This window comes from Micromonospora sp. L31 (genome assembly GCF_052068075.1).
Taxonomy (GTDB): Bacteria; Actinomycetota; Actinomycetes; order Mycobacteriales; family Micromonosporaceae; genus Micromonospora; species Micromonospora purpureochromogenes.
In genome coordinates, this window is record NZ_JBQHDC010000011.1 from 1 (window position 1) to 107,338 (window position 107,338).

A 107,338-nucleotide genomic window follows, 5' to 3' on the forward strand; every position below is an offset into this window, starting at 1 on the left:
CCAGTCCGGGGTATAAATCATAATTGGCACTGGCTTTTCAAGCACCCTGTTGAGTTCTCAAAGAACAACCACACACCATCCGAAAGCTCCACACCGTGGAACCCCCGTCTGGGGCAACCTCTCTAACTTACCCGGTCCGACTTTCGCTGTCAACCTCGCGTTCGAGGTGATCAACTTGGTACGGCCCGATCCACGCTGACGCTCACCGTGTCCGGTGGTCGTTTCTGTCGTGGGAAGTCGGCAGACCGGCCGATCGCCGCTTCGCGGCCACCCGCCCGGCTCCCTGCCGGCTTTCGAACTCTACCCGGTCGGTCTCGCGATCGCAACCCCGTCTTCCGGGGTGTCTCGCACCGCCCGCTCCTCAGCCTCGCTCGGCGTCTCCGCCACGAGCCTGGTACCCGCTCTCGGCCGGTTTGTCCGGCCTCCCGCGTGCAGAGAGAAAGTTACGCGGACTGGCCCGGAGAAGGCAAATCAATGATCGTCATTGGCGGATCCGGCGTGCGGTCCGGCGCCCCGCCGGCGTACCCGATCGGATCGGCGCGCCGGCCGGCCCGGCGGCGTGCCAGAGTGGCTGCCATGGATCCCGTGTCCCGATCCCCGGCGGTCACCCTCGCCGACGAGGCGCTGCTCGGACTCCTGGCGCCCTTCTGGCAGCTGGTGATCGCCGCGGTCGTGCTCGCCGTCGTCGTGCTCTCGATCGCCCGGCTGGCCCGGCGCGGCCGGTCCCGGATGACCACCGCGTTGCTCGTCACCGCCGCCGCGATCGTCGGCCTGACCGTGATCGGCGTACTCGTCCAGGGATGACCGGCGCTCAGAGCCGCCGGTTGGCGAGGCTGGGCAGCTCGGTACGGATGGTGTGCAGGCGGTCGAGGTCCAGCTCGACCACGCTCAGCCCAGGGCCGTCGGGCACCTGGCCGAGCACCGTCCCCCACGGGTCGACCACCATGCTGCGCCCGAAGCAGGTGCGCTCCGGCTCGTGGTCACCGATCTGACCGGCAGCGGCCACGAAGCACTGGTTCTCGATGGCCCGCGCCCGCAGCAGCACCTCCCAGTGGTCCCGGCCGGTGTGCATCATGAACGCGGCCGGCACGACCAGGAGCTGCGCTCCCCCGTCGACGGCCAGCAGCCGGTAGAGCTCGGGGAAGCGCAGGTCGTAGCAGATCGACAGACCGACCCGCAGACCCTCGACGTCGACGACCACCGGCTGGTCGCCCGGGGCGACCGTCGCCGATTCGAGGTACGACACCCGCCCCGGGATCTCCACGTCGTACAGGTGGATCTTGCGGTAGCTGGCGGCGAGCGAGCCGGAGCGGTCGAACACCAGGGAGGTGTTCCAGGTGTGCGCCGGATCCGGGCCGGCCTCGTGGAACGAGCCCGCCACCACCCAGATGCCGAGCCGCTCGGCGACGCCGGCGAAGAAGGTGCCCACCGTGCCGTCCACCGGCTCCGGCTCCGGCATCGCCTTGGCGGGGCCGAGGTAGTCGACGTACTCCGGGAGGACCGCGAGATCCGCGCCGGCCGCGGCGGCCCTGACCAGCAGGGCCTCGGCGGCGGCCAGGTTGGCCGCCCGGTCGTCGCGGGCGTTGAGCTGGCAGACGGCGACGCGCATGGAGATGAGGGTACGGGCGGACGACGGCCGGGGACAGCGTCAGACGCTGGCGAGCACCAGGGCGCCGGCGGCGAACCCGAGACCGGCCAGCTGCACCGGCCGGAGCCGTTCCCGGTCCACCGCGAGCGCGAGCAGCACGGTGCTGGCCGGGTAGAGCGCCGCGATCGCGGCGACCACGCTCAGGTGGCCACGGGCCGCGGCGGCCAGGTATAGCGCGTTGGCGGCGCTGTCGAGCAGGCCGGCGGCGGCCGCCCAGCCGAGTACTCGCGGACCGATCCGCAGGCGTACGCCGGTGCCGACCGCGAGCGCGACACCGAAGACGATGGAGCTGAGCCGCAGCGCCAGCACCGGCCACATGCCGGCGGCCGGACCGGCCTGGCCGAGCAGGGCGAAGAAGACGCCGAAGAGCGCCCCGGCGGTGAGGGCCAGCCCGATCACCCGGGTGGACACCGCGCCGCGCGCGCCACCCTCGCCGAGGCTGACCAGGGCGATGGCGAGCACGGCCAGCCCCGCCCCGCAGAGCGCGAGGGTGCCGGGCCAGCGGGCGGTCAGCAGCCCGGCGATGATCGGCACCACCGCGGCGGTGATCGCCGTGACCGGCGCCACCACGGCCATCATCCCGGCGGCGAGGGCCCGGTAGAGCAGCATCACCCCGGCGGCGCCGGCGACGCCCGCACCGAGCCCCCACGCCAGGTCGACGGCGGTGGGGGTGCCGGGTACCACCAGCACCAGCAGGAGCAGCAGCGGCACGCTCAACACCTGGGAGACCACGGTGACGGCGACCGGGTCGGCGCGGCGGGACGCCTTGCCGCCCGAGAAGTCGGCCGTGCCGAAGGCGACCGCGGACACCGCCGCCAGCATGATGGGGAACATCGGACGGTCCTACCAGACGACGGGCGGACCCGGCCAGTGTGATCCCGTACCGAACGACGGCACGGCCACCAGTGGTGGCCGTGCCGTCGTCGTCAGTGTGGTGCGCCGGTCAGGCGGACTTCTCCTCGCGCTCCCGGCGGGCCCGGCGGCCGGTGAACTCCCGCGGGACGATGGTCGGGTTGACGTTCTCCAGGACCACCTCGCGGGTGATCAGCACGCGGGCGGCGTCCGGGTTGCTCGGCACCTCGTACATCGCGGAGAGCAGGACCTCCTCGATGATGGCGCGCAGGCCACGGGCACCGGTGCCGCGCAGCATCGCCTGGTCGGCGATCGCCTCCAGCGCCGGCTCGTCGAACTCCAGCTCGACCCCGTCCAGCTCGAAGAGCCGCTGGTACTGCTTGACCAGCGCGTTGCGCGGCTCGGTGAGGATCCGGACCAGGGCGCTGCGGTCCAGGCTGCGCACGTTGGTGATCACCGGCAGCCGGCCGACGAACTCGGGGATCAGCCCGAACTTGAGCATGTCCTCCGGCATCACCTGGCTGAAGATGTCGTCGGTCGACCGCTCGGAGACCGACCGGAGCCGGGCGCCGAAGCCGGTGCCGCCGTGGCCGGTGCGGGCCTCGATGATCTGGTCGAGACCGGCGAAGGCGCCACCGCAGATGAACAGCACGTTGGTGGTGTCGATCTGGATGAACTCCTGGTGCGGGTGCTTGCGTCCGCCCTGCGGCGGCACGTTGGCCACCGTGCCTTCCAGCATCTTCAGCAGCGCCTGCTGGACGCCCTCGCCGGAGACGTCCCGGGTGATCGACGGGTTCTCCGACTTACGGGCGATCTTGTCGACCTCGTCGATGTAGATGATGCCGGTCTCGGCGCGCTTGATGTCGTAGTCCGCGGCCTGGATCAGCTTGAGGAGGATGTTCTCCACGTCCTCGCCGACGTACCCGGCCTCGGTCAGCGCGGTGGCGTCGGCGATGGCGAACGGGACGTTCAGCATCCGGGCCAGCGTCTGCGCCAGGTGGGTCTTGCCGCAACCCGTCGGGCCGAGCAGCAGGATGTTGGACTTGGCCAGCTCGACGGCGTCGCTGCCGGAACCCGGCGCGCCGGCCGCCTCGGCCTGGATCCGCTTGTAGTGGTTGTAGACCGCGACGGCGAGCGCCTTCTTGGCCTGGTCCTGACCGACGACGTAGTTGTCGAGGAACTGGCAGATCTCCATCGGCTTGGGAAGCTCTTCCCACTTCACCTCGCCGGACTCGGCCAACTCCTCCTCGATGATCTCGTTGCAGAGATCGATGCACTCGTCGCAGATGTAGACCCCGGGGCCCGCGATGAGTTTCTTGACCTGCTTCTGCGACTTGCCACAGAAGGAGCACTTCAGTAGGTCGCCGCCGTCACCGATCCGTGCCACCTACGTTCTCCCTGCACTCGTCGGCCGGAACGCCGGCCCTGACCTGCGGGCGCCGCGCGCCCGTCCGTCTCGATCCCTGCCGCCGGCCCGACCCGGCCAGCGGTACGGAACCGACGTTACCCGCTGACGGAGGTTTCTCCGACCCCCAAAACGGGTGTGTCAGAGGTCGGCCGGAAACGACGCTCCGACCGACCTCCGACCCGGTACTGCTCAGGTAGCGGCCTGGGCCGCCAGGAGACCCTTCTTGCGGCTGGTCAGGATCGTGTCGACCAGCCCGTACTCCTTGGCCTCCTCGGCCGTCATGATCTTGTCCCGGTCGATGTCCTTGCGGACCTGCTCGATCGGGCGGTTGCAGTGCCGGGAGAGCATGTCCTCCAGCTGGGTCCGCATCCGCAGGATCTCCCGGGCCTGGATCTCGATGTCCGAGCCCTGCCCGTAGCCGCCCTCGGTGGCCGGCTGGTGGATGATGATCCGCGAGTTCGGCAGCGCCATCCGCTTGCCCGGGGTGCCGGCCGACAGCAGGACCGCCGCCGCGCTGGCCGCCTGACCCAGGCAGACGGTGGAGATGTCCGGACGGACGTACTGCATGGTGTCGTAGATCGCCGTCATCGCGGTGAACGAGCCACCCGGCGAGTTGATGTACATGATGATGTCGCGGTCCGGGTCGGTGCCCTCGAGCGTCAGCAGCTGCGCCATCACGTCGTTGGCGGACGCGTCGTCCACCTGGACGCCGAGGAAGATGATCCGGTCCTCGAAGAGCTTGTTGTACGGGTTGGACTCCTTGACCCCGTACGACGTGCGCTCGACGAACGACGGCAGGACGTAGCGGTTGTGCACGGCCGCGAACTGGGGCGGCAGGCTCAGATCGGTCATCGTCAGCTCCTCAGCTCAGGGTCCCGGCGCCATCCGGAACCTGAGCGGCCCCGATGATCACCTTGTCGATGAAGCCGTAGTCCATGGCCTCCTGGGCGGTGAACCAACGGTCCCGGTCCGAGTCCGCCTCGATCTGCGCCTGGCTCTGGCCGGTGTGGTGCGCGACCCGCTCCTGGAACATCCGCTTGGTGTAGAGCATCTGCTCGGCCTGGATCGCGATGTCGGAGGCCGTGCCGCCGAGACCACCGGACGGCTGATGCATCATGATCCGCGCGTGCGGGAGGGCGTACCGCTTGCCCTTCGTGCCGGCGCAGAGCAGCAGCTGGCCCATCGAGGCCGCCATGCCCATCGCCACGGTCGACACGTCGTTGTCGATGAACTGCATGGTGTCGTAGATCGCCATGCCGGAGTAGACCGAGCCACCCGGCGAGTTGATCCAGAGGTTGATGTCGCGGTCCGGGTCCTCCGCCGCGAGCAGCAGCAGCTGCGCGCAGATGCGGTTGGCGACCTGGTCGGTCACCTCGCTGCCCAGGAAGATGATCCGCTCCTTGAGCAACCGGTTGTAGACCGAGTCGTCGAGGTTGCCAATGGAGTCGCCACCGCGGGCCTCGATCGCCCGGAGCGACTTCTTGGGGATGTGCATGTCGGTCATGGCAGCCCTTCGCTCTCCGTACCGTCCTCACCGACACTAACCGCTCAGCCGGGTGATCGACTCCCGGTCGGGGCACTGTTCGCTCTCAGCGCAGTTGTGCCTCCGACCTACCCGGAAAACGGTTTCGGCCGCCGTCCACCGCAACGGGCGGACGGCGGCCTACCGGGGAAGATCAGTGCTCGTGGTCGTGCTCGTGAGCCTGCTCGCTCTCGGCCCGCAGCGCCTCGAGGGTGACCTCGTTGCCGGCGGTGTCCTTGATCTTGATCTTCTCCATGACGGCGGCGAGGGCCTTGCCACGACGGACGTCACCGAAGACGGCGGCGGCCGCGCCGGAGCGCACCAGCTGGTCGTAGTACTGCTGCGGCGCCATGCCGGCGCGCTGCGCGCGGTGGACGATCTCGTGGCCGAACTCGTCGTCGGAGACCTGGACGTCCTCGGCGTCGGCCAGCGTGTCCAGCAGGAGCTGGATCTTGACGCCCTCGGTCGCCGCCTCGTTCAGCTCGGCGTCGATCTGCTCCTCGGTCTTCTCCTCGGCGGCGAGGTACTCCTCCAGCGAGGCGCCGATCCGCTCCAGCTGGTCGATCATCGCCGCCTTGCGGCTCTCGACCTCCTCGCGGACGACACCCTCCGGCGCCGGCACCTCGGCGGCCCCGACGAGCTGCTCCAGGGCCTTGTCCCGGGCGGCGTAGATCTGCTCGACCCGCTTGCCCCGGGTGACCCGCTCGCGCAGGTCGTCGCGGAGCTCGGCGATGGTGTCGAACTCGCTGGCCATCTGGGCGAAGTCGTCGTCCAGCTCCGGCAGCTCCTTCTCCTTGACCGTGCGGACGGTCACCGCCACCTCGGCGTCCCGGCCGGCGAAGTCGCCGCCCACGAGCTGGGTGGTGAAGGTGGTGCTCTCGCCGGCGGCGAGGCCGACCACGGCCTCGTCCAGCCCCGGCAGGAGCTGCTTGCTGCCGACCTCGTGCGAGATGTTGCTGGCCGAGCCGCCCGGCACCTCCTCGCCGTCGACGGTGGCGTTCAGGTCGATCTGGACGTAGTCACCCTCCTGGGCGGCCCGCTCGACCGTCTTCAGGGTGGCGAACCGCTCGCGCAGGCTCTTGACCTGCTCGTCGATCTCGCTGTCGTCGATCTGCAGCTCGTCCACGGTCACCTCGACGGTGGCCGGGTCCGGCAGGGTGATCTCCGGGCGGACGTCGACCTCGGCGGTGAAGTTGAGCGAGTCACCGTCGTTGAACTCGGTGATCTCGACCTCCGGGCGGCCGAGGGTCTTCAGGTCGTGCTCACGGACCGCCGCGAGGATGTTCTGCGGGATGGCCTCCTGCACCGCCTCGTTGAGGACGGTGCCCCGGCCCACCCGCTGGTCGATGACGGCGGCCGGCACCTTGCCCCGGCGGAAGCCGGGAACCTGCACCTGCGAACCGATCTCCCGGTACGCCTTCCTGAGGCTCGGCTCGAGCTCGACGAACGGCACCTCGATGGCGAGCCGCACGCGCGTCGGGCTCAGAGTCTCGACGGTGCTCTTCACAGGCGTACTCCTTGACGGATCTCAGTTTGAGTCTGGGCGTGTTTGCGCGCATCGAGTGTAGGCGAGCCGGGCTGCTGCTCCGGCAGCGCCCGGGTACCGCGCGACAAAAATCGGCGACGGCCCGGGCGACCCGGCCGGCGGACGACAGTCGGGGTGGCGGGATTTGAACCCACGGCCCCTCGCTCCCAAAGCGAGTGCGCTACCAAGCTGCGCCACACCCCGTGGCGACGAGAAGTGTATGCCGTCGGCACCGGCCGGAGGTGCCGGGGAGGCCCCCAACCCGCCGAACCCCCACCAACCGGACGGCCCCGGGCCGCCTGGCGGCGGCCGCCCTGGCCGCACTTTCGGAGAAAGAGTGGCCTCCGGGCGATGCGAGGCCACTCCCTTCTCTTGAAGTGCGCGGAGCACGGGAGGGGACGCGTGGATATGCCTGTGCGCGGTGGGTGGGGCGACCGGGTAGGCTGTCGGCGCGTCCCGTCGTGGCGGGGCGACTGCGGGCGTAGCTCAATGGCAGAGCTTCAGTCTTCCAAACTGACGGTGCGGGTTCGATTCCCGTCGCCCGCTCGGACACGATGGCCCAGGTCAGAAGCGATATCCGACCTGGGCCATATTCATGTCTGCCGGCAGGGCTAGCGGTCGTGCCCGCTACGTGCCCGATCCCGTTCCTCGGCGATGCCGGCGCTGAGCGCGTCGGCAATGCTTCTGTCGCGCTGGGTCGTGGCGTGCTGGTAGACCATCGCGGCCCGGGTCGAGCCGTGGCCCATGCGCGCCATCAGGTCCGCGAGGCTGGCACCGGTGCCAGCCGCCAGGGTGTTGCCGGTGTGCCGCAGATCGTGGAAGTGGAAGCCGGCAAGGCCGGCGGCAGCGGCCGAGGCCGACCAGCTCGCCGCCTTCTGGAAGTTGGAGCGGCGCAGGGCGGCACCCTTCGCGCCGGTGAAGACCAGGGCGTCAGGGGAGTCGGCGACGAAGTCGCGCAGGTGACGCCGGAGATCCGGGCGGATGGCCGCAGGGATCGTGACGGAGCGACGGCCGGCGGCCGACTTGGGCGGGCCGAAGATCAGGCGTCCGTCTGACATCTCGACCAGGGTCGCGCGGACCGTGAGGGTCTGACAGCGCGGGTCGAGGTCGTGGCGGCGCAGCGCCGCGAGTTCGCCGAAGCGGAGGCTGGTGAAGGCGGCCAGCAGCACCAGGGCACGGAAGCGTGCGGGTACCCGGCTGGCGATGTCGAGGACCTGGGCGATGGTCGCCACGGGTCGCTCCGGGGTGTGGTGCTCTCCCGCTCCCCTGATCCGGCAGGGGTTGCGGCGGATGAGTTCGTCGTCGACGGCGGTGTTGAGCACGGCGTGCAGCAGTCGGTACGCCTTGGCGGTCATGGTTGCGGTCACACCGTCTGCGACGAGTTCGGCGTACCAGGCCCGGACCATGCCGGGCGTGAGGTCACTGAGCAAGACGGTGCTCAGGGTGGGCTGGATGTACTTGCGGTACAGCCACCGGTACAGGTCCACCGTCCGGGGCCGCAGGTTCGGCCGATGGTCAATCCAAGTGGTCAGGTACTCCCCCAGCGCGACACGTCCCCGGTTCGGGTCGTGCCAGGTGCCCTTGAGGATGTCAGCTTCCACAGCGGCTAGCCACCGGTCGGCGTCGGTCTTGCGGGCGAAGGTGTGTGGTGCCGGCCGGTCGATGCCGTCCGGGCCGGGGTAGCGGGCTTGATACCGGCCGGACGGGAGTTTGCGGATGCGGCCGAAGCGGCGCTTGCTAGCCATAGACGTGCTCTCCCTTCCGGTAGCGCAGGACAGGTCGGATGGCGTCAATGCGGCCTTGACGGATGTAGTCGGTGAGGTCGTCGGGGTGGAACCGGACGTACTTGCCGACCTTGTAGAAGCGGATGCGGCGCTCAGCGACGATGCGGCGCACGAAGCGGACTCCGGTGCCGAGCCGTTGGGCGGCTTGCTCGACGGTGAGCATGTCGACGTCGCGGGGTTCGTTCAGAGCGGTACTCCTCTCGTGATGACGGACAGGTCGTGCGGGTTCAGGCGGCAGCGGTCATCTCCTCTCGTGCGGTCTCGTGTCGCTCTCTGGCCAAGGCGGCGGCGGTGTTGGCCAGGAGGGCGTCTCCGGTGGTGCGCCAGCCGGAGCCGGCGTAGGACAACAGGCCGACGATCAGCGTGGTGTCGTCCTTGGGCTGGTCGGTGTATTCGTGGCCGGTTTCGGTGCGTCGCCAGATGATCCGGGCGTCGCGGAGGATGCGGAAAGTGACGGAGTAGCGGCGGCTTTTGGTGAGGAAGTGGCCGCCGAAGCCGAGCATGTGCGCCCAGCGTCGAAGCTGTTGCCAGTCGCGGTGGCCGCCGAGGGTCCAGCAGGCGTCGACGAGCCGTTCGGGATGGGTGCCTTGGTGGTTGGCGTAGAGGTCGATGACCTCGCCGTCGAGGCGGCGGGAGACGTGACCGGTGGCCTCGGTGCTCTTGGTCGCGTATTTGGCGAGGTAGCCGGCGGCCCGGCTGTCGGTGATGTCGCCGTCGGTGTTGATGGGACGGATGTCGACCTGCTCGCCCCAGGTGATGCGCCAGCCGGCCGGGTTGGCGGGGTGGGGGCGGGTGGTGAAGGCGACGGTGGCGGCGGCGTGCTCGACGGCGGCGATCAGGTCGTCAACGGTCAGGGCGGCCGGCGGCGGGACGACGGCCTCCGGGTCGGGGTTGACGCCGTCGAGGCGGACGATGCCGTGGTAGTGCACAACGGCGCGGCGTTGCATCTCGGCGACCTTGCCGAACGAGGGCTTGACCGGCGGCACCCGACGCACCCGGCCGGATTCGGTGATCTGCTCCACCCACGGGAGGCCGAGCTGGCGGGCGCGGGCGCGTAGATGGCGGCTGATGGCGATGGTGGTGCGGCGCCACAACTCCGGTGCGGCGTGGTTCCACACCACCTGGGCGTCGTGGTCGTAGCAGTCCAGGCACAGCGGCTGCCCGAGCCGGGGATCGTTGTCCTCGTGACGCGCCCAGCACACGGTCGGCTGGCCGTGCTCGCAGGGCCAGGCAGTGGGATCAGTGGCGCGGCGTGGGTGGCAGGGCTCGGCGCGGCAGTCGCAGCGGCGGCGGTTGCCGCAGGTATGCCGCTTCACCACCCGCGTGTGCACGGTGCCGAACGACGGCGCGGTAAACGTGGGGAACACGGCCGGATGCTGGGCGACGGTGGCGGGGATGCCTTTGCCGCCCGCGAGGCCGGCGCGCAGCAGCTGGTAGGCGTCACGCTGGTAGGTGCGGGCGCACGAGGGGCAGACGGCGTGGCGGCGGTTGCCGCACGGCTTGTAGATCTCCCCGTCCGGCAAGTCAGCGGTGGCGACCGAGGCCAGAAGGCGGCCGGTGGCCCGGTCAATCGTGGCGACCTCGCCCGCCAGCCGGATCGGGTGGGAACAGCCCGCGGCTGTCTTCACATGGTCGAGCCAGTCGAAGACGCCGGGGTCGCAGGCGCGAGCGAAGGCGGATTCGTCGCGGCCGACGAACGCACCCGGCGAGCCTGCGGGGTGGCGGTGAGGCCGACGCCCCGGACCAGCGGTGGTGTGCTGGTCCGGGACAACGGTGATCAGGTCAGCGGCCACGAGTGCGGACCGCCTTCGTGGGCAGGTGAGTGATCGGGCCGGTGCCGAACGGGTTCGGTGCGTCGAAGATCCGGCCGAGCAGTGAGGCCACGTGCGCGGGCAAGGCTGCGCGGTGGTGCTCCCACAAGTAGATGTCGCGGATGAGTTGGTAGGTCTTCGGCAGTTCCACGCCGTCCCTGGCGGCGAGGATCTTCATGCGGCCGATGAGCTGGACCGGTTCCCAGCCCCGGGCAAGCCGGGGTTGACGCCAGCGGTAGGTAATCGGGGCGGGTGGTGGTGGTCATGCGGCCACCTCGATCAGCACCGCCAGGTCCACGCCCAGGACGCGGGCGAGGTCCCGCAGGACCGACAGCCGGTCCACGGGGATGCGGTCGTGTTCGACCTTGGCCAGCCAGGTCTCGGACCGGCCGACCAACTGAGCGCAGACAACCTGCGACAAGCCGCGACGGCGGCGCAGCCGAGCAACGGTCTGCCCGAAGGTTGCAGGAGGGTTGACGGTGGCCTGCCGGGTGAGGGTGGCAGTGGTCATTGGGCCACCGCCGTTCGGGTGGTCTTCCACCAGCCGTGGTTGTCGGCGAAGACCCGGCCGTAGATGCGCGAGTTGCGGCACCGGGTCGAGCGGTAGATAGCCACGTCGGCGACCGGGGCTGCCGGCGGCGGTGCCGGCAGGTCGAAGACCTGGCACAGCAGGTCCGTGTAGAGCGGGGAGGTGCGAGCGCCGTTCTCCCAGCGCGACAGCATCGTCTTGAGCGCCGAACGCTCGGGCAGGCTCACCTTCCGCCGGGCGGCGGTGGCCTCCAGGAGGACAAGCACCTTCGCTTGGGTCCAGCCACGCGCGGTGCGCAACTCCTTGAGCGGCAGGGCGCTGGTAGCGGCGGTCATGCCGTCACCACCGAAGAAACCTCGGTGACCTCAGCAACGCAAGACGGGCAGGCGCACTGCGGGTCGCGCGGGTCGGCGCAGCGGTTCGCCACGCACCACTGGCAGCCCGGACGGCCGCACCAGTAGCACAGCTCGATCGTGTCGTCGGCCGTGAAGCCGGGCAGGCCGAACAGCCGGCCCAATAGCCCCTCGTAGAAAGGGGACACGGTGACGGTGCCGCTCTCCCAGCGGCATAGGTTCCGCTTGAAGGTGGGCCACTCCGGCAGCCGCACGCCCTCATCGGCGGCGACCGTGCTCAGCCGGCGGAACACCTCCAACTGCGACCAGCCACGCGACTGACGCAGCTTCCTCCACGGCCACACGAACGATTCGCGGGCAGGTGCAGGGGTGGTGGCGTCCGTGGCGAGCACGGACAGGGCATCCAGCAGCGCGGTGCGATCGAGCACCGCAGGCAGGTTCAGCGCCTTTCCAGGGGCCAGCACATCCCGAAGCGCCGCCAGAGCAGACAGAAGGCGAGCTTCGGATAGCGCCGAGGAGTGGCCCGAGGCGCATAGAGCAGGGTGAACGGTACGCTGGACAGGCATCGTCGTTCCTTTCGCAGAGGTCCCGATGCATCTGGCCTCGACGGGCCGCAATCCCGTCGGGGCCTTTCTCGTTGCGCTCCCCGTATCCCCCGTAAAGGGGGGTTGCATATCGATGTTTGCTGACGTTACGCAAGCCCCCTTGCTGGGGTCAAGCCCTGTTCTGAGGTAAGGTGCGTGAGTCGTCTAGCGCACAAGGCGGGAGGGGCCGTGGAGATCGCTCCGCAGGTCTTGGCCGAGATTCACGACCCGGGAGAACGGGCACGCAAGGCGAGCGACCTGATAGACGAGCATCAGGCGGCGGTCAACGAGCTGTCCCGGCTGCGCCGCGAAGCCCTCGACGAGATGGTGTCGCAGGGAATGACTCATGCCCAGATCGCCCAGGTGGTCGGCATGACCCGTGCCCGCGTCGGTCAACTCCTGTCGTCCGGACCCCGGCCAGAGCGAGCGATGCTCGGCACCGGACCCCTCACAGTCGCCGTTGGCGGCAAGTTCGAGGCAGACAAGGAGAACCCGTACGCCGTCGTCTCCGCCGAGATGCTCGCCGCCTACGAGAAGCTGTCCAACCTCGCCCGGGGACTCGGCTTGAAGACCGAGTACGAGGTGGTGCCGCCGCCGGGCATGGTCGACCTGAACCGCACGAACCTGATCGTCGTCGGCAGCCCTCGCATCCTGCCCTTCGTCGGCCAGGTGCTCGCCTCCGATCCCAAACTGGGCTTCGGCAAGGATGACGGCGGCCTGTACCTGGTCAACCACCAGACCGGCGAAGAGTTCCACTCGCCATCGGACAAGGGCGAGCCAGTCGACTACGGCTACATCGGCCGCCTGCCCCGCCCCGACGGACGCGGCACCTTCCTGTACCTCGCCGGAATCCACGCAATGGGCACCCTCGGCGTCGCTCAGTACCTCGAAGACCACCTGGACGAGCTGTACCGCGAGGTCAAGAACCGCCGGTTCTCCCTCCTGGTGGCCTGCACCTACGACCCGAAGAAGCGCACCGTGAAGAAGGTCGACGCACTCACGCCGATCTACCGCAGTGAAGGCGTGGCCTGATGCGCGTCTCAACCGCGTCCGAAGCCGGCAACCCGAAGTCACCGAACGAGGACTGGGCTATGGCCAGCGAGAGCCTGATCGTGGTTCTCGACGGTGCCACCGCCCGCACCGGCACCGGATGCGTTCACGGCATCGCCTGGTACGCCGCCAAGCTGGGCTCAGCCCTCGCCGGCCTGGCCGCCGACCGCGACTCCGAACTGGCCAACGCGCTGATGTACGGCATCCGGTTCACCGCCGACCAGCACCGCGACACCTGCGACCTCAGCCACCCCGGAACACCCTCAGCAGCGACAGCCATGCTGAGGCTCAAGGACACCGCGCTTGAGTACCTCGCCCTCGGTGACGTCACAGTGCTCATCGACACCGCCGACGGCATCCAAGTCATCACCGACGACCGGGTGGACAAGACCGCCCGAGCCGAACGCGAAGAGGCCGACCGGCACCCGTTCGGGTCGGCCGAGAAACAGGCGGCGTTGCTGCGGATGAAGCATGCCGAGCTGGCCGCCCGCAACCAGCCCGGCGGCTACTGGGTGGCAGCCGCGGACCCGTTCGCCGCACAACACGCCATCACTGGGGAAGTCCCGCTCGACAGTGTCCGGCGGGTCGCCGTGCTGACCGACGGTGCTGCCCGCCTGGTGGCACTGTTCGGCCTACTCGACTGGCCGGACGTGCTCGACGTCCTGGAGCAGAGCGGCCCGACCGAGCTGATCCGCCGGGTACGCGCCATCGAGGCCGCCGACCCGTCCTGCATGCGATGGGCACGCAACAAGAGCAGCGACGACGCGACTGCCGTGTTCGCCTGCTAACGCTGCCGGGGAATACCAAACCTTCTAAGCAGGGGGCCAGCAAAGTTGACGCTAATTCTCTCCCTCATGAATTCCGAGTACAGCATTCAGGTAAGCGACCGCAGGTTAACGGCTGGCACCCGGGTAGTAACGGAAGAGTCGGCAAAGGCTACCGTCCTCTCTTGCGACGACGCTCGTTTCATAGTGGGGTTCACCGGCCTCGCCGGGCTTGGAAGGTTCAACACTCAGAGATGGATAATGGAAGCGTTGACGGCCATGGCGCATGCCGGAACAACGACTTCTCAAGGCTTGGTGTCAGGCTTGGTGGAAAGACTAACGGACCAGTTCCGAAAGCTGCCCGCCCCCCTCACTGCAAAGCGACTCACCGTTCTGATGACGGGCTACCGATACGAGCATGGGCAATCAGGCACCCCTGTTCCACGCGCGTCTGCTGCCGTCATAACCAACTTCGAACACCTCACGAGCGATCAACCTCCGCTATCCGAGGCGCGAGATGAATTCAAGGTGCGCTACGAAAGGGCTCGCGACGGATTACCCGAGGAGCCGACGCATGTTCAGCATGTGGGGGCGCGTGCAGCGCTAAGGCAGGCCGACTTGGAATATTTGCGAACGATGCTCGCACGCCGACTGCCGGCTCACTCGGTCGCTGAACGTGCCATCGATGTAGTGCACCGAGCAGCTGGGGCCAAGGAGGCAGCGGGGACTGTTGGTCGTCAGCTGATGGTCACGACAATTACGTCCGACGCCGGCACGGAGCCCCAGGGCCGTTATGTCACCGCCAAGAACTCGATGATTAGCTACGGACCGGATCGGGTCTTCGCTACCTCTGACGTGACACTGGCCGTTTCAAGCCCTCAAATCGCGGCTGTTTCGCCAGGTGCGCGACCGACCGCAGTTCCTATCGTCCCCCGAAAGTGGCCGTGCCCATGCGGCAGCGGCGACCGATACAAGGACTGCCACGGACAGCTGCCGCGCCAGCGCCGGAGGTAACCGCAAAACTCGGGGTGCTGGCGTGCCACCGGCGATGGAGACCGCGGGAGACCGCCGGAGATGTCGGGCTTCAGTTGATGCGTGACGGCTTGGTGTCAGATGTTGGGTGACAACGTCCGGCCAGACGATCGGTGCTAGGGCTCGCGGCGGGCGAAGAGGACGGCTCCTGGAACGGCCCGGTCCAGGCCGAGCAGCAGTTGAGCCTCGACCGCGAATCCGGCATCGCGGAGCCAGGCCTCCATTTGGCCAGGCTGGCGGCGGTGGACGTAGACCTTCATCGGGTGACCACCGTAGCCCTGTGTCTTCAGCCGCGATTCGTCGCCGACGTGAAAGCCGAGCAGCAGCGGTCCGCCGGGACGCAGCACCCGCCAGAATTGGCCGAAGACTGTGGAGATCGCGTCGTCGGGGATGTGGATCAGCGACCAGAAGGCGAGCAGGCCGGCAACCGAAGCGTCGGCGAGGTCCAGTTCCGTCATCGAGCCCACCTCGAACCGCAGGCCGGGGTGATGGCGCCGAGCCAGGTCGACCATCGCGGGTGACAGGTCGATGCCAAAGGCGTCGACGCCCAACTTGCGCAGGTGGGCGGTGACGTGTCCTGGTCCGCAGCCCACGTCCGCCACCGACCCGCCGCCGGCGGCGTGAACCATGTCGGCGAACAACGCCAAACTCCCTTGTAGGTAGGGCTCGTCAGCGAGAGCGTTGCGCGTCCGGTCGGCGTAGTCGACCGCGACGGTGTCGTAGGACGTGCGGGTGTCAGCCAACCAGTCTTGATCGCTCATCCGGGCGAGGGTAGTGACTCGACGGAGTGTCATGCATCAACTGGAGCCGGGACGTAACGCGTCAATCGGAGTACGACAGGAGACCGCCGGAGAGGTCGTGAGAACTTTCTGTACGTCTTCAAGGCGGCCCGCAACGGGCCGCACGCGCCGCCGCCTGGGCGCGCGTCCGTCGCTCCGCTGGCGCTCCGACTCCGGCCACGCAACACGCCCGGCGGCTGGCGCGGAAGCGGGGAGCCCAAGGGGCCGCCGCAGGACGACAGGTCGTTGATCGGTGGGGTGGTGAGCCGGCAGCCGGCCGGGCCGCGCGGCCACGAGCCCGCGCGGCGCAGGGGAGCGCACGCCGGCCGCGTCGGCGAGCTGGCGGCGGTCGCGGGGTCGCGGTTACTGCGCCTCCGGCGGGGGCGCTCGGGCTCCGAGATGGTTGGACAACCACGGCGCGTCGCGGTCCGTGGGTGGTTGCGGTAGGCCATCCCGCCTGCCATCGACCCGGGCAAGCCGAGCAGACCACCGCCCGACCCGCCAGCGTCCGAACGTGCGTCAAGGTCCGCTTGACGTGGCGGGCCGGGCGGTAGCCCGCTCCCCAGGAGGGCGGGTCGAGGGCAGACGGGATGGCGAGTATCTTCACCTCTGCTGAGCTGAGTTGCTCAGCCCTCATCCTTGGTTAGCTTGGCGATGACTCGTTCTCTTTCGGGATTGTCAATGTCAATGTCAAGATGCATCACCATCGAAAGCTTGGATAGGCGGGCGCTAACCTCAGTGAACTCACCCTTCCCTGCGGTGTAACCGTATATCGATGCATTAGTATCGCTTGCGAGACGACCAATCGGAAGGCCTCCTAGAATGGTAATCTCTGCTCGTAAGCCTGCCAGGTTGGCCATGTGAGACTTGAAAATCTTATCTTCGGAGCCTAGTTGCTCGCGCAACTCGGAGAGCAAGTCTTTGTCTTGTGATCCCGTCGGCACATCTTTGAGCCTCTTGATCTTTTCTGCCAAGCCCCGAATTTCATCGGAAGCGTCAACGGCCTTTTCGGCAGATCTGAGATATTGGGCGTACGCGGCTCGCTTTTCGGCAATTAGACCGTGTGCTCGCTCGTTTTGGGCTTGTATTTTCATGGCCTCAATTTGTGACTTCCGGCCCCTGCCGGCGGTCCAGACAGTCCCGGCCACGCCTCCGATGCCGGCGATGCATGTAGCTACCGGCCCCACCCATTCCCATGCCATCACAGCATCATGGCCTAAAGGTGGCCCCATGGAAACTCTCCGAGGCAGGTCCCCCTAGGTGGCAAGGAGTCAGGCCGTCTGCTGCCGCATCCCGTCAGTGCGGGGCACACAGGGGGCACAAGACACTGTGAAACGTCGTCAAGCAACCGTGAACGATGGCAGCCTGAGACGCCGTGTGAGCAGGCGTCGCACGCCTTCCCCGCTGGTGGCGGGACAGCCGCCCTAAGTTCCGCTTCAACGTCTGACAATGGGAGCGGCTCGGCCCCGATTTACCGAGGCCGCTTGTCCTCCACGTGTACGACGTCAAGCTCATGGCCGTCCTGGTCTCGCTTGCTGCGTCCGTGCAGACCAACGGCCAGATCGCTGGTGTCTGAGATCTCGTCGGGTCCTACGTAGGTCAGCACGTCGTTGTGGTGGCCGTAGACCACCCATCCGGGACCGGGATCGAGGGTGATGGTGCCGAAGTCTCCAGCGGGTGAGCCGGCGTAGACGGGGCCGTATTCGCGCAGGATGTCGACGGCCTGAGCGGCGAGGTCAACGCTGGGTCCGGGGTCTGGTAGTACGACGCACGTGCCGTGGGCGAATACGACCCAGGACTTGCTGTCCCCTCGGATGATGCGACGCCAGGTTCCGGCCAGATCTTGCTCCGACATGAGGATGATCATCCCCGAGTTGGTGCACCAGCGCTACCCGCGAAGCGTGCCCGAGGCGTGCCCGATACAGCGGTCAAGAGGGGGCAACCGGAGACTGCAGGCCGTAGCAGAACTGAGCAATCCGGCCGAGTCACCTCTGGTTGCGTTGCTGCTCAACAGGGAGGCTGGCCTAGCTGCCGGACAGACGACAGGCACCTTCCAAACTGACGGTGCGGGTTCGATTCCCGTCGCCCGCTCCAAAAGACCTCCGGCCCAGCTCGGAGGCACTTCCCCCCGATCCTGCGCCGGCGGGCCACTGCACTTGATCTTGCCGGCCACACCTGGGCCGCCAGCTGTCGCGGCCAGCTTGGCGCGCCGGCCGATCCAAGCCTTGCCTCCGACGGGGCGCTCTGGTTTCTGGGATGGGCAGCCATCCCGCCCACCGTCGAACCAGCGGAGCCGAGCAGCCCAGCGCCACCAGTGTGTGGGTCGACGGTGGACGGGATGGCACGGGAGCGGGGCCTCGGTACAGTCACGGCGATTCCGGGGTGGTGACGACGTGGCAGAGGTCGACAAGGCAGTCGAGCGCATCCGGGCGACGGGGGCATATCGGCTGCTCGTCGTCGGATACCGCTGCCTATTGCTCGGGCCGCTCATGATGGGTGTGTCCATCGGCGTGATAGCCCTCTGGTCCCGGAAGCCACCACTGGCGTTCGTCCCGATCATCATCACGTTCGCGACGGTGTTTGTCGGGGCGGCCGCCGTATGGGTTGGGCTGCTAACCCTGTACTCCCGTCGGCTGATGCCACGTGGCGGCACCAATCGACACGCCGCCCTGATGAAGGCCCTGCGGCGGGACCTGACGGCGCCAGTGAGGCGGGGCAAGTAGCGGCACGGGTACAGTCCCCGGCCGCGTGCCGAATCCGCCCGGTGGCGCAGCCTGCTGGCGAGCACGGTCCTCGCCGTCCTCGTCGTCGCCGCCTGGTTGAGGCCGCAGTCGACCACTCTGTACACCTGGCTCCTCGACCAGCCCCAGCCTGTGCGCCGACACACGATCGTCCGGCCATCGTGGTCGCCGTCGGTCCGTCGCGCACTTCCGTTTCGGCCGGCGGACGGAGCCGGGCGGTCGATCAGGTCTGCTGCATCGGCTGCGTACGATGCGGAGCCGGGCAACTCGTGGGCGTGGAGGTATCGACCGATGGCAGGCCAGCAGGACGGGTTCGCCCTCGGCGTCGACCTCGGCACCTCCAACACCGTGGCTGTGCTGCGCTGGCCGGACGGCCGGACCCGGCCACTGCTCGTCGACGGCCAGCCGATCCTCCCCTCCGGCGTGTACGCCGACGCCGACGGGCGGCTGCACGTCGGCCGGGACGCGCAGCGGCTGGCGCAGGCCGACCCGGCCGGGTACGAGCCGAATCCGAAGCGGCGGGTGGACGAGCCGAGCGTGTCGCTGGGCGGGCGGCCGTACCCCCCGGCGGAGCTGCTGGCGGCGACCCTGCGCGCGGTGGCGGAGTCGGCGGTCGCGGCGGCCGGCTTCCTGCCCCCGGCGGTGGTCACCTACCCGGCGGCCTGGGAGGCGCCCCGACGGCAGGTGCTGCACGAGGCGCTGGCACTCGCCGGCTGGCCCACGGCCGCCGAGCACACCATGTCCGGGCCGATCCCGCCCGGGACCCGCCTGCTGCGGGAGCCGGTGGCCGCCGCCCGCTACTACACCGACATGCTGCGCCGGCCGGTGCCGGTCGGCGGCGCGGTCGCGGTCTTCGACTTCGGCGGCGGCACGTTGGACGTCGCCGTGGTTCGCAACGAGGGCGCCGACCCGTGGGGGGACTCCGGCTTCACCGTGATCTCCACCGGCGGGGTGGCCGACCTGGGCGGGCTGGACCTGGACGCCGCCCTGGTGGGCCGGCTCGGGGAGCTGGTCGCCGACGCCGATCCGGCACGGTGGGCCCGGCTGACGACGCCGGAGACGGCCACCCAGTGGCGGGACCGGCAGCAGCTCTGGGACAACGTGCGCGGGGCGAAGGAGATGCTGTCGCGGGCCATTGTCGCCCCGGTCGCCGTACCGGGGGTGGAGACGGCGGCGCGGCTGGACCGGGCCGACCTGGAACGGCTCGCCACTCCCCTGCTGGCCCGGGCGGTGGCGGAGACCCGCGAGGTGATCGCCGCCGCGGGACTCACCCCGGAGCGGCTGGCCGGGCTCTTCCTGGTCGGCGGCTCGTCCCGGATACCGCTGGTGGCCCGGATGCTGCACGCCGAGCTGGGCATCGCGCCGACGGTGCTGGAACAGCCCGAGCTGCCGGTCGCCGAGGGGGCGCTGACCGACCTGCCGATGCCGCGCCCACAGTTTCGGCCGGCACCGGTCGCCGCCGGAGCACCCGGCCACGCCCCGGCAGCGGCAGCGGCACCCGGAGGACCCGGGCACGCGGCGCCGCATGGGACGCCGGGCCGAGCGGCGACGCCGCATCAGACGCCGGGGCAGGCGCCAGGGGCGCACGCGTCACCCGGCGACGCGGCGGCGCACGGAACGCCGGGCCAACCGGCGACGCCCCATCAGACGCCGGGGCACGCACCGGCGACGCCGCACCAGGCGCCGGGGCACGCGCCAGCGGCGCACGGGTCGGCCGGCGACGCGGCGGGAGTGGCCGATGCGGCGGCGAAGACGGCGACGGCGGCGACCCTGCCCCGGCCGGCGTCGACCCGGCCCGACCCGTACCTGCCCGGGCAGGCGGTGTCGCCGGCAGCCGGGACGGTGGCGGGCTGGCCGGGCGTACCCCAATCGGCTCCGCCGGTGTCGCCGGCGCCCGGCGACGGTCCGACCGGGCCGGGACGGTCCCGGCGGGGGCTCTGGATCGCAGTCGGCGCGGGCCTCGCGGTGGTCGGGGTGCTGGCCGCGACCGTGCTGTGGCTGACCCGGGACCGCTACCCGGCGCTGGAGTTCCGGACCCTGGAGGTGGTGGCCACGCCGAAGGCCGGCGCGGAGCGCGCGACCGCCGTGTTCACCTCGATCCTCGGCGACCGCGCCTATCTCGCCCACCAACTGGCCGACGACCGGCTGGAGGTGGTGGCGGTCGACGCGGGCAGCGGGGACGAGCTGTGGCGCAAGGCGACCCCGGTGGGCGCCCAGCGGTGGGCCGGGATCCGCGCGCTGCCCGGCGGGGTCGCGGTCCTCGCGGACGCGTCCGGCGACAGCACGCCGCGCGACCTGCTGGTGCTCGACGCCGGCTCCGGCGACCAACGCTGGCGGCTCTCCGTGCACGGCGACGACGACCTGCACTACACCCGGGACACGGTGGTCTGGGTCGACCGGACCGGCGACCGCCTGATCGGCCTGCGGATGCGCGACGGCCACGAGACGTGGCGCCGGGACAGCCCGCGCGACGAGTACGGCGGCAACCGGACCCGGGTGGTGCGGGTCAGCACCCCGGAGGCGTTGGGCGGTGCCGGGTTCGTCACCGGCGCGCCCACGGCGCCCTGGCTCGGTACCGGCGGCCGGCTGGTGCAGGTGGGCGCCGACCGGTCGGTCCGGTTGATCGACATGGACAGCGGTGACGTGCTGCGCAGCCGGCCCAACGTGGCCGACGTCGACGACCTGGTGGTGGCGCACGCCGACCGGCTGTACGTCACCGAGGACGAGCGCGGTTACCGGCTGCTCGGGTACGACCTGGCCAGCCTCGGCGAGCCGGACGTGCTCCACACCGCCCCCGACGACGGGCGACGGCCGCAGTCGCTGGTCGCCTGCGGCGAGCACCGGGCCTGCCTGCTGGAGGTGCCGGACGGCGAGACCGCGAATACTGAGGTGGTGGCGGCGACCGAGGGCAAGGGCAGCCGGCACTGGCCGGCCCCGGAGGCCGACGGGCTGGTGCCGGTCGGCGAGCACCTGTTGGCCCGGCGGGACTCCCCGCAGTACGCCGTCACCCTCTTCGACGCCGACGGCAGGGCGGTGCTGCCCGACCGGGACGGCGTGGCGGTCCGGTTGGACGCCGGCAACGTGCTGGTCTTCGCGGAGCCGCCGAGCACCGCCGAGGACGACCGCAGCCTCGCCGGCATGGCGGTGGGCGGAAAGTCGCCGTTCGAGATGGGTGAGCTCAAGGACGTCCGCAGCGAGTCCTGCTCGTGGAACGCCTCGGTGATCGCCTGCGGCCGGGAGAAGGACTTCGTGCTGTACCGCTTCGCCGGGGACGACTGAGCCCCACGGCCGGGGCCGACTGCGGCGGACGGTCGGCGGACGAGTCGTTTTCCCCCGGTTCGCCCTGGGTAGGGCAGTCGGCATGGAGACGAAGACGAACGCGTACCTGGTCGGTGGCCCCCGTGACGGCAGCACCCAGCAGGCGGAGAGCGCCCTGCTGGAGATCGAGCTGGACGGCATGATCCACCGCTACGTGCGCACCACGAAGCAGCACGGCGAGGACGGCACGGTCTACAACTACGACGGCATGGTCGCGCCGGACGGCGGGCAGCCCGGCGTCGAGGACCCGGCGGCCCGGGTCGCCTCGCCCAAGGCGGACGCGGAAGGGCACGGCACGGCGTGACGGCGCGGCCGGGGCGCGGATGAACCGCGGCCGGCGGGGTAAGCACCGCCGGCCTGGTGGAGAACGACCCGTTGTCGCGGCCTCCCGCGACCGGACGCGCGGGCGGGTCGGCCCCGGCCGATCCGCCCGCGACGTACGTCAGTTGCCGGTGACGAAGTTCCAGACCGACACGACCCACTCGGTCTGCTGAAGGTAGGCGACCCCGACGCCGACCAGGAAGATCGCGGTCACCAGGTGCGCGCCGCGTGCGCCGCGCCGGATCCGGCCCAGCTGACGCTCCCAGATCACCCGCCCGATCAGGCGGGAGAGCGCGAACAGGCCGACCGCCACCAGCAGGCTCAGCACGAAGGTGAGCAGCGGCGCGCCCAGGTCGCCCCGCCCGGAGATGGCCCAGATCCCCCAGCAGACGAAGGCGAAGAGCGCCCCCGCCATGCTCCACTCGCGGCCCTGGCGCAGCTGCGCCAGGTGCCAGCTCATCGGCCGGCGCGGCGCCGGCTCGTTCCAGGTGTGCTCGTCGGCACCCACGGTGGGGAACTGCTCGGTGCGTGGGGTGCGCGGCCGCCCGACGGAGGCGACGCCGGGGCGGAACGCGTCCCGCTGCGGCGGCACCCCGACACCGGGCTGCGGCGGCACCTCGACTGTCCGCTCCGCCCACGGTTGTGTCTGGTCTGCCATCTCGTGTCCTCCCCTGACCGGTGCCGGCCTCCGGCCGGCCCGCCGTCTTCGAGGGTAGCCAGCCGGCAAATCGGTCGCCGCCCCGCCGACGATGGGCTAGACAGGGGCGATGACCCACCCCGTCGCCGACGTGCAGGTCCCGGCCGCGTCCGACTTCGACGAGATCGCCGACCTGATGGGTGACGCGTTCCACAACGCGTTCGACACCGACGCCCGGGAGGCCGAGCGGGGCATCTTCGAGCCGGACCGGTCGCTGCTGGTCCGCGACGGGGGTCGACCGGTGGCGCACGCCTCCGCCTTCACCCGGACGCTCACCGTCCCCGGGGCGACGGTGGCGGCGGCGCACGTCACCATGGTCGCGGTGGCCGTCACCCACCGCCGCCGGGGGCTGCTCAGCACGCTGATGGGTCGCCAGCTTCGGGAGATCTACGACACCGGCCGGGAGCCGGTCGCGGTGCTGTGGGCCAGCGAGGGACGGATCTACCCCCGGTTCGGCCACGGCCTGGCCGCGCAGCGCCTCGCCGTCGAGTGCCCGGCCACCGCCGAGCTGCGGCTGCCGGAGCCGGCGTCCGCGGCGGGCACTCTCCGCCTGGCCGACCCGGTCGCGTCGCAACCCGAGCTGGCCCGGGTGTACGACCGGGTGCGCCCGGACCGCCCCGGCTGGTCGGACCGGGACGAGCGCTGGTGGCGGTACGTGTTGGCCGACCCGACCGCCTGGCGGGGCGGAGCGACCCCGCGCCGGGCGTTGCTGCACGAGGGGCCGGACGGCGTGGACGGGTACGCGCTCTGGCGGACCCGGGAGGAGTGGGACCAGCGCGGGCCGCGCGGCCAGGTACGGGTGGACGAGGTGGTCGCCACCGACCCCGAGGCGTATCTGGCCTTGTGGCGGACGCTCTTCTCGATCGACCTGACCCGGCAGCTCTCCTGCGGCCGGGTCGCCGTGGACGAGCCGCTGCTGCGCCTGGTGGACGAGCCCCGCCGGCTCGGCGCCCAGTTGGTCGACGCGCTCTGGGTGCGGGTGGTGGACGTCCCGGCCGCGCTGGCCGCCCGCCGGTACCCGACCGCCGTCGACGTGGTGGTCGACGTCACCGACGAGCTGCTGCCGGAGAACACCGGGCGCTGGCGGCTCACCGGCGGCCCCACCGGCGCGGTGTGCGTCCGCACCGACGACCCGGCGGAGCTGGCCTGCGACGTACGCGCCCTCGGCGAGCTGTACCTCGGCGGCGTGGCACCGGCCGCGCTGTCCGCCACGGGCCGGCTCCGCGAGCTGCGTCCGGGCGCGCTCGCCGCCGTCGGCCCGGCCTTCGGCTGGCACCGCGCCCCGGGGGCGATGGAGGTCTTCTGAGCGCCGGCGGGGCCACCGGGGCCGGTGCGGGCGGTACGGTCGGCTGATGGCGGATGCGGAGCGACGGCGACGCCGGCTGCGGCACCAGCCGGACGGGGTGGCCGGGGACGGCGACGGCCCGACGGCGGCCACGGGCGAGGTGCACGACGGCACGCCCGCGCCCCGGGCGCGGCGCGGCGGCGGGGCCGAGGAGAGCGAGCGGGGCCTGCGGGGGCTGGTCGGTTCCGGTTCCTCGCAGGTGGGGGTCGGCGCGGCGCTGCGGGCCCGGGACGCCGCCCGGCCGACTGACGAGGACCTGGCCGAGGCGGAGGCCCGGCTGGTGATCGTGCGCCGCAACTGGGTGCCCCGCGAGGACCTGCCCCGCTCCGGCCGGTGACGGCCGAGGCCGGCCCGCACGGGCCGGCCTCGAACGCAGACCGGCCCGGTGGGGCCGGGGTCAATCGACGGTCAGGGCAGCTCGGGGAGCTGGCGGGTGCGCTCGTACTCGGCCATCTGGGCGATCCGGCGGGAGTGCCGCGGGTTGCCCGAGAAGGGCGTGGTGAGGAACGCCTCGACGATGGCGGTCGCCTCGTCCAGGGTGTGCTGGCGGGCGCCGACGGCCACCACGTTGGCGTCGTTGTGCTCCCGGCCGAGCTGGGCGGTCTCGACGTTCCAGGCCAGCGCCGCCCGGACGCCGGCGATCTTGTTGGCGGCGATCTGCTCGCCGTTGCCGGAGCCGCCGATGACCACCCCGAGGCTGCCCGGGTCGTTGACCACCCGGTCGCCGGTGTGCAGGCAGAAGGCCGGGTAGTCGTCGTCCGGGTCGAAGGCGTGCGGCCCGACGTCCACCAGCTCGTAGCCCTGCTTGGCCAGGTGGTTGGCCAGGTGCACCTTCAACTCGAAACCGGCGTGGTCGGATCCCAGGTAGACGCGCATACCGCGCAGTCTGTCAGGCCCCGCCCCGGCACGTCGCGCGGGCGGCGAACCGGGGCGGATTCGTCACAGCGTCACCGGGGCAGCTCGGCGACGACCAGGCCGCCGCGGGCCTTCGGGGTGAACCAGGTGCTCTTGCGGGGCATCTTCTCCCGGGCCAGGTTCACCGCGACGAAGTCGTCCACGGTCACCGGGGCGATGAGGATCGCCAGCTCGGCCCGGCCGGCGTCGACCTCGCCGGTCAGCCAGCTCGCCGGGTAGTCGCCGCCGACGTAGGTGATCCGCTTGTCGCCCGGGTCGAGGCCGAGCGCATCGCGCAGCAGCAGCCGCTCGACCAGCGCGTGGTCCAGGTTCTCCAGCCGGGCGGCCCCCTCGTCGTGCGGCAGCGTGACCGCGTACCCCTGGCCGGACAGCCGGAGGTGGACGGTGCCGCCGGCCGGCGGGACCTCGACCGGGCCGTCGATCGGGGTGATCGTCGCGCCGGCGGCGCGCAGCCGGTCGAGCAGCTCGTCTCCGGTGGTGGTCAGCTCGCTGACCAGCCGGTTGTAGGGCTGGATGGCGACCGACGCCGGGGTGGTGACCACCGACAGGAAGCGGGGCAGGCCGCCGGTCTGCGCGGCCAGGCTGCGGTGGTTGCCGTCGGCGACCACCAGCTCGCCGCCGCCGGCCAGCGCGGTCAGCTCGTCCTGCTGCGGGCCGGGGCCGAGCAGCCAGATGGCGTGCGTCCGGCCGGCCTGGTCGGTGTCGGTCGCGGCGGGCGCGCCGGCGGACTCGGTCGCCGCCGCGAGCGCGGCGTGCAGCTCGTCGCCCCGCCCGGTCTGGAGCAGGAGTACGGGTGAGAGCAGGTGCCCCAGCGCCTCGGCGAGGGCCACCCGCTCGCGCACCTTGGCGATGAAGACGTCCTCGTTGCGGATGACCAGGCCGGGCTCGTCGGCGCTGGTGGAGATCTGGTCGGTGTCCACCATGGCGAAGAGCCCGTACGCCGACTCCTCGCCCGGCGCGCTGATCCGGTAGAGCACCACGACCTGCTCGGCCGGGGTGTAGCTGCCGTCGGCCTTGGCCTCGGCGAGGCGGGCCACCGCGTCGCCGAGCGCGTCGAGGAAGGACTTGCCGAGGCTCTCCGGCGCCCGGTGGGGCATCTCGATGCCGAGGGCACTGTGCGGGTTCGCCTCGATGATCGCGGTGATTTCCGCGTCGTCGGCGAACTCGTCGTAGTTCTGCGCGCCGGTGCCGCCAGTGGTGATCCAGGCCCGGGCGATCGGATGCACGACCGTCATGGGAGTTGACGCTACCGGCGTCGGCCGCCCGGACGACGCGGACCCCGCGCCGGGTCCACCAGATGAACCGGTCATCCCCGCTCGGCCGGCTCCTTGACGCGGCGGTGCCGTCCGGTCTGGTTGGGGACGGGCGCGCCGCGGCCCGCGGGCGCGGAGCCACCCGGGCAGCCCGGCCGGGCGCCGGGCGGGGTGGCCCGGCAGGTGACCGGGACCCGGGCGACGCCGACCACGATCGGCGGGGCGAGCAGGTCGACCATCTCGACGGGGAGTTCCGGGCTGACCGTCGGCCAGTGGCAGTCGTCGACCGACCAGTACGTGGTGGGGTCGGCCACCTCCTGCCCGGTCGACAGGTCGTCAGCGGACGGACGGCGGTGCTTGGCCATCGGGAAAGCCTCCGGGTCGGCCGGGTGCGGCCGCTGCGGCCGCTGCGCTGGACAACCGGAAAAACGACACCGTGCCCGGGAGGGTGACGCGGCGTCGGCGGCGGCCCCGGGCCGGCACGGCGACGGGCGTCGGAGTCGGACGCGGCCCGGCGCGGTCAGCGGGTCCCTCGAGGGGCGAACCCGGTACGCGGACGCTGTGGAGCTGATGTCGTGAACGAATCACCGACCAGCGACGCGGTGAATCGTTCACGTCATCAGCTCGACAGGAGCGCCACACCGTCCTCGCCCCCGGCCGGGTCGTCGCCTCGGACCGGACGAGCGGGCCCGGGGCGACGGCCGCGGTTCAGTCGAAGATCGGGCCGAGCTCGCGGGAGCGCTTGAGCTCGTAGAAGCCCGGGGTGCCGGCGACCAGCAGGACGCCGTCCCAGAGCCGTCCGGCGGCCTCGCCCTTCGGAGCCGGCGTGATCACCGGGCCGAAGAAGGCCACCTGGCGGCCGTCCGGGCCCGGGGCGTGGACGACCGGGGTGCCGACGTCGGTGCCGACGGGGCGCATCCCGGCCTCGTGGCTGGTGCGCAGCGCCTCGTCGTACTCGGTGGTGTCGGCGACGCCGGCCAGCGCCGGGTCCAGGCCGACGTCGGTGAGCGCGGCCTTGAACAGCTCCGGGCCGAGCTGCTCCTTACCCAGGTGGATCCGGGTGCCCATGGCGTTGTAGAGCTTCGCCACCGCCTCCTGTCCGTGCTGCTGCTCGACGGCCACGCAGACGCGTACCGAGCCCCAGCCCCTGTTCATCAGCTCCTGGTAATCCTCGGGCAGGTCCCGACCCTCGTTGAGCACCGAGAGGCTCATCACGTGGAAGCGGATGTCCACGTCCCGGACCTTCTCGACCTCCAGCAGCCAGCGGGAGGTGATCCACGCCCAGGGGCACAGGGGGTCGAACCACATGTCGACGGTGACACGATCGGTCACGGTGAGGTCCCTTCGCGACGGGTGACGCGCCGGACAGCCCCGGCGCCGCTGCCTCGATCCTCACCCCGCAGGGCAGCGACTGGTAGCGGAATGAGAGCGTGACCTCGACCACCGCGGGGCGTCGGTGCATGGAAGACTCGGCTCGGGCCGGCCGTCACGAGCGGCCGACTGGGCTGGCGCAGCCGCGAGGCGGCGAGAGTGGGATGGAGACGAACAGTGCCGGGAGTGCGCAACCTGACCCAGGTGGAGGCCACCGAGCGGGCCCGCCTGCTGGAGGTGACCGGGTACGACATCAGCCTGGACCTGTCGACCGCCGTGCAGGCCGAGGGCCGTACGTTCCGGTCGGTGACCCAGGTCCGGTTCCGCTGCGCCGAGCCGGGTGCCGGCACCTTCATCGAGACCGCCGCCGAGTCGGTGCGGTCGGCGACGCTCAACGGCGCGCCGGTCGACCTCTCCGGCTGGTCGGCCGAGAAGGGCCTGGCGCTGTCCGGGCTGGCCGCGGAGAACACGCTCGTCGTGGACGCCGACTTCGCGTACTCCAACAGCGGGCAGGGCCTGCACCGCACGGTGGACCCGGTCGACGGCGAGACCTACCTCTACAGCCAGTTCGAGACGGCCGACGCGCAGCGGGTCTTCGCCTGCTTCGACCAGCCCGACCTGAAGAGCGTCTACACCTGGCACGCCACCGTCCCCGACCACTGGCGGGTGGTGTCCAACATGCCGGTGGAGCGCGAGGAGCCGGCCGGCGAGGCGCTCAAGACCGTCCACTTCGTGGAGTCGGCCCGGATGAGCACCTACATCACCGCGCTCTGCGCCGGGCCGTACCACGAGGTGCGGGACAGCCACGACGGCATCGACCTGGGGGTCTTCTGCCGAGCCTCGATGGCGCCGCACCTGGACTCCGACGACCTGTTCCTGATCACCAAGCAGGGCTTCGACTTCTTCCACGAGCAGTTCGGGGTGCGCTACCCGCTGCCCAAGTACGACCAGCTCTGGGTGCCGGACTTCAACGCCGGCGCGATGGAGAACTTCGGCTGCGTCACGCACGCCGAGTCGCACTACCTGTTCCGCTCCCAGGTCACCGACTTCGAGTACGAGCAGCGGGCCAACACGATCCTGCACGAGCTGGCGCACATGTGGTTCGGTGACCTGGTCACCATGCGCTGGTGGAACGACCTGTGGCTGAACGAGTCGTTCGCCGAGTGGGCCAGCCACTGGTGCAACACCCACGCCACCCGGTTCTCCGAGGCCTGGACGACCTTCCTGTCGATCCGGAAGAACTGGGGATACCGGCAGGACCAGCTCTCCTCCACCCACCCGGTGTACTGCGAGATGCCGGACCTGGAGGCGGTCGAGGTCAACTTCGACGGCATCACCTACGCCAAGGGCGCCAGCGTGCTCAAGCAGCTCGTCGCGTACGTCGGCGAGGAGCCGTTCCTGGCCGGCCTGCGGGCGTACTTCGGCAAGCACGCCTGGGGCAACGCCACCTTCGACGACCTGCTCTCCGAGCTGGAGACCGCCTCCGGCCGGGAGCTGCGCAAGTTCGCCGCGCAGTGGCTGGAGACCGCCCAGGTCAACACGCTGCGCCCCGAGGTGACCATCGGCGACGACGGGACGTACCAGCGGGTGCTGGTCCGCCAGGAGGCACCGGCGGGGTACCCGACGCTGCGTACCCACCGCATCGGCGTGGGCCTCTACGACCGCACCGACGGCCGGCTGGTCCGCCGGGAGCGGATCGAGGTCGACGTGACCGGCGAGCAGACCGAGCTCTCCGCGCTGCACGGCAAGCGGGCCGCCGACGTGCTGCTGCTCAACGACGACGACCTGACGTACACCAAGCTGCGGCTGGACGAGCGGTCGATGGCCACCGTGGTGCAGCACATCGCCGGGCTGGAGTCCTCGCTGGCCCGGGCCCTGTGCTGGACGGCCGCCTGGGACATGACCCGCGACGCGGAGCTCGCCGCCCGCGACTACGTGGCGCTGGTGCTGGCCGGGCTCCCCGCCGAGACCGACATCAACCTGGTCACCGCCACCCAGCGCCAGGCGAGCACCACGATCACCGTCTACGCCGACCCGGCCTGGGCGCCGACCGGCTGGGCGGAGCTGGCCCGTACCGCGAAGACGGCGCTGTCCGCCGCCGAGCCGGGCAGCGGCTTCCAGCTCGCCTGGGCCCGCGCGTACGCCTCGGCGGCCCGCTCCGCCGAGGACCTGGCGACCCTGCGCGGCTGGCTGGACGGCAACGGCGTGCCGGCTGGGCTGACCATCGACACCGAGCTGCGCTGGACGGTCCTCCAGTCGCTGGTGGCCAACGGGGCGGCCGGCGCCGCCGAGGTCGAGGCCGAGCTGGCCGCCGACCGGACGGCCAGCGGCGAGCGGGAGGCCGCGTACGCGCACGCGCTGGTGCCGACCGCCGAGAACAAGGCGGCGGTCTGGGCCGAGCTGACCGGCCCGCAGTCGCTGCCGAACTGGCGCAACCGGGCGCTGCTGCAGGGCTTCACCCACCCGGCGCAGGTGGAGCTCACCGCGCCGTACCGGGAGAAGTACTTCGCCAGCGTGGCGCAGGTCTGGGCGCAGCGGGACAGCGAGCCGGCGCAGGAGTTCGTCCAGCTCGCCTACCCGGCGTACCTGGTCGAGGAGGAGACGGTGGCGGCCACCGACGCCTGGCTGGCGCAGGACGGGCACCCGGCGCCGCTGCGCCGGCTGGTCGCCGAGGGCCGCGACGGGGTGGTCCGCTCGCTCAGGGCCCGCGCCAAGGACGCCCAGAGCGCCTGACAGGAGTACCCGGTCCGGGGCCGGCGTGGGCGAGAGCCCGCGCCGGCCCCGGACCGTCATCGGAAGCACGAAGCCCGGCCCGCGTCACGCGGGCCGGGCTTCGTCGTACGTGCGGGGACTCAGGCCCTGCCGGCGTGGCTGGCGAGCTGGTCGAGGCCGTTGATGATGCCACCGGCCAGGTCGCCGCCGCCGAACGCCGCCACCATCGACAGCGCGGCGAGCCGGGCGTACGTGTCGGGGATGCGCTTGCGCGCGTGCCGGCCGGTGACCACCTCCAGCTGGCGCTGGTTGGGCGACACCGCGATCAGGACGGACCGGTCGGGGTCGGCGAGCTGGCGGTGCAGGCGCTCGGCGTGCTCCCGGACCGGCTCGTCGAGGCCGCCCACGTAGACCGAGAAGACCAGGCCGGTGCCCTGGTCGGCCAGGCGGAGCGCCTCGTCGATGCGCAGCAGCTGGCGGGTCGAGAACGGCCCGTCCAGCACGTCGGGCGGGTTACCCGTCCCGGTCTGCATCTCACCAACGGTCACTTGCGCCTCCGGTTCCACCGGCCGGCGCCTCGATGCCGGCCTGCTCGAGCTTGTGGCTGGTCAGCGCTGGCGCCTGCGCGCCTGCGGACAGGGCGGTGCCGGCCGAGTCGGCCAGCTGCTCCGGGCGGCCCAGGAACCAGACGGGGGTGAAGTCGAAGCGGCGGCCCGGCCGGTAGCGCTTGGACCCGCCGCCACCTCGGCGGTTGCTGGCGAACACCAGACCGACGATCACCAGCATCACCGCCGCCGGGATGCCGACGAAGATCAGCAACGTCTCAGTGACAGACAATCCCAACGCCCCCAGGCGGAAGATAGCGACCAGAGCATCCGGGTCGGGTGACGATCATGGCGCCGACCTCCCGACTCCGCTGCCATTCACGTTAGCGGAGTCGACGCCCCGCCAGATTGCGGGGTGCCGATCCCATCCGTCACTGCAGTGTTCCAGTTGCGCTGCGGTGGCGATCAGTCGGGCGTCGTCGCCGTAGCGACCGGTCAGCAGCACCCCGACGGGCAGGTCGGTCGCGGTGCGCCCGAGTGGTAGCGAGACGGACGGATCTCCCGTCACGTTGAACACCGCGCAGTACGGCGAGAACCGGCGCTGCCGGTCGAAATCGGCGGCCGGGTCGGCGTCGGCGGTGAACCAGCCGATCGGCGCCTGGGGTGCGGCCAGGGTGGGGCAGAGCAGCAGGTCGCAGTGGGCGGTGCGACGGGCGCCGAGGCGTACCTGGGCCTGGATCTCGCCGAGGGTGGCCATCAGCGCGCCGGCGCCGACGACCGCGCCCCGGGCGCGGAGGAACCGGGTCAGCGGCAGCAGTTCGGACTCCCGCTCCGGCGGCACCGGGGCCAGCGCCAGCACGTACCAGAGGGTCTCGAAGAGCGGCCACACCGCGGGGCCGAGCGGCCGGTCGACCTCGACCACCTCGTGGCCGGCCGCGGTGAGCAGCGCGGCGGCCCGGTCCACCGCGGCGACGCAGTCGGGGTGGACCGGCTCTTCGGCGAGCATCGGGGCGTCGAAGCGGCCGATCCGCAGGCGGCCCGGGGCGGCCCGGCGGGCGACGCCGAGGTAGCCGCCGTCGGGTCGCGGCGGCGGCAGGTACGGCTCGCCGGGCACCGGCACCGCCATCGCGTCGAGCAGCGCGGCGACGTCGGCGACCGTACGCCCGAGCGGGCCGTTGGTGGGCAGGCCGAACGCGCCGAAGCCGAGCGGGCCGCTGGAGACCAGGCCCCGGCTCGGCTTGTAGCCGACCAGGCCGCAGAGGGCGGCCGGGATGCGCAGCGACCCGCCGCCGTCGGAGCCCTGGGCGACCGGGACCAGGCCGGTGGCCACCGCGGCCGCCGCGCCGCCGCTGGAGCCGCCGGCGGTGTACGCCAGGTCCCACGGGTTGCGGGCCGGCGGCGCGACCAGCCCCTCGGAGTAGAGCGAGCAGCCCAGCTCGGAGGTGGTGGTCTTGCCGAGGCTGACCAGCCCGGCGGCGGCCATCAGCCGGACCACGTCGGCGTCCACCGGCGGGACGAAGTCGGCGAACGCCGCCGAGCCGAAGGTGGTGCGCACCCCGGCGGTGAGGGTCAGGTCCTTGATCGCGGTCGGTACGCCGTGCAGCGGCCCGCGCCCCGCGACCGGTACCGCGTCGGCGGCCCGGGCGGCGGCGAGGGCGCGCTCGGGCGTGACGGTGACGAACGCGCCGACGGTGTCGCCGAGCGCGTCCACCCGGTGCAGGTGGTGCTCGACCAGTTCCACGCTGGACAGCTCGCCCCGCGCCACGGCGGCGGCCTGCTCCAGCGCGGTCAGGTCGTGCGGCTCGGCCATGCCGCCATCCTGCCCGCTCGGCGGCCGGTTGGCCCGTCGACACGGCCGGGACGCAGATCCGCGCCGACGTGGCGTCAGGAGAGGGTGCCCGCCGGAGCGACCCACTCGGACCGTGGGCCACCGACCTCGCTCAGGAGGTCGAAGTCACGGTCATAGTGCAGAACGGTCGCGGAGTATTCGGCGGCCGTGGCGGCGACGGTCACGTCAACCGGGCTCGCGGCGCGGTGGTGACCTCGGGCGGTCAGCGCCAACTGCAGGTCCCGGGCTCGCGTGCAGACCGCAGCGGTGACCGGCAGGTCCACCATGAGTTGAGCGCGCCGGGCACGGATGGTCATGGCGTCCCGGAAGTCCCGCGCGCTGCGGCCGTCCTCGAGATCCAGCGGAAGGCATGTTGCCGCGAGGCCCTCCTCGAGGATCGCCGCGAGTCGCTTCTGGACCACCGGCAGACGCATCCGGGCCCAGGCCGACGTGTCGATCAGATAAAGGCCGCTCGGAGTCACGCGGCATCCTGCTGGCCGCGTGGTGTCTTGTCGTCGTTCAGGATCCCGGTCCAGTCACGGTCGACGGACAGCAGTTCGCGTACGGCCTCCAGCCGCTCACTGCGTTCCGCCACCAGCCGCAGCGCCGCGTGGATCGTGTCCTTCTTACTCTTGGTGCCCAGCTCACGCCGCGCGCGTTCGAGCAGGTCATCATCGAGGTCGATAACAGTCTTCACGAGAAGACTATATAACGCCATGCGATGTTTATATACCCGGCCGGCCGAGGAAGCGCAGCGCGTTGCCGCCGAGCAGCTTGGCGCGTTGCTCGCCGGTGAGGAAGTCCGCCTCGTGGACCACCCGCCCGACCGGCCGCTCCCCCAGCGGGTACGGGTAGTCGCTGCCCACCAGCACCCGGTCGGCGCCCATGGTGTCCACCAGCAGCCGCAGCGCGGCCGGGGCGAAGACCACCGAGTCGACGCTGAACCGGTCGGTGTAGGAGCTGGGCGGCGCGGTCGAGGCGCCGCGTACCAGGTCGCCACGGCGGTGCCAGGCGTTGTCGGCGCGGCCCAGCCAGAACGGGAAGCTGCCGCCGCCGTGCGCGAAGCAGATCCGCAGCGTCTCCGGCACCCGGTCGAAGACCCCGCCGAGGATGAGCGCCAGCACCGACAGGTGCGTCTCGGCCGGCATGCCGGTGAGCCAGCGGGCCATCCACCGGTCCAGCCGGGGCCCGCCCGCCATGTCCCACGGGTGCACGAAGACCGGCGCGCCCACCGCCGCGCAGTGGGTCAGGAACTGCACGATGCCGGCGTCGTCGAGGTCGCGGTCGCCGACGTGGTTGCCGATCTCCACGCCCACGTGCCCGGCCGCCAGACAGCGGTCCAGCTCGGCGCAGGCCGCGTCCGGGTCCTGCAACGGCACCTGGCAGAACGGCACCAGCCGGTCCCCACCGGCGGCCGTGACCTCCAGGGTGAGGTCGTTGAAGATCCGGGCGACCTTCACCGCCTGGTCGGCGGGGCGGTCGTAGGAGAAGAAGACCGGCGTCGGGGAGACCACCTGCACGTCGACGCCGTCGGCGGCCATGTCGGCCAGCCGGGTCGGCGCGTCCCAGCACTCCGCGCCGACCGGACGGAACTCGGTCTCGCCCACCATGATCATGGCGGCGCGCTCGGAGTCCACCCGCAACCAGGGCCAGCCGGACCCGCCGCACGCCGCGGCGAGGTCCGGCCACCCCCTGGGTACGACGTGCGTGTGCACGTCGACGACCGGTGGGCGCATCAGCCCTTGCCCGGGTGCAGCGTGCCGCACTTGTCGCAGGTGCGCGCGGACTCGTCGGCGTAGAACGCCTGGAAGACCGGGGGCAGGTCGGCGGCGATGTCGCGCACCTGCAGCTCCACCTCGTGCACCTTGTGCCCGCACTCCGGGCAGTACCACTGGAACTTCTCCAGCGTGCCCTCCTCGCGGACCCGCTCCACCACCACGCCGATCGAGCCGGGCTCGGGGCGCTGCGGCGAGTGCGGGGTGTTGCGCGGCAGCATCCACATCTGACCCTCGCGCACGTGCACCGTACGCGGCCCCTCGGGCGTCATCAGGTTGATGTGCATGTTGCCCTTGACCTGGTAGAAGAACTCCTCGTAGGGGTCGACGTGGAAGTCGGTGCGCTGGTTGGGCCCGCCCACTACCATCACGATGAAGTCGTCCCCACCCGGGAACATCTCCTTGTTGCCCACCGGCGGCTTCAGCAGGTGCTGGTTCTCCGCGATCCAGCCCGGGAAGCTGAACGGCTCGGCGATCTCACTCACGACTGACCTCCTTGGGGAAGCAGGGCGACGGCCTGAATCTCGATCAGCAGGTGCGGGTGCGGCAACTGGTGCACGGCAACCGTCGTCCGGGTCGGCCCGGACGCGTCGAAGAACTCCGCCCACACCTCGTTGTAACCACCGAAGTCGTTCATGTTGACCAGGTACGAGGTCACCTGGACGAGGTCGGAGAGGTCCGCACCGACCGACCGCAGCAGATCACGGATGTTCTCGATGACCGCCCGGGTCTGCACCCGGATGTCGAGGTCCGTGGTGCCGAACTCGTCCACCGACACACCCGCGAAGGTGTTGTCCGGCCGCCGCGCCGACGTACCCGAGACGAAGACGAACCCGCCCGCCACCTTGACGTGCGGAAACGCCCCCCGCGGCACCGCCTTGCCGGCGACCACCCGGGCGGTCACGACGCGGCCCGCAGCGAGGCGGCCCCGAGCTTCTCCACGACGGCACGCACGTGGGCACCGGGGCGCAGCGGCACAGCCGCGGTGGCGGCGCCGGCGAGGAAGACCCACCCGGAGCGCATCCGCACCCCGTGCCGGCCGGCCAGCCGGATGCCCTCGTCCAGCGCCCGGCGCGGGTCGCCGAGGATCGCCGCCGTCGAGCCGACCTGCGCCACCCGCCCGTCGATCTCGAGCAGCACGCCCAGGTTGTCCAGCCCGTCGGGCACCGGCGACCACGGCCCGACCACGAACGCCGCCGCCGAGGTGTTGTCGGCGACCACGTCCGGCAGGGAGAAGGTGAAATTCGCGTAGCGGGAGTCGATCAGCTCGATCGCCGGGGCGACCGCGCGGACCGCGTCGGCGAAGGCGCCGACCGGCTCGCCCGGATCGGGGAGGCGGTCCAGCAGGAACGCGACCTCCGGCTCGACTCGTGGGTGGATGAAGTCGGCCACGTCGACAGTGCCGCCGTCGGGGACCCGCATCACGTCGGTGAGCCGGCCCCAGATCACCTCGTCCACGCCGACCTGGGCCATCTTCGCCTTGCTGGTCAGCCCCATCTTGAGCCCGACCAGCCGCTCGCCCCGGTCGAGCCGGCGCTGCAGCAGCGCGGTCTGCACCGCGTACGCGGCGTCGACGTCCAGGCCGGTCTCGGCGGCCAACTGCGGGATCGCGGTGGCCGAGTCCGCCGCCACGCCCAGCCGCTCGGCGATCCCCGCGACATCCACCCCGATCATGCGGCCTCCCCCTGCTCCTCGCGGCCGGCCAGGTCCAGCGCCACGTCCACGATCATGTCCTCCTGGCCGCCGACCATCCGCCGCCGGCCCAGCTCGACCAGGATCGAGCGGACGTCCACGCCGTACTTCGCCGAGGCGCGCTCCGCGTGCCGCAGGAAGCTGGAGTAGACCCCGGCGTACCCGAGGGAGAGCGTCTCCCGGTCGACCTGGACCGGGCGGTCCTGCAGCGGCCGGACGATGTCGTCGGCCGCGTCCATCAGCGCGAACACGTCGCAGCCGTGCTTCCAGCCGTGCAGCTCGGCGACCGCGACGAAGACCTCCAGCGGGGCGTTGCCGGCCCCGGCGCCCATCCCGGCCAGCGACGCGTCCACCCGGACGGTACGGCCGTGCGGGGCGTCCGGGCCGGCCGGCCCGTCGCCGGCGATCCGGCCGTGCTCGACGGCGAGCACGCTGTTGGCCACCCCGAGCGACAGGTTGTGGTGGGCGTGGATGCCGATCTGCGTCTCCGGCCGGAGCACCTGCCGGTACGCGTCGACCCGCTGCGCCACGTCGGACATCAGCAGCCGGCCGCCGGAGTCGGTGACGTAGACGCAGTGCGCCCCGTACGACTCCATCAGCTTGGCCTGGGCGGCCAGCCCGGCCGGGTCGTTCATGTGCGACATCATCAGGAACCCGGAGACGTCCATGCCGTTCTCCCGGGCCCAGGAGATGTGCTGGGCGGAGATGTCCGCCTCGGTGCAGTGGGTGGCGATCCGCACGCTGGTCACCCCGAGCGCCTTCGCCGCCTTCAGGTCGGCGATGGTGCCGATCCCGGGCAGCAGCAGGGTGGTCAGCTTCGCGGTGGTCAGCACCTCGGCGGCGGCGGAGATCCAGTCGGCGTCGCTCGCCGCGCCGTGGCCGTAGTTGACGCTGGACCCGGCCAGCCCGTCGCCGTGCGCCACCTCGATCGCGGCCACCCCGGCGGCGTCCAGCGCGGCGGCGATGGTGCGCACCTGGTCGACGGTGTAGCGGTGGGCGATGGCGTGCATGCCGTCGCGGAGCGTCACGTCCTGGATGTACAGGTCGGTCACGCCGGCACTCCCTTCGCTCCCAGGGCCACCAGTCGCTCGGCGGTGCGCAGCGCGGCGGAGGTCATGATGTCCAGGTTCCCGGCGTACGCCGGCAGGTAGTGCCCGGCCCCGGAGACCTCCAGGAAGACCGAGACCTGCCAGCCGGTCAGGTGCCGCCCGAGCGACGGCACGTAGGTGTCGACCCGGTCGAACTGCACGTCCTGCTTGAGCCGGTAGCCGGGGACGTACTCCTGCACGGTGGCCACCATGTCGGCCACCGAGGCGGCGATGGCGGCCCGGTCGGCGTCGGGGTCCGGGCAGAGGCAGTAGACGGTGTCGCGCATCAGCAGCGGCGGGTCGGCCGGGTTGAGCACGATGATGGCCTTGCCGCGCTCCGCGCCGCCGACCACCTCGATCGCCCGGGCGGTGGTCTCGGTGAACTCGTCGATGTTGGCCCGGGTGCCCGGACCGGCCGACTTCGAGGCGATCGAAGCGACGATCTCCGCGTACGCGACCGGGGTGACCCGGCCGACGGCGGCGACGATCGGCACGGTGGCCTGCCCGCCGCAGGTGACCATGTTGACGTTGCTCTCGTGCAGGTGCTCGTCCAGGTTGACCGGGGGCACCACGTACGGGCCGATGGCCGCCGGGGTCAGGTCGACCACCGTGCGGCCGTGCGCCCGCAGCACGGCGTCGTTGTGCCGGTGCGCGCCGGCGGAGGTGGCGTCGAAGACCACTTCCACGTCGGCGAACTCGGGCATGGCGACGAGCCCGTCCACGCCGCCGGCGGTGGTGGCCACGCCGAGCCGCCGGGCCCGGGCCAGGCCGTCGGACTCCGGGTCGATGCCGGCCATCGCCACCATCCGGAGGCTGTCGCTGAGCCGCAACACCTTGATCATCAGATCGGTGCCGATGTTGCCGGACCCGATCACCGCCACACCCGTGGTCATGCCCGGGCCTCCTTCGCAAAACAGGTCCGCACCGAACCGAGCCCGGAGATCCGGGCCTCGTACGCGGCGCCCGGGGTGACCGGCACCATCGGGCCGAGCGCCCCGGAGAGCACCACGTCGCCCGCGCGCAGCGGGTCCCCGGCCCGGGCCATCGTCCGGACCAGCCACTCCAGCGCGTGCAACGGATTGCCGAGGCAGGCCGCCCCGGCGCCGACCGAGGCCGGCTCGCCGGCGTGCTCCAGCACCATCCCGCACAACCGCAGGTCCACGTCGGCGAGCCGGCGCGGCGTGGTGCCGAGCACGAACATCCCGCTGGAGGCGTTGTCGGCGACGGTGTCCACGATGGAGATGTCCCAACCGGCGATCCGCGAGTCGACGATCTCGATGGCCGGGAGCACGTGGTCGACCGCCCGGAGCAGGTCCACGGTGGTGACCCGCTCGTCGGTCAGGTCCGCGCCGAGCACGAAGGCGATCTCCGCCTCCACCCGGGGCTGGAGCAGGCGCTCGATCGGCACCTCGACGCCGTCGCCGACCGCCATCGCGTCGGTCAGCACCCCGAAGTCCGGCTGGAATACGCCGAAGCTCTCCTGCACCGCCCGGGAGGTCAGCCCGATCTTCGCGCCCACTCGGCGCTCGCCCCGGCCCTGCCACGCCCGCGCCTGCAACTGCTGCACCCGGTACGCCGACTCGACGTCGCCCTCGGGCAGCAGCCGCCCGCGCAGCGGTGGGCAGGGCTTCCCGCTGGTACGGGCCTCGGCCAGCTCCCGGTTCGCCGCTTCGATGTCAGCTCTCACGCCGGCTCCTCGCCCGCTCACGACAGGTCCACGCAGACGTTGGTCAGTTCCGAGTAGAAGTCCAGCGAGTGCACGCCACCCTCCCGGCCGATGCCGGAGGCCTTCACGCCGCCGAACGGGGTGCGCAGGTCGCGCAGGAACCAGGTGTTCACCCAGACGATGCCGGCGTCCAGCCGGGCGCCGGCCCGGTGCGCCCGGCCGACGTCCCGGGTCCAGACCGTCGCCGCCAGGCCGTACTCGGTGCCGTTGGCCAGCGCGTACGCCTCGTCCTCGTCGTCGAACGGGGCCACGTGCACGACCGGGCCGAAGATCTCCTCGGTGTTGGTCCGCGCCCGCGGGCCGAGCCCGGTCAGCACGGTCGGCTGCACGTACGCCCCACCGTCGCGGCCGTCGCCGAAGCGCGGCACGCCACCCCCGGTGAGCACCTCGGCGCCCTCGGTCCGGGCCAGCGCGTAGTGGCCCAGCACCTTGTCCCGGTGGCCGTGCGAGATCAGCGGCATGTTCGCGGTGGCCTCGTCGGCCGGCCACCCGTACGCCAGTTCCCCGGCCCGCTTGGCCAGTCGGGCGGTGAATTCCTCGAAGACCGGGCGCTGCACGTAGATCCGCTCGGTGCAGAGGCAGACCTGCCCGCCGTTGGTGAAGCTGGAGCGCACCGAGCCGGCCACCGCCGCGTCCAGGTCGGCGTCGGCGAAGACCAGCCCGGCGTTCTTGCCGCCCAGCTCGAACGAGACGGCCTTCACCCCGTCCGCGGCGGCCCGCATGATGGCGCCCCCGGTGGCCGACTCGCCGGTGAAGGTGATCGCGTCCACCCCCGGGTGCCGGGTGAGGAACTCACCGGCCGAGTCCGGGCCGAAGCCGTGCACCAGGTTGAACACCCCGTCCGGCACGCCGGCGGCGGCCATCACCTCGGCCAGCAGCGTCGCGGAGGCGGGCGTCTCCTCGCTGGGCTTGACCACCACGGCGTTGCCGCAGGCCAGAGCCGGGGCCACCTTCCAGGTGAGCAGCAGCAGCGGCAGGTTCCACGGCACGATCACGGCGACCACGCCGACCGGCTTGCGGACGGCGTAGTTCAGCGCCCGCCCGCCGGCCGGGGTGACCGTGGTGAACGACTCGGTCGGCGCGGTCGCCACGATCTCGGCGAAGGCCCGGAAGTTCGCCGCGCCGCGCGGAATGTCCAGGGTGCGGGCCTGCGAGATGGCCTTGCCGGTGTCGGCGACCTCGGCGGTGACCAGGTCGTCGAAGCGACGTTCCAGCTCGTCGGCGACCCGGCGCAGCACCTCGGCGCGCTCCCGCTCCCCCATCCGGCCCCACGGCCCGCGCAGCGCCGCCCGGGCGGCGGCCACCGCGTCGTCCACCGTGGACTTCGACGCCTCGACCACCTCGAAGACCGGCTCGCCGGTCACCGGGCTGCGCTTGGTGAAGCGCGGCCCCGCGTCGACGAACTCGCCGCCGACGAAGTGGCGCAGCAACCCCGGCCCGTCCGGCGCGCTCCCGGCCATCAGCCGCGCGTCCCAGAGCGTCATCCGCGCCTCCCCCGGCCGATCGCCGCACCCACCACGCCGACCAGCAACGCCAGCCCGCCCGCGGCCACCGCCCCCACCACCGCGTACTGGCGGCGCACCCGGCGGCGCACCTGCGCGTACGGGGTGGTGGAGAAGGAGACCAGTTCGTACTGCGAAACGTACCGGCCGGGCAGCGCCCGTTCCAGGGCGTGCTCGACCCGCTTGCGGGTCTGGAACACCGGCGAGGCGACCTTGTCCCGCATCTCCACGAAGTTGGCCAGCGCCATCCGGGCGATCGCCTCGGCGTTGTCCTGCCGGCGCCGCTGGTAGAGCGGCAGCGCTGCGGACCAGTCGTCGTCGCACTCGTCCAGGCAGCGGTCCAGTTCGACGACGTCCTCCATGGCGCAGTTGGCGCCCTGGCCGTAGAACGGCACGATGGCGTGCGCCGCGTCGCCGAGCAGCGCCACCTTCCCGTCGACCTGCCAGGGCGCGCAGCGGACCGTGCCCAGCACCCCGACCGGGTTGTGCTGGTAGTCGTCGACCAGGTTGGGCGCGAGCGGGATCAGGTCCGGGTAGTGGGTGGCGAAGTGCCGCTCGATCGCCGCCGGGCTGCCCAGCGAGGCGAAGCTGGCGGTGCCGTGGGTGGGCCAGAAGAGCGTGCAGGTGAACGAGCGGTCCGGGTTGGGCAGCGCGATCATCATGGAGGTGCCGCGCGGCCAGATGTGCAGCGCCGACGGGTCGAGGGCGAAGTCCCCGCCGAGCGGCGGGATGGTGAGTTCCTTGTAGCCGTAGTCGAGGAAGTCCAGGCTCTCGGTCAGCATTCCGTACCCGAGCAGTTGCCCGCGCACGGCGGAGCCGGCGCCGTCGGCGCCGAGGACGACCGACGCGGTGGCGGCGACCTTGCCCTGCGGGGTCTCGAAGGTCATCTCGCCGCTGGTCGGGTCGAGGCCGACCAGCCGGTGGTCGAAGGCGACCCGCACCCCGGGCAGCGCGGCGGCGGCGTTGAGCAGGGCGTTGTTCAGCGCGCCCCGGCTGATCGAGTTGATCGCCCGGTCCCCGGAGCCGCTGTACGACTGGAACTGCGGCTCACCGGCGACCGGGTGGATCATCCGGCCGCGCATCGGCAGGGCGTCCGCCATCACCTGCTCGGCCAGGCCGATGCGGCGCAGCGCGTCCAGGCCGCGCTCGGAGAGCGCCAGGTTGATCGACCGGCCGCGCTCGACCCGCCCGGTCCTCGGGTCCGGCCGCCGCTCGTAGAGGGCCACCGGGTAGCCGCGTCGGGCCAGGTAGCAGGCCAGCAGGCAGCCGGCCAGACCGGCCCCGACCACCGCGATCTCGTCGCGTTCCGCACTCATGGATGCACCTCGGAAACCGTCGCCGCCAGCGCGTCGGCGACCCGCCAGCAGTCGTGGTACGTGGAGTAGAGCGGCACCGGGGCGAACCGGACGATGTCCGGCTCCCGGGCGTCGGCGACCACGCCGTGCTCGTGCCGCAGCCGCTTGGTCAGCTCGGCCGCGCTGCCGGCGCCGATGCGCACCGAGAGCTGGCAGCCCCGCCGGGCGGGATCGCGCGGGGTGACCACGGTCAGCGGCCGGCCGGGGATCACCTCGTCGAGCAGCCGTTCCAGGTAGCCGGTGAGCCGCACGCTGCGCTCCCGCAGGGCCGGCATGCCGACGCTGTCGAAGAGCTCCAGCGAGGTACGCACCGGGCCCATCGCGAAGATCGGCGGGTTGGAGATCTGCCAGGCCTCCACGGTGGCCGGCGGCCGGGAGACCGGGGTCATCTCGAACCGGGTGGTCGCCTCGGTGCTCCACCAGCCCTCGAAGCGGGGCAGCCGGGGGTCGCCCAGGTGCCGCTCGTGGACGAAGACCCCGCCCAGCGCGCCGGGCCCGGAGTTGAGGTACTTGTAGGAGCACCAGGCGGCGAAGTCGACGTCCCAGTCGTGCAGTGCCAGCGGCACGTTGCCGGCGGCGTGGGCCAGGTCCCAGCCGACGATCGCGCCGGCCGCCCGGCCGGCGGCGGTGATCGTCGGGATGTCCATCAGCTCGCCGGTGAGGTAGTTGACCCCACCGAGCAGCACCAGCGCCACCCGGTCGCCCTCGGCGGCCAGGTAGTCGGTCACGTCCTCGGTGCGCAGGGTGTCCTCGCCGGCGCGCGGCGTCAGCCGGACCACGGTGTCGTCCGGGTCCAGGCCGTGGAAGCGGGCCTGGCTGCGCACCGCGTAGCTGTCCGAGGGGAAGGCGCTGTCCTCGATGACGATCCGGGTCCGCTCCCCGGCGGGCCGGTAGAAGCTCACCATCAGCAGGTGCAGGTTGACGGTGAGGGAGTTCATCACCACGGTCTCCGCGGGCCGGGCGCCGACCAGTCGCGCGGCGGGTGCCGTCAACAGCTCGTGGTACGGCAGCCACGGCCGCTCCGCCTCCAGGTGCCCCTCGACACCGAGCCGGCTCCAGGCGTCCAGGTCGGCGAGGAGTTCCGCGCGGGTGGCCCGCGGTTGCAGCCCGAGGGAGTTGCCGGCCAGGTAGGCGGTCTGCGGGTAGCGTCCGCCGTCCGCGGGCGGCACGTGGAAGAGGTGCCGGTGCCCGGGGTCGGCGGCGTCGAGGCGGTGCGCCTCCTGCTCCGAGGTGGTCATGTCCCGCTCCCCGCTCACATCGCCGTCCGGGCCGACCACAGCTCCGGGAAGACCACCCGGGCCATGCTGCGTTGCAGCCAGGCCAGTCCGGCCGAGCCGCCGCTGCCGACCTTCGCGCCCATGGTGCGCTGCACGGCCTTGACGTGGTTCCACCGCCAGTCGCCGAACTGCTCGGCCACCTCGGTCAGCGCCTCGCCGAGCAGGCGGAGGTGGTTCTGCGGCCCGCCGTCGTCGTAGATCTCGACCCAGGCCGCCTCGACCGACGGGTGCGGCAGGTGCTCGACGGTGACGTCCCGCTCCAGCAGGTCGGCCGGGAGGTCGTGGCCGTGCCGGGCGAGCAGGGCGATCACGTCGTCCCAGAGGCTCGGCACGTCGAGAGCGGCGCGCAGCTCGTCGTAGACGTCTTCCTGGCGGCGGAACGGCCGGATCAGCGCCGGGTCGCGCAGGCCGAGCAGGAACTCCAGGTGCCGGTACATGGCGGACTGGAAGCCGGAGCCCTCGCCGAGCAGGTTGCGGAACCGGTTGAAGTCGGCCGGGGTCATCCAGCGCAGCCCGTGCCAGGCGGCGTTGAGGCCCTCCAGGTGCAGCGCGGCCCGGCGCAGCGGCGCCAGCGCCTCCCACACCCGGTCGGCGCGCAGGTCTTGCTGGGCCTGGCGCAGCTCGTGGCAGGTCAACCCGAAGTACAGCTCCATGATCTGGCTGACCATCAGGAAGGACATCTCGCCGGGGTCCGTGCTGAGCGGCTGCTGCAGGGTGTGCAGGGTGCTGGCGTGCACGTACGCGTCGTACGGCACCCGGTCGGCGAACTCCAGCGTGGGTTCGCCGCCGTTGCGGGCCGCCCGCGCGGTGCGCTGCTGCGGCGTGACCGGGCGCACCGCGGCGGTCCGGGTGGGCGCCCGCAGATCCGTCTGATCCACCTTGTCGTCTCCTCCGTGAGCCGGGTGACGACATGATGCCCTGGTCACAACGGCGTACGGAATGCCGATTCGACGGCGATCCGCAGTTTCACCTTTGGCGCGGAAGGCTCTTCTGCCGTTCGACCTGCAGAAGGTAAGGTCCACGCGTGGACGAGATGGACTGGGCCCTGCTGCGTGAGCTGCAGACCGACGCGCGACTGTCGTACAGCGAGCTGTCCCGGCGGGTGCACCTGTCCCCGCCGGCGGTGGCCGAGCGGGTCCGCCGGCTGGAGGAGTCCGGCGTGATCACCGGCTACCACGCCCACGTGGACCTGACCCGAGCCGGTCGCGGCGTGGTCGCGCTGATCCGGATGTCCTGCTACGGCTCGCGCTGCATCCTGCACGACCCGGACGTCGCCGGCTGGCCGGAGATCCGGGAGATCCACCGGATCACCGGCGACGCGTGCAGCATGCTCAAGGTCGCCGCCGGCTCGATCACCGAGTTCGAGGCGGTCATCGACCGGCTCGCCCCGTACGGCCAGCCGTCCAGCACGATGGTGCTCTCCACCCCGCTGGACTGGCACCCGGTCACCCCGCTGCCGAACCCGCCGGCCGGGGCGCCGGGCACCCGCCGCCGCTGACCGGGCGGGTTTGCCCCACGGCGAGCGGGAATGCAGGCCCGGACACCCGTCGCAGGATTCCGGCGCACCTGGCCGGGAGGGGAGAATCATGCGGGGGCTCAGCGCGTACCATCGTGCCTTTTCCGCCGTCCTGGCGATGTTCGCCCTGGTCGCGGCGTTCGTCCTGGCAACGGCCACACCGGCCCGGGCCGGGGAGAACACCTTCGTCGAGGTCACGCCGAACACCGCGCAGGCCGGCACCCGGGTCAGCATCCGGGCCAGTTGCGACAACGCCAACAACCAGCAGGCCACCGTGCAGTCGGACGCCTTCGGCCGGGTGGTGCTGCGGCCGGACAACGGCTTCCTGACCGGGGCGGTGACCATCCCGGGCAACAAGCAGCCGGGTGACTACCCGGTCGACCTGCGGTGCGCCAACGGCAACACCGCGTCGACCACCCTGACCGTGCTGAACATGGCCCAGCCGACGAAGGGCCCGGCGACCGGGGCCGGCGGCACCGCCGACGGCCGGGGCGCGGGCTCGCTGCTCCTGGTCGGCGGCCTGGCCGTGGTGACCGTGGTGGCCGGGCTCGGGATGTTCGGCGGGAGCCGCCGGCGGGCCGGGACGAACTCCTGACCCCACGTCGCCATGACCCGCACACGCAGACGCACCCCGCGGTCGGGTCGGGACCGGGTCCGCGCCGCGGCCCGGCTGGCGGCCCGTGCGGCCGGCCGCTTCCGTCGGGTGGCCGGCCAGGCCTTCACCGCCAGCGTGACCACGACCGACCCGGTCGCCCACGCCCGTCCGGTACGGCCGGCGGCGCGGCCGGCCCGGTACGGCGGCTACCGGAGCCGGGGACCGGGCGCCGCGTTCATGGTGATCGCCACCCTGATGGCGCTGATCGTCGCGATGCTCGGCGTCGAGCAGGTGACCGGCCTCAGCGTCCTGCCGGACCGGTTCATCGCCGGCCTGCGCCCGGCGCCGAAGAAGTTCCCGGTGCTGCCGGGCAGCCCACCCACCCTGATCTCGATCTCCCGGATCGACGTGCAGGCCCCGGTGCACCACGTCGGGATCGCCCCGGACGGCAGCATCGGGGTGCCCGACGCCGCCCGCGCCCAGGAGGCCGGCTGGTACGACCAGGGACCCACCCCCGGCCAGTACGGCCCGGCGGTGATCGTCGGGCACGTCGACACCACCACCGGCCCGGCGGTCTTCCACGGGCTGCGGGACCTGCGCGACGGCGACACGGTCGAGGTGACCCGCGAGGACCGGAAGGTGGCGGTCTTCGAGGTGAACCAGGTGCAGCGCTACGGCAAGGAGGACCTGCCGGTGGACGAGGTGTTCGGCGACTTCAGCCGCCCGAACCTGCGACTGATCACCTGCGGCGGCCGGTGGGTGGGTGGCGACACCGGCTACGCCGACAACGTGGTGGTGTACGCCTCGCTGGTGAAGGCGCGCGACCGGTGACCGGGCGGCGCCGGCGCCCCGCTCAGGCGGCCTCGGGCTCGCGCAGGTCGAGCCAGTCCGCCCAGCGCGGGTCGGGCGCGCGGTGACCCAGCACCCGCCAGGCGGTGCCCTTGGGGGCGGCGGGCAGGGAGTGCAGCCGCCAGCCCAGCTCAGCCGGGGTCTTGTCGCCCTTGGTGTGGTTGCACCGGGCACAGGCGGCGACCACGTTCTCCCAGGCGTGCCGGCCACCCCGGCTGCGCGGGAAGACGTGGTCGATGGTCTCCGCGGGCCCCCGGCAGTAGGCGCAGCGCCCGCCGTCGCGGGCGAAGATCGCCCGCCGGGACAGCCCGACGTGGGTGCGGTACGGCACCCGGACGAAGCGGGTCAGCCGGACCACGGAGGGCACCGGGAGGGCGTCGCGGGCGCTGTGCAGGACGCCGTCGCCGTCGGCGACGCAGATCGCCTTGGCGGAGAGCACGAGGATGGCGGCGCGACGCACCGACACGACACACAGCGGCTCGTAGGTGGCGTTGAGAACCAGCGCGCCGGAGCCCACCGTGGGTCGTATGTCAGGCATCGTGCTCACCCTCCCGGTCCAGCTGCCCACCACTGGCCACGCCGGCCGCGCCCCGCGCAGCGGGGAACCACGACCGACGCCGGCGGGATCACCGACGTCCGTTGCGCCCATCGTCCCTGATAAGACCCGCGATTGCACGTACTAATCCGGGCTCCCTCGTGAAGCTTTTTCGGCGCGTGTGAAGATGTCCGGTTCGCGGACCGCCGTCCGGCGGGCGGGGGTCGCCCGACGGTGGGTCGGCGGGAGGCCGCCGACGGTGTTGCGGTACGAAGACAGGGTGAGCGCCAGCAGCCTGACCTTCCCCGTCGCCGCCCCGACCCCCGACCCCTCACCCTCGGCCGAATGCCTCCAGGACACCTGGTGCAAGGGCGTGTTCGAGGTGACCGACTCGGTCTGGTTCGCCGAGGGCAGCTACTGGATCCTGCTCAAGCCGCTGCGGGTCGCGCTGATCCTGCTGTTGGCGTTCGCCGCCCGCTGGGCGTTGCACCGGACGATCAACCGGCTGGTCCGGACCACCAGCGTGGGCGCGGTGCCGACCATGCTCCGGCCGCTGCGCGAGCGCATCCCGTCGGCCTCGCTCGATCCCACCGAGTTCATCCCCGAGCGGCGCCGCCAGCGCGCCGAGGCGATCGGCTCGGTGCTGCGCAGCCTGGTCACCGCGTTCGTGTTCGGCATCGCGCTGCTGATGGTGCTCAAGGAGTTCAGCTTCGACCTGGCTCCGCTGCTGGCCAGCGCGGGCATCGCCGGCGTCGCGCTGGGCTTCGGCGCGCAGAGCCTGGTGAAGGACCTGATCGCGGGTCTGTTCATGCTCATCGAGGACCAGTACGGCGTGGGTGACACGGTGGACCTGGGCGAGGCGACCGGCGTGGTGGAGTCGGTGGGGTTGCGGGTGACCACCGTCCGCGACGGTCGCGGGGTGCTCTGGTACATCCGCAACGGCGAGATCGTCCGGGTGGGCAACAAGAGCCAGGGCTGGGCCCTGGTGGTGGTGGACCTGCCGATCGGCTTCGCCGGCACCGAGGAGGCGACCGCCGTGCTGCGTACGGCGGCGGCCTCGATCGCGGTGGACCCGGAGCTGGCCCCGGAGATCGTCGAGGCGCCCGAGGTGCTGGGCGTCGAGCAGATGACCGTGGACGGCGCGGTGATCCGGACGGTGGTCAAGACGACCGCGGACGGGCAGTTCGCGGTGGGCCGGGAGCTGCGCCGCCGGCTGGCCGAGGCGCTGGAGAACTCCGGCATCACCGCGAAGATCGCGGCCGCCCGGCTCTACCCGGGGCTGCCGCAGACCGGCGGGATCGGCCCGGCCGGTGCGCCCGGGACGGTGGGCACCCCGGGCACCGGTCAGGGTGGGGCCACCTGACCTGCCGGGCAGGACGGAATGGGGGAGTCCGAAATCTGGGGGTCGCGGACCGCACGGCCCCTCGGGTATCGTCCGTTCGTTCAGTCGGAGATGCGACGACCAATCCGTTCGCCCTAGCCAGTTGTCAGACGATCGGGCAGAATCCGGTGCACGCGCTCCCGCCGGAGCGTGATCACGTCCTCGCTGATCCGTAGATCTGACGACGGGGTCCCCGTCAGGCCGTCACGAGTGGCCGTTCGCGGGGCACGATGGAGGCGACGGTGTCCGACGAGCGACCCTCTCCGGACGGGCCGGCCACATTCCGGGAGGTGTTCGGCCAGTCCGAGTACCGGGCGATCTTCATCGCCACCGTGTTCTCCTGGGTGGGCGACTACGTGGCCAAGGCCGCGGTCACCGTGCTGGTCTACCGGCAGAGCGAGTCGATCGCCCTCTCCGCCGCGGCGTTCGCGGTCAGCTACCTACCCTGGCTGGTCGGCGGGCCGCTGCTCGCCGCGCTCGCCGAGCGCTACCGCTACCGGCAGGTCATGGTCGTCTGCGACCTGATCCGGATGGCGCTGATGGCGCTGATCGCCCTGCCGGGCGTGCCGGTGTGGGTGATCCTGGCCCTGCTCTTCGCCACCACGCTCGCCAACCCGCCCAGCCAGGCCGCCCGGTCCGCGCTCATGCCGGCCATCCTCACCGGGGACCGGCTGGTCCTCGGCCTGTCGCTGAACGCCAGCTCGGCCCAGGCCGCGCAGGTGGTCGGCTACCTCCTCGGTGCCGCGTTGGCCGCGGTGAACCCGACCGCCGCGCTGCTGATCAACGCGGCCACCTTCGCCGGGTCCGCCGCGCTGACCCGCTTCGGCGTCCGCGACCGGGAACCGGCGATGACCGCCGCGCACCGCAGCCACCTGTTGCGCGAGACGGGGCAGGGCTTCCAGATCGTCTTCGGCACCCCGGTGCTGCGGGCCATCGCCGTGCTGGTCTTCAGCGCCATGCTCTTCTCGATCGTCCCCGAGGGGCTGGCCGCCGCCTGGGCCGGCGAACGTTCCGGCGACGGGCTGGACAGCGGGGTCGCGCAGGCCGTCATCATGGCCGCCAACCCGGTCGGGTTCATCCTGGGCGGGCTGGTGGTGGGGCGGGCGGTCGCGCCGGCCCGCCGGCTCGCCCTGATGCGGCCGCTGGCGGTGATCGCCCCGCTGGTCCTGGTGCCCACGCTCCTCGACCCGCCACCGGTGGTGGTGGCCCTGCTCGCGGCCGCCTGCGGCTTCGCCGCCGCCGGCCTGCTGCCGACCGCCAACGGGCTCTTCGTCCGCGCCCTGCCCAACGGCTACCGGGCCCGCGCCTTCGGCGTGATGGCCACCGGCATGCAGGTGATCCAGGGCGCCTCGGTGCTGGTCACCGGGCTGCTCGCCGACCGCTTCTCCATCCCGGTGGTGGTCGGCCTGTGGAGCGCCGCCGGTGTGGTGCTGATGCTGGTGACGGCCCTGCGCTGGCCGGACGGCGAGACCATCGACGCGGCCGTCGCGGCGGCCGACCGGGCCAACCGGGACGACGCCGCGGCCCGGGACAGCGCGCCCGGGTCCGGCGGCCGGCCGCGCGCCGGCCGGGCGACGGACGGCCGCTCCGGGGGCCGGCGCAGCCACGCTGTGACGTGATCGGCAGCCCGCCCGGCCGGTACGCGGCGGCCGGTGCGCCGGGGCACCTGGCAGGATGGAACGGTGAATTCCGCAGCTGAGTCCGACCGGCCCGGTGCGCCGACGACCCTCTTCGAGGCGGTCGGCGGCGAGCCCACCTTCCGCAAGCTGGTCGACGAGTTCTACGTCGGCGTCGCCACCGACCCGCTGCTGCGCCCGATGTACCCGGAGGAGGACCTCAGGCCGGCCGCCGACCGGCTGACGCTGTTCCTCATGCAGTACTGGGGCGGCCCCAACACCTACTCCGCCGAGCGGGGGCACCCGCGGCTGCGGATGCGGCACGCGCCGTTCCGGATCGGCGCGGCCGAGCGGGACGCCTGGCTGCACCACATGCGGCGGGCGGTCGACCGGCTGGACCTGCCGCCGGAGGTCGCCAAGGCGCTCTGGGACTACCTGGAGCGCGCCGCGTACTTCATGGTCAACGTGATGGAGGAGCCGGCCGGGGACGCCTGACGGCCCGGCGGTCGCGACCGGCCGGGCCGGCCCCGCCCGTCGGGCTCAGAGCAGGGCGCCCTCGTCGTGCAGCCAGTCCACGAAGGTGGTCGCCACGGCCGCCCCGCAGTCGAGCATCTCGACCAGGAGCGCGTCGTGGGTGCCCGCGCCCAGCGGCACCTGCAGCTCGGCGTAGATCGGCAGCTGACCCCGCTCGGTGGGGTCGCCGATGTACGCCTTGCAGAACCGGCGGGTGTGGTTCCACTCGTTGACCACCCGGTAGGCCCGGTCCGCCCAGTCCGGCGGGACCGTCGCGTGTGGACGGGCCCGCATCACCAGGATCTCGTCCTCGGGGCCCTCCAGGGTGACCAGCACCGCGTGCCGCTCCCACATGGCCAGCAGGTTCCCGTCGCCGTCGGCCAGGTACCGCACGTCGAGCAGGTCGAGGGCCGCACAGACCCGGCGCAGGGTGACCGGCTCCACACTGACCGGCATGTCCGTGATCACCGGCCGGTCGGCGGCCTTGCAGTCGTCCCCCGGCTGCCGGGGGGACGGTGGTCCGACCCGGACGGTGCTGTCCACTGTGATCCCGGTTCGAGTTTCCGGGTCGCCGCCGCCAGCGGCGGGACCAGGGCGCCATGACCACCACGGCATCGCTCGCGCACCTCACTCCCCAGCGGATCCGGACGCCTACGGTGCGTTGGATCCGAGGATGGACGGTACCCGGACAGCCGGGTTGAAGCACCCCCCCAACGACAGCCCCAGCCCAGAAGAATGACCACGGGTCAGCCGTTCGGATGATCCTTCACCGGTCGGATCGCCAGCTCCGAAACCTTGCGCGACCATGCCGCTCCGTACGGTCCCACCAGGCCGATCCAGCGGCCCGCGACGCGTACCTGGACCTCGCCCGGGGCGTCGGCGGGCCCGAGGAACCCCATCCGGACCACGCCCTGGACCAGGCGCTGGGTCACCTCGACCGGCTCGCCCGGCGGGTCGTCCGGGGTGACCACCACCGCCACGTGGTCGAGCAGCGCGTCGCGCAGCACCCGCTGACCCACCGCCCGGCCGCCCACGCCCTCGGTGGCGGCGGTCCGCAGGGTGCCCGCCGCCGCCTCGGCGATCCGCCGCAGCTCCCCGGCGGGCAACGCCTCCACCCGGCGGCTCGCCGCCGGCGGCAGCGGCCAGCGCCACCGGTCGTCCCGCCGGCCCGGCAGCGCCCCGCCGGCGGACTCCAGCTCGGCCAGCAGGTCGGCGGCGGCGACCGTGACGTCACCCGGGCCGACGCCGGCCACCGTGCGGACCACCAGCACGTCCCAGGGCAGCCGGGCCCAGAGCGCCGTACGCCCGGCCCCGTCGACCGGGCGGAGCCGGACCACGGTCGCCGGGTCGAAGCGGACCAGCCGGGCCAGGAAGGCCCCCGCGTCGGCGACCCCGTCCAGCCCGTGCCCCGGCGTCACGACGCGCGCGCCACTCACGCCGCCCCGCCCGCGGGCGCGTACGCCAGCAGGAAGGCCCGCTCATCCTCGGTGATCCGGCGGGGCCGCTTGGCCACCAGGTCGAACGGCACCAGCACCGACCGGGCGGTGCTGGCCAGCACGTCGCCGTCGTACAGCTCGTAGGCGACGGTGAACCGGGAGGCCCGGATCTCCTCCACCCAGAGTTCGATCCGGACGGTCGGGGCGGCCTCCGCGGTGGCCCGGCCCAGCGCGTAGTCGACCGGGCGCAGGTAGTCGACCTCGTGCCGGCGGATGACCACTCCGTCGGCGAACGAGCCCACCCCCCACGCCCGGCCGCCGGCGAACATCAACGCCACTCGCGCCTCCTCGTAGAGAGTGAGGAAGCGCGAGTTGTTGACGTGCCCGTACGCGTCCAGGTCGGACCAGCGCAGCGTGCAGTCGTAGACGAAGCGGTCCGCCATGCTCAGTCGCGGGTGAGCTTGCGGTAGGTCACCCGGTGCGGGCGGGCCGCCTCGGCGCCGAGCCGGTCGACCTTGTTCTTCTCGTAGGCATCGAAGTTGCCCTCGAACCAGAACCACTTGGACGGGTTCTCGTCGTCGCCCTCCCAGGCCAGGATGTGCGTGGCGACCCGGTCCAGGAACATCCGGTCGTGGGAGATGACCACGGCGCAGCCGGGGAATTCCAGCAGCGCGTTCTCCAGGCTGGAGAGGGTCTCCACGTCCAGGTCGTTGGTCGGCTCGTCGAGCAGGATGACGTTGCCGCCGATCTTCAGGGTCAGCGCCAGGTTGAGCCGGTTCCGCTCGCCGCCGGAGAGCACCTTGGTCGGCTTCTGCTGGTCCGGCCCCTTGAAGCCGAACGCAGCGATGTACGCCCGCGACGGCATCTCGACCTTGCCCACCATGAGGTGGTCCAGCCCGTCGGAGACGACCTCCCAGACGGTCTTGTCGCCGTCGAGGCCCTGCCGGGCCTGGTCGACGTAGGACAGCGAGACGGTGGGGCCGACCCTGACCTCGCCACCGGTCGGCTGCTCCAGCCCGACGATGGTCTTGAACAGGGTGGTCTTGCCGACACCGTTCGGGCCGATGATGCCGACGATGCCGTTGCGCGGCAGCGAGAACGACAGGTTGTCGATCAGCAGCCGGTCGCCGAAGCCCTTGCTCAGGTCGTTCGCCTCGATGACCGTGCTGCCCAGGCGCGGGCCCGGCGGGATCTGGATCTCCTCGAAGTCCAGCTTCCGGGTCTTCTCCGCCTCGGCGGCCATCTCGTCGTACCGGTCGAGTCGGGCCTTGGACTTGGTCTGCCGCGCCTTGGCGTTGGAGCGGACCCACTCCAGCTCATCGGAGAGGCGCTTCTTCATCTTGGCGTCGCGGCGGCCCTCGACGGCCAGCCGGGCGGCCTTCTTCTCCAGGTAGGTGGAGTAGTTGCCCTCGTACGGGTAGGCCCGGCCGCGGTCCAGCTCCAGGATCCAGTTGGCCACGTTGTCCAGGAAGTACCGGTCGTGGGTGATGGCGATGACGGTGCCGGCGTACTTGGCCAGGTGCTGCTCCAGCCACTGCACGCTCTCCGCGTCCAGGTGGTTGGTGGGCTCGTCGAGCAGCAGCAGGTCGGGGGCCTCCAGCAGCAGCTTGCACAGCGCGACCCGGCGGCGCTCACCACCGGAGAGCTGGGTGACGTCGGCGTCCGGCGGCGGGCAGCGCAGCGCGTCCATGGCCAGTTCGAGCTTGGAGTCGATGTCCCAGGCGTCGGCGTGGTCCAGCTCCTCCTGGAGCTTGCCCATCTCCTCCATCAGCTCGTCGGAGTAGTCCGTGGCCATCTGCTCGGCGATGGAGTTGAACCGCTCCAGCTTGGCCTTGGTCTCGGCCACCGCCTCCTCGACGTTGCCGAGGACGGTCTTGCTGTCGTTGAGCGGGGGCTCCTGGGCGAGCATGCCGACGGTGTAGCCGGGCATCAGCCGGGCCTCGCCGTTGCTCGGCCGGTCCCAGCCTGCCATGATCTTGAGGAGGCTGGACTTACCGGCGCCGTTCGGGCCGACCACACCGATCTTGGCCCCCGGCAGGAAGTTCAGCGTCACGTTGTCGAGCACGACCTTGTCGCCGTGCGCCTTGCGCGCCTTTTCCAGGACGTAGATGAACTGGGCCACGGTGCGGGCTACCTCCGTCGGTTGCTGTCGCCGATTGGCGGGCACGGCACGGGCTGCGTCCGCCGCCCGCCGCCGCCGGCCGGGAGCCGGCCGCGCGCACGCCGTCGTCAATCCTGACAGGTACGGCTCGCCGCGCCCACATCACCCCGCCCGAGCAGCACGCCGCGGCCCGCTCCCCCGGCTGTCGGCGAGCCGGAGGACCGCGGGATCGCCGACCTCCGCCCGAGGCTGTCACCATGATCACGGGTACGGTTCAGCGACCGTGGGACGGGTAGGTGACTCCGGCACGGGGCGCCAGACGCCGCAGCTAGGCTCAGACTCTCATCGCGGTGGACCCGTCAGTACCCGGAGGTGGCCGATCGTGACCGTCCGTAGCTCCTTTGTCGTAGTGGCGAACCGATTGCCGGTCGACGAGGTGAGCACACCCGAGGGACGGCAGTGGCGACGTAGCCCGGGCGGGCTGGTGACCGCCCTGCACCCCGTCCTCGCCGAGCACCAGGGCACCTGGGTCGGCTGGGCCGGCGGGACCGGCGCCGCTCCGGAGCCGTTCGACCTGGAGGGCATCCGCCTGCACCCGGTGCCGCTGAGCGCCGAGGAGCTGGAGCGCTACTACGAGGGCCAGTCCAACGCCACCATCTGGCCGCTCTACCACGACGCGGTCGAGACCCCGGCCTACAAGCGCCGGTGGCGCGAGGCGTACCGCCTGGTCAACGCCCGGTTCGCGGAGGCCGCGGCGGACGTGGCGGCCGAGGGCGCCACGGTCTGGATCCAGGACTACCAGCTCCAACTGGTCCCGGCGATGCTCCGCGAGCTGCGGCCGGACCTGAAGATCGGCTTCTTCCTGCACATCCCGTTCCCACCGATCGAGCTGTTCATGCAGATGCCGTTCCGCACCGAGATCCTGCGCGGGCTGCTCGGCGCCGACCTGGTCGGGTTCCAGCAGCGGCTGGCCGCGCAGAACTTCGTCCGGCTGGCCCGGCACCTGCTCGGCCTGCGCTACGAGGGCCAGATGATCCAGGTGGACGGCCGGCAGGTGAAGGCCGGTGCCTTCCCCATCTCGATCGACACCCACGAGATGGAGCGGATGGCCGCCGACCCGGCGATCCAGGCCCGGGCCAAGCAGATCCGCGAGGAGCTGGGCAACCCGAAGACGATCATCCTGGGCGTCGACCGGCTCGACTACACCAAGGGCATCGAACTTCGGCTGAAAGCCTTCCGGGAACTCCTCGCTGACGGAAAGTTGACAGTGCCGGACGCGGTTATGGTGCAGGTCGCGACGCCCAGCCGCGAGCGGGTGGAGCACTACCAGGCACTTCGCGTCAAGGTGGAGCGCGAGGTTGGTCGGATTAATGGCGAATTCGGACGGGTGGGTGTGCCCGCGGTGCATTATCTGCATCAGTCGTACAGTCGCTCCGAACTGGCCGCGATGTACGTCGCGGCCGACGTGATGATGGTGACCCCCCTGCGAGACGGAATGAATCTGGTGGCCAAGGAGTACGTGGCATCGCGCGCCGACCAGGGCGGCGCGCTCGTGCTCAGCGAGTTCGCCGGCGCGGCCACGGAGCTGCGCCAGGCATTCCTGTGCAACCCGCACGACCCGGACGCGGTCAAGGACGCCCTGCTGCGGGCCGTACACGTGGAGAAGCCGGAGGCCCGTCGACGCATGCGGATCATGCAACGTCATCTACGCACCCACGACGTGGGGCACTGGGCGAAATCGTTCCTCACCGAGCTCGGCACGTCCGGGGTGGAGGCCGCGTGAACGTCCCCACCGACATCGTGACCCCGCCCGCGGGGACGATGGACCCCGAGCTGCGCGCGGCCATCGGGCGGATCGCCCGGGTCCCCCAGCTCCTGGTCGCCTGCGACTACGACGGCACGCTCGCGCCGATCGTCGAGGACCCGAGCAAGGCCGTGCCGCTGCCGGAGTCGGTCGCCGCGATCCGGGCGCTCGCCGCGCTGCCGCAGACCACCGTCGCGGTGGTCTCCGGTCGGGCGCTGCGCGACCTGGCCGCCCTCTCCCGGCTGCCCAGCGAGGTCCACCTGGTCGGCAGCCACGGCTCCGAGTTCGACATCGGCTTCGTCGAGCGACTCTCCCCCGAGCTGATCGCCGTCCGCACCCGGCTGCGCGACGCGCTGCGCGAGATCGCCGCGGCCCACCCGGGCGTACGGCTGGAGCGCAAGCCGGCCAGCGTCGCCGTGCACACCCGCGGGGTCGACCCGCAGGTCGCTGCGGCCACCATCGAGGCGGTCCGCAACGGCCCCGCCAAGTGGGACGGCGTCACGGTCACCCAGGGCAAGGAGGTCATCGAGCTGTCGGTGGTCGCCACCCACAAGGGCACCGCCGTCGACCAGCTGCGCACCCAGCTCTCGGCCAGCGCCGTGCTCTTCATCGGTGACGACGTCACCGACGAGAACGCCTTCGGCAACCTGCACGGCCCGGACGTCGGCATCAAGATCGGCCCCGGCGACACCCAGGCCGGCTACCGGGTGGCCGAGCCGATCGAGGCGGCCCGGGCCCTGGGCCTGCTGCTGGAGACCCGCCGGCACTGGCTCTTCGGCGAGCGGGCCGTCCCGATCGAGCGGCACTCGATGCTCTCCAACGGCCGGACAGTCGCCCTGCTCACGCCCGAGGCCAAGGTCAGCTGGCTCTGTCACCCCAAGCCGGACTCGGCGGCGATCTTCGCCGACCTGGTCGGCGGCAGCCCGGCCGGTCACTTCAGCATCGTCCCGGAGCGCGGCGGCATCCCGCTGGGGCAGCGTTACCGCAGCGGCACCATGACGGTCGAGACCCGCTGGTCGGGCCTGACGGTCACCGACTGGCTCGACCTTCCGGCCCGGGAGACCACCCCCGACGGCCCGGCGATCATCACCGGCGACTCGACCCTGGTCCGGGTGCTGACCGGCTCCGGCAAGGCCCGCATCGACTTCGCCCCGCGCCCGGAGTTCGGCCAGGTCGCCGTCCAGCTGCAACCGCTCGACGACGGCCTGCTGGTGCTCGGCTCCAACGAGCCGGCCGCGCTCTACGCCCCGGGCGTGACCTGGGAAGTCAGAAGCGACGGGGTGAACGAGAGCGCGGAGGCGATGGTCGACCTCTCCGCCGCCGGCGGTCAGGTCGTGCTGGAGCTGCGCTTCGGCACGCACAGCCTGGAGCACCACGCCGTCCCGATCCACGAGCGGCAGGCCAGGGCCGAGCAGCCGTGGAAGGACTGGGTGGCCTCGCTGCGGCTGCCCACCACCGCCCGCGACCTGGTCGCCCGCAGCGCGCTCACGCTGCGCGGCCTCTGCCACGAGGCGACCGGCTCGATCCTGGCCGCGGCGACCACCTCGCTGCCGGAGGAGCTGGGCGGGGTCCGCAACTGGGACTACCGCTACTGCTGGCTGCGTGACGCGGCACTGACCGCTCGCGCGCTGGTCGACCTGGGTTCCCTCGAGGAGGCCGAGGCGCTGCTGCGCTGGGTGGACGGCTGCATCGAGCGCACCGGCGGCCACCCGGAGCGGCTGCACCCGCTCTACACCATCGACGGCTACGAGCTGGGCGCCGAGGCGGTCATCGACACCCTCCCCGGGTACGCCGGCTCCCGGCCGGTCCGGGTGGGCAACCTCGCCAACCACCAGCTCCAGCTGGACGTCTTCGGCCCGATCGCGGACCTGATCGCCGCCGTGGCCGACGCCCGGGGCTCGGTCCGCGAGGACGAGTGGCGGGTGCTGGAGAACATGGTCGAGGCGGTCCGCCGCCGCTGGCACGAGCCCGACCACGGCATCTGGGAGGCCCGCCTCCCCCCACGGCACCACATCTTCTCCAAGGTGATGTGCTGGATGACCGTCGACCGCGCGCTGCACATCATGCGCCAGCACGGCGGCGAGGACCGGCCGGAGTGGGTGGAGCTGCGCGACCGGATCGGCGCCAACGTGCTGGAGAACGGCTGGCACGAGCACGTCGAGGCGTACAGCGTCGCGTACGGCGACGAGGAGATGGATGCCTCCTCGCTCTGGATCGGCCTGTCCGGGCTGCTGCCGGGCGACGACCCGCGCTTCCTCTCCACCGTGCTGCGGATCGAGGCGGACCTGCGCAGCGGGCCGGTCGTCTACCGGTACCACTGGGACGACGGCCTGCCCGGCCGGGAGGGCGGCTTCCACATCTGCACGGCGTGGCTGATCGAGGCGTACCTGCGCACCGGCCGCCGCACCGACGCGGAGGAGCTGTTCCTGCAGATGATCGACACGGCGGGCCCGACCGGGCTGCTCCCCGAGCAGTACGACCCGCTCGCCGAGCGCGGCCTGGGCAACCACCCGCAGGCCTACAGCCACCTCGGCCTGATCCGCTGCGCGCTGCTGCTGGACAACATGCTCAAGCAGTGACCTGACCAGCGACGACGACGGCGGCCGGAGAGACCTCTCTCCGGCCGCCGTCGCAGCTCCGCTCCGTCGTGCGGAGCCGCCGGCCGGCCGAAGACCCACCCCCCGTTTGCGGCGTGTCGCGGTGTCGTGGCGCGCGGATACCGCGACACGCCGCAAACCGGGTCGGATGCCCGGCGCCGGGACCGCGAGCGGGGTTGGCCAAGGGGCCAGGGCCGTTTGCGGCGTGTCGCGGTCTCGTGGCGCGCGGATACCGCGACACGCCGCAAACCGGGTCGGGTGCCCGGCGCGGGGACCGCGAGTGGGGTTGGCCAAGGGGCCGGCGCCGGGGCGCCGGTCAGACGTCGAGGGTGCCCACCACGTCGCCGATCACCACGATGGCGGGCGGGCGCAGGCCCGCCGCCACCACGTCCGCCGCCACCGCGCCGAGCGTCGAGCGCAGCGTCCGCTGGGCGCCGGTGGTGCCCTCCTGGACCACGGCGACCGGGGTGGCCGGGTCTCTGCCGTGCGCGGTGAGCGTCGCGGTGATCGCGGCGAGGTTCTTCAGCCCCATCAAGACGACCAGGGTGCCGCGCAGGCCGGCCAGGGCCGGCCAGCGCACCAGCGAGTCCGGCGAGTCCGGCGCGACGTGCCCGGAGACGACGGTGAACTCGTGCGCCACCGCCCGGTGGGTGACCGGGACGCCGGCCACCGCCGGCACGGCGATCGCGCTGGTCACGCCCGGCACCACGGTCACCGGTACGCCCGCCTCGGCGCAGGCCAGCAGTTCCTCGCCGCCCCGGCCGAAGACGTACGGGTCGCCGCCCTTGAGCCGGACGACGACCTTGCCGGCCAGGGCCCGGTCCACCAGGATCCGGTTGATCTCCTCCTGGGCCCGGGACGGGCCGTACGGGATCTTGGAGGCGTCCACCAGCTCGACGTCGGGGCGCAGCTCGTCCAGGAGCAGCCCGGGCACCAGCCGGTCGGCGACCACCACGTCCGCCTCAGTGAGCAGCCGCCAGCCCTTGACGGTGATCAGCTCCGGATCGCCCGGCCCGGCACCCACCAGCGCAACCCGACCGGGTGCGGCCCCGCCCGGTGTCGTGCCCCGCCCGGCGGCGGCCAGACCGGTGCGCACGTTCAGCAGGTCGCGCACGGCGTCCCGGACGCTCATCGCGCGACGCGGGTCACCACCGCCGAACACCGCCACGGTGACCGGGCCGTGCCGGGTCACCGCCGGCGTCCACGCGGTGGCGGCGGACCGGTCGTCGGCGCGTACGCAGAAGATCCGCCGCTCGGCGGCGGCGGCGCTGACCGACGCGGCGGCGAGCGGGTCGTCGACGGCGACCTGGACCAGCCAGGCGCCGTCCAGGTCGGCCGGGGCGAACCGGCGCGGCGCCCAGTGCAGCCGGCCGGCGTCGACGTGGGCGTGCAGCGCGGGGGTCAGCTCCGGCGCGACGAGGAAGACGTCCGCCCCGGCGTCCAGCAGCGCCGGCACCCGCCGGGTGGCGACCGCTCCCCCGCCCACCACGACCACCCGCCGGCCGGCGAGCCGCAGGCCGAGAGGGTAGGGGTTCCCGATCACTTCTCGGAGACCCCCGCCGAGTCGAAGGTGGCGACCTCGTGCAGCACCCGGACCGCGCCGGTGACCACCGGCAGCGCCAGCAGCGCGCCGGTGCCCTCGCCGAGGCGCAGGCCGAGGTCGATCAGCGGGTCCAGGCCGAGGTGGCGCAGCGCCACGGTGGCCCCCGGCTCGGCGGAGCGGTGCCCGGCGACCATCGCACCGACCGCGTCCGGGGCCAGGGCCGCGGCGACCAGCGCGGCGCTGGCCGCGATCACCCCGTCCAGCAGCACCGGGACGCGGCGGGCGGCGGCGCCGAGGATCAGGCCGGCCAGCGCCGCGTGCTCCAGGCCACCGACGGCGGCCAGCACGCCGAGGGGGTCGGCCGGGTCGGGCCGGTGCCGGTCCAGCGCGGTCCGCACCACGCCGACCTTGCGCCGGTACGTCTCGTCGTCCACCCCGGTGCCGCGCCCGGTGGCCTCGGCCGGGTCGGTACCGGTGAGCGCGGCGACCAGCGCCGCGGACGGGGTGGTGTTGCCGATGCCCATGTCCCCGGTGAGCAGGATCCCCGCTCCGGCGTCGACCAGGTCGCCGGCGATCCGGATGCCGGTCTCCAGCGCCGCGCGTGCCTCGTCGCGGGTGAGCGCCGCGGTGACGGTCATGTCCCGGGTGCCCCGGCGGACGTTCGCGGCGACCAGGCGGGGTCCGACCGCCGGGTCGGTGGCGTCCGGGTCGACCGGGAGCGGGGTGGCCACGCCGACGTCGACCACGGTGACCGAGGCGCCGGCCTGGCGGGCGAAGGCGTTGACCACCGCCCCACCGGCCAGGAAGTTGGCGATCATCTGGGCGGTGACCTCCTGCGGCCAGGGGGTCACCCCCTGGGCGTGCACGCCATGGTCACCGGCGAAGATCGCCACCGCCGCCGGCTCGGGCAGCGGCGGCGGGCAGGCGCCGGCCAGCCCGGCGAGGCGTACGGAGAGTTCCTCCAGGGCGCCGAGGGAACCGGCGGGCTTGGTCAGCCGGGCCTGGAGGTCGCGCGCGGCGGCCATCGCCGGCTCGTCGAGCGGCCCGATCGCCGCGATGGTGGTCTCCAGCATCATGCCTCCAGGATCTCGGCGAGTACCTCGGTGAACGCGTCGGTGGTCGCCGGGTCGCGGACCGCCACCCGCAGCCAGTCCGGGCCCAGGCCGGGGAAGGTGTCCCCGCGTCGCACGGCCCAGCCGCGCTCGCGCAGGGTCTCCCGCACCCGGTCGGCGCCGGCCAGGTGCAGCAGGACGAAGGCGCTGGCCGGGCGGCCCGCGACGCGTACCCCGGGCAGGGCCGACAGGCGGGTGACCAGGTGGTCGCGGTCGGCGGCGAGCCGCGCGGCGATCTCGCGCTCGGCCGCGACGGCGGTGGGCGACGCGCAGGCGGTGGCGGCGGCCAGCGCCGGGGTGGAGACGGCCCAGAGCGGCTGGACGGCGGCCAGCCGGTCCAGCAGCGCGGCCTCGCCGAGCAGGTAGCCGATCCGCAGGCCGGCCAGCCCCCACGTCTTGGTCAGGCTGCGCACCACCACCAGGCCGGGCAGGTCGCGCCGGCCGGCCAGCGACTCGGGCTCGCCGGCCACGCCGGGGGCTCCGGTGGTGTCGGCGAACGCCTCGTCGACGACCAGCACCCGGCCCGGGCGGGCCAGGGCGGCCAGGGCGGCGGCGGGGTGCAGCACCGAGGTGGGGTTGGTCGGGTTGCCGATCATGACCAGGTCGGCGTCGGCGGGCACCCGCGCCGGGTCGAGCCGGAAGCCGTCGGCCGGGTCGAGCAGCACCCGTTCCACCTGGTGCCCGGCGGCGCGCAGCGCGGCCTCCGGCTCGGTGAACTGCGGGTGCACCACCACCGGGCGGCGCACCCCGGCCAGCGCGCGGGCCAGCAGCACGAAGCCCTCGGCGGCACCGGCGGTGAGCAGTACCTCCGCCGGGGGACGCCCGTGCCGGGCGGCGACGGCCGCCCGGGCCGGCCCCGGGTCCGGGTACGCGGCCAACTCGGCCAGCGAGGCGGTGAGCGGGTCGGCCAGCCAGTCCGGCATGGTGTCCCGGCGGACGTTGACGGCCAGGTCGACCAGGCCCGGGGTCGCCTCGGCGTCCCCGTGGTGCCCCAGGTCCGGTTCTTGCCCGGTGCCCGGCGGCACCTCGATCAGCTGACCATGCATGTCCGTGATCCTGCCGGGAAGCCGCCGTACGGGACAGCGGATCCCAACGTGGGTCGCGTCACCGCCCGGCGACAGTCTCGCCCGTTTATGAATTCTTCTCATTTCCGAATCGGAAATGTCATAACTTGACCCTGTGAGCAACCGACCCCTTGCTGCCGCTGGTCGTACCGTTCCGCTCCTCCGCGCCGGGCTCATCGCCGGCATCGTCGTCGCCGCCGTGGCCTACCCGTTGGCCGCGTTCACCGGCCTCGGCGCCAAGGCCACCGCCCACGCGGTGGAGCAGAAGACGAGCATCCTGCGCACCGCGCTGCCGGCCGAGACGTCGTACCTCTACGCCCCCGACGGCAAGACGATCCTGACCATGTTCTACGAGGAGTACCGGCAGTACACGAAGCTGTCGGACATGTCGCCGAACATCCAGCAGGCGATCGTCGCCGCCGAGGACAACCGCTTCTACCAGCACCACGGCGTCGACCCGAAGGGCGTCGCCCGCGCCTTCGTGGCCAACGCCCGCTCCAGCGGCGTCTCCCAGGGCGCCTCGACCCTGACCATGCAGTACGTCCGGATGGCGCTGCGGGACAGCGCCAAGACGCCGAAGGAGGTCCAGGAGGCCACCCAGCAGACCAGCCTGCGCAAGGTCAAGGAGATGCGGATGGCCCTGGACATCGAGAAGGAGCTGACCAAGGAGGAGATCCTGGAGCGCTACCTCAACTCGGCGTACTTCGGCCACCGGGCGTACGGCATCTACGCCGCCGCGCAGATCTTCTTCTCCAAGACCCCGGCCACCCTCACCCCGGTCGAGGCGGCCACCCTCGCCGGGCTGGTCAAGTCCCCCTCCGAGTACGACCCGATCACCTCGGACCAGAAGGACGCCACCGGCCGGCGCAACTACGTGCTCGACCGGATGGCCCAGCTCGGCTACCTCTCCCCGGACGCCGCGGCCGCGGCCCGGTCCGAGCCCATCCGGACCCGGGTGACGACCCCGGCCAACGACTGCACCTCACTGCCAAGCAAGTACCAGACCTGGGGCTTCGCCTGCGACTACGTCAAGAACTGGTGGAGCGCGCAGCCCGCGTTCGGCGAGAACCGGCTGGAGCGGATGGACAAGCTGCGCCGGGGCGGCTACCGGATCGTGCTCAGCCTCGACCCGAAGATCCAGTCGGCGGCGGAGAAGAACGTCGGCGCGAAGGACGGCGTCGGCAGCCCCTTCGCCAACGGCATCGTGGTGGCCGAACCGGGCACCGGCCGGGTGAAGGCGATGGCGGTGAACCGGACGTACTCACTGGACCTCAGCGAGAACCCGTCCAGCTCCAACCCGGAGGCCGGCCCCAAGGTCAAGGCGAACTACCCGAACACGGTGGCGCCCCTGCTCGGCGGCGGCAGCCTCCCCGGCTACCAGGCCGGATCGACGTTCAAGATGTTCCCGATGCTCGCCGCGCTGGACGCCGGGATGCCGCTGTCCACCGAGTACAACTCGCCGCACCGGTACCAGTCGAGGGTCTACGACGGCTGGGCCCCGTCCAACGCCAGCGGGGCGATGACCGGCCGGCAGACCATGTGGTCCGGCTTCGGCAAGTCGGTGAACACCTACTTCGTCCAGCTGGAGGAGCAGATCGGCGCGGACAAGGGGGTTCGGCTCGCCGAGCAGCTCGGGCTGCGCTGGCGTACCGACGTGGACCGGGACCACGCCTCCCCGGCCAAGGCCAAGAAGTGGGGCGCGTTCACCCTGGGCGTCTCCGACGCCACCCCGCTGGAGCTGGCCAACGCGTACGCCGCGATCGCCGCCGACGGGCGGTACTGCGAGGCGATGCCGGTCATGTCGATCACCAACCGGGACGGCACGCCGGCGACGTACCGGACGGCGTCCGGCATCCAGCGGGAGGTGGCCAAGCCGCGCTGCCGGCAGGTGGTGAGCGCGGACGCGGCCCGGGCCGCCACCGACGCCGCCCGCTGCCCGACCGGGGACACCCCGGCGAAGGGCAGTTGCGGGGGCTGGTCGACGGCGGACAGCGTCCGGGGCACGGTGGGCCGCCCGGTGGCCGGCAAGACCGGTACCACGGACAGCACCCGGTCGGCCTGGTTCGTCGCCTACACGCCCGAACTGGCGGCGGCGAGCTTCATCGCCGACCCGGACAACCCGTTCAACGCGGTGGGTGACGGCCAGTCCCAGGTCCCCGTCGTCGCGGTCGCCCAGACGCTGCGCGACGGCCTCAAGGGCACGGCTCCCCGCCAGTTCACCCCACCGTCGGACCGCATCGTGGGGTGAGACCGGCCCGCCCGCCCGGATGACCGGGAGCGCTGCGTCAGGAACGGTGCGGTTCCTGGCGCAGCGCTTCTGTCCGCCCCGCTGGGCCAGGGTCGACGGCCGGCGCGGTCATGGGCGCCGGCCCCGCTCACCGGCCGGCGGGTCGCGGGGCGGCTGCGGTGGCGGGCGGGGCGTTCAGTGCAGGTCGGCGGCGACCAGGGACCAGAGTTCCAGGTCGACCCGGGCGCCCCGGACGAAGCCGGCGTTGCGCAGCAGGCCCTCGTAGCTGAAGCCGGCCTTCTCCGCGACCCGGCGCGACGCCACGTTGCCCGGGGCCACCCGCAGCTCGACCCGCTGGAAGCCGTGCTCCAGGATCAGCGCGATGGCCAGCGCGTCCACCGCCTCGGCGGCCAGCCCGAACCCACGGGCGTGCGGGGCGAGGGCGTACGACACCTCGGTGAGCCGGGCGCCCCAGTCCGTGCGCCGGGTCCACAGGCAGCCGACCACCCGGGCGTCCTCCCGGCGCACCACCGCGTAGTGGTCGCCGTCGCCGCTGTCGCGCCGCTGCCGGGCCAGATCCGTGCACCAGGCCGGCCCGTCGATCTGCCCGTTGGCGTCGGCCAGCGGCAGCCAGCGCTGGGTCTGCCGGTCGGCGAAGACCTCGTCGACCGCGTCGGCGTCCGCCGCCCGCAGCTGGCGCACCTCCGTACGCGGGGTGGAGACGGTCAACGCCGGGAAGCGGCGGACGGCCACCTGCCCGATCACGCCGGTGCTCCGACGCCCTCGGCAATCCCGGCCGCCGACACCAGTCGGGTCGCGATGGCCGGATCGGCCGCCCAGTGCAGGCCCAACTGCGAGGCGTGCACGCCCCGCCAGACGAAGCCCTCGGGAGCGCCGCCCTCCCAGCTCCACGCCGGGCGCTCACCGGCCCGGGGGGTGAGCACCGCGCTGTGCTGCTTGTAGCCGACCACGGCCGCCCCGGCCTCGGCGACCACGCTGGCGGTGCGGGCGGTCGCCTCGCGGTAGCCGACGACCAGGCCGTCGCGGCTGGCGCCGATCGCGTCCAGCACCCCGCACATCGGCCGGCCGTCCAGCTCGCGGGCCAGCCAGAGCAGGCCCGCCCCCTCGGCGAGCACCGGGCGGCCGGTGCGGGCCAGCTCGGCCACGGCGATGCAGAGCCGGCGGTTGGCGGAGAGTTCGGCGGCGGACGACTCGGGCAGGCCGGCGCCGACCACAAGCGCCCGGGTGCCGGCGGGCAGCGCCTCGTCGCGCAGCGGGTCGACGGTGACCACCTCGGCGCCCGCCGCGCGCAGCAGCTCGGCCGTCTCGGCGTAGCTGTAGCTGCCGCCCGGGCCACCGGCCAGCGCGACCAGCGGGCGGCCCTCGACCGGGGCGGCCGGCGACGGCGACCACGGCTCGACCGGCAGCGCGGGCGCGGAGCGGGCCAGCGCGAGCAGCCGGTCCAGCTCGACGGTGCCGGCCACCGCCTCGCCGAGGCGCCGCACCGCGCGGGTTGCCTCGGCGTCGCCGCCGACCACCGGCAGCACGCCGTGCCGCCGGGCCGGCAGCACCGCGGGCAGCTCGTGCCGGCGCAGCGCGCCGTAGACGGGGACGTCGACGTCGTCGAGCGCCTGCCGCAGCATCGCCTCGTGGCGTGGGGACGCGACCTGGGTGAGGATCACCCCGCCGAGCCAGAGCTGATCGTCGTAGGAGCGGAAGCCGTGCACCAGGGCGGCCACCGACTGCCCCATCGCCGCCACGTCCACCACCAGCACGACCGGGCTGCGCAGGGCGGTGGCCACGGCGGCCGTGGACTCCGCATCGGGGCGCCCGGCGACCGAGTCGTACAGCCCCATGGTGCCCTGGACCACGGCCAGCTCGGCGCCGGCCGCGCCGTGCGCGAAGAGCGGGCCGAGCCGGTCCGCGCCGACCAGCCTCGCGTCGAGGGTGCGCCCGGGTCGACCGGCGGCGAGGCCGAGGTACGCGGCGTCGACGTGGTCCGGGCCGACCTTGAAGCCGGCGACGGCCAGGCCCCGTTCGGCGAGGGCGGCGAGCAGCCCGATGGCCAGCGCGTTGGTGCCGTGTCCGGAGGACGGCGCGCTGAGCACGAGGCGCGGCACGGCGGTCATCATCGACTCCTCGCGGGCGACGGGTGGTGGCAAGCGGACGACCGGGAAGATCTCCGACCGGAGATCCGCTCGCGTGACCATACCCGCCCAGACCGACACGTGCGGCCGCCGACCGGTCGGCGCACCGGGCCGTCGCGGTCGGTGGTCCCGGTCATACGGGTAGCCTCGTGGCGTGTACCGGTTCCTGCTGACCCCACGCTGGCTGGGCATCCTCGCGCTGACCCTGGTCGCCGCCGCGGTGATGGTGCTGCTGGGCAACTGGCAGCTGGACCGCTACGAGCAGCGCACGGCGGTCAACGAGCGCATCGACGCCGGCAGCCGCGGCACCCCCGCGCCGCTGCGCGACGCGCTGCCCGCACCCACCGGCGCGGCGGGCTCGGTCGGCCCGGCCCCCGCCGAGCGGGTCGAGTGGAGCCGGGTCACCGCCACCGGCCGGTACGACGCCACGAACGTGGTCCTGATCCGTGGCCGGACGGTCGACAGCAAGGTCGGATTCGAGGTGCTCGCCCCGCTGGTGCTGACCGACGGCACGGCCGTACTGGTCGACCGGGGCTGGGTCCCGCCCGCGCCGGGCGGCGCGATGGCCATGCCGCAGGTGCCCGCCCTGCCGACCGACGAGGTGACGGTGGTCGGCCGGGTGCACCCCACTGAGTCCGGCGGGGCCGGCGTGGACCGGCGCGACGGCCGGCTGGAGACCCGCCGGGTCACCGTCGACAAAATCGCCCGCGAGCTGCCGTACCCGGTGCACGGGGCGTACCTGCTGCTGGACGAGCAGACCCCGGCGAACGACCCGGCGTTCCGCGCGGTGCCGATCGGGCACGCCAACAACTGGCAGAACTTCGGCTACGTGATCCAGTGGTGGCTCTTCGCCGCGATGTCACTCTTCGGCTACGGCTGGGTCGCCCGCCGGGAGGCCCGGCGGGCGGCGGGGCTGGACGCGCCGAAGGGGCCGGTCGACCGGGCAGCGGAACCCGTCACCCCGGCCTGACGGCGCGATCGGCGGTCTCCTCAGCCCGACGAAACCGGACACTCGGGCGGGCCACGGGACAGCGGAGGACGTTGTAGTGTCCGCCCGTGATCAACGAGCCGGCGACCCCTGATCCCACCACCGCCCGGTCGGAGCCGGCGACGGCGGCGTACCCGGCCTACGACCCGTGGAGCGCCATGCCGCCCTCGGACGCCCCGCCGGTCACCGCCCAGTTCTCCGCGCCGCCGGCACCGCACACCGCACCCACCGCGCGGTTCCCCGCGCCGCATTCCGCCGGCCCGATCGCGCCGTACCCCGCCGCCCCGACCGCGCCGTACGCCATGCCGCCGGCGGGACCCGTCGCGCACGTACCCTCGCAGTCGCCGCCGACCGCGCAGCTGCCCGTGGCGTACTCCGCGCCGCCCGCGACGGCGCGGTTCTCCGCGCCGCCGGCCCACTTCTCGGCGCCGTCGGCGCCGTTCCCGGTGCCGGCCCAGTTCTCCGCGCCGGCGCTGCTGCCCGCCGGCTACCCGCCGGCCCGGCCGGACGTGGTGGCGGTGCAGATCGGCGAGATCGTGGTCACCCCGCCGGTGATCCGGACGCCGACCGGGGTGCTGCCGCTGGCCGGCGCGTCCTGGCAGGTGACGGACTTCTGGCAGAAGGAGGAGAAGATCGCCACCTGGGCGCTGGTCTGCGCCATCGTGGGCTTCTTCTGCCTGACCTTCTTCAGCCTGCTCTTCCTGCTGGTCAAGGAGACCCGGCACCACGGCACGGTCCAGGTGACGGTCGTCAACGGGGCACACCAGTACGTGGCCCGCATCCCGGTGATGGACCAGGGCCAGGTGCAGCACATCAACAACCAGGTGAACTACGCCCGGTCGCTGTCGACGTTCTGATCCCGGCGGCGGCGCGGGTCAGCCGCCGGCCCGCCCGGCGTGGATCGCCCGAACCATGTCGATGGTGTCCGCCTCGGCGGCGGACTTGTCCTCGCGGTAGCGCACCACCCGGGCGAAGCGCAGCGCCATCCCGCCCGGGTAGCGGGAACTGGTCTGCACCCCGTCGAAGGCGATCTCGACCACCTGCTCGGGGCGGACCCGGACCACCCAGTCGCCGCGCTCGACCGCCAGCGACAGGAACCGCTCGGTCTGCCAGCGCAGCAGCTCGTCGGTGAGGCCCTTGAACGTCTTGCCGAGCATCACGAAGTCGCCGGTGCGCGGATCCCGCGCGCCGAGGTGCAGGTTGGAGAGCCAGCCCTGCCGCCGGCCGCTGCCCCACTCCACCGCCAGCACCACCAGGTCGAGAGTGTGCCGGGGCTTGACCTTCACCCAGGCCGCGCCGCGCCGGCCGGCGTCGTAGGGCGCGTCCGGCGCCTTCACCACGACGCCCTCCTGGCCGGCGTCGACGGCGGCGGCGAAGGCCACGCCGGCCCGCTCGGCGTCCTCCACCTCCATCCGCCCGACCAGCAGCGACTCGTCGACGGCGCCGGCCAACGCCGCCCACCGTTCCCGGCCGGGCCGGTCGATCAGATCCTCGCCGTCGATGTGCAGCAGGTCGAAGAAGTACGGCGTCAGCACCGTCTCGCCGGTCGTCTGGGCGGCGGCGAGCACCGCCGGGGCGACCGGAGCGCCGCCGGTGGTGCTCGGCGTGGTGCGGCGGGCGGCCCGGCTGGAGGTCTGCTGGAACGGCAGCGGGCGGCCGGTGGCATCCAGCCCGATGGCCTCCCCGTCGAGCACCAGCTCGCGGGCGGGGAGCGCGCGCACGGCGGCGACCACCTCGGGGACCCGGGCGGTGCACTCGTCGAGGCTGCGGGTGAAGACGGCGATGTCGTCGCCGGAGCGGTGCACCTGGATCCGGATGCCGTCGAGCTTGACGTCCACCACCGCCGGTACGCCGGTGGCGTCGAGCGCCGCGTCGACCGACGGGGCGCTCTGCGCCAGCATCGGGGCGAGCGGCCGGCCGACCTGGAGCCCGAACTCGGCCAGCGCGGCGGCGCCCCCGGAGAGCGCGGCGACCGCCACCGCGCGCAGGTCGCCGGCGAGCAGCAGGGCCCGGCGGACGGCGGCGACCGGCACCTCGGCGGCCCGGGCGATGGCGTCGGCGAGCAGCCCCGCCTGGGCACCCTGGCGCAGCTCTCCGCTGAACAGCCCGACCAGCAGCCGCTGCTCGTCGGCGGTCGCGGCGGCGAAGAGCGCGCCCAGCAGCTCCCGCCGGCGGGCCTGCGAGCCGGGGCCGCTGACCGCCGCGATCCGGTCGACCGCCGCGTCCACGGCGGCCACGGTCAGGGACGGCTCGGCGGCCGGTGCGGGCAGGTCGCGCAGGGCGGCCCAGCCGACGCCGGTCTGCCGCTGGCGCAGCTCGCCGGCGAGGTAGCCGGAGCCGGCCGGCACCTCGGCCGGGTCGAGCGCCCGCAGCGCGGCGGCGAGCAGCTCCACCTTGGCCCGCCGGCCGCTGGTGGCGCCGACCGCCGCGGAGGTGGCTGCCAGGTCGAGGAACCGCACGCCCTCATCCTGCCAGCCACCCCCGACACCACCCGGGCATTGCCGTGCCCGGGCCGTCCTGGTGGGCGGCGCGGGTCAGAGGCTGTCGGGAAGCCCCGGGGCGAGCGAGGCGGAGTCCAGCCGGCGCGAGGTTTCCCGACGGCCTCTCAGGCGGAGACGGGCTCCTCGATGCGCAGGCCCCGGGCCCGCACCTCGTCGGCGACCCGGGAGAGGACGCCGTCGAGGGCGACCAGCGCGGCCGAGAGCTCGCCGAGCTGTTCCTTGAGCGTGTCCTCGGGCCACGCGGAGACGTCGACGTCCCCCAGAGCACTCACGGCGGCTTCGAGCCGCGCCATCACGTCGTTCGTACGCATGTTCGAAAGGCTATAACAGCCCTGCGCCCGACACACCGCAAACTCCGACATCGGCCCCGAAGTTACGGTTCCGTCACCTAATCGACCTGGCGTCCCGCCTCGGCCACCCGGGCCAGCAGCAGCGCCTCGGCCAGGCAGACCCGGGCGAACTCGCCCAGGTGCAGGCTCTCGTTCGGGCCGTGCGCCCGCGCGTGCGGGTCCTCGACGCCGGTGACCAGGATCGCCGCCCGCGGGAACATCTCCTGGAAGGTGGCGATGAACGGGATGGAGCCGCCGACGCCGATGTCCACCGGGTCGGTGCCGTCCCAGGCGGTGCGGAAGGCGCCCCGGGCGGCGTCGAACATCGGCCCGGAGGCGTCGATGACGCAGGGGTCGCCGTCGTGCTCGAAGGTGACCGTCACCCGGGCGCCCCACGGCGCGTGCTTCTCCAGGTGGGCGCGGAGCGTGTCGTACGCCCGCTTCGGGTCGTCGCCCGGCGCCAGCCGTACGCTCAGCTTGGCCTTGGCCGACGGGACCAACGCGTTCGGCGCCTCGCCGGTGGCCGGGGCGTCGATGCCGAGCACCGCCAGCGCGGGCTTGGTCCAGAGCCGGTCGGTGATCCGGCCGGTGCCGAAGAGCGCGGCCCCCTCGACCAGCCCGGCCTCGGCGCGGAACCGGTCCTCCGGGTAGTCGACGCTGGCGCCCTCCCGCCCGACGAGACCCTCGACGGCCACGTCACCGGCGTCGTCGTGCAGGGTGGCCAGCAGCCGGACCAGCGCGGTCAGCGCGTCCGGCACCGCGCCGCCGAACATGCCGCTGTGCACCGCGTGGTCGAGGGTGCGCACCTCGACGAAGCAGTTGACGATGCCGCGCAGCGAGGTGGTCAGCGCCGGCACGCCGATGTCCCAGTTGGTGGAGTCGGCGATCACGATCACGTCGGAGGCGATCTCGTCGCGGTGCTCGGCGAGCAGCCGCTCCAGGGAGTCGGAGCCGTACTCCTCCTCGCCCTCGATGAAGAGGACCACGCCGACCGGGAGCTGGTCGCCGAAGGCGCGCAGCGCCGCGACGTGCGCCATGATGCCGGCCTTGTCGTCGGCGGCGCCCCGGCCGTAGAGGCGGCCGTCCCGCTCGACCGGCTCGAACGGGTCGGACTCCCAGAGCGACAGGTCGCCGACCGGCTGCACGTCGTGGTGGGCGTACAGCAGGACGGTGGGCGCCCCGGGCGGCGCCGGCTTCGTCCCGATCACCGCCGGCTGGCCGCCGGAGCGCACGATCCGGGTGTCGAGGCCGCAGCCGCGCAGCAACTCCGCGACCGCCTCGGCGGAGCGCTCCACGTGCGAGTGGTCGAAGCCCTCGAAGGCGATGCCGGGGATGCGGACGAGTCGTTCCAGATCGGCGCGGACACCGGGCAGTTCACGCTCGACGGCGGCCCGCACCTCGGACTCGGACATGATCGGTGTGGTCATGACCGGCATCGTATGACGGCCTTACCCCGGCGCACCTCGCGAGGCCGCGTCGCCGCAGCTCGCGGGGTGGCGCACGAGGTAGCGCGCGGCGTCGTGCGGCAGCGCCGGCGCGCCGTCGACCACCAGGTCCGCGTGCGCGAACGTGCGGTCGGCGGCGAAGTGCGCGCGTTCCCCGGCGTGCCAGCGACGCAGCTCCGGCAGGATCTGCGGGCCGTCGCGGTCCAGCGCCCGGGCCCGCCGCAGCGGCGCCGGGGCGGTGACGAACACCGCCAGGCTCAGCTCGGGGCGGATCGCCGCCCGCGCCGCGCTCACCCCCTCCACCACCAGCACCGGCGCGACCGGCACCGGCACCGCCCGGGGCAGGAAGCCCCGCCGCACCCAGCTGTAGCGCTGGTACGCCCCGGGTTGCCCGGCCCGCAGCGGCGCCAGCACCCGCTCCTCCAGCCGGGACCAGAAGGTGAACTGGTCGTCCCACCCGTCGAGCAGGTCGTCGGTGTGCACCACCGGTGGCCGCTCGCCGCCGGGCAGCGCGGCGAGGGCGTCCGCGAGGCGCGCGGCGAACACGCTCTTGCCCGCGCCGCTCGGCCCGTCGACCGCCACCAGTCGGGTACGCCCCAGCCGCGCCGGCCGGGCCAGCACCCGGCGGGCCAGCGCCGCGTACGCCTCCACCACCGCCACCCGCGGCCGGCCGGGCTCCTCGCCGGCGTCCTCCCGGTCTCCCGGCACCCGGCCGGGAACCTCGCCGGCGTCCTCCCGGTCTCCTGTCACCCGGCCGACGCTAGCGCCGCCGGGAGCCGCGCGAACGCCCGGCCCGGTGGCCGTCTGCCCTGGTCGCGCCGGGTAATCGCGGTGTTGTCCCCCGTGAGCCTGGTTCCGTCTTCCGCCCGGCCGTTTCGCCCGGCGGTCGCTCCGGTGACCGGCATGATCTGGATGTGCTGCATGACGTGATGAGTCCGGGCGTGGACGCCCTGCTGGAACAGGCCCGTGCCGGGCTGCGCCGGCTGAGTCCGCAGGAGACGGTCGAGGCGGTGCGGGCCGGTGCCCTGCTGGTCGACACCCGTACCGAGTCGCAGCGCCGCGAGCAGGGCGAGCTGCCCGGCGCGGTCGTCATCGACCGGACGGTGCTGGAGTGGCGGCTGGACCCGGCGAGCGAGTGGCGCATCCCCGAGGCGACCGGGTACGACCGGGAGATCGTCGTGGTGTGCCGGCAGGGCTACGCCTCCAGCCTCGCGGCGGCGAGCCTGCAGGCGCTGGGGCTGCGCAACGCGACCGACATGATCGGCGGGGTGCAGGCGTGGCGGGAGGCGGGGCTGCCGTTCTCCGACGAGCCCGCCGACATCCGCCCCTGACCGGGCCGCGCCAGTCGGGCCGGGCCGCGCCCGCTCAGCGATGTCGGCGAGGTTGCGGTATCCCAGCGAACGGGATACCACCACTTCCCCCCGTAACCGGTGTCGATCAGGCGGCGGCGCGGCCGGTTCCCGGGATGATCAGGTCGCCGGCGGGGCGCCGGGCGGGATGAACGGCAGGTCGGCCGGCGCGCCGGTCTCGACCAGCCGCCACAGCGCGTCGGTGTCGAGGTGTTCCTCGACGAGGTCCCCCAGCAGGTCGAGCGAGCGCTCGCGGGCGGCGGCGAAGGCGGTGTCCGGCGCCACCCGGAAACCGTGCCGCCCGGCGGTCCGGGCCACCTCGGTGAGGAACCGGCGGCGGAACTCGTCGGACTCGAACGCGCCGTGCCAGTGGGTGCCGTACACCGCGCCGAGCCGCGCGCCCTCGCCGTCGCCGTCGGCGTAGGTCAGGAGCGGGGGCAGGCCCGGGTCGGCGGTCGAGACGTACCCGTGGTGGATCTCGTAGCCGCGCACCGGGACGCCACCGGCGGCGGTGCCCACCGCCTGCCGGACGGTCTTGCGCCGGTCGAAGGTGATCTCGACGGGGAGCAGGCCCAGCCCGGGGACGGTGCCCCGGCGGCTCTCCACCGGGTCGTGGATGGCCCGGCCGAGCATCTGGAAGCCGCCGCAGATGCCGAGCAGCGGCCGGCCGGCGGCGGCGTGCGCGGTGACGGCGTCGGCGAGGCCGGTCTCGCGCAGCCAGGCCAGGTCGGCGACGGTGGACTTGGAGCCGGGCAGGACGATCAGGTCGGCGGCGGCCAGTTCGGCGGGCTCGACGGTCAGCCGGACCCGCACGCCCGGCTCGGTGGCGAGCGCCTCGACGTCGGTGGCGTTGCTGATCCGGGGCAGCCGGACCACGGCGACGTCCAGCCAGTCGGTGCCGCGTGGCGCGGCGGGCCGGCCGAGCACCCGCCCATACGCGAGCGAGTCCTCGGCGTCGAGCCAGAGGTCGAGGTGCCAGGGCAGCACCCCGTACGTCGGGCGGCCGGTGACCCCCCGCAGCATGTCCAGCCCCGGTTGGAGCAGCCCCAGGTCGCCCCGGAACTTGTTGATCACGAAGCCGGCGACCAGCGCCTGGTCGGCCGGGTCGAGCAGGGCGACGGTGCCGAACATCGAGGCGAACACCCCGCCCCGGTCGATGTCGCCGACCACGATGGTGGGCAGGCCGGCGTGCCGGGCCAGGCCCATGTTGACGTAGTCGCCGGCCCGCAGGTTGATCTCGGCCGGGCTGCCGGCGCCCTCGCAGATCACCACGTCGTACGCCTCGCGCAGCTCGGCCAGGGCCGCGTACGCGGTCTCGGCGAGCTTCGGCCGCAGCTCGCGGAAGTTGCCGGCGGTGACGGTGTCGACGGCCTCGCCGAGCAGCACCACCTGGCTGGCCAGGTCGCTGCCGGGCTTGAGCAGCACCGGGTTGAACCGCAGGTCGGGGGCGAGCCCGCAGGCAGCGGCCTGCATCGCCTGGGCGCGGCCGATCTCGCCGCCGCGGCCGTCTGGGCCGACGACCACCGCGGAGTTGTTGGACATGTTCTGCGCCTTGAACGGGGCCACCGCGACCCCCCGACGGTGCAGCCAGCGGCAGATGCCGGCGGTGAGCACGCTCTTGCCGGCGTCGGAGGTGGTGCCGGCGACCAGCAGCCCGCCGCTCACCGTCCACTCCCCCGGCCCGCCCCGGCGTCGACCACGCGCCGGGCGGCGACCGCCGGGCCGACCGGTCGCCGGTCCGTGGTGGGGGCGAACCGTGGACGCAGTGCGCGCAGCGTCCGCCGGCCGGCGGCGTCCACCAGCCGGCCGACGGTCAGCGGGTAGGTCGCGGCGAGGGCGAGCGCGGCCAGCCCGACGGCGCCGGAGATCCGGGCGGCCCGCCGGAGGTGCCGCGCCTCGGGGCGGGGGCCGTCGCCGAGGAACGGCCGCACCTCGGAGCGACCGAAGTACACGTTTCGCCCGCCGAGCCGAACGCCGAGGGCACCGGCCATCGCCGCCTCGCACTGGCCGGCGTTGGGGCTGGGGTGGTCGTCGCGGTCGCGGCGCCAGACGTGCCAGGCGCGGGCCCGGTCGCCGTGCGCAGTCGGGGCGAGGGCGACGGTGAACAGCCCGGTCAGCCGCGCCGGCACCAGGTTGAGCCCGTCGTCGAGGCGGGCGGAGGGGGTGCCGAAGCGGGCGTAGCGGGGCGAGCGGTGGCCGACCATGGCGTCGAGCGTGTTGGCCGCGCGGTAGCCGAGCAGGCCGGGCAGGCCGGCGACCGCTCCCCAGAGCAGCGGGGCGACCACCGCGTCGGAGGTGTTCTCGGCGACCGACTCGACGGTGGCCCGGGCCAGCTCGGACTCGTCGAGCGCGGACGGGTCCCGCCCGCAGAGGTGGCCCAGGCGGCGCCGGGCCGCCGGCAGGTCGCCGCCGCGCAGGGCGGACCCCATCACGTCGGCCTCGTGCCGCAGGGTGCGCCCGCCCAGCACCGACCAGGTGCCGGCGGCCACGAGCAGGCCCCGCAGCACCGGGTGCCGCCGGGTCGCCACGGTGGCGGCGGCACCGAGCAGCACCGGCGCGCCGACGGCGAGCGTGGTGAAGACGGTGCCGGCGGCCCGGTCGGGGCGGTAGACCCGCCGTTCCAGGGCACCGGCCGCGCGGCCGTAGCCGGCCACCGGGTGCCAGCGACGCGGGTCGCCGAGCAGGGAGTCCAGGGCGTACCCCGCCACCAGCCCTGCCGCGTTCGCCGCGGCGGTCGCCTGACGCACCTCGCACCACCTCCGGCCGGCCAGCCTAGCCGTACGGCGGGGTGACCGACGCCGCCGTCGCCACCCCGCCCCCGTCCGTACACCCCGTCGGGCCGCAGCGGAGCCACCCCTGCGCGGCTCACCGCTCCGGCCCGCCCGGTCAGGCCGGCACCGGCACCCGGCCGCGCCCGCGCCGACCCCGCCCGGCCGGCGCGACGGCGGTCTCCTCCGGTGCGGCGTCCAGCTCGTCCTCCCCGGCGCCCTGTTCGCCGTCCCCCGGCACCGGGGCCAGCTCATCGCCGGACACCGGAGCGTCGTCGCCCTCCTCGTCGAACGGGTCGGTGAGCTCCGCCAGGCCGGTGCCGGGAACGTCGTGGCCGGCACCGGGCACGGCGAAGCCGGAGAACTCGAAGTCCTCGTCGAACGGCCGGTCGTCCGGCGCGGCCGGCGCCTGCTCGTGCGGCACCGGCTCGGTCGGCTCGCCCTGCACCCGGCCGGCCGCCTCGGCGTCCTCGACGGTGCTGGTGGCCATGGTCGGCTTGTTGCGCAGGAACCGGGCCCGCCCGCGGGACAGGTCGTGCCCGACGGCGACCGCCTCCAGCTCGTAGAGGGTGCGGTGGTTGCCCGCGTCGTCGGTCCAGTCGCGGGTGTAGAGGCGGCCGGCCACCACCACCGGGTCGCCGACCATCACCGAGGCCGCCACCCCCTCGGCCAGCTTGCGCCAGCAGTTGACCCGGACGCGGAGGCTGTTCCCGTCCACCCACCGGCCGCTGTCCCGGTCGAGCCGGCGGGCGGTCGAGGCGACCTTGAAGTTGGCGACCAGCGTCTTGCTCTGCGTGGTGCGGCGCCACTCGGGGGCCGTCAGAACATTACCGACAATTGTTACATAGGTATCGAACATTGTCCCCTCCCAGGGGTTCAGGGCCTGCCGTGGCGAGTCGACTCGGTGCCGAGCCTGGCCGGGTAGGCGCCACGGGGCGAGCGGCCGGACCGGGGTTGTGGACGACGGGAGGGGCTGTGGACAACGACCTGATCAAGGTCCCGGTCTGCTAGGGGCCGAGCATGCCTGGGTGGCCGTACCGGGTGTGACCAGGATCGGAAGGCGGGGTCGCCCGGCGTGGGAACGGCTCCGGCTGGGTATGGATTTGATCAACCGAGAGCCAGCACGGCACGAGGTTCGATGAGAAAGGTCAGTGACGATGATTCTCAGCTCGCGTACCACCGGCCCCGTCCGCACCGAGCGGGAGGTGCGGCGATGAGCGCGGTGACCAACCCGGCGACCGTTGCCGAGTGCCTGCGCGTCGGCGCCGGCTTCTCCCAGGGCGACCGGAACTGGATCGTGGAACAGTTCGCGACCCTGGACGCGCGGCTGGCCGCGTTCCACGCCGACGCCACCGAGCTGGAGGTGTCGGTGAAGGACCGCGAGGCGCGCGGGCAGAAGGTCACGCTGGAGTGCTGGATCGCCGGTCGGCAGAAGATCGTCACCACCTCCAGCGAGGAGGACCTGCGCGCGGCGCTCCACGACGTCCGCGACGACCTGCGCCGGCGGCTCAACGACGCCAAGACGCGGCAGGAGCCCCGGCACAACAAGCACGTCCGGGAGATCGGCCAGCCGGGCCGCGACCAGGTGGCCGACGCCGACGCCGACCTCGAACGGGTCGACGCAGAGACGGCCTGAGCCACGCGTCGACCGTCCTCGTCCGACCGGTGCGGTCGGACGGGGACGGCAACGGGGGGCTACCGCCCGGTAGCTTCCGGGCGTACCGTCGCCTTCGTGGAACCGGACGTGCTGGGGCCGCCGTACGAGCGGCAGACGATCGACCTGGGCGCCGACGACGAGGGACCGGTGGTCGCCACCCTGGTCCGGCGGCGTGCCGAGCGCCCCACCGGGCGGGCCGTGCTCTACGTGCACGGCTTCGTCGACTACTTCTTCCAGACCCACGTCGCCGACTTCTTCGCCGAGCGCGGCTGGGACTTCTACGCGCTCGACCTGCGCAAGTACGGTCGCAGCCTGCTGTCGCACCAGACCCCGAACTTCTGCCGCGACCTCGGCGACTACTTCCCCGAGCTGGACGCCGCCGCGAAGATCATCCGCGAGGACGACGGGCACGACACCCTGCTCGCCATGGGCCACTCCACCGGCGGCCTGATCCTCTCGCTCTGGGCGCACGCCCGACGCGACGCCGGTCTGGTCGACGGGCTCTTCCTCAACAGCCCGTTCTTCGACATCAACGCCCCCTGGCTGGTCCGTCGACCCCTCGCGGCCGCCGTCTCCCGGCTGGGCCGCCGCGCGCCGCAGCGCGTCCTCCCCTTCGGCCTGGGCACCGTGTACGGCGAGAGCCTGCACGCCGAGCACCGCGGCGAGTGGACGTACGACCTGGCCTGGAAGCCGCTCGCCGGGTTCCCCGTCCGGGCCGGCTGGATCAATGCCATCCGCACCGCCCAGCGGCAGTTGCGCGCCGGGCTGGAGATCCCGGTGCCCGTGCTGCTGGCCTGCTCGACCCGCAGCTTCAAGGGCACCAAGTGGCACGACGCCGCGGCCCTGGCCGACGCCGTCCTCGACGTCGAGCACATGGTGCGCTGGGCGCCCCGGCTCGGTCGCCACGTCACCCTGGCCCGCTTCGACGGCGGCCTGCACGACCTGACGCTCTCCGGCCCCGCCGTACGCGAAAAGGTCTTCGCCGAGGTCGGGCGGTGGGCCGAGGCGTTCCTCGGCGCGGGCCCGACGAGCGCCGGCCCCGAGCCGACGGACCCGGCCGGCGCCGCGGTCCCGGGCAGCCGGGAGCCGGCCGCGGACACCGCACCGGCGGGGACGCCGCAGGCCGGCTGAGCGGCGCTCAGCCGCCGGTCGGCAGCTCGGCGGCGATCCGGTCGAAGGTGGCCACCCGGTGGCCGCCCTCGCCGGGCAGCACCAGGCCCAGGCAGCGCAGCCCGACCTCGCCCGCCGGGTCGGCCTGCACGCCGAAGACGGGCGCGCCGACGTACCCGGCGGGCAGCTCGCCGGTGATCCGCAGGCCGTCGCCCGCGCGGACGGCCCGCTCGACCGCGACCTCCAGCGGCCGCGATCCGTCGTCGCGGACACCCAGCGCCAGCACGATCGCGGTGACCGGCTCCGCGCCGATCCGGGCGACGTCGTCCGCGCCGGCCGCGACCGCGTCCGGCACCGGTTGGGTACGCCAGCCCCAGCCCTGCCCGGCCGCCCGCTCGTGCAGCTCGGCGGTGGGCAGCACCGCCACCCCGAGATCGGGCAGGTGCGCCCACCGGCCGGTGAAGTGCGGCAGGACCAGCGCGTCGGGGGCCACCCCGGCGGGCTCGGTGACGCTCGGCCGCAGCCCGACCTCGCCGGCCTCGACCCGGGTCACGACGTCGGCGGTGAGCAGGTACTCCCCCGTCGCGTGCGCGAAGAAGAACGCGGTGCCGGCGGGCCCGTCGTCGGCCGGCCCGGCGGGGCGGACCGGCAGGATCGCGCGCCCCAGGAGCTGGCACAGCTCGTAGGCGACCTCGTTCTCGGCGTCCGGTTCCAGCAGCACAAACCGAGGGTACGGGGCGCGCCCGGCCGGAACCCGGATGACCGGACGAGCGACGGCGTGCGACGCTGATCACCGCGCCGCAGCGGGCACCCGTTCCCCCGCGGCCCGGGGGTGCGGCGGTACCCTCTTGGCGCGACACGCACGCCGCGCGCCCGTAGCTCAGCGGATAGAGCAGGGGACTTCTAATCCCAAGGCCGCAGGTTCGAATCCTGCCGGGCGCACCACTGTCACCAGCGGAAACGCTGATCAGGCTGATCTTCGACATAGCCCGGTACAACCGCGTCAGCCGTGGTCAACCCTGCTCGGCAACGAAGGTGCCCCGCGCGTGAACGGTGACGACCAGGCCCCTGTCGCGCAGCTCGCGCATGGCCATCCGCACGGTGCCTCGGGCAACGCCGTAGGTCTGCTGCAAGTGCAGTTCGCTCGGCAACGGCTGCCCGGGAAGGAGCTTGCCCTCTTCGATCTGCTTGGCAAGCAGATCTGCCAACTGCCGGTAGAGCGGCACATTGGACAGCGGGCTCGTCATGGGCGAGAGCGTAGGCACGCACATGATCTGTACGTGTTCGGGGTTGTCCAGACTCTAGACGTCTAGTCACTAGACGTACATGGACTGTACGTTTGTCGTGGCCAGAACAGAGGCGGCCCCCGACCAGCGATTGCGCCGCTGATCGAGGGCCTTGATCGCCTAGCTAGGAGGCGACCCGTGAGCACCCTACCCACCCTGCCCATCTGCGGAGAGCCCGCGACGGTCCGCATCGAGCTGTACACCGCCTACTCCCTGGACGCCTGCGCGTACACCTGCCCCGCGCACACCACCCACGCCACCGCCCTAATCGCCCGCGCCGGGCTGGACGCCCATCCGGTCGGCCTGGCACCCGACGTGGCTCGGCCCTGCGGCTACGTGCACGTCTACGCGACCGGCACGCTTGCCGAGCCGGCCGACCAGGGCCACCCGCGCTGGTGCGACCGGACCGACTGCCAGCGCCGAGGCGAGCATCGCTCCCGCGCCCGGCACGTGAACACCAACCGGCCGGAGACGTTCATCGTTGACGTGGCCCTCGTCCAGGCTCTGCACCCGGCCGCCGAGCCGATGGTGAACCTGACCAGTGTGGAAGGCAGCGCCGCGGCCAGCCTCGTCCTGTCGATCGGGCAGGCGCGCGTACTGCGGTACCGGCTGGCCCACCTGCTCGGCATGGCCAAGGCAGGCCCCAACGGCGGGCGTTGGGTGTAGTCCCCACACACGCACAGCAGAACGGGCCGCCTACCTTGCTGGTGGGCGGCCCGTTGCCGGTACATGGCCGGGAAGCAGTAGCGGGCCTACGCCGCCTCGCTCTCATCCACCGCCTGCTGGGCACCGGCGGCGCGGCGGCGCGGAGTTTCCTGGCCTCGTCCACGGCCACCCGATCGACATAGCCCCAGAAGTAATGGGCAAGGTCACGCCCGTTCAACTACTCCTTCAGGTATCCCGTGGCGGGATCGATCTCAGCGAGGAAGTTCCGGATGGCCTCCTCGATCTCAGGCAGCGTCATTGCGTAGCCGTCAGCTCTGGTGATCCCGAAGCCGTATTCGTGCGGCCCGCTGAGCCAGTCGAAGTCGTACCCGCCGGGCGTCTCGGCACGCTGACGGATGCGAAAGTTCTGCCCGTCGACCGTCATCACGATCGGATCCTCGGCGTAACGGGGTTTCGTGTGCTCGGGCGCGAGGCCGGGCTCCGGTTCGGTTGACATGCCTGCTCCTTCCTCCGCCACCCGCCGGGCGCGCCATGGCGGGCATTCACGAGGCCTGGTTGAAGGCCCCTGTCTCGACTACGCGCACATCGTCCTTCACGTCCATGTGACGCTGCCCCGGCTAGGCCCCTACGTCACCGACGAGCCGGCGGGTTGACGCCTAGCCCGGATGCCGCATGATCCAAGTGGGCAGCGGCTCCGTGAAGGCGCGTACCACCTCCCAGCCGGCGCGGCCGTACACCTCGACGTTGTCGGGGTTGCTGGTCTCCAGGATCGCCGGCAGGTCGGCTGCGGCGGCGCGGAGCAGTCCGGCTGTCATGACGGCGTGGCCCCACCGGCGGCCGGCGTTCTGCGGGTGGGTACCCAGGACACCGAGGTACCAGTAGGGAGCGGCCGGCAGTGCCGCGTGCACGGCCTCGTCGTAGGCGTGGACGCGGGCCAGTGCGTCGGCGGGCAGTTGGGCGACGAGGTCGTCGTCCGGCCACTCGCTCTGCATCGCGGGAGGCTCCCAGATCGCGACAGATGCGCCGCGCTCGATCGTCCAGATCGTTTCCTTGCCCACCCGCTTGTCGAAGAGGTGCCCGAAGAAGGCGGCGGCGTACCGGGGATAGGTCGCCTCGTCGGGAAACAGGTACCGGAGGACGGGATCCTTGGTGAAGGCGGCGACCAGGGAGGCGATGACGCGTCCACGGTCTTCCGCGGTGGCGACGGTGATCTCAGGCGCGGTCACAGCGTCCGACCGTATCGCAGGCTGCTCGGACACAGCCGGCCGCACAGCCGATCGGACCCGGATTACGGCTGCCCGCCGGTGGAGGCCGTGCCGGCCAGGCAGGTGGACCGGGAGGTCAGTGCCGGTCGCCTAGGACCTGCGCCAGGGCGTGCGTGGCCTGCCGGACGATGCCGGGGTTGGTCTCCCAGTAGTAGGGCAGGGCCATCACGGCCTGGCACAGCGCCCAGCCACGCCCCCGTAGCCACGACGCGTCGTCGACGTCCAGTTCGGCGCGGAACCGCTCGCGGCTGGCGCCGGCGAACACGTTCCACGCCGGTTGCAGGTCGCAGGCGGGATCACCGACGTTGAGGCCGCCGAAGTCGATGACCGCCGACAGCCGGCCGTCGACGACGAGCAGGTTGCCCGGCAGCAGGTCACCGTGCACCCAGACCTCCGGGGCGTCCCATGCCGGGGCGTCGAGCGACTCCTGCCAGGATCGCAGGGTCGCCGTACCGTCGATCCGGTCGCCGAGCCGCGCGACCGCCCGCCGGACGCCCTCGTCGAGCTCCGCGAGCGGTGCGCCCCGCTTGCCGGGAAGGCGGGGGAAGGCGCCGGTGGTGTCGATCCGGCGCAGCGCGGCCACGAACGCGGCGAGATCGACCGCCGCCCGGTCCAGGTCGTCGATCGTGCCGTTCGCGTTCTCGCCCGGCAGCCACTCGCAGACCGACCAGTCGAAGGGATAGCCCTCGGCGGGACGCCCCATCGCCACCGGCACGGGCAGGGCCAGCGGCAGGTGCGGTGCGAGCTTCGGCAGCCACTCCGCCTCCTGGGCTGCCTGCCTGGTGGCCCAACCGATCCGCGGCAGCCGGACGACGAGGTGCTCACCGAGCCGGTAGATGTCGTGGTCGGTGCCGTACGACGGGACCCGCCGGATCGGCAGCCCGGCCCAGTGCGGGAACTGTCCGGCCAGGAGGCGACGGACCAGGTCGACGTCGGTCTCGATCTCGTCGGCGTGCATCTTGAGAGCGCTCATCGCGGCCATCCTCAGCGAACCGGGGTGAGCGCCGCAACCGAGTTGCCGGCGGGCCCCGCCGGGGCGGCTCGCCGACGTTCAGTCGCGGCCCAGCCAGGTGGCCACGCACGCTTCGTTGCCCTCAGCGTCGGCCAGCACCCACCACGTCGGGGCGTTCCGGTCGGTGACCAGGCGACCCCCGGCGGCGAGCGCCGCCGCGATACGCGCCTCGGCCTGGTCGTGCGGCACGGAGACGTCGACGTGCAGCCGGTTGCGCGCGGTGCGCCGGACGTCCATCTGCTGGAACCAGAACGAGGGCCCGTGGCCGTGCGGGTCGACGAGGTCCTCGGGCCCCTTGTCCCGGTAGCCGAGCAGGGCGCGCCAGAACGGCAGCACCTCGGGGATGACGAGGGCGTCGACGGCGACGTTGACCTGCTGGAGGGCGGCGGGGTCGGCGGGCACGTCCAGCTCGCGCGCCGCCTCGGAGATCTGCCGGGCCAGCGTGACGTCGCGTTCGCTGGGCCAGTCCACGTCGGGCGTCAGCAGCCGTACGGTCACGCCGTCGGGCCGCAGGTCGACATGGGGATGGTGGCCCGCTGCGTGGGCGAGCCCGCCGATCGCCGCCACCAGGGCGACGCCCCGGGCGAACGACCCGGTGCGGAAGTGCGCGCAGGTCGCGTGGAAGAGCATCCGCCAGTCCTCGACGCCGTCGAGCCGGTGGAACTCCCGCGGCCTGATCCGCCCGGTCACGGCCCCAATCTAGCCCCGTGGGCGTCCACCCGGCCGCCCGACGACGGCCGGCCGGAAGCGGCGGGCCGGTTGTCGGTCCGGCTCGCTACCCTCCGCCGGTGACCGACACCGCTGACGCGATCCAGGTGCCCACTGTGGAGGACGAGGCCCGCTTCTGGGCACTGGTCGAGGCCGCCTGGGAGCGGCTCGGCCCGGAGCCGGCGGCGCTGCGCCGGGCCCTGGCGACCCGCGACCCGGAGGCCGACGACGTCGACCCGTACGCGATCGACGACTGGCTCGACCCGTTCCTCGCCAATCTCCGGGCGCTCTGTGCCGAGCTGTCCGGCCGGGAGCTGACCGACCTCGACCGCGTGGTCGAGCGGAAGCTCCACGACATCGACCGGGAGGACGTCCACGAGGTGACCGACGGCTCCCACGACGGGTTCCTCTACTGCCGGGGCTGGATCGTCGCGCTGGGTCGGGCGTTCTACGAAGCCGTGCGCGCCGACCCGGGGATGGCCGTGCTGGACGCCGACTGCGAGGAAATGTGCTACTTCTTCGCCCACCTGCACGAGGAACGCTTCGGGGAGTGGCCCGACACCGGCTCCGGCATCTCGCGGGAGTCCACCAGCAACGCCGCCGGCTGGGCGGCGAGCTGACCGACGGTACGACGACCGGTCGCGAGACCGGGAGACCCGGCCAGGCCCCGGTGCGGACCCGCCGGGGCGGCGGCCGCGAACCGCCGCCCCGGCTCGCCCCGGCGGGGCGGGGGTGCGGCGCGCGTCGCACCGACCACCAAGGGGGGTGAGTAATCGGTGCGACGCGGCCTGACCGACGCCGGGGCGGGGCGGAGGGGGGAATGGGGGTGAGGTGCCCCGCCCGGCGTCGGAGCTCAGCTGGCGGTCGGGGCGGCCGGCTTGTGGCCGCCGCCCGGGCCCCCGGTACGGGTGGTGTCCTGCGGGTTGGGTCGCGCGTCCGGCTTGCCGGTCGGGTGGCTGGGCGGGACCGAGGGGCGGTGGGACGGCTTGCCCTTCTCGGCGGCGAGCAGCGTGGCGCAGTAGTCGGCCACCTGCTCCCGGCCGCCGGCGGTGGTGATCAGCACGGTGAAGGCGGAACTCTCCAGCGCCTTGCCCGGGTTGTCGCCGGCCTTGGCGGTGTAGGCGCGGCAGAGGCCGACCAGGGACGGCGAGGGGCTGCCCTTCGCGTCCGGCGACTTCTCGCCCTTCGCCTTGTCGGCGGGGGCGCCGGTGGCGTGCGCCGAGGGCTTGGCGCTCGCCCCGGCCAGCGGATTCGGCAGGGCGTGGTTCGCGGCGGCGAGCGCCACCCCACCCGTGGCGGTCACGGCGAGCGCCGTGGCACCGACCTTCAGGGTGAGCAGCTTCGCCAGTGCGGTGTGCAGCATGAGGTCTCCGGTCTTGGGGGATGACGGAGTGGCGGTGTGCCCGGGGCGCCTTCCGGACCACACCTTCCGTGCCCCTCAGCGCCGGCCTCCCCCGATACGTCACACCGGCCCTCCATGAGGGCGACGCCGGACCCACCCGCGATGCGGCGCGGAAACCGGGTGACGTCCGGCGCACCGGCCCCCACCATCGACGGATGCCACCGACCCGAGCACCCGAGCCGGACATCCGCCGCTACTACACCGACGTCTACGACGAGGCCGGCCGACTGGACCGCACGCCGCAGGGGCGGCTGGAGCGAGCCCGTACCCGGGAGTTGCTGGCGCGGCTGCTGCCGCCGCCCGCGACGGTGCTCGACCTGGGCGGCGGCCCGGGGGCGTACGCGGGCTGGCTGGCCGCCGCCGGCCACCCGGTGCACCTGGTCGACCTGGTGCCGGCGCACGCGGCGGCGGCCCGGCGCGACCACCCGGTGGCGAGCGCCAGCGCGGGCGACGCGCGGCACCTGCCCTACGCCGCCGCCAGTGTGGACGCCGCGCTGCTGCTCGGCCCGCTCTACCACCTGACCGAGCGGGGCGACCGGGTCACCGCGCTGCGGGAGGCCGCCCGGGTCACCCGTCCGGGCGGGCCGGTGTTGGCCGCCGCGATCAGCCGCAACACCCCGATGATCGACCTGGTCCGGCAGGGCCGGGTGGACGACGACACCCGGCCGGCGATCCTGGCTGCGTACGCGACGGGGGTCAACGACCCGGCCACCGGTTTCACCACCGCCTACTTCCACCGCCCCGAGCAGCTGGTGGACGAGTTCACCGCCGCCGGGCTGCCGGCGGTCACCGTGTACGGCATCGAGGGTCCGCTCTGGCCGGTGTTGGAGACGCTCGGCGCGGCCGAGGAGTCCACAGTGTTCCGCGAGGCGGTCGCCTGCGCGCGGGCGTTCGAGTGCGACCCGGCGGTGATCGGGGTCAGCTGCCACCTGCTCGCCGCCGCGACGGTGGGAGCCTGTTGACCTGTCAGCGACACGACGCGTACCGAAGGTGATCGGAACGGACGTACCGTGCTATTCTCCGTCGTCGATCTACCGCTGCGCGGACCCGGACGGGTCGCTGCCCGAAGGACGCCTCCCCGATGTCGGCCGTACCCGCTCCGACCTCGCCGCCGTCGCTGTTGGACCGGCCGGCCGGTGGCGCGTTCACGCTCATCTTCACCACCCTGCCGGCCCTGCTGCGGCTCACCTGCGGGCTGGTCGGGGCGGTCACCGCGCTGACGGTGCGCACCCCGCCGGTGCGGACCGGGGCGCTGCTCGTGGCGGTCGCGGTGCTGACGGCGTGGTCGGTGCTCTACGCCGTCCGCGCGCTGCGCGCCGGGATCGGCCCCGCGCTGGTCACCGGGGACGTGGCCCTCACCACGGCGGCATGCCTGCTCATCCCCCACCTGGTCGCGCCGGAGGTGCTGCCGGGTGAGGGCAGCTGGATCGCGGTGCTGGCCAGCACCACGGTGATCAACACGCAGGCCACCGCCGCCGCCCGCTGGTCGGTCCCGGCGGGGCTGCTGCTCACCGCCGCCTACGCCACCGGCGCCACCGCCGCCGGCAACCCGGCCGAGGCCACCGCCCACGCGGCGACCCTGCTCGGGCAGACCGGGCTGGCGGCGATGATGACCGCCGTCATGCGCCGGCGGATCGGCCGGGCCGACCGGGCCTTCGCCGCCTACCAGGGGTTGCGCCGGGACGCGCTGATCGCCCGTACCGCCCGGGAGGCGGAGCGACGGCAGAACCGGGACCTGCACGACACCGTCCTCGGCACGCTCACCATGGTCGGCCTCGGTGCGGTGCCCGACGGGTCACCCGCGCTGCGCCGGCGGGCCGGGGCCGATCTGCGTACCCTCGTCGGGCTCGCCGACGCGCGGTCCGCGCCGGTCGGCGGCCGGGTCGCGGTCGACGAGCGGTTGCGGGCGGTGCGCGACGCCCATCCGGAGCTGGCGGTGACCGCCGAGCTGGCGCCCTGCGCCGCCCCGACAGCGGCCGCCACCGCGCTCGCGGACGCCACCGCCGCCGCGCTGGCCAACGTGGCCCGGCACGCGCCCGGCGCCACCGTGACGCTGCGGCTGACCACTGAGGCGGAGACCGTCGTGGTCGAGGTGGTCGACGACGGTCCCGGCTTCGACCCGGCCGCCGTCCCGGCCCACCGGTACGGGCTGCGCGAGTCGGTACGCGGGCGGCTGGCCGAGGTCGGCGGGCACGCTGAGGTGACCTCCGCCCCTGGCGAGGGCACCCGGATCCGGTTGGAATGGCCCCATGTCGGCTGACCTCGACGCCGGCCCGGTCGCCGTACCCCGGGTCGATCCGTCCCCGGCGAGCCTCCCGCCGCCGGACGACGTCCCGGCGGTCGACGTGGCCCGCGCCTCGGACCGGGGCGCCCGGATCGCGGCCGTCGCCATCGCGCTGGTCTGGCACGCGGTGATCGGGTTGCCGGCGCTGCTGGGGTCGTGGTCCGAGCTGGCGGCGCCGGCGGTGGTCGCGGCCGGCTGGCTGGTCGTCGCCGCGACCGGCGGGTACGCCGCGGCCCGGCTGCTGGGCGGGGCCCGGCCGCCAGCGCTGCCGCTGGTCGCGGTGCTGCTGGCGGTGGACGCGGCGGTCTTCGCGGCCAGCGGGCGGGAGCTGTTGTTCACCGCCGCCAACTGGGTCTGGGGCACCCTCGGCTGGTTCTTCGTGCTGGTGCTCTGGGGGCGGCGGATCCCCTGGCTGCTCGCGCTGCTCGCCGCCCACTCGCTGATCGCGCTGGCCGCGCTGCTCGGGCACGGCGCGACCGCCCCCGCCGACCTGACCCGGTACGTGATGTACGTCTACGGCACGTCGTCGCTGCCCATCGCGGTCTTCACCGGCGCGGCGGTGATCGCCGGCCTGGCCCGGCAACGCGCCGCGACGGCGACGGCCACCTTCGCGGTGGCCGCCGAGCGGGACGCCGCCGAGCGGGCCCGGCGGGAGCGGCAGGCCCGGCTCGCCCTGGTCAGCGGCGCCGCCGAGGAGGTGCTGGCCGAGCTGGCCGACGGGCGCGCCGACCCGGCCGACCCGCTGGTGCAGCGCCGGTGCGTGCTCGCCGCGGCCCGGCTGCGCCGGCTGATCGCCGAGTCGGACGACGTGCCGGACCCGCTGCTGCACGAGCTGCGCGCCGCCGCCGACCTGGCCGAGCGGAACGGCCTGCCGATCGACCTGGTGGCCATCGGCACGCCCCCGCTGCTGCCGGTGGAGGTCCGCCGCCGACTGGTGGACCCGCCGACCGCCGCGCTGGCCGAGGCGCGGCGCTGGGCCCGGCTGACCGTGGTCGCCGGCCCGGACGAGGTGGTGGTCAGCCTGGTCACTCCCGAGGTGGACGATTCCGCCGGGACCGGTCCGCCCAGCCACGTCGAGGACGACGGCCAGGTGGAGCACGTGCAGGAGCGGGACGGGGAGATCAGGTGGACGCAGACCCGGTGGCGCAGGACGTGAGCGGTGACCGGCCCGTCGGGGTGGCCATCGTGGACGACCACCCGGTGGTGATCGACGGGGTGCGGGCCTGGCTGGCCGCCGAGCCGCAGCTGCGTGTCCTGGCCACCGGGGACGATCCGGACCAGGTGCTGCGGGACGCGCCGGACGCCGACGTGGTCCTGCTGGACCTGCGCCTGCACGGACGGATGGTGATCGACAAACTGGCCGAGCTGAGCGCCGCCGGTCGGCGGGTGGTGGTCTACTCCGAGCACACCGACCCGGCGACGATGCTCGCCGCGCTGGACGCCGGAGCGGCGGCGTTCCTGGCCAAGCACGAGGGGCGAGAACACTGCGTGGCGACCGTGCTGGCCGCCGCCAGCGACCGCCCGTACGTACCACCGGCGCTGGCCGGGGCGATGGTGGGCGACCCCCGCCCCGACCGTCCGGCCCTGTCCGACAAGGAACGGGAGGCGCTGCTGCTCTGGTTCCAGTCGATGTCGAAGGCGTCGGTGGCCCGTCGGATGCGGATCAGCGAGCACACCGTCAAGCAGTACGTGGACCGGGCGCGGATCAAGTACACCCGGGCGGGCCGGCCGGCGGCGACCAAGGCGGCGCTGCTGGCCCGGGCGATCGAGGACGGCCTCGTCCGACCGGAGGAGATCGGCATCTACCGGTCGCAGGCGGCGGCCGACCGGCCGACCCCCTAACGGCTGTCATGACAGGCCCGGCGGGCTGGGCGAGGCTTACCGGCAGGAGGTCAACCGCCGGGAGGTCGTGACGATGCGCGAGGACGCGTCCCCGTTCTTCATCGCACCGCACCGCTTCGACGCGCCGGACGACGAGCTCCGGCCGGTGCTGGACCGGCGCTACGAGCTGGTCCCCGAGCCGGGCGAGCGGGTGTTGCGGCGGCTGCGTACCCCGGTGGCCGGTTGCCTGCTCAGCCCCACCGGCACCCGGCGGCAGTGGGTGCTGCCCGCGCCGGCCACCGTCACCGTCACCGACCGGCGGCTGGCGTACGTGTGCGCCGGCGCCGAGTTGGCCGTGGTCTCCGGGCGGGACGGCCGTAGCGACGCCCGGCACCGGCGCGCTCTTCGGCTGTCCCGCCTGGTCAGCGGGCAGATCCGCTGGCAGTGGCCGTCCCGCCTGGAGCTGCCGCCACCCGCCCGGCCGACGGCGGAGCGGTCCGCCCCGGACTCGACGGCCGACGGGGAGCTGCTGGTGGTCTGCGACGCGCTGCGGACCATCCAGCAGCCGGCGCTCGCCCTCGGCGGTCCGGCCGACACGGTGACGGAGCTGGCCCGGCTGGTCCGCCGGTCGGTGGCCACGTTCCGGCTGAGCCACCCGGACCTGGTCGAACTCTCCCCGCCGGAGCGCGACGAGCTGGCCCGCCGGGCGGCGCCCGGTCCGCTGGACGGGGTGGTCCGGGTGACGCTGCCCGGCTCGCTGCCGGTGGAGTTCCTGTCCCGGGACGACTACTACCGCACGCCGGCGCCGTCGGCGCGGGACGCGGTCGGCGAGTGAGCCCGGGCCCGTAGCCGGCGCAGCATCCGGGCGTCGGTGAACCCGACGGCCCGGGCGGCGGACTCGACGGTCGCGCCGTGCCCGATCAGGTGCTCGGCCCGCTCGACCCGCAGCAGCTGCTGGTAGCCGAGCGGCGTGAGCCCGGTGGCCTGGCGGAACAGCCGGGTCAGGGTGCGTTCCGCGACCCCGCCGGCGGCGGCCAGGTCGGCCAGCGGCAGCGGCTCGGAGAACCGGCTGTCGATGAGGTCCTGCACCCGGTGGGCCGCGTCGGACAGGTGCGAGCGGTGCCGCATCATCGCGCTGGCCTGCTGCTCGTGCCCGTTGCGCCGGGCGTAGACCACCAGGGTTCGGGCGATCCGGGCGGCGGCGGCCGGGCCGTGCCGGGTGGCCACCAGGTGCAGCGCCACGTCGATGCCGCTGGCGATGCCGGCGGAGGTCACCACCCGATCGTCCACCACGTAGAGCACGTCCCGGGCCACCCGGGCGGCCGGGAAGACCCGGGCCAGGTCGTCCTGCACCTCGTGGTGGGTGGTGCAGCGCCGCCCGTCGAGCAGGCCGGCCCGGCCGAGCGCGAACGCGCCGGCGCAGATGCTGGCCACCGTGCCGCCGCAGGCGTGGTGGTCGGCCAGGCGCCGCAGGTCGTCCCGGCCGACCGGCCCCGCCGGGCCGTGCGCCCGCGGCCGCCAGCCGGGTACGACCACCAGGTCGTCCGCGTCCAGCTCCGGCCACCCGGTGGCGGCCCCCAGCGGTACGCCCTGCACGGTCGGCACGGTGTCCCGCTCGGCGACGTAGTGCAGCCGGTAGTCGTACCCGTTGTCGGCGGCGGTGGAGAAGACCTGGGCCGGGCCGGCCAGGTCCAGCAGGTGCAGCTGCGGGACCAGCAGGAAGACGACCCGGGCCATCGGGGTCAGCTCCGCGCGCCGACCGGGGTCGCCCCGGCCACCTCGTCGACGGTGCGGACGGTGGCGAAACGGCCGGCGAGGGCATACTCCGTCCGGGCGGTCATCTCCTCGCCGGAGAGGGTGCGCGGGTCGGCCAGGATCTCCTCGACGGTGGCGGTCGGCGGCAGGTCCCGGTGCGGGGTCGGGAAGGTCACCGTCGCGTCGGTCACGAACGTCATCTCGTAGCCCAGGTCGCAGCCGACCCGGGTGGTGGTCTCGACGCACTGCTCGGTACGGATGCCACAGACGGCCAGCTCGCGGATGCCGGCCATGGTGAGGAGCTGCTGGAGGTTGGTGGTGGTGAAGGCGTTGTGGGACGTCTTGACCAGGGTGGGCTCGCAGGCCACCGGGGTCAGCCCCTCGATCAGCCGAACGTGGCCGAGCGCCGGGTCGAAGACCGTCCCGCTGCCCGGCTCGGCGTGCAGGACCCAGACCACCAGGTCGCCTCGGCGACGCGCGGCGTCGACCAGCCGGTCGACCTGGCGCACGATGTCGGGCTGCGACGCGTGGGCCCAGATCGGGCGCTGACGGAAGGACTCCTGGACGTCGATGACGACGAGTGCTGCTCTGCTCATGGCTTTGATCCTGGCCGGGTGGCTGCCGGGGCGGCAGACACCATCATGCCCGGATGCGGAACGATCCGGTCACCGCCCCGGCCCACGGGAGTCGGGGCGTCGTGCGGGGCGGTGCCGGAGCGGAAGCCTCAGGAGGCGGTGGTGCGCCGCCCGCGCCGGTCCAGCTCGGCGGCCTCCTCCAGGGTGGGGGCGGTGCCGCCGAGGTGGGCCGGCTGCCACCAGGCGTCCTCCGGGCCGGCCGGCTTGTCCGGGTACTCCCGCTGGGCGCGGTCCACCAGGGCCGACAGCCGGCTCTTCAGCTCGACGGTCATGGCGTTGGTGTCCGGCCAGTCGGCCGGGTCCATCGGCTCGCCGAGCAGGATGGTGATCGGGGTGTGCCGGCGGGTCAGGTTCTTGGGCCGGCCCTTGGTCCAGAGCCGCTGGGTGCCCCAGACCGCCACCGGCAGCAGCGGCACGCCGGCCTGCTGCGCCATCCGGGCGGCCCCGCTCTTGAGCTCCTTGACGGTGAGCGAGCGGCTGATCGTCGCCTCGGGGAAGACGCCGACCACCTCGCCGCGCCGCAGCGCGCCCACCGCCGCGTTGTACGACCCGGCGCCGGCGCGGCGGTCCACCGGGATGTGCTTCATGCCGCGCATCAGCGGGCCGGAGACCTTGTGCGCGAAGACCTCGTGCTTGGCCATGAACCGGACCAGCCGGCGGGATTCGTGCGCCCCGTAGCCGCAGAAGATGAAGTCGAGGTAGCTGACGTGGTTACTGGCCAGCACGGCCCCGCCGGTACGCGGCACGTGGTGGCTGCCATCGACGGTCAGGCGCAGGTCGAGGACCCGGAACATCGTCTTGGCGGCGGCGATCACAGGGGGGTACACGAGTTCCGACATTCGCCAACTTTACCCCGCGTAGGTTACGGACCCGTAGGGCCGGAGACGGCCCCGGTGTTGCGGCCCCCGGGTCCGTCGCTCTGCCGCTGGCAGAAGGGCTCGCCCCGGCCTGCGCCCGCGGCCCAGGATGGCGGGATGACGGAACGCGCGGTGCTGCTCTGGATCCACGGCGGTGGGTGGCGTGGGCGGTCGGACGAGGACGGGGCGGCCCTGCTTCGGCTCGGGCTGCGGGTGGTGGCGGCGACCTACCGCTTCTCCCACCAGGCGCACTGGCCGGCGCAGCTCGACGACGTACGCCGGGCGGCGCGGGCCGCCCGGGACGAGGCGGGCGGGCTGCCGCTGCTCGTCGCCGGCGACTCGGCCGGCGGCACCCTGGCCCTGCACCTGGCGCTGCGCGGGATCGACCGGCCGGACGACGTCGCGGCGGGGCTGGCGTACTGGCCGGTGAGCGACCCGCTGGACGACGAGTGGCGCCGGTCGCGGGCGCCCGACGACCCGTGGGCCGACCTGCTCGGCCACCCGCCGGCCGCCGGTGACCCCGCCACCGTCGACGCGACCGTCGCCAGCCACCTCGGCAACCGGGTGCCGGTGCTGCTGGTGCACGGCACCGGCGACGCGGCCGTCCCGGTGGGCCAGTCGGTCGCCCTCACCGGGGCACTCGTCGCCGCCGGCCATCCCACCCACACCTGGATCACCCACGGCGGCCACGCCCCGGCCCTGGACCGGCCGGACATCCGGGCGGTCACCGCCGGGTTCCTCGACACCGTCCTGCCGGCCCGCTGACCGGTGGGGAAATCCTCCGCCGCAAGGAGTCGGCGGGGCTACCGTCGACGCATGCCGGAGCTGCACTCCATCGTGATCCACTGCCGCGACCCGTACCTGCTGGCGCCCTTCTGGAGCGTGGTCACCGGGCTGCCGGTGGTGCCGGAGGACGAGGCGAAGCTCGCCGACCGGGCGCTGGACCCGGGCGAGTCGGTGCTGCTGCGCGACCCGCACGGGCACCGCCCCGACGTGTGGATCTCCCCCGTGCCCGACCTGCCCGCCCCCGGTCGGATCCACCTCGACCTGGTGGGCGACGCCGAGGAGCGGGCCGACGTGCTGGCGGCCGGCGCCACCGTGGTCCGAGAGCTGCCGGGCTGGACGGTCCTCGCCGACCCCGAGGGCAACGAGTTCTGCCTGCTCCCCCACCGGCCCTGAGCGGGCGGCGGGAGAGCAGGCGGAACGCGGCTCAGTCGGCCAGCTTCTCCAGGTCCAACCGGCCCCGGGCGAAGGCGTCCACCCGACCCCACCGGCCCGGGATGTCCAGCACTTCGATCCGCCCCATGCCCACCGGCAGCATCGGCTCGACCGCCAGGTGCCCCTCGTGCGGCTCCAGCCCGAGCATGGTGCGCAGCAGCAACAGCGGGGTGCCCGTGGACCACGCCTGCGGGCTGCACGCGGTCGGGTACTCCACCGGGAACTTGGTCTGCTCCCGGGGATAGCCGCCGAACGCCTCCGGCAGCCGCCCGTTGAAGTACCGGGCGGCGTCGAGGATGCCGCTGGCGATGGTGGCGGCCTCCTCGTTGAAGCCGTACCGGCGCAGGCCCCAGGCGATGAAGGAGTTGTCGAAGGGCCAGATCGTGCCGTTGTGGTAACCGATCGGGTTGTAGCGGACCTCGCCCTCGGCGAGGGTGCGCACGCCCCAACCGGAGAAGAGCCGGGGACCGACCAGGTGGTGGGCGATCTTCTCGGCCCGGTCCTGGTCGACGATCCCGCTCCACAGCAGGTGCCCGATGTTGGAACTCAGCGTGGCGCACTGACGCCCCTCCGGGTCCAGGGCGAGGGCGTAGTACTCGCCGTCCTCCACCCACCAGTCCCGGTTGAACCGCTCCTTGAGCTGCGCCGCCTCCCGCTCCAGTTGGTCGGCGTACCCCGGGTCTTCCCAGAACTCCCGGGCCATCCGGGCGGCGCGCAGCTTCGCGTCGTACGCGTAGCCCTGCACCTCACAGGTGGCCCGGGGGAACGGCGGCAGCGTGCCGTCGCGGTACTGGATCGAGTCCCAGGAGTCCTTCCAGCACTGGTTCTCCAGGCCGGTCTCGCTGTTGCGCCGCTCGTACCAGATGTAGCCGCTGCCGACCAGGTCGGCGTAGTCGTCGATCCACTTGAGCGCGGCCCGGCACTCCCGTTCCAGCTCGCGGACCAGCGCGACGTCCCCACTCCACTTCTCGTACTCGTCGAGCAGGATCACGAAGAGCGGCGTGGCGTCGACCGACCCGTAGTACGGCGAGTGCGGCTGCTCCTCGAAGGCGGCGGTCTCGCCGTAGCGCATCTCGTGCAGGATCCGGCCCGGATCCTCGTCCCGGAAGTCGTCGAACCGGGTGCCCTGCAGGGCGCCCAGGATGCGCAGCGTCGTCTTGGACAGTTCGGGGGCGAACGGCAGCACCTGCAGGCTGGTCAGGATGCTGTCCCGGCCGAACATCGTCATGAACCAGGGCAGGCCGGCCGCGGGGAGCGCCGCGCCACCGAGCGACAGCGGCGAGAAGCGCAGCGCCGCCAGGTCGATCAGACTGCGCCGGTAGGTCGACGCCAGCTCCGGGTGTTCACTGTTGACCTTGGGAGCCTTGGCCACCCACTCCTGGAGGTCGTGCTCAAGGGCGAGCCGCTCGGTGCCGTGCGCCCGCACACCCATCCGCAGGTCCCGACCGCCCGGGCCGAGCGCAGCCGTGTCCACCTGGATGGCGGTGTCCCACTGCTCGTTGGGCTCCAGGTGGACGCTGAACGCGAACCCGTTCTTGTCGTAGCGGGCCGGGCGGGACGCCGTGATCACCGTCTCCCGCCGGAAGTTGCCCCGCCGGTAGCCCAGGCGCAACCGGTCCGCCTCCACCTCCGTGTAGATCTCGCCCTTCTTGTTCAGGATCTCGTCCTTGACCTGGAACAGGTCGGCGAAGTCGGAGCCGGCGTCCATCCGGATTTCCAGGTCCACCGGCTTCTCGTCGTGGTTGAGGATGGTCACCTGCTCACGGAAGCTGCCGCCCACGGCGCGCTCCCGGATGATCGACAGCTTGGCGTCGATGTAGTGGGTGGCCATGCCGGGCACCAGGAAGAACCGCGCCTCGTAGTACTGCAGGTCGTCGAAGGAGAGCGCGTTGAGCCGCTCGCCGTTGACCGTGAGCACCCACTTCGACAGGAAGCGGGTGTCGAGGGAGAACAGGCCGGTCGGCTCGCTCGGCGTCGCCTCGATGTCGCCGGTGTCCTGGGAGACGACGAAGGTGTTGCCGTCCAGGATGCGGATCATGTTGCTCTGCGCCATCAGCGGGCCTCCCTGCGGTATTCGTGACGGGGGCCGGTGGAGGTGACGGGACCCGGGAAGATCCGTTCCACCTGGAGCAACAGTCGCGGGTTACCCGAGACGGTCATGTCGCCCCGCAGCACCGCGGCGATCGCGTTCTCGCGGCCCGCGACCATGTCTCCGAAGAACACCGGATCGGTGCCGATCACCGTGTCCGCCTCCCGGTCCTCCTGGCTCACCTCGAGCCTGCCCCGGTCGATCTGGAGCAGCCAGTGCGTCGTCTGCGCCCCCTCGTGCAGGTCGAAGCGCAACGTCCCCGAGGTCTTGTCCAGCAGGGGCTCGTAACCCCGCCGGTCGAGATCCTCGAAGAACCTCGTGGTCGGGTCCACCATCCACTCCCCCCGTCGATCCACGGCATCACGACGTACGCCGACCGGGTCCCCGTCCGGCACGCCGTCAACCTCGCCCGGATCGGGTGAGTCCGGGCGGGCGTCGTACCGGCGCAGTAGCCTGCTCGACGGACGACGACGGGAGGGCCGATGGCGGCGGTGCCGACGGTCGACCGCGGCCGGGTGCTCGCTCACCGGGCCGCGGCGCAGCAGCTCGGCCGGCCCGGGCTGCGCCCGGCCGACCTGGCGGTGCTCGACCTGGGCGTGCAGGACACCCCCTACGGCTCGGCCCGGCTGGCGCTGGCCGCGCGGGGTGCCGCCGGCCTCGACGACGACCGCCTGGAGCTGGTCTGGGCCGCCCGGGGAGCGCCGCACCTGCACCGCCGCGCCGAGCTGACCGGGCTGGCCGCCACGCTGTGACCGCTCAGCGACGCCGACGCCGCGCGCCGGGTGGCCGGGCGGATCCGCGCCGGGGTGACGAAGCTCGGCACGGTCGCCTTTCAGCGCACCGCGCAGGCCTTCCGGGAGGTGGTCACCACCGCCATGGACAAGGGCGCGGTGAGCCGGGCGGTCACCGACCGCATCCGTGCCGAGCTGAGCTACGACTGCGGGCCCTGCGCGGCGCGGCACGTCTCCGGGTCCCTCTTTTAGCAGGCCGGGCTGGTCGGCGGCGTCCGGCTGGAGGTGTCCGGGCGGGGGGCCCGGCTGGCGCCGCTGGCCGACCGGGCGGCGGGCACGGCGGGCCTGGTGCTGGCGTATCTCCGCCTGCTCGGGCCGGCCACCGTGGCGGACGTGGCCGGCTTCCTGGGCACCTCCGCCACCGAGCTGCGAGCGGTGTGGCCGGCGGCCGAGCTGACCGAGGTCCGGGTGGACGGCCGGCGGGCGTGGCTGCCCACCGACCGCCTGGACGCGCTGCGCGGCGCCGAGCCGCTGGACGGCGTCCGCCTCCTGCCGACCGGCGACCCGTTCCTCCAGGCGCGGGACCGGGACGTCCTGGTCCCCGACCGGGCGCACCAGCGAGAGCTGTGGCGGATGCTCGGCAACCCGGGCGCGCTGCTGGTCGACGGCGAGATCAGCGGCACCTGGCGGGCCAGGCAGTCCGGCCGGGGTCGGCTCGACCTGACCGTCGCCCCGTTCACCCGGCTGTCGGCTCGGGCCGGCGAGCGGATCGAGGCGGAGGCCGAGACGGTACGACTGGCCCGTGGGGCGTCCGCCGTGACGGTCCGGGTGGAGTCCGCCTGAGGGCACCCCGGGCAGGACGGACGCCGGCCCCCACGAGGGGAGCCGGCGTCACGACCCGCGGCGGACAGGTCAGTTGTTGGGCTCGTCGGCGCTGATGTCGGCCAGCACCGACTGCGGCTCCCGCTCGACCGCCAGGTCACCCATCGACACCAGGCCGACCAGCTTGCCGTCGTCGATCACCGGCAGCCGGCGTACGGCGTAGGTGCGCATCAGGTCGGCCGCGGCGACGGCGTCGTCGTACTGGCTGACCGTCACCACGTCCTTGCTGGTGACCTGGTTGAGCCTGGTGGTGTTCGGATCCATGTTCTCGGCCACCGCACGGACCGTGATGTCCCGATCCGTGACGATGCCGACCACGTCGTCTCCCGCGGTCACCACCACGTCGCCGATCGCGCTGTCGCGCATCTCCTGCGCCGCCGCGGTGAGCGTGTCGTTGCCGTCCATCGTCACCAACCGGGTCGTCATGAACTCTCCGACCGTTGTCATGGTGCTCCCCTCTCGGTGTCGGCAGGCCCCGTCTACCCGCCACGCAGCAGCAGGTAACGCTGCTCACCGGTGCCGCCGCAGCCGCCGCCGCAGGTCGTAGAAGCCGTTGCTGGACAGCGCGTAGAACAGCGGCAGCAGCAGGAAGATCACCAGTGCCACCGGCACCGCGCCCAGCCAGCCGACCAGCGCGGCGACCGCGTACCCGCCGATGCCGAACACCGCCCGACCGCGTTCGACGGCGAAGAACCGGGCCGGGACGCGCTCCTGCAACAGGTCCTCGTGCCGGCTGAGGTAGTGGTAGAGCCCGAGCCAGGCGGCGGAGAGGATCACCCCGACCGCCGCGTACAGCACCACCGCCACCGTCTCGTCGGCCCGGTCGCCGGCCTGCACCGACCGGGAGACGACGACCGTGGCGAACGGCAGCAGCGCGGTGCTGAAGAGCACCCCGAGGTTCCACCAGTGCAGGCCGCGATCGGTGCTGCGGATGCGGTGGAAGGTGCCCTTGTGGTTGAGCCAGCCCACCGCGACCCACAGGTACGACGTGACGTACGCCAGGTAGGTGGGCCACTGTTCGAGCAGGAGGTGCCCCATCCCGCCGGGGTGCACCTCGGGCGGGTTGAGCTCCAGGACCAGCACCGTGATGATGATCGCGAAGACGGCGTCGCTGAACCCGACGGCCCGTGCGGTGTCCGACCGCAGCGCCGCCTCCTCCTGCGCCGCGACCGGTCCCGGTCGTGCCCGCTCGGCGCTCATCGGCTCCCCCGTTCCCGCCGGCCGTGCGGTCGCCGGCGTTACGCAGGAGCCCGGTATACCCGCCGGGCCGCCGCCACACCGCCGCCGCGACAGCCCCTAGCCGGGCGGGGGCATGCCGTAGAGCCGCTCGACGTGCAGGCGCAGCACGAGGCGCCGCTCGGCGACCATGGCGGCGCGGAAGTCGTCCCAGTCGGGGTGTTCGCCCTGCACCGCCCGGTAGAGCCCGATCAGTTCCTCGACGGTGGGATCGTCCGGTCCGGCCGCCACCGGGGTCAGCTCGGCCCGCGCCTCCGCCACCGCGTACGCCCACCCGTCGTCGCTGCTGACGTGGAAGCTGGCCCGGGGGTCGCGGCGCAGGTTGGCGGTCTTGGCCCGGTCGTCGGTGACCGAGACGCGGATCAGCTCCCGCTCGCGGTCGAAGGCGTAGAGCACGTCGGACAGCTGCGGCCGGCCGTCCCGTTTGATGGTGGCGAGCACGCCGACCCGGCGGCCGGCGATGAGATCGGTCAGGGCCGCTCGGGCCCGTTCGTCCGCCATGGGATCCTCCGCGTCGACGTCGACGGCGTGGTACGCCGCGCGGGCGACACACCTGAGAGGCACCAATATGCCCGTCCGGCGGGTCGCCCGCACCCGGATCGACCGGTCCCACCGCGCCGGGCGGGTCGCTCAGCGGAGTTCGGCGGCGACCAGCTCGGCGATCTGGACCGCGTTCAGCGCGGCGCCCTTGCGCAGGTTGTCGTTGGAGCAGAACAGCGCCAGGCCGTGCTCGACGGTCTCGTCGGCGCGGATCCGGCCCACGTACGTCGGGTCCTGGCCGGCGGCCTCCAGCGGGGTCGGCACCTCGGCCAGGGCCACGCCGGGCGCGCCGTCGAGCAGCTCGCGGGCCCGCTGCGGGGTGAGCGGCCGGGCGAACCGGGCGTTGATCTGCAGCGAGTGACCGGTGAAGACGGGCACCCGGACGCAGGTGCCGGAGACCTTCAGCCCCGGGATGTCCAGGATCTTGCGGCTCTCGTTGCGCAGCTTCTGCTCCTCGTCGGTCTCGAAGGAGCCGTCGTCGACGATCGAGCCGGCGAGCGGGAGCACGTTGAAGGCGATCGGCCGGGCGAAGGAGCGCGGCGTGGGGAACTGCACGGCGGCGCCGTCGAAGGCGAGCGCGCTGGCGTCCTCGGCGACCTTGCGGACCTGCTCGTCGAGCTCGGCGACCCCGGCCAGGCCGGCCCCGGAGACCGCCTGGTACGTCGAGACGACCAGGCCGACCAGCTCCGCCTCGGCGTGCAGCGGGCGCAGCACCGGCATGGCGGCCATCGTCGTGCAGTTCGGGTTGGCGATGATGCCCTTCGGGCGGACGGCGGCGGCGTGCGGGTTGACCTCGGCCACCACCAGCGGCACCTCCGGGTCCATCCGGAACGCCGAGGAGTTGTCGATGACCACGGCGCCGGCGGCGGCGACCCGGGGGGCGAACTCCTTCGCGGTGCCCTTGCCCGCCGAGAAGAGCACGATGTCCAGCCCGGAGTAGTCGGCGGTCGCCGCGTCCTCGACCGTCACCTCGCCGTCGCGCCAGGGCAGCGTGCGCCCGGCCGACCGGGCGGAGGCGAACAACCGCACCTGCTCCGCCGGGAAGTCGCGCTCCGCCAGCACCTGCCGCATCACGCCACCGACCTGGCCGGTGGCCCCCACAATGCCGATCCTCATGCCCGCGAGGCTACCCAGGCGGCCGGTCCGGGCGGGAATGCTTTCCCACCGCCCGGACCGGATTCGCCCCGATCAGAGCGTGGCGTCCGTCACCTCGCCGAGCCCGGTCGCGATGAGTTCGTCGCGGATCACCGCCGCGTCGCCCTCCACCACCAGGGTCAGCGACTCCGGGTGCAGGTGGGCGGCGGCCGCGGCGGAGACCTCCGCCACGTCGGCGGCGAGCAGCGCCTCCCGCAGCCGGGCGTGGTAGTCGTCCGGCAGGTCGTGCACCACCAGGGTGGTCAGCGCCGACGCGATCGCCCGCGGGCTCTGCAACTCGACCGACAGCTGGCCGGCCCGCCAGGAGCTGGCCACCGCCAGCTCGTCGGCGGTCACCCCGCCGACCCGGGTACGGGTGATCTCCCCGACCGCCTCCACCAGGGCCGGCGCGGTCACCGCGTTCTGCACGCCGGAGCTGACCGCGAACCGGCCGAAGCGGCGGGACGAGGCGAAGTCGCCCCGGATGCCGTACGTGTAGCCGCGCACCTCCCGGATCAGGTGGTTGAGGCGGGAGGTGAACGCCCCGCCGAGGACCGTGCCGGCGAGCGTCATCGGCACGTGGTCCGGGTGGGCGCGGTGCGGCGACGGGTGCCCGAGCCGCAGCGTCGACTGCACCGAGCCGGGCCGGTCCACCAGGAGGATCCGCCGCCCGGTGTGCAGCGGCACCTCGATCGGGCCACCGCGATCGGCGGGGCCGCCGCCGGTGCCGGCGAACGCCGCCGCGGCGAGCGCGTCCAGGTCGAGGCGGTCCAGGTCGCCGGCGACGATCAGCGTGCCGGGCCGCAGGAACCACTCCGAGTGGAAGACGGTGACGTCCTCGACGTCCAGCGCGGCCACCGAGTCCGGGTCGCCGTACATCGGGCGGCCCCACCGGTTGTCGGCGCCGAAGAGGTCGGCGCGGAGCGCCGCGTCGGCGCGCGGGCCGGGGTTGGCCCAGTCCATCCGCAGCGCGGTCGCCTCGTCGTCGCGGACCCGGCGCACGTCGTCGGGGTCGAGCCGGGGCGTACGGACCGCCTCGGCGAGCAGCTCCACCGCCGCGCTCAACCGGTCCACCGGCACCTGCACGCTGACCTGGAAGGAGTCCCAGTCCAGCCCGGTCACCAGCTCGGTGCCGAGCCCCTCGACGGCGAGCGCGAAGGTGGTGGCGTCCCGCTGGGCGGTGCCCTCCTCCAACGCCTTGGCCAGCACCCCGCCGAGCCCCTCCTTGCCGACCGGCTCGCGGCCGGCCCCGGCGTCGAGCAACAGCACCGCCACGGCGAGGTTCTGCCCGGGCAGGTGCGCGGCGACCACCCGGCCGCCGGCGACCTCCCGGCGGACCACGGCGGGGAACCGGTACGGGCGGGGGGTGCCCGCGCCGGGACGGGCGGTGATCAGCGTCATGGGGTCTCCTCCGGCAGGTAGGTCAGGGTCACCCGGTCGTCGGCGCCGAGCAGCTCGGCGGCCTGCTCGGCGATCTGGTCGGCGGTCACCGCCAGCCAGGCCGGCAACCGTTCGGCGGCCTTGGCCGGGTCGCCGAACTGGGTGGCGTACCGGCCGAGGGTGTCCGCCCGGCCGTCCACCGTGGACATCTGCCGCCACCAGGCGGTGCTCAGCAGCGCCTTGGCGCGGTCCAGCTCGGCGTGGGTCACCGGCACGGTGGCCAGCTCGTCGACCACCTCGGCGACCCCGGCGGCCAGCCGCTCGGCGCCCACCCCGGTGCGGGCGGTGGCGGTGGCGATCAGCGGCGCCGGGGCGTGCGCCAGGTCGACTCCGTACGCCCCGACCAGGTCCGGCTGGGCGATCCGTTCCCCGTCCGCGAGGCGCTGGTAGAGGCGGCTGCCCCGGCCGCTGCCGAGCACCGCGGCGAGCACGGTGGCCACGTCGTACCCGGGGGTGCCGAAGGGGTGGGTGCGGTGCGCGACGTACACCCGGGGGGCGGGGACGTCGGTGGTGACGGTCTCGACGGCGGCCCGGCCGGTGGCCGTGACGGTCCGGCCGTCCGGCGCGGCCGGGATCTCCTCGCGCGCGGGGATCGCGCCGAAGTACTTGTCGGCGAGCGCGAAGACCTCGGCGGCGGAGGCGTCGCCGACGACGGTGAGCACCGCGTTGTTGGGCGCGTAGTAGGTGGTGTGGAACGCCTGGAAGGTGACCAGGTCGGCGGCGTTCAGGTCGGCCATCGAGCCGATCGTCGCGTGGTGGTACGGGTGGCCGGGCGGATACAGCAGCGGCAGCAGCCGCAGCCAGGCGTCGCCGTACGGCACGTTCTCGTAGCGCTGGCGGCGCTCGTTCTTCACCACGTCGCGCTGGTTGTCCAGCGTCTCCTGGGTGAGCGCCGGGACCAGGCCGCCCATCCGGTCGGCCTCCAGCCAGAGCGCCAGCTCCAGGTGCTCGGCCGGGACGGTCTCGAAGTAGTTCGTCCGGTCCGGGTTGGTGGTGGCGTTGAGGGAACCACCGGAGCCCTGGATGAGCTTCATGTGCTCGGTCTTGGCGACGTTGAGCGAGCCCTCGAACATCAGGTGCTCGAAGAGGTGGGCGAAACCGGTCTGCCCCGTCGGCTCGTGCCGGGAGCCCACGTCGTACCAGAGGTTGACCGCCACCGCCGGAGCGGTGCGGTCCTCGCTCACCACCACGCGCAGGCCGTTGTCCAGTCGGGTCGTCTCGATGGGCCAGGGGTAACCGCTGTCGGGCATGACCCGACGCTATCCGATCTCCCGGACGGAAAGGGGACTGCTCATCCGTCGGCGAGCCCACGCGGCGCGGCGGGCATCTACCGGGCGGCGCGGGGTACCGCAGCGGCATGCCGACCCCCTCGCAGTCCGTCGCCGCCGGCGCTTCCGTCGCCGTCGCCGGGGCCGCCGCCGTCCTGACCCGCTGGCGCGGGGCCCGCCTGCTGCACCCGACCGGCCGGTCGTTCACCGCCGAGGTGATGATCTGGGGTACGCCCGGACCGCCGACCGGCGTCGCGCTGCTCGACGAGCCGGGCCGGCACCGCGCCACCGTCCGGTTCTCCCGCGGCGTGCCCACCCCGGACGGCTGGCCGGACGTGCTGGGGCTGGCGGTCCGGCTGCACCTGGCCGACGCCCGGGCGTTCGACCTGCTGGTCAGCTCCAGCGGGGCCGCCCCGGTGCTGCGCAACATGCCGCTGCCCCGGCGGCGCTTCGCCGGGACGTACAGCTCGATCATGCCCTTCCGGGTGGGGACGCGGCGGCTCTGGCTGGCGGCGCTGGCCGACCCGGACTCCTCCGACCTGGGCCGGAGTCTGGCCGAGGTCGCCGCGGCAACCCGGGCGGATGCGCCGCGGCTGGTGCTCGCGGTCGCGTCCGCCGTCGGGCCGTGGCGGCCGTTCGGCCAGGTCACCCTCGGCGGGCAACTGGACGCCCGGACGGACGCCGCGCTGGCCTTCGACCCGGTGCGGAACCTGCCGGCGGGCCTGCGGATGGCGGGTCCGCTCGCCTGGCTGCGTGAGCAGAGCTACCGGGGGTCCCGCCGGGGCCGGGGCGCGGTCGATCAGTCGGGGGGTTCGATCGGGGTCACGGTCTGATCAGAGGTGCGGTGCTCCAGCACCGTGTCCGGGGCGGCGTTCTGGTCCTCCTCCCGGATGTCGGACTCGGTGAGGATGGCGTCGGCCTGCGCCTGCGCGTCCTCGCTGCCGACCGACGCCTCCTCGGGCAGCAGGTGGGCGCGGGACTCCACCCGTTCCTGGTCGCTCTGCTCGTGACTCATGCCGGGTCTCATACCCCGCCGGCCCGCCCGACACGCCACAAGATCGCCGTGGGTCGGTCCGGCGCGTGCGGCGCCGGACCGGCCGGGCGGAGACTCAGCGGAACGGGCCGCGCACCTCGTAGGTGATCCCGCCGGAGGAGGAGCCGGAGGTGCCGCGCTGGGACGAGAAGTAGAGCCGGCTGCCGTCCGGGGAGAACGCCGGGCCGGTGATCTCCGACGAGGACTGCCCGGTGATCCGGACGAACGGCGCGACCACCTCGTCCGGGGTGATCAGATTGATTTCCATGTTGCCGCCGTCCTCGGCGACGTAGAGGTCGCCGGAGCGGGCGCCGGTGATGTTGTCCACCCCGGTCAGCGGCGCCGTGCCGCCGGTCACCAGCGAGTCGTCGTACGCCAGCTCGATCCGCTGGTTGACCGCGTCGTACGCCCAGACCCGGTTGTCGCCCTTGGTGGTGAACCAGCAGGTGCCGTCGGCGTACCAGCAGCCCTCGCCGCCGTTGAACTTCTTCGCGCCGGAGACCTGCTGGCGGGTGGTGGTCGGCGAGCCGTCCGGGTCGGGCACCCGCGCCCAGCTCACCGGGCCGCTGGTGGCGGTGCCGGCGACCAGCACCTCCAGGGTGCCGGCGGAGAGGTCACCCCAGACCGTGGGGCGGAACCGGTAGAAGCAGCCGCTGCTCTCGTCCTCGGTCAGGTAGATCACCTTGCGGACCGGGTCGGCGGCCGCCGCCTCGTGGTTGAAGCGGCCGAGCGCGGGCCGGCGCACGGCGCTCGTCCCGCCCTGCGGGTACGTCTCGTAGACGTATCCCAGGCTGACCTCCTCGCAGGAGAGCCAGGTCCCCCACGGGGTCGCCCCACCGGCGCAGTTGCGGTTGGTGTTGGACAGGATCCGGTATGCCGAGGCGATCGTGCCGTCGGCGTTGAACCGGATCGCCGAGGCGCCGCCGGTGGTGGTGATCTCCGAGTTCGAGACGTAGATCCAGCCGGTGCCGGTGGCGAAGCAGGCGCCGCCGTCCGGGGCGTCGTGCCAGGTGTACGAGGTGCCGGCCACGACCTGCCGGGACCGGGCGACGATCCGGCTGGTGAAGCCGGCGGGCAGCTGGAGGCCGCGGGCGTCGGCGGTGCCGAGCGGCCCGTACGGGCCGACGCCCGGCTGGGCCGGGGCGGCGAGCGCGGCGCCGGACCAGAGGCTGCCGGCGAAGGCGGCGGCCCCGCCGGCAGCGGTGGCGCGCAGGACGGTACGACGGTCCATCGGTTACCTCCTGGGGATGCGAGCGGTGCCGATGAAGTTACCCGTGGTGGCATCGACGGAGGTAAACATGAGGCGAGGCTTTCCGGACGCCCCGGTGAGCCTTGCCCGTCCGGTCGGGTACGCTGGCCGACGTGACGCGCTCGTATCGATGGTTTAGGCAGCCGGCTCCGACGCCGGTGACCTCGCCATGAGCTGACGTCACCTTCGTTTTCGAGCCGGCCGGGCAGGAGCTTGAAGCTCCTGCCCTTCTGCGTACGAGCAGCCGGCTCCACCCGGGTACCGGCCCCGGGCACGGTCGGCGAAAGGATGCCCACCGTGACCACCCCGGAGACCGACGCCGTCATCGACCAACGGATCGACCGCGTCGTGCCGTTGACCACGCCCGCCCTGCTCCTGCACGACCTGCCCCTGCACGCCCCGCTCGCCTCGGCCGTGCTGGCCGGCCGACGCGCGGTCGGCCGGGTGCTGGACCGCGCCGACGACCGCCTGCTGGTGGTGGTCGGCCCCTGCTCGGTGCACGACCCGGCCGCCGCCCTGGAGTACGCCCACCTGCTGCGCGAGGCCGCCGACCGGCACGCCGAGGACCTGCTGGTGGTGATGCGGGTCTACTTCGAGAAGCCGCGTTCCACGGTGGGCTGGAAGGGCCTGATCAACGACCCGGCGCTGGACGGCTCCGGCGACGTCAACCTCGGCCTGCGGACCGCCCGGGCGCTGCTGCTCGACGTGCTCCGCCTCGGCCTGCCGGTGGGCTGCGAGTTCCTGGACCCGATCACCCCGCAGTACATCGCCGACACGGTGGCCTGGGGCGCGATCGGCGCCCGGACGGTGGAGAGCCAGGTGCACCGGCAGCTCGCCTCCGGGCTGTCCATGCCGATCGGCATGAAGAACCGCCCGGACGGCAGCATCGGCACGGCGGTGGACGCGATCCGGGCGGCCGGCGTGCCGCACGTCTTCCCCGGCATCGACGTCTCCGGCACCCCGGCGATCATGCACACCCGGGGCAACGCCGACGGGCACCTGGTGCTGCGCGGCGGCGGCGGCCGGCCGAACTACGACGCGGAGTCGGTGGCGGGCGCGCTGGACCTGCTGCGGGCCGCCGGCCTGCCCGAGCGGTTGGTGGTCGACGCCAGCCACGCCAACAGCGGCAAGGACCACCGCAACCAGCCGAAGGTCGCCGCCGACGTGGCCGCCCAGCTCGCCGCCGGGCAGCGCGGGATCGTCGGCATCATGCTGGAGAGCTTCCTGCTTGACGGCCGCCAGGACCTGGACCCGACCCGGGAGCTGACCTACGGGCGCTCGGTCACCGACGCCTGCATCGGCTGGGACACCACCGCCGAGGTCCTGGACCACCTGGCCGCCGCCGTCCGCGCCCGCCGGGCGGCCCTGCCCACCCCCGCCTGAGCGGGTGTCGGGAGACCCGACAGCCTCTGCACGGGTTTGGGCGATTCGGGTGGGGGTAGCTGGGCGGAGTGACCGATGACGCACCGGTGACCGACGAGGTCGACACCCGGCAGCTCGACGAGCTGCTCGACGACATCTACCACGGCCAGGAGCGGATCAGCCAGGCGGACATCTACCGCCGGGCGGTCGCCGCGGAACTGCCGCCGACGCTGCTCTCCCGGATCGCCGCGCTCCCGCAGGGCGAGTACGCGGCGGACGAGGTGGCCGACCTGCTGGGCGGTTCGGTGGCCTGAGCGCGCGGCGCACGGGGGTGGACGAGGACGACGAGAGGACGACGGCATGACGCACCACGAGGGGCACGAGCACGAGTCCGTGCCGGCGCTCGGCCAGCCCCCGGAGGGCCGGGACGCCACCCCCGAGCCGGACTTCGCCAACGAGCACGACCGCACCGCGGTCGACCGCGACGTGATCACCGACGAGGACGCCGACGAGCGTGAGCCGGAGGCCTCGCGCGGCTGGGCCGGCGAGGACCATGGCACCACCCCGACCTGAGCGGGACGACGCGAAAGAGGGCCGGCACCGCCGGCCCTCTTCGCGCGTACGGGTCACTCCTCGTCGTGCTCCCCGCCCTCGGCGGCCCGCTGGGCGACGGCGTACCCCATCTGGAGGAAGTCCGAGGCGGCGACGGCGGTCAGCGCGGTGGCCACCAGCCGCGTCAGCCGGGGCGCGAGCACCAGGCCGCCGGTGAGGCCGGTGGCGACCCAGACGGCCAGGCAGAACGGGCAGCTCAGCAGCTCGCCGATGGCGTGCCGGGTCGAGCTGCCCCGGTCGCGGACGTGTTCCATCACCTCGCCGCTGCCGGTCGGGTGATCGTAACGGGTGAACGGGGCCCGCAACGGGCTGGTGATCGCGTCCTTGGAGAGCAACCGGCTGAGCTTGTGCGTGGCGATGGAGAGCAGCACCACGTCGGCCGGGGCGGGACGGTCGGGCACCGGCCGGCCGGTCGCCCGGACCAGGCCGGCCAGGGACGCGGTGACGGTGGCGTACGTGCCCATCGCGGCCAGGTAACCGCCCAGCGGCCGGTGCTCGTGCGGCGCGTACGCCTGGCGCAGCCGCGCCACCTTCTGCTTCAGCCCGCCCTGGGTCACCACGTCTCCTC

At 73.2% G+C, this 107,338-nt stretch carries 115 protein-coding genes and 3 tRNA genes; 42 read left to right on the forward strand and 76 right to left on the reverse strand.

Features of this window, described 5'->3' with window-relative positions:
• Positions 1-576 precede the first annotated feature (576 nt).
• A complete protein-coding gene (locus tag ACTMS9_RS24970) occupies positions 577-804 on the forward strand; it encodes a hypothetical protein (RefSeq protein WP_441142666.1) in 228 nt (75 codons plus the stop codon).
• Between the two features lie 7 nt (positions 805-811).
• On the opposite strand, the gene ACTMS9_RS24975 is transcribed toward ACTMS9_RS24970, so the two are convergent.
• The 7 genes from ACTMS9_RS24975 to ACTMS9_RS25005 all read right to left on the reverse strand — a co-directional run bounded on the left by ACTMS9_RS24975 (position 812) and on the right by ACTMS9_RS25005 (position 7,159).
• Positions 812-1,609, reverse strand: a complete 798-nt coding sequence (locus ACTMS9_RS24975) for a carbon-nitrogen hydrolase family protein (RefSeq protein WP_441142668.1) — start codon at positions 1,607-1,609, stop codon at positions 812-814.
• A gap of 39 nt (positions 1,610-1,648) precedes the next feature.
• On the reverse strand, positions 1,649-2,482 hold the full coding sequence (locus ACTMS9_RS24980) for an EamA family transporter (RefSeq protein ID WP_350795819.1): 834 nt from the start codon (positions 2,480-2,482) through the stop codon (positions 1,649-1,651).
• 109 nt (positions 2,483-2,591) lie between these two features.
• On the reverse strand, positions 2,592-3,887 hold the full coding sequence (gene clpX / locus ACTMS9_RS24985; RefSeq protein WP_210776027.1) for an ATP-dependent Clp protease ATP-binding subunit ClpX: 1,296 nt from the start codon (positions 3,885-3,887) through the stop codon (positions 2,592-2,594).
• A 210-nt stretch (positions 3,888-4,097) separates the two neighbouring features.
• A complete protein-coding gene (locus ACTMS9_RS24990; RefSeq protein WP_210776026.1) occupies positions 4,098-4,760 on the reverse strand; it encodes an ATP-dependent Clp protease proteolytic subunit in 663 nt (220 codons plus the stop codon).
• A 10-nt stretch (positions 4,761-4,770) separates the two neighbouring features.
• Positions 4,771-5,412: an ATP-dependent Clp protease proteolytic subunit gene (locus tag ACTMS9_RS24995; RefSeq protein WP_088960728.1), complete on the reverse strand. Its 642-nt coding sequence runs from the start codon at positions 5,410-5,412 to the stop codon at positions 4,771-4,773.
• A 172-nt stretch (positions 5,413-5,584) separates the two neighbouring features.
• Positions 5,585-6,937 (reverse strand): trigger factor, encoded by a 1,353-nt coding sequence (gene tig / locus ACTMS9_RS25000; RefSeq protein ID WP_441142672.1) that lies wholly within the window; start codon positions 6,935-6,937, stop codon positions 5,585-5,587.
• Positions 6,938-7,085: 148 nt separating this feature from the next.
• Positions 7,086-7,159, reverse strand: a tRNA-Pro gene (locus ACTMS9_RS25005).
• A 271-nt stretch (positions 7,160-7,430) separates the two neighbouring features.
• On the opposite strand from ACTMS9_RS25005, the gene ACTMS9_RS25010 reads away from it, so the two are divergent.
• Positions 7,431-7,501: transfer RNA gene (locus tag ACTMS9_RS25010), tRNA-Gly, on the forward strand.
• Between the two features lie 65 nt (positions 7,502-7,566).
• Here the strand turns inward: ACTMS9_RS25010 and ACTMS9_RS25015 are convergent.
• The 7 genes from ACTMS9_RS25015 to ACTMS9_RS25045 all read right to left on the reverse strand — a co-directional run bounded on the left by ACTMS9_RS25015 (position 7,567) and on the right by ACTMS9_RS25045 (position 11,860).
• The gene (locus ACTMS9_RS25015; protein WP_441166157.1) at positions 7,567-8,700 is read right to left on the reverse strand and encodes a site-specific integrase; all 1,134 of its coding nucleotides are present in this window, start codon (positions 8,698-8,700) and stop codon (positions 7,567-7,569) included.
• Positions 8,693-8,902 carry an excisionase family DNA-binding protein gene (locus ACTMS9_RS25020; protein WP_130330370.1) on the reverse strand — a complete coding sequence of 70 codons (210 nt, stop codon included), beginning with the start codon at positions 8,900-8,902 and terminating at the stop codon, positions 8,693-8,695. The genes ACTMS9_RS25015 and ACTMS9_RS25020 overlap by 8 nt, the downstream gene beginning before the upstream one ends.
• 64 nt (positions 8,903-8,966) lie before the next feature.
• Positions 8,967-10,532, reverse strand: coding sequence for a replication initiator (locus ACTMS9_RS25025; protein WP_441166158.1), 1,566 nt, complete (start codon positions 10,530-10,532; stop codon positions 8,967-8,969).
• The gene (locus tag ACTMS9_RS25030) at positions 10,522-10,728 is read right to left on the reverse strand and encodes a hypothetical protein (protein WP_441166159.1); all 207 of its coding nucleotides are present in this window, start codon (positions 10,726-10,728) and stop codon (positions 10,522-10,524) included. The genes ACTMS9_RS25025 and ACTMS9_RS25030 overlap by 11 nt, the downstream gene beginning before the upstream one ends.
• Positions 10,729-10,812: 84 nt before the next feature.
• Positions 10,813-11,061, reverse strand: coding sequence for a helix-turn-helix domain-containing protein (locus tag ACTMS9_RS25035; protein ID WP_441166160.1), 249 nt, complete (start codon positions 11,059-11,061; stop codon positions 10,813-10,815).
• Complete coding sequence (locus tag ACTMS9_RS25040; protein WP_441166161.1) at positions 11,058-11,414, reverse strand: hypothetical protein; 357 nt, start codon at positions 11,412-11,414, stop codon at positions 11,058-11,060. The genes ACTMS9_RS25035 and ACTMS9_RS25040 overlap by 4 nt, the downstream gene beginning before the upstream one ends.
• Positions 11,411-11,860: a hypothetical protein gene (locus tag ACTMS9_RS25045; RefSeq protein ID WP_441166162.1), complete on the reverse strand. Its 450-nt coding sequence runs from the start codon at positions 11,858-11,860 to the stop codon at positions 11,411-11,413. The genes ACTMS9_RS25040 and ACTMS9_RS25045 overlap by 4 nt, the downstream gene beginning before the upstream one ends.
• 345 nt (positions 11,861-12,205) lie before the next feature.
• Between ACTMS9_RS25045 and ACTMS9_RS25050 the strand changes: the two genes are divergently transcribed.
• From ACTMS9_RS25050 to ACTMS9_RS25060, 3 genes are all read left to right on the forward strand, one after another.
• A complete protein-coding gene (locus tag ACTMS9_RS25050) occupies positions 12,206-13,048 on the forward strand; it encodes a sigma-70 family RNA polymerase sigma factor (RefSeq protein WP_441166163.1) in 843 nt (280 codons plus the stop codon).
• A gap of 59 nt (positions 13,049-13,107) precedes the next feature.
• Positions 13,108-13,854, forward strand: coding sequence for a hypothetical protein (locus ACTMS9_RS25055; RefSeq protein WP_441166164.1), 747 nt, complete (start codon positions 13,108-13,110; stop codon positions 13,852-13,854).
• Between the two features lie 789 nt (positions 13,855-14,643).
• Entirely contained in the window at positions 14,644-14,844 is a 201-nt protein-coding gene (locus ACTMS9_RS25060) for an SEC-C metal-binding domain-containing protein (RefSeq protein WP_441166220.1), read from the forward strand.
• A 134-nt stretch (positions 14,845-14,978) separates the two neighbouring features.
• Here ACTMS9_RS25060 and ACTMS9_RS25065 read toward each other — a convergent pair whose 3' ends face one another.
• From ACTMS9_RS25065 to ACTMS9_RS25075, 3 genes are all read right to left on the reverse strand, one after another.
• Positions 14,979-15,623 (reverse strand): class I SAM-dependent methyltransferase, encoded by a 645-nt coding sequence (locus ACTMS9_RS25065; RefSeq protein ID WP_441166165.1) that lies wholly within the window; start codon positions 15,621-15,623, stop codon positions 14,979-14,981.
• 644 nt (positions 15,624-16,267) lie between these two features.
• The gene (locus ACTMS9_RS25070; RefSeq protein ID WP_441166166.1) at positions 16,268-16,843 is read right to left on the reverse strand and encodes a hypothetical protein; all 576 of its coding nucleotides are present in this window, start codon (positions 16,841-16,843) and stop codon (positions 16,268-16,270) included.
• Between the two features lie 269 nt (positions 16,844-17,112).
• Positions 17,113-17,508 carry a hypothetical protein gene (locus tag ACTMS9_RS25075; RefSeq protein ID WP_441166167.1) on the reverse strand — a complete coding sequence of 132 codons (396 nt, stop codon included), beginning with the start codon at positions 17,506-17,508 and terminating at the stop codon, positions 17,113-17,115.
• 526 nt (positions 17,509-18,034) lie between these two features.
• Here ACTMS9_RS25075 and ACTMS9_RS25080 point away from each other — a divergent pair.
• From ACTMS9_RS25080 to ACTMS9_RS25090, 3 genes are all read left to right on the forward strand, one after another.
• Positions 18,035-18,364 carry a hypothetical protein gene (locus tag ACTMS9_RS25080; RefSeq protein ID WP_441142673.1) on the forward strand — a complete coding sequence of 110 codons (330 nt, stop codon included), beginning with the start codon at positions 18,035-18,037 and terminating at the stop codon, positions 18,362-18,364.
• Positions 18,365-18,673: 309 nt separating this feature from the next.
• On the forward strand, positions 18,674-21,661 hold the full coding sequence (locus tag ACTMS9_RS25085; protein ID WP_441166168.1) for an Hsp70 family protein: 2,988 nt from the start codon (positions 18,674-18,676) through the stop codon (positions 21,659-21,661).
• Positions 21,662-21,743: 82 nt separating this feature from the next.
• The gene (locus ACTMS9_RS25090) at positions 21,744-22,004 is read left to right on the forward strand and encodes a hypothetical protein (protein ID WP_441166169.1); all 261 of its coding nucleotides are present in this window, start codon (positions 21,744-21,746) and stop codon (positions 22,002-22,004) included.
• A gap of 138 nt (positions 22,005-22,142) precedes the next feature.
• Here the strand turns inward: ACTMS9_RS25090 and ACTMS9_RS25095 are convergent, their stop codons facing one another.
• Positions 22,143-22,679, reverse strand: coding sequence for a hypothetical protein (locus ACTMS9_RS25095; RefSeq protein WP_238451741.1), 537 nt, complete (start codon positions 22,677-22,679; stop codon positions 22,143-22,145).
• Positions 22,680-22,788: 109 nt separating this feature from the next.
• On the opposite strand from ACTMS9_RS25095, the gene ACTMS9_RS25100 reads away from it, so the two are divergent.
• Positions 22,789-24,024 carry a GNAT family N-acetyltransferase gene (locus ACTMS9_RS25100; RefSeq protein ID WP_441166170.1) on the forward strand — a complete coding sequence of 412 codons (1,236 nt, stop codon included), beginning with the start codon at positions 22,789-22,791 and terminating at the stop codon, positions 24,022-24,024.
• A 46-nt stretch (positions 24,025-24,070) separates the two neighbouring features.
• The gene (locus ACTMS9_RS25105) at positions 24,071-24,400 is read left to right on the forward strand and encodes a hypothetical protein (RefSeq protein ID WP_441142682.1); all 330 of its coding nucleotides are present in this window, start codon (positions 24,071-24,073) and stop codon (positions 24,398-24,400) included.
• 71 nt (positions 24,401-24,471) lie between these two features.
• On the opposite strand, the gene ACTMS9_RS25110 is transcribed toward ACTMS9_RS25105, so the two are convergent.
• The 4 genes from ACTMS9_RS25110 to ACTMS9_RS25125 all read right to left on the reverse strand — a co-directional run bounded on the left by ACTMS9_RS25110 (position 24,472) and on the right by ACTMS9_RS25125 (position 27,539).
• Positions 24,472-24,939, reverse strand: a complete 468-nt coding sequence (locus tag ACTMS9_RS25110) for a ribose-5-phosphate isomerase (protein ID WP_154942421.1) — start codon at positions 24,937-24,939, stop codon at positions 24,472-24,474.
• Between the two features lie 71 nt (positions 24,940-25,010).
• On the reverse strand, positions 25,011-26,213 hold the full coding sequence (locus ACTMS9_RS25115; protein WP_154942420.1) for a DUF1015 family protein: 1,203 nt from the start codon (positions 26,211-26,213) through the stop codon (positions 25,011-25,013).
• 71 nt (positions 26,214-26,284) lie between these two features.
• Positions 26,285-26,596: a hypothetical protein gene (locus ACTMS9_RS25120; protein ID WP_441142685.1), complete on the reverse strand. Its 312-nt coding sequence runs from the start codon at positions 26,594-26,596 to the stop codon at positions 26,285-26,287.
• Positions 26,597-26,939: 343 nt separating this feature from the next.
• Complete coding sequence (locus tag ACTMS9_RS25125; RefSeq protein ID WP_441166221.1) at positions 26,940-27,539, reverse strand: mycothiol-dependent nitroreductase Rv2466c family protein; 600 nt, start codon at positions 27,537-27,539, stop codon at positions 26,940-26,942.
• A gap of 249 nt (positions 27,540-27,788) precedes the next feature.
• Between ACTMS9_RS25125 and pepN the strand changes: the two genes are divergently transcribed.
• On the forward strand, positions 27,789-30,335 hold the full coding sequence (pepN, locus tag ACTMS9_RS25130; RefSeq protein ID WP_441142687.1) for an aminopeptidase N: 2,547 nt from the start codon (positions 27,789-27,791) through the stop codon (positions 30,333-30,335).
• Between the two features lie 119 nt (positions 30,336-30,454).
• On the opposite strand, the gene ACTMS9_RS25135 is transcribed toward pepN, so the two are convergent.
• From ACTMS9_RS25135 to ACTMS9_RS25210, 16 genes are all read right to left on the reverse strand, one after another.
• Positions 30,455-30,862, reverse strand: coding sequence for a DUF5130 family protein (locus ACTMS9_RS25135; RefSeq protein ID WP_357607150.1), 408 nt, complete (start codon positions 30,860-30,862; stop codon positions 30,455-30,457).
• Entirely contained in the window at positions 30,849-31,151 is a 303-nt protein-coding gene (gene ctaJ, locus ACTMS9_RS25140; RefSeq protein WP_435819943.1) for an aa3-type cytochrome oxidase subunit CtaJ, read from the reverse strand. The genes ACTMS9_RS25135 and ctaJ overlap by 14 nt, the downstream gene beginning before the upstream one ends.
• Before the next feature lie 54 nt (positions 31,152-31,205).
• A complete protein-coding gene (locus tag ACTMS9_RS25145) occupies positions 31,206-32,669 on the reverse strand; it encodes an amidase (protein WP_441142689.1) in 1,464 nt (487 codons plus the stop codon).
• Positions 32,670-32,743: 74 nt separating this feature from the next.
• A complete protein-coding gene (locus ACTMS9_RS25150; protein WP_441142691.1) occupies positions 32,744-33,169 on the reverse strand; it encodes a PIN domain-containing protein in 426 nt (141 codons plus the stop codon).
• Entirely contained in the window at positions 33,166-33,384 is a 219-nt protein-coding gene (locus tag ACTMS9_RS25155; protein WP_334571585.1) for a type II toxin-antitoxin system VapB family antitoxin, read from the reverse strand. The genes ACTMS9_RS25150 and ACTMS9_RS25155 overlap by 4 nt, the downstream gene beginning before the upstream one ends.
• Before the next feature lie 28 nt (positions 33,385-33,412).
• On the reverse strand, positions 33,413-34,423 hold the full coding sequence (locus ACTMS9_RS25160; RefSeq protein ID WP_441142694.1) for an amidohydrolase family protein: 1,011 nt from the start codon (positions 34,421-34,423) through the stop codon (positions 33,413-33,415).
• Positions 34,423-34,947 carry a 3-hydroxyanthranilate 3,4-dioxygenase gene (locus ACTMS9_RS25165; protein ID WP_334571583.1) on the reverse strand — a complete coding sequence of 175 codons (525 nt, stop codon included), beginning with the start codon at positions 34,945-34,947 and terminating at the stop codon, positions 34,423-34,425. Before ACTMS9_RS25165 ends, ACTMS9_RS25160 begins: the two co-directional genes overlap by 1 nt.
• Positions 34,944-35,366: a RidA family protein gene (locus tag ACTMS9_RS25170; protein WP_441142697.1), complete on the reverse strand. Its 423-nt coding sequence runs from the start codon at positions 35,364-35,366 to the stop codon at positions 34,944-34,946. The genes ACTMS9_RS25165 and ACTMS9_RS25170 overlap by 4 nt, the downstream gene beginning before the upstream one ends.
• The gene (locus ACTMS9_RS25175) at positions 35,363-36,136 is read right to left on the reverse strand and encodes a 2-keto-4-pentenoate hydratase (RefSeq protein ID WP_441166171.1); all 774 of its coding nucleotides are present in this window, start codon (positions 36,134-36,136) and stop codon (positions 35,363-35,365) included. Before ACTMS9_RS25175 ends, ACTMS9_RS25170 begins: the two co-directional genes overlap by 4 nt.
• A complete protein-coding gene (dmpG, locus tag ACTMS9_RS25180) occupies positions 36,133-37,206 on the reverse strand; it encodes a 4-hydroxy-2-oxovalerate aldolase (RefSeq protein ID WP_179801417.1) in 1,074 nt (357 codons plus the stop codon). Before dmpG ends, ACTMS9_RS25175 begins: the two co-directional genes overlap by 4 nt.
• The gene (locus tag ACTMS9_RS25185) at positions 37,203-38,135 is read right to left on the reverse strand and encodes an acetaldehyde dehydrogenase (acetylating) (protein WP_441142701.1); all 933 of its coding nucleotides are present in this window, start codon (positions 38,133-38,135) and stop codon (positions 37,203-37,205) included. The genes dmpG and ACTMS9_RS25185 overlap by 4 nt, the downstream gene beginning before the upstream one ends.
• Entirely contained in the window at positions 38,132-38,929 is a 798-nt protein-coding gene (locus ACTMS9_RS25190; protein ID WP_441166172.1) for a 2-keto-4-pentenoate hydratase, read from the reverse strand. Before ACTMS9_RS25190 ends, ACTMS9_RS25185 begins: the two co-directional genes overlap by 4 nt.
• A 17-nt stretch (positions 38,930-38,946) precedes the next feature.
• A complete protein-coding gene (locus tag ACTMS9_RS25195) occupies positions 38,947-40,428 on the reverse strand; it encodes a 2-hydroxymuconic semialdehyde dehydrogenase (RefSeq protein WP_238449272.1) in 1,482 nt (493 codons plus the stop codon).
• Positions 40,429-40,448: 20 nt separating this feature from the next.
• A complete protein-coding gene (locus ACTMS9_RS25200) occupies positions 40,449-41,786 on the reverse strand; it encodes an FAD-dependent oxidoreductase (protein WP_441142705.1) in 1,338 nt (445 codons plus the stop codon).
• On the reverse strand, positions 41,783-43,063 hold the full coding sequence (kynU, locus tag ACTMS9_RS25205) for a kynureninase (RefSeq protein WP_441142707.1): 1,281 nt from the start codon (positions 43,061-43,063) through the stop codon (positions 41,783-41,785). The genes ACTMS9_RS25200 and kynU overlap by 4 nt, the downstream gene beginning before the upstream one ends.
• Before the next feature lie 14 nt (positions 43,064-43,077).
• Positions 43,078-43,980, reverse strand: coding sequence for a tryptophan 2,3-dioxygenase (locus ACTMS9_RS25210; RefSeq protein WP_441166173.1), 903 nt, complete (start codon positions 43,978-43,980; stop codon positions 43,078-43,080).
• A 146-nt stretch (positions 43,981-44,126) separates the two neighbouring features.
• On the opposite strand from ACTMS9_RS25210, the gene ACTMS9_RS25215 reads away from it, so the two are divergent.
• From ACTMS9_RS25215 to ACTMS9_RS25225, 3 genes are all read left to right on the forward strand, one after another.
• Complete coding sequence (locus ACTMS9_RS25215) at positions 44,127-44,600, forward strand: Lrp/AsnC family transcriptional regulator (RefSeq protein WP_210775998.1); 474 nt, start codon at positions 44,127-44,129, stop codon at positions 44,598-44,600.
• A gap of 136 nt (positions 44,601-44,736) precedes the next feature.
• The gene (locus tag ACTMS9_RS25220; RefSeq protein WP_280836245.1) at positions 44,737-45,213 is read left to right on the forward strand and encodes a hypothetical protein; all 477 of its coding nucleotides are present in this window, start codon (positions 44,737-44,739) and stop codon (positions 45,211-45,213) included.
• 12 nt (positions 45,214-45,225) lie between these two features.
• Positions 45,226-46,044, forward strand: coding sequence for a class F sortase (locus ACTMS9_RS25225; RefSeq protein ID WP_441166174.1), 819 nt, complete (start codon positions 45,226-45,228; stop codon positions 46,042-46,044).
• Positions 46,045-46,066: 22 nt separating this feature from the next.
• On the opposite strand, the gene ACTMS9_RS25230 is transcribed toward ACTMS9_RS25225, so the two are convergent.
• On the reverse strand, positions 46,067-46,600 hold the full coding sequence (locus ACTMS9_RS25230; protein ID WP_441142715.1) for an HNH endonuclease: 534 nt from the start codon (positions 46,598-46,600) through the stop codon (positions 46,067-46,069).
• A 184-nt stretch (positions 46,601-46,784) separates the two neighbouring features.
• Between ACTMS9_RS25230 and ACTMS9_RS25235 the strand changes: the two genes are divergently transcribed.
• The 3 genes from ACTMS9_RS25235 (at position 46,785) to ACTMS9_RS25245 (ending at position 50,089) form a co-directional block, all read left to right on the forward strand.
• Positions 46,785-47,960: a mechanosensitive ion channel family protein gene (locus ACTMS9_RS25235; RefSeq protein WP_441166175.1), complete on the forward strand. Its 1,176-nt coding sequence runs from the start codon at positions 46,785-46,787 to the stop codon at positions 47,958-47,960.
• 248 nt (positions 47,961-48,208) lie between these two features.
• Positions 48,209-49,597 (forward strand): MFS transporter, encoded by a 1,389-nt coding sequence (locus ACTMS9_RS25240; RefSeq protein ID WP_441166176.1) that lies wholly within the window; start codon positions 48,209-48,211, stop codon positions 49,595-49,597.
• Between the two features lie 63 nt (positions 49,598-49,660).
• Positions 49,661-50,089: a globin gene (locus ACTMS9_RS25245; RefSeq protein ID WP_441166177.1), complete on the forward strand. Its 429-nt coding sequence runs from the start codon at positions 49,661-49,663 to the stop codon at positions 50,087-50,089.
• A 45-nt stretch (positions 50,090-50,134) separates the two neighbouring features.
• Here ACTMS9_RS25245 and ACTMS9_RS25250 read toward each other — a convergent pair whose 3' ends face one another.
• The 4 genes from ACTMS9_RS25250 to ettA all read right to left on the reverse strand — a co-directional run bounded on the left by ACTMS9_RS25250 (position 50,135) and on the right by ettA (position 53,665).
• Positions 50,135-50,722: a YbjN domain-containing protein gene (locus ACTMS9_RS25250; RefSeq protein ID WP_280836195.1), complete on the reverse strand. Its 588-nt coding sequence runs from the start codon at positions 50,720-50,722 to the stop codon at positions 50,135-50,137.
• A 131-nt stretch (positions 50,723-50,853) separates the two neighbouring features.
• The gene (locus tag ACTMS9_RS25255) at positions 50,854-51,543 is read right to left on the reverse strand and encodes a hypothetical protein (protein WP_441142722.1); all 690 of its coding nucleotides are present in this window, start codon (positions 51,541-51,543) and stop codon (positions 50,854-50,856) included.
• A complete protein-coding gene (locus ACTMS9_RS25260) occupies positions 51,540-51,986 on the reverse strand; it encodes an acyl-CoA thioesterase (RefSeq protein WP_280836193.1) in 447 nt (148 codons plus the stop codon). Before ACTMS9_RS25260 ends, ACTMS9_RS25255 begins: the two co-directional genes overlap by 4 nt.
• Before the next feature lie 2 nt (positions 51,987-51,988).
• Positions 51,989-53,665: an energy-dependent translational throttle protein EttA gene (ettA, locus tag ACTMS9_RS25265; RefSeq protein WP_334571555.1), complete on the reverse strand. Its 1,677-nt coding sequence runs from the start codon at positions 53,663-53,665 to the stop codon at positions 51,989-51,991.
• A 361-nt stretch (positions 53,666-54,026) separates the two neighbouring features.
• Between ettA and ACTMS9_RS25270 the strand changes: the two genes are divergently transcribed.
• Positions 54,027-55,427 (forward strand): alpha,alpha-trehalose-phosphate synthase (UDP-forming), encoded by a 1,401-nt coding sequence (locus ACTMS9_RS25270; protein ID WP_210775986.1) that lies wholly within the window; start codon positions 54,027-54,029, stop codon positions 55,425-55,427.
• 38 nt (positions 55,428-55,465) lie between these two features.
• Complete coding sequence (gene otsB / locus ACTMS9_RS25275; RefSeq protein ID WP_441143973.1) at positions 55,466-58,027, forward strand: trehalose-phosphatase; 2,562 nt, start codon at positions 55,466-55,468, stop codon at positions 58,025-58,027.
• Positions 58,028-58,361: 334 nt separating this feature from the next.
• Here otsB and cobA read toward each other — a convergent pair whose 3' ends face one another.
• The 3 genes from cobA to cobC are packed head-to-tail and all read right to left on the reverse strand — an operon-like array spanning position 58,362 to position 61,746.
• Complete coding sequence (gene cobA, locus ACTMS9_RS25280) at positions 58,362-59,588, reverse strand: uroporphyrinogen-III C-methyltransferase (RefSeq protein ID WP_441166178.1); 1,227 nt, start codon at positions 59,586-59,588, stop codon at positions 58,362-58,364.
• Positions 59,585-60,661: a nicotinate-nucleotide--dimethylbenzimidazole phosphoribosyltransferase gene (gene cobT / locus ACTMS9_RS25285; RefSeq protein WP_441143975.1), complete on the reverse strand. Its 1,077-nt coding sequence runs from the start codon at positions 60,659-60,661 to the stop codon at positions 59,585-59,587. Before cobT ends, cobA begins: the two co-directional genes overlap by 4 nt.
• A complete protein-coding gene (gene cobC / locus ACTMS9_RS25290) occupies positions 60,661-61,746 on the reverse strand; it encodes an Rv2231c family pyridoxal phosphate-dependent protein CobC (protein WP_441166179.1) in 1,086 nt (361 codons plus the stop codon). The genes cobT and cobC overlap by 1 nt, the downstream gene beginning before the upstream one ends.
• A gap of 133 nt (positions 61,747-61,879) precedes the next feature.
• On the opposite strand from cobC, the gene ACTMS9_RS25295 reads away from it, so the two are divergent.
• Complete coding sequence (locus ACTMS9_RS25295) at positions 61,880-64,012, forward strand: transglycosylase domain-containing protein (RefSeq protein WP_441142730.1); 2,133 nt, start codon at positions 61,880-61,882, stop codon at positions 64,010-64,012.
• Between the two features lie 174 nt (positions 64,013-64,186).
• Here ACTMS9_RS25295 and ACTMS9_RS25300 read toward each other — a convergent pair whose 3' ends face one another.
• The gene (locus ACTMS9_RS25300; protein WP_154942393.1) at positions 64,187-64,756 is read right to left on the reverse strand and encodes a GNAT family N-acetyltransferase; all 570 of its coding nucleotides are present in this window, start codon (positions 64,754-64,756) and stop codon (positions 64,187-64,189) included.
• Positions 64,753-66,120, reverse strand: coding sequence for a cobyrinate a,c-diamide synthase (locus ACTMS9_RS25305; RefSeq protein WP_441166180.1), 1,368 nt, complete (start codon positions 66,118-66,120; stop codon positions 64,753-64,755). Before ACTMS9_RS25305 ends, ACTMS9_RS25300 begins: the two co-directional genes overlap by 4 nt.
• A gap of 172 nt (positions 66,121-66,292) precedes the next feature.
• On the opposite strand from ACTMS9_RS25305, the gene ACTMS9_RS25310 reads away from it, so the two are divergent.
• Together ACTMS9_RS25310 and ACTMS9_RS25315 are read left to right on the forward strand one after the other, a co-directional pair.
• Complete coding sequence (locus ACTMS9_RS25310) at positions 66,293-67,108, forward strand: SURF1 family cytochrome oxidase biogenesis protein (RefSeq protein WP_441166181.1); 816 nt, start codon at positions 66,293-66,295, stop codon at positions 67,106-67,108.
• 86 nt (positions 67,109-67,194) lie between these two features.
• Positions 67,195-67,983 (forward strand): hypothetical protein, encoded by a 789-nt coding sequence (locus ACTMS9_RS25315; RefSeq protein WP_441166182.1) that lies wholly within the window; start codon positions 67,195-67,197, stop codon positions 67,981-67,983.
• A gap of 18 nt (positions 67,984-68,001) precedes the next feature.
• On the opposite strand, the gene ACTMS9_RS25320 is transcribed toward ACTMS9_RS25315, so the two are convergent.
• The 4 genes from ACTMS9_RS25320 to ACTMS9_RS25335 form a co-directional block, all read right to left on the reverse strand.
• Positions 68,002-69,585 (reverse strand): ATP-dependent DNA ligase, encoded by a 1,584-nt coding sequence (locus ACTMS9_RS25320; protein WP_441166183.1) that lies wholly within the window; start codon positions 69,583-69,585, stop codon positions 68,002-68,004.
• A gap of 146 nt (positions 69,586-69,731) precedes the next feature.
• Positions 69,732-69,938: a hypothetical protein gene (locus ACTMS9_RS25325; RefSeq protein ID WP_088975693.1), complete on the reverse strand. Its 207-nt coding sequence runs from the start codon at positions 69,936-69,938 to the stop codon at positions 69,732-69,734.
• A gap of 77 nt (positions 69,939-70,015) precedes the next feature.
• Positions 70,016-71,368, reverse strand: coding sequence for a dipeptidase (locus tag ACTMS9_RS25330; RefSeq protein ID WP_441143977.1), 1,353 nt, complete (start codon positions 71,366-71,368; stop codon positions 70,016-70,018).
• Between the two features lie 36 nt (positions 71,369-71,404).
• Positions 71,405-72,151, reverse strand: coding sequence for a uridine kinase family protein (locus ACTMS9_RS25335; protein WP_441142742.1), 747 nt, complete (start codon positions 72,149-72,151; stop codon positions 71,405-71,407).
• 179 nt (positions 72,152-72,330) lie between these two features.
• On the opposite strand from ACTMS9_RS25335, the gene ACTMS9_RS25340 reads away from it, so the two are divergent.
• Entirely contained in the window at positions 72,331-72,732 is a 402-nt protein-coding gene (locus tag ACTMS9_RS25340; RefSeq protein ID WP_154942725.1) for a rhodanese-like domain-containing protein, read from the forward strand.
• Between the two features lie 138 nt (positions 72,733-72,870).
• Here ACTMS9_RS25340 and ACTMS9_RS25345 read toward each other — a convergent pair whose 3' ends face one another.
• From ACTMS9_RS25345 to ssb, 3 genes are all read right to left on the reverse strand, one after another.
• Positions 72,871-74,415, reverse strand: coding sequence for a cobyric acid synthase (locus ACTMS9_RS25345; RefSeq protein WP_441166184.1), 1,545 nt, complete (start codon positions 74,413-74,415; stop codon positions 72,871-72,873).
• Positions 74,412-75,497, reverse strand: a complete 1,086-nt coding sequence (locus ACTMS9_RS25350) for a cobalamin biosynthesis protein (RefSeq protein WP_441166185.1) — start codon at positions 75,495-75,497, stop codon at positions 74,412-74,414. The genes ACTMS9_RS25345 and ACTMS9_RS25350 overlap by 4 nt, the downstream gene beginning before the upstream one ends.
• A 139-nt stretch (positions 75,498-75,636) precedes the next feature.
• A complete protein-coding gene (ssb, locus tag ACTMS9_RS25355; RefSeq protein ID WP_441166186.1) occupies positions 75,637-76,377 on the reverse strand; it encodes a single-stranded DNA-binding protein in 741 nt (246 codons plus the stop codon).
• Positions 76,378-76,731: 354 nt separating this feature from the next.
• Between ssb and ACTMS9_RS25360 the strand changes: the two genes are divergently transcribed.
• A complete protein-coding gene (locus tag ACTMS9_RS25360; protein WP_441166187.1) occupies positions 76,732-77,154 on the forward strand; it encodes an HPF/RaiA family ribosome-associated protein in 423 nt (140 codons plus the stop codon).
• 96 nt (positions 77,155-77,250) lie between these two features.
• Positions 77,251-78,306: an alpha/beta hydrolase gene (locus ACTMS9_RS25365; protein WP_441166188.1), complete on the forward strand. Its 1,056-nt coding sequence runs from the start codon at positions 77,251-77,253 to the stop codon at positions 78,304-78,306.
• A gap of 7 nt (positions 78,307-78,313) precedes the next feature.
• On the opposite strand, the gene ACTMS9_RS25370 is transcribed toward ACTMS9_RS25365, so the two are convergent.
• A complete protein-coding gene (locus ACTMS9_RS25370) occupies positions 78,314-79,006 on the reverse strand; it encodes a hypothetical protein (protein WP_441166189.1) in 693 nt (230 codons plus the stop codon).
• A 148-nt stretch (positions 79,007-79,154) separates the two neighbouring features.
• On the opposite strand from ACTMS9_RS25370, the gene ACTMS9_RS25375 reads away from it, so the two are divergent.
• A tRNA-Arg gene (locus ACTMS9_RS25375) sits at positions 79,155-79,230 on the forward strand.
• Positions 79,231-79,298: 68 nt separating this feature from the next.
• On the opposite strand, the gene ACTMS9_RS25380 is transcribed toward ACTMS9_RS25375, so the two are convergent.
• Positions 79,299-79,532, reverse strand: a complete 234-nt coding sequence (locus tag ACTMS9_RS25380; RefSeq protein ID WP_257028134.1) for a GntR family transcriptional regulator — start codon at positions 79,530-79,532, stop codon at positions 79,299-79,301.
• Between the two features lie 177 nt (positions 79,533-79,709).
• On the opposite strand from ACTMS9_RS25380, the gene ACTMS9_RS25385 reads away from it, so the two are divergent.
• Positions 79,710-80,237, forward strand: a complete 528-nt coding sequence (locus ACTMS9_RS25385; protein WP_441142753.1) for a hypothetical protein — start codon at positions 79,710-79,712, stop codon at positions 80,235-80,237.
• Positions 80,238-80,454: 217 nt separating this feature from the next.
• Here the strand turns inward: ACTMS9_RS25385 and ACTMS9_RS25390 are convergent, their stop codons facing one another.
• The 4 genes from ACTMS9_RS25390 to ACTMS9_RS25405 form a co-directional block, all read right to left on the reverse strand.
• Complete coding sequence (locus tag ACTMS9_RS25390) at positions 80,455-80,733, reverse strand: hypothetical protein (RefSeq protein WP_441166190.1); 279 nt, start codon at positions 80,731-80,733, stop codon at positions 80,455-80,457.
• Positions 80,734-80,893: 160 nt separating this feature from the next.
• Complete coding sequence (locus ACTMS9_RS25395) at positions 80,894-81,463, reverse strand: N-acetyltransferase (protein ID WP_441166191.1); 570 nt, start codon at positions 81,461-81,463, stop codon at positions 80,894-80,896.
• A gap of 115 nt (positions 81,464-81,578) precedes the next feature.
• Complete coding sequence (locus tag ACTMS9_RS25400) at positions 81,579-82,475, reverse strand: aminoglycoside phosphotransferase family protein (protein WP_441166192.1); 897 nt, start codon at positions 82,473-82,475, stop codon at positions 81,579-81,581.
• 78 nt (positions 82,476-82,553) lie between these two features.
• A complete protein-coding gene (locus ACTMS9_RS25405) occupies positions 82,554-83,204 on the reverse strand; it encodes a VOC family protein (RefSeq protein ID WP_441142761.1) in 651 nt (216 codons plus the stop codon).
• Between the two features lie 98 nt (positions 83,205-83,302).
• Between ACTMS9_RS25405 and ACTMS9_RS25410 the strand changes: the two genes are divergently transcribed.
• Positions 83,303-83,842: a DUF4240 domain-containing protein gene (locus tag ACTMS9_RS25410; protein ID WP_441166193.1), complete on the forward strand. Its 540-nt coding sequence runs from the start codon at positions 83,303-83,305 to the stop codon at positions 83,840-83,842.
• Between the two features lie 233 nt (positions 83,843-84,075).
• Here the strand turns inward: ACTMS9_RS25410 and ACTMS9_RS25415 are convergent, their stop codons facing one another.
• On the reverse strand, positions 84,076-84,585 hold the full coding sequence (locus tag ACTMS9_RS25415) for a hypothetical protein (RefSeq protein ID WP_441142765.1): 510 nt from the start codon (positions 84,583-84,585) through the stop codon (positions 84,076-84,078).
• A gap of 194 nt (positions 84,586-84,779) precedes the next feature.
• Between ACTMS9_RS25415 and ACTMS9_RS25420 the strand changes: the two genes are divergently transcribed.
• From ACTMS9_RS25420 to ACTMS9_RS25440, 5 genes are all read left to right on the forward strand, one after another.
• Positions 84,780-85,586, forward strand: a complete 807-nt coding sequence (locus ACTMS9_RS25420) for a class I SAM-dependent methyltransferase (RefSeq protein ID WP_441166194.1) — start codon at positions 84,780-84,782, stop codon at positions 85,584-85,586.
• Between the two features lie 119 nt (positions 85,587-85,705).
• The gene (locus ACTMS9_RS25425; protein ID WP_441142769.1) at positions 85,706-86,884 is read left to right on the forward strand and encodes a sensor histidine kinase; all 1,179 of its coding nucleotides are present in this window, start codon (positions 85,706-85,708) and stop codon (positions 86,882-86,884) included.
• Positions 86,874-88,064 (forward strand): hypothetical protein, encoded by a 1,191-nt coding sequence (locus ACTMS9_RS25430; protein WP_441142771.1) that lies wholly within the window; start codon positions 86,874-86,876, stop codon positions 88,062-88,064. The genes ACTMS9_RS25425 and ACTMS9_RS25430 overlap by 11 nt, the downstream gene beginning before the upstream one ends.
• Positions 88,034-88,750, forward strand: a complete 717-nt coding sequence (locus tag ACTMS9_RS25435) for a response regulator transcription factor (RefSeq protein WP_441142772.1) — start codon at positions 88,034-88,036, stop codon at positions 88,748-88,750. The genes ACTMS9_RS25430 and ACTMS9_RS25435 overlap by 31 nt, the downstream gene beginning before the upstream one ends.
• A gap of 73 nt (positions 88,751-88,823) precedes the next feature.
• Positions 88,824-89,564 (forward strand): hypothetical protein, encoded by a 741-nt coding sequence (locus ACTMS9_RS25440; protein WP_441142774.1) that lies wholly within the window; start codon positions 88,824-88,826, stop codon positions 89,562-89,564.
• On the opposite strand, the gene ACTMS9_RS25445 is transcribed toward ACTMS9_RS25440, so the two are convergent.
• The 3 genes from ACTMS9_RS25445 to ACTMS9_RS25455 all read right to left on the reverse strand — a co-directional run bounded on the left by ACTMS9_RS25445 (position 89,519) and on the right by ACTMS9_RS25455 (position 91,958).
• Positions 89,519-90,466 (reverse strand): GlxA family transcriptional regulator, encoded by a 948-nt coding sequence (locus ACTMS9_RS25445; RefSeq protein WP_441142776.1) that lies wholly within the window; start codon positions 90,464-90,466, stop codon positions 89,519-89,521. The genes ACTMS9_RS25440 and ACTMS9_RS25445 overlap by 46 nt on opposite strands.
• A gap of 5 nt (positions 90,467-90,471) precedes the next feature.
• On the reverse strand, positions 90,472-91,080 hold the full coding sequence (locus tag ACTMS9_RS25450) for an isochorismatase family protein (protein ID WP_441166195.1): 609 nt from the start codon (positions 91,078-91,080) through the stop codon (positions 90,472-90,474).
• 128 nt (positions 91,081-91,208) lie between these two features.
• A complete protein-coding gene (locus tag ACTMS9_RS25455) occupies positions 91,209-91,958 on the reverse strand; it encodes a lysophospholipid acyltransferase family protein (RefSeq protein WP_441142781.1) in 750 nt (249 codons plus the stop codon).
• A gap of 135 nt (positions 91,959-92,093) precedes the next feature.
• On the opposite strand from ACTMS9_RS25455, the gene ACTMS9_RS25460 reads away from it, so the two are divergent.
• Together ACTMS9_RS25460 and ACTMS9_RS25465 are read left to right on the forward strand one after the other, a co-directional pair.
• Positions 92,094-92,741: an alpha/beta hydrolase gene (locus ACTMS9_RS25460; RefSeq protein ID WP_441142783.1), complete on the forward strand. Its 648-nt coding sequence runs from the start codon at positions 92,094-92,096 to the stop codon at positions 92,739-92,741.
• Between the two features lie 51 nt (positions 92,742-92,792).
• Positions 92,793-93,155, forward strand: a complete 363-nt coding sequence (locus ACTMS9_RS25465; RefSeq protein ID WP_334571502.1) for a VOC family protein — start codon at positions 92,793-92,795, stop codon at positions 93,153-93,155.
• 31 nt (positions 93,156-93,186) lie between these two features.
• Here ACTMS9_RS25465 and ACTMS9_RS25470 read toward each other — a convergent pair whose 3' ends face one another.
• Positions 93,187-95,247: an amylo-alpha-1,6-glucosidase gene (locus ACTMS9_RS25470; protein ID WP_441142785.1), complete on the reverse strand. Its 2,061-nt coding sequence runs from the start codon at positions 95,245-95,247 to the stop codon at positions 93,187-93,189.
• Positions 95,247-95,618 carry an SCP2 sterol-binding domain-containing protein gene (locus tag ACTMS9_RS25475; protein WP_357611182.1) on the reverse strand — a complete coding sequence of 124 codons (372 nt, stop codon included), beginning with the start codon at positions 95,616-95,618 and terminating at the stop codon, positions 95,247-95,249. Before ACTMS9_RS25475 ends, ACTMS9_RS25470 begins: the two co-directional genes overlap by 1 nt.
• Positions 95,619-95,765: 147 nt before the next feature.
• Here ACTMS9_RS25475 and ACTMS9_RS25480 point away from each other — a divergent pair, with 147 nt between their 5' ends.
• Genes ACTMS9_RS25480 through ACTMS9_RS25490 form a run of 3 tightly spaced genes read left to right on the forward strand, consistent with a single transcriptional unit; the run spans position 95,766 to position 96,857 of the window.
• The gene (locus ACTMS9_RS25480; protein ID WP_441166196.1) at positions 95,766-96,035 is read left to right on the forward strand and encodes a hypothetical protein; all 270 of its coding nucleotides are present in this window, start codon (positions 95,766-95,768) and stop codon (positions 96,033-96,035) included.
• A 30-nt stretch (positions 96,036-96,065) separates the two neighbouring features.
• A complete protein-coding gene (locus tag ACTMS9_RS25485) occupies positions 96,066-96,266 on the forward strand; it encodes a hypothetical protein (protein ID WP_441166197.1) in 201 nt (66 codons plus the stop codon).
• A 33-nt stretch (positions 96,267-96,299) separates the two neighbouring features.
• The gene (locus ACTMS9_RS25490) at positions 96,300-96,857 is read left to right on the forward strand and encodes a DNA glycosylase AlkZ-like family protein (RefSeq protein ID WP_441166198.1); all 558 of its coding nucleotides are present in this window, start codon (positions 96,300-96,302) and stop codon (positions 96,855-96,857) included.
• 69 nt (positions 96,858-96,926) lie between these two features.
• Here the strand turns inward: ACTMS9_RS25490 and ACTMS9_RS25495 are convergent, their stop codons facing one another.
• The 6 genes from ACTMS9_RS25495 to ACTMS9_RS25520 all read right to left on the reverse strand — a co-directional run bounded on the left by ACTMS9_RS25495 (position 96,927) and on the right by ACTMS9_RS25520 (position 102,496).
• Positions 96,927-97,343, reverse strand: a complete 417-nt coding sequence (locus ACTMS9_RS25495; RefSeq protein WP_088960657.1) for a CBS domain-containing protein — start codon at positions 97,341-97,343, stop codon at positions 96,927-96,929.
• Positions 97,344-97,406: 63 nt separating this feature from the next.
• The gene (locus ACTMS9_RS25500) at positions 97,407-98,096 is read right to left on the reverse strand and encodes a TMEM175 family protein (protein ID WP_441142790.1); all 690 of its coding nucleotides are present in this window, start codon (positions 98,094-98,096) and stop codon (positions 97,407-97,409) included.
• A 96-nt stretch (positions 98,097-98,192) separates the two neighbouring features.
• Positions 98,193-98,633: a PPOX class F420-dependent oxidoreductase gene (locus ACTMS9_RS25505; protein WP_441166199.1), complete on the reverse strand. Its 441-nt coding sequence runs from the start codon at positions 98,631-98,633 to the stop codon at positions 98,193-98,195.
• A 129-nt stretch (positions 98,634-98,762) separates the two neighbouring features.
• A complete protein-coding gene (locus ACTMS9_RS25510; protein ID WP_441142794.1) occupies positions 98,763-99,788 on the reverse strand; it encodes an aspartate-semialdehyde dehydrogenase in 1,026 nt (341 codons plus the stop codon).
• 72 nt (positions 99,789-99,860) lie between these two features.
• On the reverse strand, positions 99,861-101,207 hold the full coding sequence (locus tag ACTMS9_RS25515; RefSeq protein ID WP_441142796.1) for a M16 family metallopeptidase: 1,347 nt from the start codon (positions 101,205-101,207) through the stop codon (positions 99,861-99,863).
• Positions 101,204-102,496: a M16 family metallopeptidase gene (locus ACTMS9_RS25520; RefSeq protein ID WP_441142798.1), complete on the reverse strand. Its 1,293-nt coding sequence runs from the start codon at positions 102,494-102,496 to the stop codon at positions 101,204-101,206. Before ACTMS9_RS25520 ends, ACTMS9_RS25515 begins: the two co-directional genes overlap by 4 nt.
• Positions 102,497-102,603: 107 nt before the next feature.
• Between ACTMS9_RS25520 and ACTMS9_RS25525 the strand changes: the two genes are divergently transcribed.
• A complete protein-coding gene (locus ACTMS9_RS25525; protein WP_441142800.1) occupies positions 102,604-103,347 on the forward strand; it encodes a phosphodiesterase in 744 nt (247 codons plus the stop codon).
• Here the strand turns inward: ACTMS9_RS25525 and ACTMS9_RS25530 are convergent.
• Positions 103,314-103,529 (reverse strand): hypothetical protein, encoded by a 216-nt coding sequence (locus tag ACTMS9_RS25530; protein WP_179801491.1) that lies wholly within the window; start codon positions 103,527-103,529, stop codon positions 103,314-103,316. The two genes, ACTMS9_RS25525 and ACTMS9_RS25530, sit on opposite strands and share 34 nt — an antisense overlap.
• Positions 103,530-103,623: 94 nt before the next feature.
• A complete protein-coding gene (locus tag ACTMS9_RS25535; RefSeq protein WP_441142802.1) occupies positions 103,624-104,778 on the reverse strand; it encodes an alkaline phosphatase PhoX in 1,155 nt (384 codons plus the stop codon).
• 306 nt (positions 104,779-105,084) lie between these two features.
• On the opposite strand from ACTMS9_RS25535, the gene ACTMS9_RS25540 reads away from it, so the two are divergent.
• The 3 genes from ACTMS9_RS25540 (at position 105,085) to ACTMS9_RS25550 (ending at position 106,731) form a co-directional block, all read left to right on the forward strand.
• Positions 105,085-106,179: a 3-deoxy-7-phosphoheptulonate synthase gene (locus tag ACTMS9_RS25540; protein ID WP_441142804.1), complete on the forward strand. Its 1,095-nt coding sequence runs from the start codon at positions 105,085-105,087 to the stop codon at positions 106,177-106,179.
• Positions 106,180-106,247: 68 nt separating this feature from the next.
• Entirely contained in the window at positions 106,248-106,472 is a 225-nt protein-coding gene (locus ACTMS9_RS25545; RefSeq protein WP_334571487.1) for a hypothetical protein, read from the forward strand.
• 46 nt (positions 106,473-106,518) lie between these two features.
• Positions 106,519-106,731 carry a hypothetical protein gene (locus ACTMS9_RS25550; protein WP_441166200.1) on the forward strand — a complete coding sequence of 71 codons (213 nt, stop codon included), beginning with the start codon at positions 106,519-106,521 and terminating at the stop codon, positions 106,729-106,731.
• 53 nt (positions 106,732-106,784) lie between these two features.
• Here the strand turns inward: ACTMS9_RS25550 and ACTMS9_RS25555 are convergent, their stop codons facing one another.
• Entirely contained in the window at positions 106,785-107,327 is a 543-nt protein-coding gene (locus tag ACTMS9_RS25555) for a DUF1360 domain-containing protein (RefSeq protein ID WP_441142809.1), read from the reverse strand.
• Positions 107,328-107,338 lie beyond the last annotated feature (11 nt).

Excerpts from the sequence above, each read along its gene's own strand:
- ACTMS9_RS25480 (WP_441166196.1), top strand. The coding sequence starts at position 95,766 with ATGGCGGCGGTGCCGACGGTCGACCGCGGCCGGGTGCTCGCTCACCGG.
- ACTMS9_RS25305 (WP_441166180.1), bottom strand. The coding sequence starts at position 66,120 with ATGACCGCCGTGCCGCGCCTCGTGCTCAGCGCGCCGTCCTCCGGACAC.
- otsB (WP_441143973.1), top strand. The coding sequence starts at position 55,466 with ATGGACCCCGAGCTGCGCGCGGCCATCGGGCGGATCGCCCGGGTCCCC.
- ACTMS9_RS25510 (WP_441142794.1), bottom strand. The coding sequence starts at position 99,788 with ATGAGGATCGGCATTGTGGGGGCCACCGGCCAGGTCGGTGGCGTGATG.
- ACTMS9_RS25475 (WP_357611182.1), bottom strand. The coding sequence starts at position 95,618 with ATGGTGGACCCGACCACGAGGTTCTTCGAGGATCTCGACCGGCGGGGT.
- ACTMS9_RS25340 (WP_154942725.1), top strand. The coding sequence starts at position 72,331 with ATGAGTCCGGGCGTGGACGCCCTGCTGGAACAGGCCCGTGCCGGGCTG.
- ACTMS9_RS25520 (WP_441142798.1), bottom strand. The coding sequence starts at position 102,496 with ATGCCCGACAGCGGTTACCCCTGGCCCATCGAGACGACCCGACTGGAC.
- ACTMS9_RS25060 (WP_441166220.1), top strand. The coding sequence starts at position 14,644 with ATGATTAGCTACGGACCGGATCGGGTCTTCGCTACCTCTGACGTGACA.
- ACTMS9_RS24980 (WP_350795819.1), bottom strand. The coding sequence starts at position 2,482 with ATGTTCCCCATCATGCTGGCGGCGGTGTCCGCGGTCGCCTTCGGCACG.
- ACTMS9_RS25440 (WP_441142774.1), top strand. The coding sequence starts at position 88,824 with ATGCGCGAGGACGCGTCCCCGTTCTTCATCGCACCGCACCGCTTCGAC.
- ACTMS9_RS25125 (WP_441166221.1), bottom strand. The coding sequence starts at position 27,539 with ATGTGGTTCGACCCCCTGTGCCCCTGGGCGTGGATCACCTCCCGCTGG.
- ACTMS9_RS25095 (WP_238451741.1), bottom strand. The coding sequence starts at position 22,679 with ATGGCAGACCAGACACAACCGTGGGCGGAGCGGACAGTCGAGGTGCCG.
- ACTMS9_RS25055 (WP_441166164.1), top strand. The coding sequence starts at position 13,108 with ATGGCCAGCGAGAGCCTGATCGTGGTTCTCGACGGTGCCACCGCCCGC.
- ACTMS9_RS25540 (WP_441142804.1), top strand. The coding sequence starts at position 105,085 with ATGCCCACCGTGACCACCCCGGAGACCGACGCCGTCATCGACCAACGG.
- ACTMS9_RS25455 (WP_441142781.1), bottom strand. The coding sequence starts at position 91,958 with ATGTCGGAACTCGTGTACCCCCCTGTGATCGCCGCCGCCAAGACGATG.
- ACTMS9_RS25040 (WP_441166161.1), bottom strand. The coding sequence starts at position 11,414 with ATGACCGCCGCTACCAGCGCCCTGCCGCTCAAGGAGTTGCGCACCGCG.
- ACTMS9_RS25250 (WP_280836195.1), bottom strand. The coding sequence starts at position 50,722 with ATGCCGTGGTGGTCATGGCGCCCTGGTCCCGCCGCTGGCGGCGGCGAC.
- ACTMS9_RS25525 (WP_441142800.1), top strand. The coding sequence starts at position 102,604 with ATGCCGACCCCCTCGCAGTCCGTCGCCGCCGGCGCTTCCGTCGCCGTC.
- ACTMS9_RS25430 (WP_441142771.1), top strand. The coding sequence starts at position 86,874 with ATGTCGGCTGACCTCGACGCCGGCCCGGTCGCCGTACCCCGGGTCGAT.
- ACTMS9_RS25090 (WP_441166169.1), top strand. The coding sequence starts at position 21,744 with ATGGAGACGAAGACGAACGCGTACCTGGTCGGTGGCCCCCGTGACGGC.
- ACTMS9_RS25530 (WP_179801491.1), bottom strand. The coding sequence starts at position 103,529 with ATGAGTCACGAGCAGAGCGACCAGGAACGGGTGGAGTCCCGCGCCCAC.
- cobT (WP_441143975.1), bottom strand. The coding sequence starts at position 60,661 with ATGCTGGAGACCACCATCGCGGCGATCGGGCCGCTCGACGAGCCGGCG.
- ACTMS9_RS24995 (WP_088960728.1), bottom strand. The coding sequence starts at position 5,412 with ATGACCGACATGCACATCCCCAAGAAGTCGCTCCGGGCGATCGAGGCC.
- ACTMS9_RS24975 (WP_441142668.1), bottom strand. The coding sequence starts at position 1,609 with ATGCGCGTCGCCGTCTGCCAGCTCAACGCCCGCGACGACCGGGCGGCC.
- ACTMS9_RS25465 (WP_334571502.1), top strand. The coding sequence starts at position 92,793 with ATGCCGGAGCTGCACTCCATCGTGATCCACTGCCGCGACCCGTACCTG.
- ACTMS9_RS24990 (WP_210776026.1), bottom strand. The coding sequence starts at position 4,760 with ATGACCGATCTGAGCCTGCCGCCCCAGTTCGCGGCCGTGCACAACCGC.
- ACTMS9_RS25260 (WP_280836193.1), bottom strand. The coding sequence starts at position 51,986 with ATGGCGGACCGCTTCGTCTACGACTGCACGCTGCGCTGGTCCGACCTG.
- ACTMS9_RS25415 (WP_441142765.1), bottom strand. The coding sequence starts at position 84,585 with ATGCTGCACACCGCACTGGCGAAGCTGCTCACCCTGAAGGTCGGTGCC.
- ACTMS9_RS25020 (WP_130330370.1), bottom strand. The coding sequence starts at position 8,902 with ATGCTCACCGTCGAGCAAGCCGCCCAACGGCTCGGCACCGGAGTCCGC.
- ACTMS9_RS25360 (WP_441166187.1), top strand. The coding sequence starts at position 76,732 with ATGAGCGCGGTGACCAACCCGGCGACCGTTGCCGAGTGCCTGCGCGTC.
- ACTMS9_RS25200 (WP_441142705.1), bottom strand. The coding sequence starts at position 41,786 with ATGAGTGCGGAACGCGACGAGATCGCGGTGGTCGGGGCCGGTCTGGCC.
- ACTMS9_RS25220 (WP_280836245.1), top strand. The coding sequence starts at position 44,737 with ATGTTCGCCCTGGTCGCGGCGTTCGTCCTGGCAACGGCCACACCGGCC.
- ACTMS9_RS25325 (WP_088975693.1), bottom strand. The coding sequence starts at position 69,938 with ATGCGTACGAACGACGTGATGGCGCGGCTCGAAGCCGCCGTGAGTGCT.
- ACTMS9_RS24970 (WP_441142666.1), top strand. The coding sequence starts at position 577 with ATGGATCCCGTGTCCCGATCCCCGGCGGTCACCCTCGCCGACGAGGCG.
- ssb (WP_441166186.1), bottom strand. The coding sequence starts at position 76,377 with ATGTTCGATACCTATGTAACAATTGTCGGTAATGTTCTGACGGCCCCC.
- ACTMS9_RS25450 (WP_441166195.1), bottom strand. The coding sequence starts at position 91,080 with ATGAGCAGAGCAGCACTCGTCGTCATCGACGTCCAGGAGTCCTTCCGT.
- ACTMS9_RS25070 (WP_441166166.1), bottom strand. The coding sequence starts at position 16,843 with ATGGCATGGGAATGGGTGGGGCCGGTAGCTACATGCATCGCCGGCATC.
- ACTMS9_RS25225 (WP_441166174.1), top strand. The coding sequence starts at position 45,226 with ATGACCCGCACACGCAGACGCACCCCGCGGTCGGGTCGGGACCGGGTC.
- ACTMS9_RS25495 (WP_088960657.1), bottom strand. The coding sequence starts at position 97,343 with ATGACAACGGTCGGAGAGTTCATGACGACCCGGTTGGTGACGATGGAC.
- ACTMS9_RS25105 (WP_441142682.1), top strand. The coding sequence starts at position 24,071 with ATGGCGGATGCGGAGCGACGGCGACGCCGGCTGCGGCACCAGCCGGAC.
- ACTMS9_RS25230 (WP_441142715.1), bottom strand. The coding sequence starts at position 46,600 with ATGCCTGACATACGACCCACGGTGGGCTCCGGCGCGCTGGTTCTCAAC.
- ACTMS9_RS25115 (WP_154942420.1), bottom strand. The coding sequence starts at position 26,213 with ATGACGGTCGTGCATCCGATCGCCCGGGCCTGGATCACCACTGGCGGC.
- ACTMS9_RS25445 (WP_441142776.1), bottom strand. The coding sequence starts at position 90,466 with ATGGCCCGGGTCGTCTTCCTGCTGGTCCCGCAGCTGCACCTGCTGGAC.
- ACTMS9_RS25065 (WP_441166165.1), bottom strand. The coding sequence starts at position 15,623 with ATGAGCGATCAAGACTGGTTGGCTGACACCCGCACGTCCTACGACACC.
- ACTMS9_RS25390 (WP_441166190.1), bottom strand. The coding sequence starts at position 80,733 with ATGTCAACCGAACCGGAGCCCGGCCTCGCGCCCGAGCACACGAAACCC.
- ACTMS9_RS25400 (WP_441166192.1), bottom strand. The coding sequence starts at position 82,475 with ATGAGCGCTCTCAAGATGCACGCCGACGAGATCGAGACCGACGTCGAC.
- ACTMS9_RS25330 (WP_441143977.1), bottom strand. The coding sequence starts at position 71,368 with ATGTCCGAGTCCGAGGTGCGGGCCGCCGTCGAGCGTGAACTGCCCGGT.
- ACTMS9_RS25075 (WP_441166167.1), bottom strand. The coding sequence starts at position 17,508 with ATGATCATCCTCATGTCGGAGCAAGATCTGGCCGGAACCTGGCGTCGC.
- ACTMS9_RS25460 (WP_441142783.1), top strand. The coding sequence starts at position 92,094 with ATGACGGAACGCGCGGTGCTGCTCTGGATCCACGGCGGTGGGTGGCGT.
- ACTMS9_RS25550 (WP_441166200.1), top strand. The coding sequence starts at position 106,519 with ATGACGCACCACGAGGGGCACGAGCACGAGTCCGTGCCGGCGCTCGGC.
- ACTMS9_RS25420 (WP_441166194.1), top strand. The coding sequence starts at position 84,780 with ATGCCACCGACCCGAGCACCCGAGCCGGACATCCGCCGCTACTACACC.
- ACTMS9_RS25185 (WP_441142701.1), bottom strand. The coding sequence starts at position 38,135 with ATGACCACGGGTGTGGCGGTGATCGGGTCCGGCAACATCGGCACCGAT.
- ACTMS9_RS25015 (WP_441166157.1), bottom strand. The coding sequence starts at position 8,700 with ATGGCTAGCAAGCGCCGCTTCGGCCGCATCCGCAAACTCCCGTCCGGC.
- ACTMS9_RS25160 (WP_441142694.1), bottom strand. The coding sequence starts at position 34,423 with ATGCGCCCACCGGTCGTCGACGTGCACACGCACGTCGTACCCAGGGGG.
- ACTMS9_RS25035 (WP_441166160.1), bottom strand. The coding sequence starts at position 11,061 with ATGACCACTGCCACCCTCACCCGGCAGGCCACCGTCAACCCTCCTGCA.
- ACTMS9_RS25470 (WP_441142785.1), bottom strand. The coding sequence starts at position 95,247 with ATGGCGCAGAGCAACATGATCCGCATCCTGGACGGCAACACCTTCGTC.
- ACTMS9_RS25240 (WP_441166176.1), top strand. The coding sequence starts at position 48,209 with ATGGAGGCGACGGTGTCCGACGAGCGACCCTCTCCGGACGGGCCGGCC.
- ACTMS9_RS25100 (WP_441166170.1), top strand. The coding sequence starts at position 22,789 with ATGACCCACCCCGTCGCCGACGTGCAGGTCCCGGCCGCGTCCGACTTC.
- ACTMS9_RS25110 (WP_154942421.1), bottom strand. The coding sequence starts at position 24,939 with ATGCGCGTCTACCTGGGATCCGACCACGCCGGTTTCGAGTTGAAGGTG.
- ACTMS9_RS25030 (WP_441166159.1), bottom strand. The coding sequence starts at position 10,728 with ATGAAGATCCTCGCCGCCAGGGACGGCGTGGAACTGCCGAAGACCTAC.
- ACTMS9_RS25235 (WP_441166175.1), top strand. The coding sequence starts at position 46,785 with ATGTCCGGTTCGCGGACCGCCGTCCGGCGGGCGGGGGTCGCCCGACGG.
- ACTMS9_RS25535 (WP_441142802.1), bottom strand. The coding sequence starts at position 104,778 with ATGGACCGTCGTACCGTCCTGCGCGCCACCGCTGCCGGCGGGGCCGCC.
- kynU (WP_441142707.1), bottom strand. The coding sequence starts at position 43,063 with ATGACCACCTCGGAGCAGGAGGCGCACCGCCTCGACGCCGCCGACCCC.
- ACTMS9_RS25500 (WP_441142790.1), bottom strand. The coding sequence starts at position 98,096 with ATGAGCGCCGAGCGGGCACGACCGGGACCGGTCGCGGCGCAGGAGGAG.
- ACTMS9_RS25380 (WP_257028134.1), bottom strand. The coding sequence starts at position 79,532 with ATGACGAGCCCGCTGTCCAATGTGCCGCTCTACCGGCAGTTGGCAGAT.
- ACTMS9_RS25195 (WP_238449272.1), bottom strand. The coding sequence starts at position 40,428 with ATGGCCGGGAGCGCGCCGGACGGGCCGGGGTTGCTGCGCCACTTCGTC.
- ACTMS9_RS25145 (WP_441142689.1), bottom strand. The coding sequence starts at position 32,669 with ATGGCCGAGCCGCACGACCTGACCGCGCTGGAGCAGGCCGCCGCCGTG.
- ACTMS9_RS25505 (WP_441166199.1), bottom strand. The coding sequence starts at position 98,633 with ATGGCGGACGAACGGGCCCGAGCGGCCCTGACCGATCTCATCGCCGGC.
- ACTMS9_RS25425 (WP_441142769.1), top strand. The coding sequence starts at position 85,706 with ATGTCGGCCGTACCCGCTCCGACCTCGCCGCCGTCGCTGTTGGACCGG.
- ACTMS9_RS25175 (WP_441166171.1), bottom strand. The coding sequence starts at position 36,136 with ATGATCGGGGTGGATGTCGCGGGGATCGCCGAGCGGCTGGGCGTGGCG.
- ACTMS9_RS25515 (WP_441142796.1), bottom strand. The coding sequence starts at position 101,207 with ATGACGCTGATCACCGCCCGTCCCGGCGCGGGCACCCCCCGCCCGTAC.
- cobC (WP_441166179.1), bottom strand. The coding sequence starts at position 61,746 with ATGCATGGTCAGCTGATCGAGGTGCCGCCGGGCACCGGGCAAGAACCG.
- ACTMS9_RS25085 (WP_441166168.1), top strand. The coding sequence starts at position 18,674 with ATGGCAGGCCAGCAGGACGGGTTCGCCCTCGGCGTCGACCTCGGCACC.
- ACTMS9_RS25120 (WP_441142685.1), bottom strand. The coding sequence starts at position 26,596 with ATGGCCAAGCACCGCCGTCCGTCCGCTGACGACCTGTCGACCGGGCAG.